We start from the raw sequence: 110,149 nt of genomic DNA on the forward strand, positions 1-110,149 counted from the left end.
ACTCGCTGGGCTGGATCATGGACTGGCCGGCACCGGACAACTTCCTGCAGCTTCTGTACCCGCCGCTGACGGACACCTCGAAGTCCTCGCCCATCTCGTACACCAACTGGTCGGGAACGGAAGCGTCGAAGCAGGCGACCGACGCCTGGGACAAGATCCAGAACAACACCGCGCCGACGGACGCCGCGACGAAGAAGCGCAACGAGGCGTACGTCGCCATGGAGGAGGCCAACTGGGACGACGTGGTCTTCCTCAACATGTACCACGACCTCTCCGAGCGCTTCACCTACGAGCACGTTGACGCACCCAAGTACGGTGGTGCTGATTACAGTCGCCAGATGTACAACAAGGTGCAGCTCAACAACAAGTAGTAACGCCGTCAAAAGCTTCATTTTTCGTAAGAAGCAGTAGTAGCCGCCTCACCGCCCGAAAAGTGGGGGAGGTTATCGCAAGACATAATGATGAGAGCACGAAACTCGCATACGAATCAGTCATGAAAGCGGTTCATACTGGGTGCAACTCGAGATACAGGGCTGACAGGAAAGACGCGGAGGTGAGCCGACCGCCATGAGCCGCTGGCGGTACTTCGGCCGTCGCCTGCTACTGTCGATTCCGATTCTGGTGTTCGGAGCGTCGATAACGTTCGTCGTCATCCGCATGGGTCCCGTCGACCCGGTGGCGGCGATTCTCGGCCCCAAGGGGAACCCACAGGCGTACCAGCGCATCGCTAGCCAGCTCGGGCTCAACCAACCGCTCTGGCAACAGTACATCGACTACATGACCAACATGTTCACGCTCGACCTGGGCGACTCGTGGGTCGTCCAGCCGGACACGAGCGTGTACACGCTGGTCGGCAGCTACGCGCCGCGAACGCTGTGGCTCGGCTTCTGGTCGGTCCTCATCGCCCTCTTCATCGGCATTCCGCTCGGATTCTACGCCGGACTCAACCCGAACACGTGGAGCGACTACGTCGCGTCGTTCGGTGGAATCGTCTGGCGTGCGATGCCGAACTTCTGGCTGGCGGTGCTTCTGATGCAGGTCCTCTCGAACTCCGAGAAGGTGCTGTTCGGCTTCGACTGGCAGAACTGGATCGTTCCGGTGAACGTCGTCGGTAATCCGCTGGGAGCCGGCCCCCTCACCGATCCGTCGAACCTCATCTACGCGATCAAGATGGTCGCACCCGCGGCGATCGTCCTCGGCTCGGCGTCGATGGGCAACGAGATGCGTATCGGCCGGACGGCGGTGCTGGAGACGGTGAACTCGAACTTCATCGAGACGGCTCGCGCGAAGGGCGTACCGCCGCGGTCGCTCGTCTGGAAGCACATCTTCCGGAACGCGCTCATCCCGCTGGTGCCGATAATCACCGGCGAGGCGTTCCTGCTCATCGGCGGGTCCGTCCTCGTCGAGATCGTGTTCGGTATCAACGGCATCGGCTACCTGTTCTTCCAGGCGGTCATACAGGGTGACCTGCCCCTGGTCGGGTCGCTGATGTTCATCTTCATCCTGCTAGTCGTGTTCATCAACATCCTACAAGACCTGCTGTACACGCTGATCGATCCGCGTGTCGGCTACGAGGGAGGTGCCTGACGTGAGTATTTCAGACGACGAGAGCGAGAAGACGCTCGGCGAACGAGTCAGCGAGAACCCGCGCCCGGCGACGATATGGTTGCTGGGCGCCGCCGCACTGCTCGCCGTGGAGTTCGGCGCGGTGGCCAACACCGTGATGGCGATGCCGTGGGAGCTGGTGGTGAACAGGCTTCCCGATGCCGTACAGCCGCTGTTCGCGCCGCTGGCCGCCGTCGGCGATGCGCTGGCGAACCTGCCGACGCTGCTCACGCGGGACATCTTCGACAACCAGGGCTGGCGCCAGCCCGGCGGCGGGTGGGAGGGGACGTTCCTCGACCTGGCCCCGGCGTACGTCTGGGGGCTCCGCGTCGTTCTCGTGTACGTGTACACGCTCGTGTGGCTGGGGTGGCTGTGGAAGGGCTACCTCACGTACCGCCGTCACTACCGGTACGCCGACTGGACGCCGCGCGACGACGTCGTCGACCGGTTCCGCAACCACCACTGGGGGCTGTTCGGTGCGATCATCGTGTTCACGTTCCTCGTGATGGCCCTCTTCGCGCCGGCGCTCGGCACGACGACGATCGAACAGAACATACAGAACCCCTACGCTCACGAACTGAAGTACCTGACCGAAACCGGACAGGTCGAGACGGTCACCGTCGGCCAGGCCAACCTGTACAGCGGGTCCGACGGGACGAACAACGTGGGCCTCATGACCTACGACGACTACGGTCGGTTCCATCCGATGGGGACGCTCCCGACCGGCAAGGACCTGTTCACGTTCATCGTCCACGGAGCGCGCGTGTCGCTGTTCATCGGCGTCACCGCCATTGGACTGAGCGCGCTCCTCGCGGCCGGGTTCGCGCTACTGACGGCCTACTACAAGGGCCTCATCGACCTCGCCGTCGTCATCATCGGCGACTCGATCATGTCGCTACCGCGGTTGCTGTTGCTGCTGTTGCTGGCGTACGTCCTGCAGGGCACCTGGATAGCGAACATATACAACGGAGCGGCGGTACTGGCGCTGATATTCGCCGGCACCGGGTGGCCGTTCCTGTGGCGCGCGGTGCGCGGTCCCGCGTTCCAGGTCTCCGAAGAGGAGTGGATAGACGCCGCGAAGAGCTTCGGACAGAAACCACGAATCACGATGCAGAAACACATGGCACCCTACATCCTCGGTTACCTGCTAGTGTACGCCTCGATGAGTCTCGGTGGCATCATCATCGCCGTCGCCGGCCTCTCGTTCCTGGGTCTCGGCGTCAATCCGCCGACGCCCGAGTGGGGACGAGCTATCGACGTCGGACAGGCGTACGTGGCCACGAAGTCGTGGCACATCTCGATACTGCCGGGCGTCATGATCGTGCTCATCGTGACCGCGTTCAACGCGCTCGGTGACGGCATCCGCGACGCCATCGACCCCAAGAGCGACACCGGCGAGGACGGCGGTTCCGAAGTCGCCGCTGCTGGAGGGAGTGGTGCGTAATGGCGTCGACAGAGTACACCGAGTCGGCGACGCGCGGCGACGCACTGCTCGAGGTCGAGGACCTCCAGACCGCGTTCTTCACGGACAAGGAGGTCATCCGCGCGGTCGACGGGATCTCCTTCGACATCGAGCGCGGCGAAACCGTGGGCATCGTCGGCGAGTCGGGGTCCGGCAAGAGCGTCACCGCACGCTCCATCATGGGCCTCGTCGAGTCGCCGGGGCGCATCCTCGACGGCAGTAGCATCCGCTTCGACGGCGAAGAGCTGACGGACAAGAGCGAGAAGGAGTACCGCAAGTTACGGGGCAGCGACATCGCCATGGTGTTCCAGGACCCGCTGACGAGTCTCAACCCCGTCTACACGGTCGGGAACCAGATCAAGGAGGCGTTGCGCCTCCACCAGGGCCTGCGCGGGTCAGAGGCGACCGACGAAGCCATCAACCTGCTCGAAGCGGTCGGTATCCCGGACGCCGGGCGGCGGGTCAAGGAGTACCCCCACCAGTTCTCGGGCGGGATGCGCCAGCGCGCCGTCATCGCCATGGCGCTGGCCTGCGACCCCGAACTGCTCATCTGCGACGAACCGACGACCGCGCTGGACGTGACCATCCAGGCCCAGATTCTCGAACTCCTGCAGGAACTCCAGGAGGACCGCGACCTCGCCATCATGTTCATCACGCACGACATGGGCGTCATCGCGGAGATCGCCGACCGCGTGAACGTGATGTACGCGGGCGAAATCGTCGAGACGGCGCCGGTCGTGGAACTGTTCGAGAATCCGCGCCACCCCTACACCCGGGGGCTGTTGAAGAGCATCCCCGGCAACAACCCGGGGAAGGAGCGGCTCTCGACCATCGAGGGCGACGTGCCGACGCCGAACGAACCGGCGACGTACTGTCGGTTCGCACCGCGGTGTCCGGAAGCGTTCGACGAGTGCGAGAAGGTCCACCCGGTTCCGGTCGACGTCAACGACCAGACCGACGACCACACCGCCGCCTGCTTGCTGTATCCCGAGGACGTGTCCAAGGAGCAGGCGGTCGAGACGCATCGCGAAGCAGCTAACGAAAGCGAGGAACGAATATGAGCGAACAGAGCGTAAGGCAGACCGAACAGACGGTCACCGTCTCCGAAGACGAGCCGCTCATCGAGGTCAACGACCTGAAGACCTACTACGGCGAGGGCGGCCTCATCGAAGACAACCCGGTCAAGGCCGTCGACGGGGTCTCGTTCGACATCGAGCGCGGCGAGACGCTCGGACTCGTCGGCGAGTCCGGTTGCGGGAAGACGACCCTGGGTCGCACCCTCATCCAGCTGGAGAGCGCGACCGAGGGCGAAGTGCTGTTCGACGGCACGGACGTGACCCGGCTCTCCGGCGACGAGCTGAAGAACTGGCGGCGCAACAGCCAGATGGTGTTCCAGGACCCCGAGTCCAGCCTCAACGACCGGATGACCATCGGCGAAATCGTCCGAGAACCGCTGGACGTTCACGACTGGAAGACCGCGAAGGAGCGTCGTTCTCGCGTGCGAGAGCTGCTCGACGTGGTCGGGCTCCGACCGGAACACTACTACCGGTACCCCCACCAGTTCTCCGGTGGCCAGCGCCAGCGCGTCGGCATCGCCCGGGCGCTGGCGCTCGAACCGGAGTTCGTCGTCCTCGACGAGCCGGTGTCGGCGCTGGACGTCTCGGTCCAGGCCCAGATACTCAACCTGCTGGAGGACCTCCAGGACGAGTTCGGCCTGACCTACCTGTTCATCGCCCACGACCTCTCGGTCGTCCGCCACATCTGCGACCGCGTCGCAGTGATGTATCTCGGCCACATCATGGAAATCGGCGAGACCGAGGAGCTGTTCGCCGACCCGAAGAACCCGTACACGCGGTCGCTGCTGTCGGCCATCCCGGACCCGGACCCGACGAGCGACAGGGAACGCATCACGCTCCGCGGGACGCCGCCGAGTCCGCGCGACCCGCCCTCGGGCTGTCCGTTCAGCACGCGCTGTCCGATGAAGATACGGCCAGACGAGTTCCAGGACCTGGACGACGAGGTCTGGATAGCCATCGAGGTGTTCCGCGAAGTCGTCCGCGAGCGCGAACGCGCCGACCGGAGTCTGACCGAGCGCGCGAGGGAGATGCTCGGGATGGCGACGCGGTACTCCGACATCGACGAAATACGGGAGGAACTGTTCGCCGACATCGACGTTCCCCCGGCGGTGCAGAAGCACGTCGACGAGGCCGCCACCTACATCGACGACAACGACGACGAACAGGCCCGCGAGTACCTCCGGGACGTGTTCGGTAGCATCTGCGACGACGAGTCGCCCGACGACCACCTGGTCAGCGACACCGGCCGGTTCAGTCACTGCCACCGACACCTGGAGGAGTACGCCGAACCGGACGAGTTCACGCCCTACGCCAATCGCTGATGAGTCACGTCGACCGGTCACCGCGTCGCCTGCGGCAAGCGCTCGACGCCGTGGTGTACTCCGTAGCGGTGACCGGGGTCGTGTTCGCGTTCGGGACCGTCGTCAGTTTCGCCGTCGGGGCGGGGCTGGTCGGCGTGAAGTACACCCTCTTTCTCGTCGGGCTCTTGCTTTTCGGCTACGGGACGTTGCAGTTGCGCCCCAAGCGGCCGTGGGACGTCAACAAGACCGACGACGAGGTCGAAATCGTGCGGCGGGACGGCGAGGACAGCAAGCAGAGCATCGGGTCGCGCGAGGAGACGGCGTTCCAGTCGACCGTCCAGCGGATTCCACCGCTCTCGCACTACTCCATCCCCCCGGAGGAACGACTGTCGCCCGGCGTGAAGTTGTTCATCTCCAGCCTCGCGGTCCTCGGCACGTCGTTCGCGATGGAGGCCGTCTTCGGCGTCGGCGTGTAGCAACAGGCTTTACCTCTTCGAAGTCGGACATACCCGTATGCCAGAAGCTGGCGACGAGGGACCCGACTACGCCGAGCGCATCGCGGCCAACGCCGACGTCGAGAAGGACGCCTGGCAGCGCACGCTCGACGACATGGAAGCGACGGCCGAGGAACTCGAAGCGGAGGGCTGGGACGTCGTGACGATTCCGGCGAGTCACACCGCGCCGGAACACCCGGAAGCCGGCGAAAGCGACCGATTCGGATTCGTCTACGTCATCCCGGACAACTACGTCGACGAGTTCACCGAGGCGTTCGAGGCGGGGTCGTTCCCGAAGTACCGCGTCTACCGCAACGAGATGGGGTCGCGGGTGTTCCAGCTCACCGAGTTCCTGGACCCCGAATCCGAGACCGTCATCCTCGTCGCCGGAACGTACGAGATGATGCACGCCCCGGCGCTGGTGAAGACCGCGATGCGGGAAGACGAGATGTACAGTCACGTCCAGACCCTCGACGAGACGGTACACGGCTCGTTCCGCCACGACGACTACGAGAAGTTCTTCCCGGACCCGCAGCGGTACGAAGACTACGTGGTCGAAGCGAACGTGGGCGACGACGAAGACGAAGCGTAGTCGGCGAAGCGTCGGAACCTCGCGGCCCTCACGAGTTCTTCTCGACCATGTCGTTCGCTCGGCCAGCCCTCGCCGTAGCGGTCGCTCGCGGCCCGTATCGGTGTCGCAGTCGACGGCGACGCGACCGAGCCGAACTCGCCGAAGACCGACGGCGTCGACCGTGTTCTTCGCAGGGTACAAGAAGGGTGAAACCGTACTCGGCGCGTATGAACGTTGCCGAAGCGATGACGCCTCGCTCCGACGTCGTCACGGTCGAGCTACCGGGTACCCGAGACGACGTGCTAGAGTATCTCCAGGAGCGGTCGTTCTCGTCCGTGCCGGTCGTCAAGGAGACGGACGAGGGCGAGACGTATCGCGGGCTCATCTCGCGTGACGACCTCATCGAGAACCCGGACGAGGACCAGCTCGCCATCCTGATGCGGGAGGTGGCGACGACGACGCAGGACGCCGCCGTCGAGGAGGTGGCGGCGCTGATGCTCGAGGAGGGAACGCGCCGCGTGCCGGTCGTCGACGGCCAGCTGGAGGGCATCGTCACCGTCACCGACGTGGTCCGGGCCATCGCCGACGGCGACGCCGACGGCGACACCGAAGTCGGCGAACTTGCGAGCCGGGACGTGAACACCGTCTACGTCGAGACGCCGCTGACGGTCGCCGAGCGGGAGTTGTTCTACGCGAACCTCCCCTACGCCGTCGTGCTGGACGAGGAGGGCGAGATGGACGGCGTCCTGACGGAGGTCGACATCATCGACGTGGCGCAGGTCGTCGAGGGGGAGGACGACACCGGCGGGAGCATCGCCGACGAGGACGACGACTGGATGTGGGAGGGCATCAAGTCGGTCGGTCACAGCTACATCCCGACGCGGAACGTCAGGATTCCCTCCGCGCCCGTCGAGGAGTTCATGACGGGCGACGTGGTGACGGTCACGGAGCGCAAGACCGCCCGGGACGTCGCCCGGACGATGCTCCGGCACGACATCGAGCAGGTGCCGCTGGTCCAGGGCGACGAACTGGTCGGCGTCGTCCGGGACGTGAACCTGCTGGAGGCGTTGCGATGAGCGAGACGGACCTCGTCGAACTGGCGAAGCGACGGGGCTACTTCTTCCAGGCGAACGAGGCGTACGGCGGCGTCGCCGGCTTCTACACGTACGGCCCGCAGGGGGCGTCGCTGAAGCGCAACGTCGAGGAGTCCTGGCGAGACCGGTTCGTCGTCCGGGAAGGCAACGTCGAGATAGACTCGCCCACCGTGACGCCCGAACCCGTCTTCGAGGCGTCCGGCCACCTCGACGGGTTCGACGACATGCTCGTCGAGTGTGCGGAGTGCGGCGAGAGCCACCGGGCCGACCACCTCGTCGAGGACGCGAGCGACATCGAGGACGCCGAGACGTACCCGCCGGAGGAGGTCGCGGAACTGCTCGCGGACCTCGACCTGGAGTGTCCGTCCTGCGGCGCGGACCTCGCTGGCCAGTCGGTCGAGGAGTTCAACCTGATGTTCGAGACGTCCATCGGCCCCGGCAGCGGCCAGTCCGGCTACCTCCGGCCCGAGACCGCCCAGGGCATGTTCGTGGAGTTCCCGCGGCTCAAGGAGTACGCCCGCAACCAGCTTCCGTTCGGCGTCGCCCAGATCGGCAACGGCTACCGCAACGAGATAAGCCCGCGGAACGCCCTGCTGCGCGCCCGGGAGTTCACGATGGCGGAACTGGAACTGTTCGTCGACCCCGAGGAGGACCGGCCGGACCTCGACGCGGTCGCTGACGTGGAACTGCCGCTCTACTCGGCCGAGCGCCAGGCGGCGGACGACGAGGAGTACGAGTACCTGACGCCGCGGGACGCGCTCGACGCCGGCGTCGTCAACGGCGAGTGGGTGGCGTACTTCCTCGCGGTGTCGAAGCGCTGGTTCGAGCGCGTCGGCGTGGACATGGACCGGTTCCGGTTCCGCCAGCACCTGTCGGGCGAACTCGCCCACTACGCCAGCGACTGCTGGGACGCGGAAGCCGAAATCGAGGGCGACTGGGTGGAACTGGAGGGCGTCGCCAACCGGACCGACTACGACCTGCAGAAGCACGCCGACCACGCCGACGACAACTTCACCGTCTTCAAGCAGTACGACGAGCCGAAGACGGTCGAGCGCGTGACGGTGGACCCCGACATGAGCTACCTCGGCCCGGAGTTCGGCGGTGCCGCCGCGGACGTGGCCGACGCGCTCGGAACGCTCGCCGAGCGCAACCGGGCCGCGTTCGAGAGCGAGGACGTCACCGTCGAGGTCGACGGCGAGGCGTACACCGTCCCCGTCGAGAAGACGGGCTTCAGCGTCGACGAGGTCAAAGAGAGCGGCGAGCACGTCACGCCCCACGTCATCGAACCGGCGTTCGGCGTCGGTCGCGTGGTCTACACCGTGCTGGCCCACGCCCTCGACGCGGACGAGGTCGACGGCGAACGACGCCAGGTGCTGCGCCTCCCGCCGGAGGTCGCCCCGACCACGGTCGGCGTGTTCCCGATGATGGACAAGGACGGCATGGGCGAACTGGCGCGCGACCTCGCGGCCGACCTGCGCGCTCGCGGTCTCGACGTGACCTACGACGACTCGGGCAACATCGGCCGGCGCTACCGCCGCCAGGACGAGGTCGGCACGCCGTACTGCGTGACGGTCGACTACGAGAGCCTGGAATCGGACACCGTCACCCTGCGCGAGCGCGACTCGACCGACCAGGTGCGGGTCGACGTCGACGACCTGCCGCACCTGCTCGCCGACCTCCGGGCCGGCGAGCGCTCGTTCGACGACCTGCGGTAGAGCCGTGCGCAGCGAGATAAAGCGTCGTCTCGTGCACGTCAGCGGAACGGGGATGCCCGCCCTCTACCTGCTGGACCTCGTCACCTGGCAGCAGCTGCAGGAACTGCTGGTTCTGGGCTCCGCGAGCGCGCTCGTGCTCGAAATCGTCCGACTGTTCGTCGGACTGAACTGGCGTATCTACGACGAACTCACCCGCGAGTACGAACAGGAGAACCTCGCGGGCTACGCGCTGTACGCCTTCGGGATGACGGCGACGGCACTGGCGTTCGAACCGCGGGTCGCCGTCCCCGCGATACTGATGCTCACCATCGCCGACCCCATCAGCGGCGTCCTCGGCTCCGGCGAACTCGGCGTGAAGGCGGCGCACACGCTGCTCGTCACGTTCGCCGTCTGCGTCACCATCGCCTCGCTGCTGGGATTGCCGTTGCTGGCCGCGGTGCTGGGCGCGCTGGTCGCCACGCTGGCCGACGGCGTGAAGCCCGTCGTCGCGGGCTACGTCATCGACGACAACCTCACCATTCCCATCGGCGCGGGCGTGGCGATGTTCGTCGGCGTCCGGTATCTGCCGACCGTGGCGTAGTCGGAGCCGCCGGTACCCGGACCGTCGCCTGGCAGGTCTGGCCGGGGACGGTGGCCCGACGGACGACGGCCGGGCGTCCGGGCGGGGTTCGTTCGCTCGAACGGCGTCGGTCGGCTCGTCCCATAATTTACGTGACCTTTATTGGCTCGCCCGCGGAACCGGGGACCATGCGAGCCATCTTCTTCGACCTGGACGGAACCCTGGTCGAGTTCGGGCGGGACTACGAGGACATCCTGGCCGACGCTATCGAGGCGGTCGCGGACGAGGCGCCCGACGGAGCGATGGAAGCCTACAGCGACGCGTTCTACGCCAACTTCACGGCGTGCGAGTCGGACCCGATTCGGCGCGCGTTCGGCGAGACCGACGTCGCCGCGGACCCCGAGGCGCTGGCGGACGCGCTCCGGTCGCACGAGGTCGAGGCGTGCCGGACGCCGGACGACGCCGACGCCATGCTCTCGCGGTTGGCCGAGGAGTACGAACTCGGCGTCCTCACCAACGGACTCCGCGAGTGGCAGTGGGAGAAGTTCCGGGCGAGCGGCCTCACGGAGTTCTTCGACGCGTTCGTCGCGTCGTACGAGGCCGGCGCGCACAAGCCCGACCCCGCGCCGTTCCGCCTCGCCGAGCAGCGACTCCCGGCGGACGAGTACGCGATGGTCGGCGACGCCGACGCCGACGTCGAGGGTGCGAGAAGCGCCGGGTGGGCCGCACACCGGTACGACGGCGACGGGTTCGGCGACCTCCCCGAAGCACTCCGGTGGGGGTAACCGACGCCGGCCTTTACTTTCACCCTGCTACGCGAACCCTTTAACTGCAGGACGACCAAACGTCCCTCGAATGGCTGCCACGGACGCGGAGACAGACTACGTGGACCACCCACTGCTGTCGCCGGAGTTCATCGAGCGACGGCTCTACCAGATTCAACTGGCCGGCACCGCGCGCAACCACCACACGCTCGTCTGCCTGCCGACGGGGCTCGGGAAGACGACGGTCAGCCTGCTCGTCACGGCCGAGCGACTGAACGAGGTCGGCGGGAAGTCGCTGCTGCTCGCGCCGACGAAACCGCTCGTCAACCAGCACGCGGAGTTCTACCGGGAGGCGCTCGCGATTCCCGAGGACGACGTCGTCGTGTTCACCGGCGAGGTGCGGCCCGAGGAGCGCACCGAACTCTGGGAGGACGCGCAGGTCGTCATCGCCACGCCGCAGGTCGTCGAGAACGACCTCGTCGGCGGGCGCATCGACCTCGGCCCGGTCACCCACGTCACGTTCGACGAGTGCCATCGCGCGACCGGCGACTACGCGTACAACTACATCGCCGAGCGCTACCACGCCGACGCCCGCTCGCCGCTCGTGACGGGGATGAGCGCGTCGCCCGGCGGCGACGAGGAGACCATCCTGGAGGTCTGTGAGAACCTCGGCATCCGCGAGGTCGAGGTGATGACCGAGGAGGACAGCGACGTCTCCGAGTTCACCCACGACACGGACGTCGAGTGGGTGCGCGTCGAACTACCCGACGACATCCTGGAGATTCGGGACGCGCTGAACGAGGTCATCAGCGACCGCCTCGAACGGCTGAAGGAACTCGGCGTCGTCAACACCACCCGACCGGACGTCTCCCAGAAGGACCTGAACAAGGTACGAGGAGAGCTCCAGAAGCTCATCGACAACGACCAGTCGGAGGGGTACAAGGGCATGTCCGCGCACGCGGAGGTGATGAAGCTCCGGCGCGCGGTCGAACTCGTCGAGACCCAGAGCGTCGAGTCGCTGCGGCGCTACTTCGAGCGCCAGCGCAACGCCGCGCGGTCGTCCGGCGCGTCCAAGGCGAGCCAGCGGTTCGTCTCGGAGCCGAAGGTACAGGAGGCGATGCGGAAAGCCGAGGCGTACGACGAGCGCCATCCGAAGTTCCGGAAGGCCCACGCGAACGTCGCCCAGGCGCTCGTCGACGGCGGCGAGCGCATCATCGTCTTCACCGAGTCCCGGGACACCGCGGAGACGCTGACGGAGTTCTTCGGCGAGCACTTCGACACCCGGCGGTTCGTCGGCCAGGGGGACAAGGACGGCAGCGACGGGATGACCCAGAACGAACAGCAGGAGGCGCTCGACGAGTTCCGCGCCGGCGAGTTCGAGGTGCTGGTCTCCACGTCGGTCGCCGAGGAGGGCCTGGACGTGCCGGAGGTCGACCTCGTGCTGTTCTACGAACCCGTGCCGACGGCGGTTCGGTCCATCCAGCGAAAGGGCCGGACCGGCCGACAGGCCCAGGGCCGCGTCGTCGTCCTGCTCGCCGAGGACACCCGCGACGAGGCGTACTTCTGGATATCGAAGCGCCGCGAGGACGAGATGGAGGAGGAACTGCGCGCGCTGAAGGGCGTCGCCGACGACGTGGAGGAGCAACTGGACGACAGCCAGCAGACGCTCGGCGACTTCGAGGACGGCCCGTCGAGCGACCCGGGCGGCGCGACCGACTCCGGAACGAGCGCGGCCGCCGACGGGGACGCGACGGGCACGAGCGAGGTCGCCCACGGCCTGGAGGAGTTCGCCGAGGAGACCGGGGGACGGTCCGCGGACGAACTCGACGGCGCGGTCGCCACGGCGCGCGGCGAGGAGAACACCGAGATAGTCGCCGACCAGCGCGAACTCGACGCGAACGTCGCCCGCGACCTCTCGGCCCGGGACGACGTCGACGTGCGCCTCGAGACGCTCGCGGTGGGCGACTACATCCTCAGCGACCGGGTGGCGGTCGAGCGCAAGACGGTGGGCGACTTCCTCGACTCGCTGGTCGGCGGCGACCGCTCGGTGTTCGAGCAGGTCGGCGACATGACCCGCCACTACTCCCGGCCCGTGCTGGTGCTGGAGGGCGAGGGACTGTACGAGCAGCGCAACGTCCACCCGAACGCGATTCGGGGCGCGCTGTCGTCGCTCGCGGTCGACTTCGGCGTCAGCGTCCTGCAGACCGACGGCGAGGACGACACCGCCGACCTGCTGGAGGTCGTCGCCACCCGCGAACAGGAGTCGGCCGACCGCGAGGTGTCGGTCCACGGTGAGAAGCAGGCCAAGACGCTCGACGAACAGCAGGAGTACGTCGTCGCCGCCATCGCCGACATCGGCCCGGTGACGGCGCGGTCGCTGCTGTCGACGTTCGGGAGCGTCGAGGCGGTGATGACCGCGGAGAAGGAGTCGTTACTGGACGCGGAGGGCGTCGGCGAGGTGACCGCCGACCGCATCCGCGAAGTCGTCGCCAGCGAGTACGAGGGGTGACGAGCGTCGACGACGACCGAAAAGGGGTCGTCGTACTGGCACCGACGCGCGAGCGACGACCGGGCAATCGTTCGTTACTCGGCGTAATCCAGGAATTCGTGACCAAACAGCAGTAATGCGGCAATGTGGTCGCGAAACCAGTAGTTGCGGAAGGAATCGGCGTTCTGAACGAACGAAAACGGCGTGAACGGTCAATCCGGATTAAACCCCGCGTACCCAACGTTAGGTCGAGGGTGAATCATGCTGACTCGACTCACGGAGCGAGACACGAAGCGAGACGACGAAGAGGAGACTCCCCGAGTCGAACTGCTGTACGGGGACCCACAGCACGAGACCAGCGCGGAGATCATCGAAAAACACCTGTACGGCGAGCCACAGCACGACGTGGTCGAGGACGACTTCCCGGAGGAGTTCGACCCCGACGTGGGCCGTGCGTTCGACTGGCTCGGCCGCCAGATCGACGTCAGTTTCGACCGTCGCTTCGACTAGGGAACGACGGTGACAGCGACTTCTTCCGACCGTAACACCGTCTCGGCGGCACTACCGAGGATGGCGCGTTCGACGGTGCCGGAGCTCTCGTGACCCATCACGACGTGGTCGTAGCCGCGCTCGGCGACGAGGTCGAGGATGTCCCTGCCCACCCGGTCGGCGGGACGAAACTCCAGTCGCACGTCGGTCGACAGTTCCGGGTCGTCGTCGATGTCCTCCTCGGCGAGTATCTCGCGGGCGTTCTGGAGGATGGTCTCGGTCGCGTCGGTCTCTTCGTCGGTGACGTGGACGACGTGAAGCGAGGCCTCGAACCGTCGTGCGAACTCGGCTGCGAACCGGAGCGCCCGTGTGCTACACTCCGAACCGTCGACCGGTGCCAGGACCTTCATACAGGGACATGAGTCGATTCGTTCTTAACGGTTCGCCCGGTCGAGCGCCGCCAGCGCCTCCGCCGCCTCCCGCGTGGCGGCCAGAACGTCGCGAGCGCGCGCAACGTCGTCCGTGGCCTCGGCCTCGCGCGCGAGCCGCGTCAGCTTCCGCACCAGCGCGTCGCGCGCCTCGTCGAGGTCGCCGCCCGCGTCGGGCGCGGGCCGAACGGGCTGGACCGATTCGCCGCGGTTCGGTCGCTCGCTGCGGTCCGACGGACCCCGGCTGGCGGACCCGTCACGTCCCGACGATTCGCCGGTCTGGCTCGGCGGCGTCCGCGTCCCGGTTCGGTCGGTGGGTCCCGTACCGAGCTGTTCGCGCGACTCGCCGGACTGCGGCGACCCGCTCTGGCTCGGCGGAGCGCGCCGGGACCGGGACGTCTCCGGCGGTCGGGGCGTCCCGCTCCCGGCTTCGGTGCCGACTGCCGGCTGGTCGGACCCGGACGGCTCCCCTTCGGGGTCGGCGTTCCCCGTCTCCGCGGCGTTCGGCTCCATCTCGCCCGGCTCCGCGTCGTCCGGCGTCGCTTCGCCGGCCGCGTTCGAGTCGGCCTCTTCGGTCTCGACCTGGCCGGTCTCGTGCTGGCAGGTGGGGCAGAACTCCGTGCCGTCGTACCGGAAGATGGGGTCGCCGCAGGTGTCACAGTGCTTGTCCGTCATCGTCGCCCCCTGAAGGAGCAACTCGCTCATGCGCTGGGTGGCCTTGCGGTCCTCCTGTTCCTGTTCGTACTGCTGGCGGAGTTTCTCTCGCTCGGCTTCCTTGTCGAAGTCGCTCATGTGTACATGGATGGTACGCCGGCCTCTTGCGCCTTTCCCTCCGGAACGCGCCGGAGAGACCGGCTCCCGCTTCGTGCGGAGATTTAAGTACGGGAACGGGACCAACCCCGGCGTGTCGAAGCGCCCGTTCTACGAACTCGAAACCGCCGCGTACTGTCCCCGGAAACTCTACTACCAGCGCCGCGATACGGTCGACGTTCCGGACCGCGTCGTCGACCGCCGCGAACTCGCCTTCGAGTACGACCGCCTGCTCGACGCGAGTCCGACGGACCTCGCCGACCTGCCCCTCGAACTCTCGCCCGAGGAGTTCCGGGCGAATCTCGAACGCGCCGCTGACGGCGACGCCTGGTCGCAGCTCTGTACCCCCGACGAGCGCGAGCGACTGGTCGAGGGCAAGGACTGCCGGGGCGTCGTCCACAAGGTGCTCGACCGCGACGCACCGGTGCCGTCGATGGTGTTCACCGGCGCTCCGCCGAACCAGGGCGTCTGGGAGCCACAGAGCGTCCGCGCCGTCGCCGCAGCGAAGGCGCTCGCCTGGGAGCACGAGACGGCGGTCGACCGCGCGTTCGTCGAGTACCCCGCGTACGGAATCGTCCGCGAGATCGACCTCACGACCCGCCGCAAGGCCGCCTACCGGCGCGCGCTCCGGACGGCCCGGGCCATCGACGGCCCGCCGCCACGACTGCGGAACGACGCGAAGTGCGACGCCTGCGAGTACCGCGCCGAGTGCGGCGTGAAGACGCGCTCGCTGCGGTCACTGCTCGGCTAGCCACGCGGCGACCGCGTCGGCGTTCGACCCCCGACGGAGAATCTCGCCGGACGCGACGTTCACGACCGTGCTTCCCGTGCCGCCCGTCTCGCCGCCGTCGAGGACGACCGCGGCGGCCTCCCGGATTTCGGGGTCGAGGTCCGCGAGGCGGCGCGCGCTCGCCCGGCCGCTCACGTTCGCGCTCGTGCTCGTGACGGGCGCGACCTCGCGGAGGAGCGCGAGCGCGAGGTCGTGGTCCGGGATGCGGACGCCGACGCGCTCCCGGCCGGCGGTGAGCACGTCCGGCACGGCGTCGGTTTTCCGACAGAGAAGGGTGACGGGACCGGGCAGGAACTCGCGCGCGAACCGCCGCTCGCGCTCCGTGAGCCTGACGTACTCCCGCGCGGCCTCCACGTCGGGGACGGCCAGCGAAATCGGGTCCTCACGGGACCGCTGCTTCGCGGCGAACACTCGTTCGATGGCGTCTTCGTCCAGCGCGTCGGCACCCAGACCGTACACGGTCTCGGTCGGATAGACGACCAGGTCGCCGCTTCGAATCGCGGCGGCGGCACGTTCGATGTCGGTCATGCCGGGCGTTCGCGCTCGCGGAAAAAAGACGTTGGGTCGTGGCGCCGGCGCCCCGGAGCAGCGACGGGTTCCGGCCTGCCCGCGCCGGCGATGAGACCCTGGCCGCCGTTACAGCGCTTCGATGGCCGCTTCGACCGCGTCGTAGTCCGGGAAATCGGGCCACTCGCTCGCGACCCAGGCGTACTCGACGGTCCGGTCCGAGTCGAGGAGGAAGACGGCCGGTCGGTGCTCGCGGACGCCCGTCATGCCGTCGAGGTCGTGAGCGACGTCGTACTCGTCGGCGACGGTCGCCGCCGGGTCGCTGAACAGGCGAAAGTCGATGTCGCGCTCCTCGATGAGCGTCTCGTGCTCGTACGGCGTGGAGATGGAGCAGCCGACGACGCGCAGGTCGTGGTCTTCCTCCCAGGCGCGGTCGCGTATCTCGTTCCATATGTACGTTCCGGGGAACGCGCCGTCCATCGTGTAGAAGACCAGCAGCGTCGGTCCCTCGGCGGTCACCTCCGAGAGCGCGGCGTCCTCCCAGTACTCGTCGTTCACCAGCGGGCGAGTGAAATCGGGCGCGGTGTCGCCCTCCTCGGGATGGTCCGTCTCGGCGAGTTCGACGACCTCGAAGTCGACCATCAGGCCTCACCCCTGTCGGTCGCCGCGTCGTCGGTCGCGGCCCCGTCGCCGTAGGTTGCGTCGAGGTAGTCGACGATGTTCGCGCTCTCGCTCATCGTGACGCCCGTGGCCTCGTCGACGATGGCGGGGACGGTGCGCTTCCCGCTGATGCGCTTGACAACGTTGCGGTCGCTGTGCATCGGTTCGACGAACCGCGACCGGTAGTCGAGGTCGTGCTCGTCGAGCTTTCGCACCACGCGCTCGCAGAACGGACACGCCTGCAGTCGGTACAGCGTGATGGCGGGCTCGTCGGTCTCTGTGCTCATGTCCGTGTCGTTGGGGAGAAACGTCCGTAAGGGCTTCGTCCGCGGCAGCGACGGCCCGGAAATCAACGGCAAAAGAATAAAGAGTTAATCCCGCCGACAACCAAGGTGGGTTACTGAATGGCGCTTTCCCTAACGCAGGTCACACTCTGGCAGACGTCGTCCGCTGCCGGGATACTCGGTATCGAGTTGACCGACAGCCTGATAACGTGGCTCGGCGTGCTCGCTATCGTCGTACTCATCGGTCTGTCGGCGTTCTTCTCCTCGTCCGAGATAGCGATGTTCTCGCTAGCCAAGCATCGCGTCGACGCGCTCGTGGAGGACGAGGTGCCCGGAGCGAAGACGGTCGCCGCGCTCAAGGACGACCCCCACAGACTGCTGGTGACGATCCTGGTCGGGAACAACATCGTCAACATCGCGATGTCCTCGATAGCCACGGGACTGCTCGCCCTCTACCTGAACCAGGGACAGGCGGTCGCCGTCGCGACCTTCGGCATCACGGCGCTCGTCCTGCTGTTCGGGGAGAGCGCGCCGAAGTCCTACGCCGTCGAGAACACCGAGTCGTGGGCGCTCCGCATCGGGAAGCCGCTGAAGTACTCCGAGTACCTCCTCCTGCCGCTCGTCGTCCTGTTCGACCGCCTGACCCGCATCGTCAACCGCGTCACCGGCGGTCGCTCGGCCATCGAGACGTCCTACGTCACCCGGGACGAGATTCAGGACATGATCGAGACGGGCGAGCGCGAGGGCGTCATCGAGGAGGACGAACGCGAGATGCTCCAGCGCATCTTCCGGTTCAACAACACCATCGCCAAGGAGGTGATGACACCGCGGCTGGACATGACCGCCGTGCCGAAAGACGCGAGCATCCAGAAGGCCATCGAGACGCTCGTCCAGTCGGGCCACGAGCGCGTTCCGGTCTACGAGGGGAGCCTCGACAACGTCATCGGCGTCATCCACATCCGCGACCTCGTGCGCGAACAGCAGTACGGCGAGGCCAGCGGCTTCGACCTCGACGACGTCATCCAGCCGACGCTGCACGTCCCCGAGAGCAAGAACGTCGACGAACTGCTCACCGAGATGCGCGAGAACCGGATGCAGATGGTCATCGTCATCGACGAGTTCGGAACGACGGAGGGGCTCGTCACCATGGAGGACATGGTCGAGGAGATCGTCGGGGACATCCTCGAAGGAGAGGAGGAGGAACCGATCGAGTACGTCGACGAGGACACGATAATCGTCCGCGGCGAACTCAACATCGACGAGGTCAACGAGGCGCTCGACATCGAGCTTCCGGAGGGCGAGGAGTTCGAGACCATCGCCGGGTTCATCTTCAACCGCGCCGGTCGCCTCGTCGAAGAAGGCGAGAACATCGACTACGACGGCACCCGCCTCCACGTCGAGCAGGTCGAGAACACGCGCATCATGAAAGCCCGCATCACGCGGCTGGAGGAGGCAACGGCCGAGGACGAATCCGACGAGTCCGAGGCGGTCGAGGAGAGCGTCGGACCGAGCACCGAGTAGCGCTTCTTCAGGGTGCCAGCGTCTGGAACGGCCCACTTTCGGTTCCAGACGTGATACGGCTCGCGGTACGAGATACGAGATTCGACTCACCGAACAGCTACCGGTGGTCGCCAGTTCGGCCGGCTACCGGATGTCGCCCGACGAACCCCTGTAGAGGGGTAGCGCGCTCACCGCGAGCGACCGAAGCGAACGAAGTGAGCGAGAGAGCGAGCGGGCCAAGCGACGACCGATGCGAGGCGCTTCGCGTCTCGGAAAGCGAGCGGCGAAGCCGCGAGCAAGGGAGGGAGGAGTGTCTTCGTGAGCGCAGTGAACGAAGGCTCGGAAGACGCGCTGCGTCTTCCGGCACTTTTGGTCGAGCTTTTGCCAGCGACCGAGCGTAGCGAGGGAGCGCAGCAGAAGGTCGTTTCAGAAGGAGACGTTCGTCTCCATCCCCTCCGTGGCGTCGTCCAGGCCGTCCTGCTGGACGTTCTCGGTCATCCGGTCGGAGATCTCGCGGTCCCGGAGGACGTTCTCGAACTCGTCGGTGTAGCGGTGGTTGACGGTCCTCGCGGCGTCTTTCGCCGCGACGACGCGTCGGTAGTGTCGGACGGCCGACTCGCTCGCGTCGAGTTCGGCGGCGCAGTCCGCGACGGTGGCGTCGTCCTCGAGCAGGTCGCGAAGTTCGACGAGGTCGAAGGGTGCGTCGGCCTCGCGGAAGAGGTGGAGGTCCACGCGGGCGCGAGCGACGGTCTCTTCGTCGGCGTCCCCGAGGTCGTCGGCGATTTCGGCGTCGGACTCGCTGGCGTAGTACCCCCGGACGACCGTCACGAGTTCCTCGTCCGACAGCGCCGTCTCGAACTCCTGCTCGTCTCGCATCTGGGCGACGACCTCGCGCAACCGCTGTTCCACGTCGGCTTCCGAGTTGAGGGAACCGTGGGTGGCCTCCTGGGTCTCCGTGACGGTCTCCTCGTCCGTCACGTCCATGAAGATGTCGCGGAGTTCCTCGGTCTTCTCGTCCATGGGCCGTGACTCATGACCGGGTGTTATAAAAAACTGTCGGGGTGACGATGAAATTTTCCGAGCGAGGAGAGGCGAACACAGGCCGTCAACCGAAGGTATAATTCCAGTTGACGAAAGAGGTCGGGACATGGCAACCGAAACCGAGTCGGTCGACCTCGTCGGCGAGGAGGCTGTGGAGAACGTGGCGCGGACCGCCCTCTTCGCCGCCGTCGTCGGCGCGTTCGCGTACGTGTCGTTCCCGAACCCGCTCGCACCGTCGCTTCCCGTCACGTTGCAGGTGCTCGGCGTCTTCCTCGCCGGCATCTTCCTCGGGCCGGTGTGGGGCGGGGCTTCGATGGTGCTCTACCTCCTCGCAGGGGTCGTCGGCGCACCGGTGTTCTCCGGCGGCTCTGCCGGCGTCGGCATGCTGCTGGGGTACACCGGCGGCTACCTCCTCTCCTACCCGCCCGCGGCGTTCGTCATCGGCGCGGTCGTCCACGGCGGACTCGATCTGCGCGACCCCCAGGCCGCGAGCGTCGGCCGCCTCGTCGCCGCGCTGCTGGTCGGCACCGTCGTCATCTACGCCTGCGGGACCGTCGGCTTCGCTATCGTCCAGAACGTCGGCCTCGTGGAGGCGTTCGCGCTCTCGGCGCTCGCGTTCGTCCCGTTCGAGGCGTTCAAGATCGCCGCCGCGGTCGGCATCGTCCGCAGCGACCGCATCGCCGCGGAATGATAGAGACGCGAAACCTCACCGCACGCTTCGGCGAGACGGTCGCGCTCGACGACGTCTCGCTGACGATTTCGGACGGCGAGTTCGTCGTCCTCGCCGGCCCGAACGGGAGCGGGAAGACGACGCTCGTCCGCCACTTCAACGGCCTGCTCGCCCCGGATACGGGGGACGTGCTCGTCGACGGAACGCCGGTCGACGACGACCTCGTGGCCGCCCGCACGCGCGTGGGGATGGTGTTCCAGAACCCCCGCGATTCGTTCGTCGCGGCCACCGTCGGCGCGGACGTGGCCTTCGGTCCGGAGAACCTCGGACTCGACCGCGACGAGATAGAGCGCCGCGTGGCCGACGCGCTGGCGGCGGTGGGGATGACGGGGCGGCGCGAGGAGCGCATCGACGCGCTGTCGGGCGGCGAGCGCGAGCGCGTCGCCATCGCGGGTGCGCTGGCGATGGAGCCGGCCCATCTCGTGCTCGACGAACCCTTCACCGGCCTCGACGCCCCGGCCCGCGAGTCGGTCCTCGAACGCCTCGCGTCGCTGCACGACGAGGGGACGAGCCTGGTCGTCGTCACGCACGACCTCCGGGACGTCGTGCGGCTGGCCGACCGCGTCGTCGCACTCCGGGACGGCGCTGTCGCGGTCGACGGTGCGCCCGCCGACGTGCGAGACGACCTCCCCGACCTCGGGGTGGCCGTGCCGTGACGCTCGCCTACCGGCCGACGGGCGCGTTCGCCGAGTCGCTCGACCCTCGGGCGAAACTCGGCTTCCAGGCCGCGTTCGCGGTCGCGGCGTTCGCGCACACGACGCCGCGCGGCCTCGCGGTCCTCACGGTCGTCGCCGCGCTGGCGCTCGCCGCGGCCCGTACCTCGCCGACCTGGGTGGTCTCGGAGTTCCGGCTCGCGTTGCCGTTTCTCGTCGGGTCGCCGCTGCTCGCGGGATTCGCGCTCGGCCCGCCGTGGTTCGTTCCGGGGGACGCCGTCGCACCCCTGCTGGCGAGCTATCGCGTTCTGCTCGTGCTCGCCGTCGGCGCGGCCTACGTCCGGACGACGCCGGCCCGCGACTCGCGGGCGGCCGTCCAGCACCTCGTCCCCGGTCGACCCGGCCAGTTCCTCGGGATGGGCATCGCCTTCGTCTTCCGGTTTCTGCCCGTCCTGCAGGCGGACCTGCGGTCGATACGGTCGGCGATGGCGGCGCGGCTCGGCGACGAGCGCCCCCTGCGCGAGCGAATGCAACTCGTCGCGACGGCGGGGCTCGCCCGGGCGTTCGAGCGCGCCGACCGGTTCGCGCTGGCGCTCCGGGCGCGGTGTTTCGCGTGGAACCCGACGCTGCCCCCGCTTTCGGTCGGAGTCCGGGATGTGCCCGTCCTCGCCGGGACAGCGGCGCTGGTCGCGTGGTCGCTCGCGTAAACTCACAACTCGTTTCTCATTCTCGCAAGACGGCAACGAGGCGAACATGAAGCAAGACTTAAGCGACTGCCTTTCTCCTCATAAAACATGGAACTCCTCGCGCTGGCGCAGGCGGGCGACGTCACCCGACCGACGTTCTGGCGCATCGGCCACGTCGGCGAGGCCGTCTTCTACTACCTCGCCGCGGTCGCCATCGCCATCTTCGCCGTCGGAGTGTACGAGCGGTTCGCGAACTACGCCCGCGGCACGGACGACTGGTTCGAGCGACTGGACAACCTTCCGGGACGCGTCGTACGGGCAGCGAAGGTCGTCGGGTCCAACGAGAAGCAGTTCGACAGGGACCTCTACGGTGGACTGATGCACGCGTTCATCCTGTGGGGCTTCCTGACGCTGCTCATCGGGACGACCATCCTGATGATAGACATGGACCTCTGGACGAAGGCCCTCGGCCAGGACTCCTTCTTCGTCGGCGACTTCTACCTCTCCTACTCGCTGGTGATGGACGCGATGGGCCTGCTGTTCGTCGTCGGCGTCGGCATGGCCATCTACCGGCGCTACTGGGTCCGCAACCACCGCCTCTGGGGGAAACACACGAGCGCCGAGGACGACCTCTTCATCTGGACGCTGTTCCTGCTCGGTACCGGCGGCTACGTCACGGAGGGCGTTCGTATCCTCGGCACCGGCGTCCCCGAGTTCGCCGACGTGAGTTTCGTCGGCCTGTTCGTCGCCGGCGCGTTGCAGATGACCGGCGTCACTCAGTCGACGGCGGCCGCGTGGTACCCCGTGACCTGGTGGTCCCACGCCCTTCTCGCGCTGGCGTTCGTCGCTTCCATCCCGTACGCCAAACCGTTCCACATGCTCTCGTCGTTCGCCAACGTCGTCACGCACGACGAGAAGGCCGGCAAGCGCCTCCCTGGCGTTCCGGAGGACGCCAGCCCCGACGAGATCGGAGCCACCGACATCGACGACTTCTCGTGGCGGCAACTGCTCGACCAGGACGCCTGCACGAAGTGCGGCCGCTGTTCGTCCGTCTGTCCCGCGAAGGCGTCGGACCGACCGCTCGACCCCCGCGACGTCATCCTCGACCTGAAACAGTACCGCGAGGACCTGGACGCCGGACGGACCGAAGAGAAACCCATCGTCGCGGACGGCGGCGCGAGCGTCATCGACAGCGAGACGATGGAGTCCTGCATGTCCTGTATGGCCTGCATGGACGCCTGCCCCGTCGACATCGAGCATCTCACCTCCTTCACGGACATGAACCGCCGGCTCACCGAGTCCGGCCAGATGGACGAGAACGTCCAGGACGCGATGATGAACATCTTCCAGAACGGCAACTCCTTCGGCGACCCCGAGCGGACGCGCCCGAACTGGACCGACGACCTCGACTTCGAGGTGCCCGACGCCCGCGAGGAGTCCGTCGAGTTCCTCTGGTACGTCGGCGACTACCCCTCCTTCGACGAGCGCAACCGCCGCATCGCCCGCTCGCTCGCCACCATCCTCCACGAGGCGGACGTCTCCTACGGCATCCTCTACGAGGACGAGCAGGCCGCCGGCAACGACGTGCGCCGCGTCGGCGAGGAGGGCCTCTACGAGATGCTCGTCGAGGACAACGTCGCCGCGTTCGACCAGTGCGACTACGAGAAGATAGTCTGTACCGACCCGCACGCGTACAACACGTTCGAGAACGAGTACCCCGAGATGGACGAGGAGTTCGACGCGGCCGTCTACCACTACACGCAGGTCGTCGAGGAACTGTTCCGCGAGGGCCGCCTCGGTCTCTCCGGGTCGGAACTCGACTACACCGTCACCTATCACGACCCCTGCCACCTCGGCCGGTACAACGACGAGTACGAGGCGCCCCGCGACATCGTCCGCGCCACTGGCTGCGAACTGGACGAGATGCCGCGCAATCGCGCGAACTCGTTCTGCTGTGGCGGGGGCGGCGGCGGCCTCTGGATGGACTTCGACGAGGACCCCAAGCCCAGCGAGGAGCGCATCCGCGAGGCGCTCGAGGACACCGACGCCGGCCCCGGCGTGGACAAGTTCGTCGTCGCCTGCCCGATGTGCATGACGATGTACGAGGACGGTCGCAAGACCGGCGGCTACGAGGACGACATCGAGATCGTCGACGTGGCCGAACTCGTCGTCGACGCGCTGGGGGCAGAAGAGCGCGTCGCAGTCGCGTCGTAGACGCTCCGATTCCCTTTCTCGGCGGACGGGTCCCTGACGGACTGCGAAACTCCGCGGCCGTCGGAAAAGAACGGTTGCGGTTCTCGTGAGCCGATTCGTGCGACGCTTACCCGGACGCGGCCTCGACGAGGTCGCGATACTCGTCTTCGGTGAACGCGCGCAGCGTCTCCGTTTCGACGGTTCCTTCCTGCAGGTACGTGAGCGTCCCCTGTGCGATGGACTCGTCGTCCGGGAACTCGCTGACGACGACCGCGTCGTACCGACCCATGGTCAGGTAGAAGGCGTCCATCTCACCACCGAACGACCGCATCACTTCCTTGGCAGCGTCGAGGCGCTCGGGTCCCTCCTCGATGTTTTCGGTCCCCTCCTCTCTGAAGTTGACGAGCTGGATGTACGTTGGCATAGTTTACCGTCCCCCGTTTTCCGTTGCTGTGCCCGCGACGGAACTCGGCCTCCCCCCACGCCCGCTCGAAAGGCCCGATTACGGCTACTCGGTATTTCTACAAATAGCTATGCAGATTCCCCCGCTCGGTAACAGATACGGGCGGTGTTGACGGACGTTCAGCGAACGCGCCGATTCTCGGCTTCGACGGAGTTCGGCGGCGTCGACGCCGGCGAGCGACCGAACCGGCGCGCTACGTTCACTCCGACGAAGCGGCGGCGTCGATGGCCCTGGCGATGAGACCGGCCTGCGCGCCGGCGACGAAGCCGGCGTCGACGTTCACCGTCGAGAGGACGGTACAGGACTGCAGCATCCCCGACAGCGCGGCCTCGCCCTCGCCGGCGTGGCCGTAGCCGTTCGAGACGGGCAGTCCGATGACGGGCGTGTCGACGAGACCGGCGACGATGGTCGGGAGCGCGCCCTCGCGGCCGGCGGCGACGACGAGCACGTCGAGGTCGCGCAACCGCTCGACCTGGTCCAGGATGCGGACGAGCGACGCCACGCCCACGTCGTGGACCTCCGTCACGTCGGCACCCATCTCCTCGGCGACGACGACCGCCTCGCCGGCGGGGACGGCGTCGCTCGTGCCGGCGCTGACGACGCCGACAGCGGCGTCGACGTTCGGCGGTTCGAAGTCGGCGGCGTGGGCGACGAGCACGTTCGCGCGCTCCCGGTGGCGTACCGCGGCGTCGGGATGGGCGTCGGCGAGTTCCGCACGCACCGCCGCGACCTGGTCGTCGCTCACGCGCGTGAGCAGCGCGCGCCCCGCCGTCTCGACCGCGGTCGCGGCGAGCGCACGCACTTCCTCGGACGTCTTCCCGTCGCCGAGGATGGCTTCCGGGACGCCACGGCGTCGCTCGCGGGCGGCGTCGAACCGCCCTTGCTCGCTGGTCGCGTACCCCGATAGCTCCGATTCGGCCTCAGAAACGCTCATATCGCCGGATTCGACGGCCTCCAGTATCTCTCGCATATCCAGCCCTCCGTGCCGGACGTACTCGAATCCCCCGAACCGCCCCTTCACTCGATATTCCAGAACTTAAGTTCTTTGGCCCAGGTAACAGATACCCGGTCAGTGTTCGACTCAGCCGCGTTCGCGGGTAGAATTGGGAAGCTTTATTAGGAGGGATAGGGAAGAGGGTTCTGTATGGCAGACCTCATCGTCAAAGCGGCTGTGAAGGAAGCGCTCAACGACAAGAACGTCGCGTCGGACTTCTACGACGCGCTCGACGAGGAGGTCGACGACCTTCTCGAAGACGCTGCCCGCCGCGCCGAGGCGAACGACCGCAAGACGGTCCAGCCGCGCGACCTGTAAACCCGAAACGACACACTTTCTCGATTTTTTCTCGACCTGGAAGCGATAGCTGACGACGGACCTAGAACTCCTGTACCTCGACGCCGTCCTCGCCGCCGACGTGAACCTCGTCCGCCATCCCGACGAACAGACCGTGTTCGAGGACGCCCGGGAGCGCCGACAGCTCCTCTGCGAGCTCGGCCGGCGAGCCGATGCGACCGAAGTCGCAGTCGAGGACGAGATTCCCGTTGTCCGTGACGACGGGGCCGTCCTTCCGCTCGGCGTCGCGTAGCGTGGGGTCGCCGCCGAGTCCGCGCACGTCGGCGGCGACGGTCCGCCGTGCCGCCGGCAGTACCTCCACCGGCACCGGATGGTCGAGTTGCTTCACGAACTTGCTGGGGTCCGCGACCACGAGCAGGCGGCTCGCGGCCGCGTCGACCACCTTCTCGCGGGCGTGGGCCGCGCCGCCACCCTTCACGAGGTGCGGACCGGAGAACTGGTCGGCGCCGTCGATGGCCACGTCTATCTCCACCACCTCGTCGAGTTCGACCAGCGGAATCTCGGCCTCGCGCGCCAGCTCCCGCGACTGGAACGACGTCGTGACTCCCTGGATGTCGAGGCCTGCGTCGACCTTCCGCCCGAGGGCGCGGATGGCGTGAGCCGCCGTGCTTCCGGTGCCGAGACCGACTATCATACCGTCGGTGACCGCCTCCGCGGCGCTCTCTCCGGCGTTGCGTTTCGCGGCGTCGCTACCGCCGTTCGTCTTCATGTCCGGGACTCTCTCGCGCCGGAGAAAAAGTCTGGCGTCGAGGCGGAGGGTCAGTCTCGCTCGCCGGTCCGACCGTCGTCGTCGCGGACGCGTTCGACGGCTTCGCTCGCGAGTCTGGCGAACGACGCGGTCCCGGGGACGAGGTCGACCTCGACACCCCGCGTCAGCGCCGTCTCGCGAGTCGGCTCGCCGATGGCCCCGACGACCGCGTCGTTCAGCCCCGCAACGGCGTCCGCGCGGACGTCGCGCTCGGCCGCCGCGTCGAGGAAGTGCTCGACGGTGAGCGAGGAGGTGAAGAGCGCGGCGTCGAGGTCGCCCGTCGCGGCGAGGGTCGCGGACTCGCCCGCTTCCTCGGGACGGACGAGTTCGTACAGCACCGTCTCGTGCACGTCGGCCCCGGCGTCGGCGAGGCCGTCGGTCAGTACGTCGCTGCCGTGGTCGCTGCGTGCGACCTCGACGCGCTTTCCGGCGACGCGGTCGGCCAGGGTGTCGACGAGACCGCGCGAGGAGAACTCCTCGGGTACCACGTCCACGGCGTAGTCGCGGTCGCGGAGCACGGCCGCGGTCGAGTCGCCGATGGCGCAGACGACCGCGTCGCCCGGGTCCCACCCGGCCTCGTCGGCGAGTTCCACGCCGGTCTTGCTCGTCAGGACGACGAAGTCGGCCGGCTCCGGACTGCGGCCCGTCGGTCGCACTTCGAGCATCGGGTCGGCGACCGGGTCGGCCCCGAGCGATTCGAGGCGGTCGACGGCCGCCCGGAGACGCTCGTCGTCCGGGCGGAAGACGGCGACGCGCGGGCGGTCGTCCGGCGTCGTCCCCGTCGTCTCGTCCGATGTCGCGTCCCCGGACATCACTCCTCCCGCTTGGCTTCGGTGGGGTCGCTGCGCGCCGCCTCGACGAGGTCGCGCGCTCCGCGGTCGGCGAGTTCCTCGGCGACCCGTTTCGCGCCCTCGACGTGGCTCTCGACCGCCACGTCGCGCTTGATGCTCACGACCTCGTCACCCTCCTCGCTGAACACCTGCGCCTCGACGTGGACGTTCTCGCCCTGGATGACCGCGTGGACGCCGACCGGCGCGACGCAACCGCCGTTCAGCACCGCGAGGACGGTGCGCTCGACCGTCGTCTCGACCCGGGTCCGGGGGTGGTCGAGCACCGCGTTCACGTCCGTGGCGAGTTCGCCGTCCAGCATCGCCACCGCGAGCGCGCCCTGGCCCGGTGCCGGGACGAACTCGCTGGTCGAGAGCGGTTCGTAGTCGACGTGGTGGGCGAGGCCGCTACGCTGGAGGCCCGCCTCCGCGAGCACGATGCCGTCGTACTCCGTCTCGACGTCGCGTTCGAGCGCCCGGCGCTCTATCTCGTCCAGGTTCTCGAACCACTCCTCGACGGTGTGCTCGTAGGGGAACTCGTAGTCGTCGTCGCCGGCGTGGCCCTTGCGTTCTTTCTCCTCCTCGGTCCGGCGCTCGTGTTCGCGCTGGAGCGTCGGCGCGAGGAGCTTCTCGACGCGCGTGTCGACGTTCCCGCGCAGCGGTTCGACGGTGAGGTCCGGCCGCTGGTTCAGCAACTGGGCCTTCCGCCGGAGGCTGGACGTGCCGACGGTCGCACCCGATGGAAGTTCGTCGAGCGCGATGCCCTCGGGCGTCACGAGCACGTCCCGGGGGCTCGCGCGCTCGGGCACCGCCGCCGCGACCAGTTCGTCGGGCTGCTCGGTCGGCATGTCCTTCATCGAGTGGATGGCACCGTCGAGCTCCCCGTCGAGCACCTTCCGGTCCAGGCTGCGGACGAACGCCCCCGTCTTGCCCAACTCCGTGATGAGCGCGTCGTCCAGCTGGTCGCCGGTGGTCTCGACCTCGACCAGTTCGACCTCGAATCGGCGGTCCTCCAGCGCCGCCTTCACCTCGCCCGCCTGCCGGAGCGCGAGGTCGGACCCTCGCGTCGCCAGCCGGATCTCTGTCCCGCGTCTGCTCATGTTCGACCCTGCGCACTGCACGGTGAAACCCCCTTCGACACCTCGCCGGGGAGAGAGCCGCCGGACGGCGGCGAGAAGAGGACGAACGGTCGCGCCGGACGCGGGTCACGGCACGCCGAGGTGCTCGTGACGCCGTTCGAGGTAGTAGACCGCGAACGGGACGCTGGCGGCGAACCCGGCGATGATGGCCATCGAGAGGTCGACGAGGAGGAGTCCTACGGCGCCGCCGACCAGCCAGCCGCCGAGCGCGAGCAGGGCGTAGCTGCCGCCCGGCGGCTCCCACTCGACGGCGGCCCGGTCGATGGCGTGGCTGTCCTGGAACACCGCCAGCGGGAAGATGGCCGTGAGCGCGACGAAGGGGACGCCGACCGCGACCAGCGAGATGACGGCCGCGTTGCTGATAGGGTCGTCGCCGAAGCCCGGGCCGTCGAGCAGTCCCGGCTCCAGCGAGATGGCGAGCGCGACCCAGGCCACCGTCACGAGCCAGAAGGCGAACACGGTCGGAATCGCGGCGATCCAGTACCACCAGCGCGAGCCGACGCGGTCACCTTCGAGTCTCGGGCGCTGCATTCGTTCGTCGTTGGGACCGGGGCGTGAAACGCGTATCGCTCCTACGGGACGCCGACGTGCTCGTGGCGCTGCCAGAGGTAGTAGAGCGCGAGCGGGACGGCCAGCGTGAACCCCGTCGCCACCGCGCTGACCGCCGCGACGAGCGCGTAGAGGATGCTGTCGGGCTGCCATCCTACTCCGGCGCGGTTGACCGCCTCCGCGTCGAGGTAGATGGCGACGGGAAAGAGCACGAGCATCGCGGTGACGAGCAGGCCGACGAACAGCGCGACGAAGACGGCGACGATGGCGACCGGGCCGAAGAGAAACGGTTCGCCGCCGCCGAGACCGACGCTGAACAGCGCCAGTCCGAAGAACCAGATGCCGAGTATCCACGTGACGACGAACACGAGCGGCGTCGCCGCGACGACGTACCACCAGCGCGAGTCGACCGTCGGGACGTCCTGCGTCGTGGCGGGTTCCGTAGCCATACCGACCAGTTGTCGCCGAGCGAAGATAAGTGTCCGCGACGACCGGACCGTGCGCAGGAAAGGGCGCATCCGGAGGATTTAACCAAATCGCAGGGCGTCTTCTACGTGATATGGCGAAAGTAAGCGTAGTCGGTGCAGCCGGCACCGTCGGGGCCGCCGCAGGGTACAACATCGCGCTCCGGGACATCGCCGACGAACTCGTCTTCGTCGACATCCCGGACAAGGAGGAAGACACCATCGGGCAGGCCGCCGACACGAACCACGGCGCTGCGTACGACTCGAACACGACCGTCCGGCAGGGAACCTACGAGGACACCGCCGGCTCGGACGTCGTCGTCATCACGGCCGGCATCCCGCGCCAGCCCGGCCAGACGCGAATCGACCTCGCGGGCGACAACGCGCCCATCATGGAAGACATCGGCTCCTCGATAGCCGAACACAACGACGACTTCGTCACCATCACCACCTCGAACCCGGTCGACCTGCTGAACCGCCACCTCTACGAGTCCGGCGACCGCGACCGCGGGAAGGTCATCGGCTTCGGCGGCCGCCTCGACAGCGCGCGGTTCCGCTACGTGCTCAGCCAGCGCTACGACGTGCCGGTCCAGAACGTCGACGCCACCATCCTCGGCGAACACGGCGACGCGCAGGTCCCCGTGTTCTCGAAGGTCCGCATCAACGGCAAGGACCCCGAGTTCAGCGACGACGAGAAGGGCGAGATTCTGGACGAACTCAAACAGTCCGCGATGAACGTCATCGAGAAGAAGGGCGCGACCCAGTGGGGTCCCGCGACCGGCGTCGGCCACATGGTCGAGGCCGTCCTGCGCGACACCGGCGAAGTGCTTCCAGGCTCGGTCCTGCTCGACGGCGAGTACGGCCACGAGGACGTCGCTCTCGGCGTCCCCATCAAGCTCGGCAGTGACGGCGTCGACGAGATAGTCGAGTGGAACCTCACCGAGTTCGAGCGCGAACAGCTCGGCGAGGCCGCCGACAAGCTCGCGGAGCAGTACGAGAAGATCGAGTGAGAACTCGTCCGGGCGTCTCCGACGGCCGTCGGTCGTCTCCTTTCTCGCCGCCGGGACGCCGGTAGCGTCGTTTCCCGAGCCGGGACCGTCACGCCCGGTCCGCCGACCCGTCGCACGTCGACCTATCGGCCACGCTCCAGCCGCGAACCGATCTTCTCCGGCAACCCGACCTCGCGCACCTCCCGCTGGACCGCCTCGACGTCGTACTCGACGCGGCGCTCGTCGACGGAGCCGTCGTCCAGGTCGAGGACGGCGTACGCGGCCCGGGGGTCGCCGTCCCGGGGCTGGCCGACGCTGCCGGGGTTCATGACGATACCCTCGTCGTACACCTCGTGGTGCTGGACGTGCGTGTGGCCCATGACGAGGACGTCCTCGTCGTCCAGGAGGTCCGGGGCGAACTCCTCGGGGTAGGTGTAGTGGTCCGGGTCGTCGGGGTGGCCGTGGACGACCCTGACGCGACCGTCGAAGAGCCGGAGGCTGTCGGGACGGTCGGCCAGCCACTCGCGCTGGTCGTCGGAGAGTTCCTCGCTGGCGTACTCGACGCCCGCGCGGGCCATGCTGTTGAACCGGAACGCCGTTCCCGAGGCGACCGCCCGGTCGTGGTTGCCCATCACGCTCGGCACGTCCCGGCGACGGACGGTTTCGAGACACTCGGCGGGCCAGGGGTTGTATCCGACGACGTCGCCCGCGTTCACCATCGCGTCCACGTCCGGCATGTCCGCGAGGACGGCGTCGAGCGCGACCCTGTTCGCGTGAACGTCCGAGAGAACGCCGACTTTCATGCCCCGCCCTACGGGCGCGTCCGTCTTAGTTCCCGTTCTCCAGCGCGCGTTCGAAACCGTCGTCCGTTCGCGCGACGCCGACGGCACAGACCGCGTGCTCGAAGTCGAGGTCGTACGCCTCCCGGGCCGCGTCGGCGGCGCTCTCGGCCCCGAACGCGAACGCCTCCGGTTCGTCCTTCTCGTACGTAGCGACGAGCGTCGGCTCGTCGACCCGTTCGACGAGCAGGGCGTCCCGGCGCACGACGCCGACGTACGCCTCCTCGCCGACGGTGCCCGCGACGCGCGGCGTGTCGTAGTCGTCTTTCTCGTAGTCCAGCGCGAGCAGCGTCTCGGCCAGCGCGTCCCGCGCCGGATAGCCGAGTTCGAGCTTCTCGGCGATCGGATCGACGTGCGAACCGTTGCCCAGCACGGCCGTCTCACCGCCGTCGGGGCGGTCGACGCACCGGAGGCAGTTGTACGCGATGTAGGGGTTGTCCGTCTCCGGGGCGTCCTCGGTCGGCGCGACAGTGACCGTCCCGTCGCGCTCGACGACTTTTCGATTCGGGAACGACCGCGAGGAGACGCGGTACGCACCCACTTCCGGACCGACGACCACGAACCGTCCGACGTACATACACGGACGTGCTAACTTCTTAGGCAAGTAGGTGTCGATTTGTGCATCAGCATGGGGTTCTCTTGGGCGAGCAATGTCGGTCCGACACGGACAGATTCGGCTCTAAATCAATCAACCATGACAGCTCTGATATCATTACTCCGTTTGAAGCCGTCTCGAACAGCCAAAGTTGGATTGGAGAGTTCTACGGCGCTTATAGAGGATCATATTCGACCGAAACCTCCGCAAGTAGCGTCGGTATGAGATTAGAAATCGGAGCTAGGTAGAGCGGAATCCTTGCACTACCTGGGCAGTGCTGGTGAGGGAGGGAAGGCCGTGATGTAGATAGGTAAGGATGAGACTACAAAAACACGAGTAGCAGGAATGGTGGAGAGTACGTGTTGAATGGTGGTAGAGCTGGTGCTGTTCGTGTCCAAGCGTTCGGTGGTCGAGTGCGCTGTCAACGTAAATATCTCAAAAACACGCGTTGTGTAGGGGTATGAGTATCGTTGAGAGGCTACTGACTTGTTCGTAACACCAAGCGGAGTCGTGATTACGTACCAATCATCCAGCTGACGTAAATACCATTCGAGTGAGTTTTCGTTCGTCTCGTCGGTTCCGGTGTTCTCTAGTGGGCATATCGTACTTCGAGACGAAATTTCTCGCAATCTCTCCCGGACTCTAGCACACTGTAATCGCAAGATAGAGCCCGATTATGAACGTTCGCTAGCGGTATTTCATGTGGAGAGACCCATTACTTTCACGTCCCTTTTTTGGCGCAGCGAGCGTTTTTCGAGGGTTAGAGGTGTTCTCAGCCTCGAACGTCGAATACCGACCTACTCTCGTACGCATCCTGTTTTCGTTCCTCACTCTCGTATCTGCGCCAGCGACCCCACTTCTTGCGGGCGTAAGGAGGAGTTATGAATCGGAGCCAGTCTCTTAGAGTCCATTCCTGAGCCTTCTGGCCGTGGAGAAGCCGTGAATCCGATTATGAAAGAGAGCGCTCTGGGGAGTTTTTGTGCGCCCTGATGGGTGGGGCGCACACCTCGTCGTGCATTCCATCAACATGACAACTGAATTTGAGTGTATCAGTTCGCTTCGCGAGGCCGCAGTTGAATTAGATGAGTCGCCGACGAAAGCACAGTACGAACAACTAGGATTGACGCCTGCTGCATCAACCATCGGTCGTGTGTTCAACGGGTGGAATCGGGCGAAGGAAGCAGCAGGATTGGAGACATACCGGTCAACCGGGTCACGAGTACAGCCGAAACCCGAGGCGGTTGAGCTGCCGGACGACCGGACGTGGGAGGAGCTCAGCGCGAATCAGCGCTGGCACTACAAGCATAGTGACCAGAACTGCAAGCAGACACTTGATAGACGACGGGCGAACAGAGCGTGGGTGCACAGGTACAAGCAATCGAGTAGTGGCTGTGCTCGCTGTAATGAAACTGATCCCGCTTGTCTCGACTTTCACCATCTGAATGAGGACGAAAAGGAAATGGCGGTCGGGAAAATGGTCACGTACGGCTATAGCAAGAGCCAACTCGAAGAAGAGATCAAGAAGTGCCTCATTCTCTGTGCGAACTGCCATCGGAAAGAACACTCCTCACCCCTGGATACCGTTGACCCACGACCGTATCCCACTGACGAGAAGTGCATAGAATGAGTTATCGGGTATTGGGTAAGGATATCATGTCTCGGTGAAATTGGCCATAGTAGCGGTTTTACCTTCCTCTCATCAACGGGACTCCGAAACACTCAAATGCAGAACTGTGCTAAGGTTGGATGCCGAGACGGCGAAAGCTGTTGGAGGCAAACATGTCAGTCCCATGGGGTAGCGGCCAATCCTGAAGCCTTCTGGGGGCTTCGACCCAGGTTCGAATCCTGGTGGGACTATTCTCCTCGTTCTACGACCGCCGACGAGAGGACTCCATTCTCGAACCGCCGTCGAGTTCGGAACACCACCGGAGACCTTCCAGCGAGAGCGACAATCGTCCATCGTTTTCCGGCCGTAGCACGTCACTGTTCCGTGTATGTCAAAGATGCACGTCGTCGGAGCGCAGGGGAACACCCTCGCTACCTGTCACGGGTTCGACCAGACGGAACAGGGTCTCGTCATCAAGGACAAGGACGGCGAGAAGACCGGCTTCTTCCCGCTCGGCGAGTTCCAGTGCGTCGTTCCCGTCGCGAGCAGGCGGTCCTCGAAGAAACCGGCGAAGTAACGTTTCGTCGCGGAACGCTCCGCCGTCCCCGAGTTCACCCCCTTCGTTTCAGGTGGAGTTACTGGCCGCTCGCGTCGGTTCGGTCGCCGGTCTCGGCGTCGTCGAGTTCGCCCAGCGCCCGCTCGTCGTTGTACTCCTCCGAACCGCCGGCCTCGCCGGTCACCTCGTTGTACACCGCCTCACGGGCCTCGTCGGCCGACTCGAACCGCTCGTCGACGAGGCGGTCGAAGACGCTCCCCAGCGACTCCGTCTCGTTCGCCAGGTCGAGGCGCTGGTCGCCGTACTCGGCGGCGAGTTCCTCGCTGGACGCGGGGTACTTGTGCTCGCCGAGCATCTCGCCGGCCTGACCGAGCGTCTCCTCGACGCGCTCGGTGCGCTCGTGCTGGCGTTCGACCGCACGGTCCTGTGCCCTGTCGGCGTTCGGTTCGTCCCCGGACATACCCGACAGTTGACGCGGCGACCGGAAAGGGGTAGCGGCCACGGTGGTGAGGCCCCTCGGTTACTTCTCCACGTCGAGCAGGGCGACTCGCTCGCGGACGAGCTCCGAGAGGTCGGCGTCGGTGGCGGCCAGCTCGGCGTCCGTCACGGCGAAGAACTCCCGGACGCGGTCGCGGTCGACGCCGTCCGGACCGAGGGTCTCCGCGGGCGTCAGGCAGTCCGCGACCGCCGTCGCCGCCGCATCTTCGTCGCCCGCTTCGCCGTCGACGACGACGACGACCCGGTGTTCGCCCTCGCCGACGCCCATCTCCAGCGCCTGGTTTATCTGGCGACGGCCGGCGGCGTACAGCAGTATCTCGATCGATCGGTCGCGAGCGACGTTCTCGCCGCGCTCGAACGCCCGGTTCGCGTGTTCGACCGCCGCTTCCAGGTGGTCCCGGCCCGCCACGTAGCGGGCGTCGAACGCCTGGACCGCACAGTCGTGGTCCGCTCCGATCGCGCCGAGGCGGTCGAGAAACGCGTCCACGTCGTCGACGGCCGCGACGCCTTCGACCGTCCTCATCCGAAGTCACCGAGGCTCTGCTGGTCGCTTCGCTCGTCGGTCGCGCCACCGGCGTCGTCGCCGTCGGCGGCGTTCGTGACTGCCTCGGCGGTGCTCTCGTCCGCCTCCACGTCGTCGAGCGACGGGTCCTGGTGGCCGACGTTCTCCAGTATCTTCTCGGCGGTCTTCTTCCGCCCCCGGAGCGCGCCGAGCACGACGGACGCGTCCGCGTTCCGGAGGTCGGCGCGCGACTCGATGCCCGCAGCGTAGAGCCGTCGTGCCCGCTTGCGGCCGACGTTCCGCACGCCTGCGAGGTCGAGCAGTTCCTCCCGGACGCCGTACTCGACGCGCTTTCGCGCCTCGCGGATGCCGGTCGTCACCTCGCCCGGGATCTCCTCGCTCTCGTCGCGCTGCAGTTCCGCGGCGAGTCGCTCGGCGGCGTTGAGAAGCCACTCCGCTGTCTCGACCTTGCCGCGGATGTCGCCCGGTCCGACGCCGTAGCGGTCGGTGATGCGGTCCTCGTCGAGTTCGCTCGCCCAGTCCTCCAGCAGGCGGGCGGTCTTCAGCGCCGAGAGCCAGTCCTCGAAGGCGCCGTCCTCGAACTCCGAGGGCATCGACCCGAGGAACTCCGTCTCGCGCTCGTAGGCGAGTTCCGTGTACTCCTCGCGGTCGCCGGAGCGCAGGTAGAGTTCGTACATGTCCGGCGTGCGGGCGACGAGGTGGAACAGACCCATGGCGGTCGGCCGGCCGTCCGCGTCCCGCAGGCCGTCGATGATCTCGGCGGCGCTCATGGGGTCCAGGTAGAGCTGCGAGACGCGGTGGCCGAGTCCGGTCGCTTTCAGGCGGTCGTCGCGTTCGAGGAACTCGTTGCGTTCGAGATAGTCGAGGACGTGGCTCGTCACGTCCTCCAGGCGGCCCGTCTCGTCGGTCTGGGTCGCGTACAGGGTGCGTTCGAGGAACTCCAGCAGTTCGTCCTCGGTGCTGGCGAACCCGGAGGCGACGGTGGCGAGGATGTGCGTCCGGAGCGCGGGTTCGGCGGCGAGCTTCGAGCGCACCGGCTCGGGGTCGGCCCAGACGTACTGGTCGAACAGCTCCTGGAGCTCCTCGTGGTTCTTGGCGATGAGGACCGCCTCGCCGTAGGGGTCCAGCCCGGGGCGGCCGGCGCGCCCGAACATCTGGTGAACTTCGAGCACGTCGAGCGGAGCCATCCCGCCGACGTCGCCGTCGTAGCGTCGCCAGTCCCGGACGATGACCCGCCTGCTGGGTGTGTTGACCCCTGCAGCCAGAGTCGGGGTCGCGCTGATGACCTTCACGAGGCGGTCGCGGAACGCCTCCTCGACGAGCGCGCGGTGGTCGCTGGCGAGTCCGGCGTGGTGGAAGGCCGCGCCCTCGGCGACGGCGTCCGCGAGGTCGTCGCTGGTCTCCGTGTCACTCACGTCCCGTATCTCGGCGGCGACGTCGGCGAGTTCGTCGCGCTCCTCGGGGGTGAGGAACTCGCCCGTCACGTCGGCGAGGCGCTTCGCGGCGGCCTCGGCGTTGCGCCGGGAGTTGACGAACACGAGGGAGGAGCCGTCGTCCTCCAGGGTGTCCCGGACGAGCGCGGCGGTCTCCTTCTCGTTGCCCCGCTGTAGCTCCTGCTCGGTGCCGTCGTCGAAATGTAGCGCCTGCCCGTAGAGGACGCCCTTCCGGAGGTCGATCGGCCGCCACGAGGAGTCGACGAGCGTGGCGTCGAGCCAGTCCGCTATCTCGTCGGCGTTCCCGACCGTCGCCGAGAGCGCGACCGTCTGGAGGTCGTCGTTGATGCGCCGGAGCTTCGCCAGCGTCACTTCCAGCGTGGGGCCGCGGTTCGGGTCGTCGACGAGGTGGACCTCGTCGGCGACGACGCAGGAGAGGTCGTCGACCCACTGCGCGCCGTTGCGCACGAGCGAGTCGACCTTCTCGCTGGTCGCGACGATGACGTCTTTCTCCGCGAGCCAGTCGCCGTCGCTGTCGTAGTTCCCGGTCGAGACGCCGACGGAGACGCCGAACTGTTCGAGTTCCTCGAACTCGGCCTTCTTCTCGCTGGCCAGCGCCCGGAGCGGGACGATGTACAGCGCCTTGCCGCCGCGAGCGACGCTCGAGAGCATCGCCAGTTCCGCGATGAGCGTCTTCCCGCTGGCGGTCGGCACGCTGGCGACGACGCTCTCGCCGTCGGTGATGCCGGCCTCGACCGCCTCCGCCTGCGGCGGGTAGAGTTCCTCGATGCCCTGCGATTCGAGGTGTTCGGGGACGCCCTCCGGGAGGCCGGAGAGGTCGGCGGACTTCACCCGCGCTCACCTCGCGGCCGCGACGAGATTCGAGTCATTACCCGCGTTTGGCCCGTCTTCCGGTTTAAACTGTCGGGTCGGGCGTCTGGAACGAGAATCGGCGTCTCCGTCAGCACTATCACAGCCCCAACCCCACCTTCAGGTATGCGAATCGAGTTCGACCGCGACACCTGCACAGGGATGTTCCAGTGCACCGCCGAGTGGGAGGCGTTCGAGGAGAACCGCGACGACGGCAAGGCCGACCTGCGGGACAGCGAGGAAGAAGAGGAGGACGTGTTCGTCCGGGAGATTCCGGAGGACGCCGAGTTCGACGCGAAGATGGCCGCCCGCGTCTGCCCCGTGGACGCCATCCGCGTGTACGACGACGACGGCGAACAGATCGTTCCCTGACCTCCTGTCGTCGCCGCTTCCGTTTCCAATTCGTCTCGCCTCCGCTCAGTCCCAGAACCGGTCGAGACCGAGCGAGAGCATGTCGGGGCTCACGGGCTGGAACTCCTCGCGTTCCGTCTCCGGGAAGAACTCCCGGACGCTGTCCCAGCTATCGCGAGCGTAGCGGCTGTCGACCAGCACGCGGACGCCCTCCTCGTCGGGACCGCGGATGACCCGCCCGAGCGCCTGCCTGGCCTTCCGGACCGCGGGGACGGTGAGCGCGTAGGTGAACCCGTCGCCGAAGACGCGGTCGTAGGCCGTCCGGACCGCCTTCGTCCGGGGACTCGACGTGTTGATTATCGGGACGCCACAGACGACGGCGGCGCGGAGGCGGTCGCCGCGATAGTCGACCCCCTCGGTCAGGGTGCCGCGGAGGCTGGTGACCAGCACCTTCGACTCCCCGGCGAAGAAGTCGTCTTTCAGGGCCTCGGTCGCCTCGTCCGCGCTGCTCTCGTCCAGCAGGACCGGCTTGTCGACGACCGCCCGCAGCGTTTCGGCGGCCCACTCGGCCTCGGCGTAGTTCGGCATCCCGACGAGCACGTTGCCGGGCGAGCGCGCGACGTCGCGGATGGCGTCCGCGTACAGCTGTCGGGTCCGGGTCTCGTCCCCGGGCCGTCCGCGGTTGTCGTAGGTGAACTTCGGCGCGTCGACCGCGAAGCTCTCCCGGTTCTCCTCGGGGAAGTTGAGGCCGTAGGTCCGCTCGACGACGGGGCGGCCCTCCTCGTGGAGGTGGGTGAGACCGGAGACCTCCTCGAACACGTCGAGCGGTGCGAGCGTCGCGCTCATCAGGACGCCGCCGCCGAACTCCGCGAGTTGTTCGCCGATGGCGTCGCTGGGGACGCAGTTCTGCATCGCGAGCCGTGCGTTGTACGCCCGCCGCCAGGAGTCGTCAGGCTCCGCGTCGTTCCACGTGCGTTCGAGTTCTATCTCCCGGAAGTAGTGCTCGTGGTCGTTGCGGTACCACTCGCCGAGCACGCGACCCGCCGCGGGTGCAGCCCGCTCTTTCTCGACCGACTCGCCCTCGTCGGCCTCGGCCTCGTTCAGGATTCGCGCGACGACCGCACCGACCGGCTCCGCGCGCGCCCACGTGCCGCCGTCGTACCCCTCGCGGTCGGCCCACTCGGAGATAGCGTCCGGCTGGGGCTCGGTCGGGTCCCGGAGCGGAATCTCGGCGTCCGGCAGGTCCGCGAGGTTCGCCTTCCAGCCGCGGTGTTCGCGTTCGAGGTAGGCGGTGACTCGCCGGTCGAGTTCCTCTCGGAGGTCCCGGAGGAAGTTCCTGACCTCCTTCAGTTCGCGGAGCGTGACGCCGGCCTCTTCGAGTTCGGCGCGCACGAGGTCGGCGTCGGCGGTGGTGGACTTCGCGTCGCGGTCGTCGAACTCCACGGGCTGGATGACCCGCGTGAGTTCCGCCTCGGCGTCCCGCAGGGTGGCGTCGCCGACCGACTCGCTGACGAGGTCCCGGACTCGCGGTTCGAGCATGTGCGCCTCGTCGCAGACGACGAACGTCTCCTCGTCCAGCAGCGCGCCGGTGAACGAGGCGGTCGTCGTCGGGTCGAACGCGTGGTAGTAGTTGCCCACGACGACCTCGACGTCGGCGAGGAGCGCGCCCATCATCGAGTGCGGACAGGTGCCGTGCTGGACCGAGAGGGAGACGAGGTCGTCCGGTTCGACGAGTCCCACGTCGTCGAACTCGAAGGGGACGGCCTCGACGGGGTCGCCGTCCTCCGGCAGGTCCTCCAGGAACTGGGCGTAGAAAGGGCAGTACTCCGTATCGTCGTACTCGGGCATCTCCGGCGGGTAGGGCGTCGGTTCACCGGCCGTCTCCAGGTAGGTCGCGCCGCCACCGCGGCCGGAGTCGGCGAGCCCGGTCTGCTGGCTCCGGGCGCGCGAGGCGAGGTTCCCCCCGGTGGTCGAGCCACCGTCGCCGACGAGGTCGCGGGTGCGCTCGCGCAGGCCCTCGCAGCGCTCGTAGACGTTCCCCTCGTCGATGCCTCCTGCGTTCTCGCGGTTGTAGGGACAGACGTCGGCCTTGCCGACCAGCGTCAGTCCCGAGACGGGCTTCCAGTCGTCCGGCAGGCCGGCGTTGATGGTCCGCAGGTCCTCCTCGAACTGGCGGAGCTGCTGTTTGACGCTCGTCAGGACGAGCACGCGCTCGTAGTCGCTGTCCGGGTCGCGCACGAGGTCGATGCCCGCCGTGAGCGCGAGCATGGTCTTGCCAGTGCCGCAGGCACCCTCGACGACGGTGAATCCGTCGTCGCGGGCGGTGTCGATAGCCGTCTCGATACCGTCGACCTGCTCGTCGTACGGCTCCTCGTGACCGAAAACGTCCCGCCAGTCCGACATCGTTCGTTACTGAGCCTCCGGTTGCTTAGGGTTGTTGAACTGGACTGGTTCCGTGATGATACTTGAATGCGAGGGTCGTCGGAGGGCAGGTCGCCCGCCGAACTCCGACCGAGGTTCTCCGGGCGAGACACAACGCATTTAGCCCGTCCCGTCAATACGCGAATCTGATGACGTCCGCCCTGCTCTCCGGTATCGCAGACACGACGCTTCCCGTGGCCTTGCTCGCGCTCTCGCTCGTCGGGGCCGCAATTCTCTCGTTCGCCCCGGACACGCGGGCGGCCAGACAGTTCGTCGAGGACTACGGCCTGCTCCTCCTCGTCGGGGCCGTCGCCGGCGGTGCAATCGTCGGCGTCACCCTCTTTCTCGTCGGCGACAAGTCGCTGGCGAAGGAGTGGCTGGACCAGTACGGCCTGCTCGCGCTCTTCTTCATCCTCATCCTGGAGGGTGCGATGCTGCTGTACTTCGCGCCGAGCGAGAGCCTCGTCCCCATCGGCGTCACCGTTCTCCCGGCGTCGGCCCACGACTACGACGCCATCGCCGCGGTCATCCTCGTCGCCGTCGTCGGCGCGACCGTCGGTCAGTACGCCCTCTTCCTGCTGGCGAAACGCGGCGGCCGGGAGTACCTGCTCGACAAGCCCTGGTTCCGCGTCAGCGAGTCCTCGCTGGACCGCTTCGAGGGCTGGTTCCAGCGCTGGGGCCGCGTCGTCGTTCCGGTGAGCAACGCCCTGCTCTTCACGCGCGGGATGCTCACCGTCCCCGCGGGCTTCGCGGAGATGCGCGACTGGGAGTTCATCGTCCTCTCCGCACTCGGGACGCTGCTGTTCCAGGGGTGGCTCGCGGCGGTGACGCTGTACGTCTCCCAGAACGACCTGCTCGGATTCCTTCCCTTCTGACACGGACGGGACCGGAACCGCTGGACGTGCCTGGGACGGTCGACGACGCCGGAGGATTCGACACGTCGCTTTCGACATTGTTCCGGAACGCCGATAGGATGCTTTTTCACGCGAGGACGCGTCTCTCGGCGTCAAATCTAACCTGTCCGAGTACGTAGTGGAACTGCGCTCGCGTGTCCGTCAATCGCGTGCCATGCCATGAACGTCACGCGAGCGCATCCGTATTCGGACCGTCAGTTCCACCCTTATCGGAACGCCGTGTCGTTACTGTCCGGACTGTCCAGTCGAAACCGGACCGTCTCCTGGCCCTCGAAGCGCGGTCCGTTGCCGGCGCGTTCGAAGTCGTTCGCCCGGGCCGCCGACATCGTCTCGTCCTCGTCTTCTGGCACCAGCAGTTCGACGGTCATCGCCTCGCTGGCGGCGAACCGGACCGGTTCGTCGAGCAGGCGTTCGCAGGCCGCCCGAGAGCCGTAGAGGTGGGTGACGTGAACCGCGTCTTTCCGGGCGTCGAATCCGACGAAGCCGACGATGTCGTCGTCGATCTCTGCGACGCGGACCGACCGGTCGTGGACGACGTTCGCCATGACCTCGCTGGGAACGCCTGCGAGGTCGGCCAGTCGACCGCCGTCGGACTCGACCGCATCGCGGACGCGCATGGGTGGGGGTTCTTCACGCGCGGAGTTAATGGTGGCGGGGAAACGGTCGTTCTATTTACAAAAATCGGCTTCCGGGAAGGGTTTTGTGACGGCGTCACCACGGTCCGGTATGGAACGACTCCGAGGTCCCCCGTCCCGTCGGCGAGACGGCGGCGAGCAGATTAAACGTTCACGACGCAGAGGTAACGAACGATGGAATCACCGACCGTAGTCGCCGTCTGCGGGAGCAGGCGAGACGGTAGCTACACGCGAGCCGCCCTGAGACACGTTCTCGACGCCGCGGAGGAGGCCGGTGCGCGGACCGAACTGCTCGACGTTCGCGAGTACGACCTCCCCGTGTTCGACCCCGACGAGGAGGAACCGCCCGAGGCGGTCGAACTCAAGCGCAAGATACGGGAGGCCGATTCGGTCGTCCTCGGCAGTCCGGTCTACCACGGTTCGTACTCCTCGGCATTCCGGAACGTCCACGACTACTGCAGGTTCGACGAGTACGAGGACACCACCGTCGGCCTGCTCGCGACGGCCGGCGGCGGGTCGTACGCGAGCACCCTCGACCACATGCGCATCACGGTCCGGGGCGTCCACGGCTGGGTGCTGCCCCACCAGGTCGGCATCCGGAACGCCTCCGAGAAGTTCGAGGACGGCCAGTTCGTCGACGACGACCTGGAAGAGCGCACGCGGAAACTCGGCCGGCAGGCTGTCCAGTACGCCGGCATCAACCCCGACGTGACCGGAACCGGAGCCGACGAAGCCGCGGCCGACGACTGAGTCGTCCGCCGACGCGCTACTCGACCAGTCGCTCCTTCTCGCGGCGGCGGAGCTGTTTTATCTCGTACTCCCTGGACATCGCGGCCGAGCGCGTCTCGAACCGTTCGGCGTGGACCAGTTCGACCGGGGTACGGCCACGGGTGTACTTGGCTCCCTCGCCGGCGTCGTGCTCGGCGACCCTCCGTTCGACGTCCGTCGTGTATCCGGTATAAAAGCTGCCGTCACTGCATTGGACGACGTACACCCAGTGGTCGGTCACGTCTGACAGGCTTCGCGTGGTTGGACTTTTCCCTGTCGCTTCCGCCACGATCGACGATGCTTACTGGGCCCGCTGGCGTGCTACTTCGGCGATACCCGCGTTCGCCGAGCAAGCCGGGCAGGCGTGGACGCGACCCATCTCGTCTCCGAAGACGCGCACGAATCGGTCGGAGACGTGCGCGCCGCAGTGTTTGCAGTTTGCCATTGTGGTAGCCGGCGGTGGCACCGCCAGCGGTCGTACTTGGTCGCACTCCAGTAAAAATCCTTTCCAGATTCTCACCCAAATTCCCTTATCGGCAAAATAGTTTTCTCTACTCCCATCTATTATGGTGACTTAGCTCGTTCAGTTGGGAGAGTCGGAAGAAGATATCTCCGATTGCGAAACTGCCTGCCTGCCACCCCTTCGTTTCAACTGGAGATTTCGGGGCGTGAGCCGAGAATCGCGTGCGAATCGTCGAGAAGCGCACCGAATCAGTTCGACGTCCAGTCCTTCTCGCCGGCGCGGACCACGACGTCGAGCCAGTTTTCCTCCGGCGGAAGCGGGCAGGAGAACGCCTCGCTGAACGCACAGAACGGCGTGTACGCGAGGTTGAAGTCGACCGGTATCTCGTCGCCGTCGGACAGGTCGCCCTCGGGGTGGAGTTCGAGGTAACGACCGTTCTCGTAGGACTGCTGGCCGGTCGTCTTGTCGCGGAACGGGACGAACAGCGACTCCTGGTCCTCGCGGCCGTACATGGCCAGCGTGCACTCCTCGCCGTCGATGTCGAACCGCAGCGTCGCTTCCCGGAGGTACCGCTGGGGCGGTCCCCCCGTCGTCTCCATCTCGACCGGTTCGGGGTCGTCGTGGGTCTCGACCGTCGCCGTCACGCGGTAGTCGGGGTCCGGGTCGAAGTACGGCAACCCCGAGAACTCCTCGCGGTCCTCCGGCGGAATCGGCGACTGTGGGTGTTCGTCGAAGAACTCGTCTTTCTCGGCGCGGTGCGCTTCGAGTTCCTCGCGCCAGGCGTCCACGTCGAACTCCGTCCGCTCGCCGGCGTCGTTCGCGTCGGTGGTCACGACCGTCGCTTCGGCGTCCGGCCGGGTAACGGTTCCGCTGTCGGTGTCCGAACCGGTTCCGTCCCGAGAGAACCGGCCGTGGCGTCGGTGACGGTGGCGTGAAACGGCGGAGTGGGTCGCCGGGAGCGATGCGGTTTTGGGGCCGCCACCGGTAGTTCGAGCATGGACCTCACCGACCGCCCCCGACGCCTGCGACGGGACGGCGTGCGCGAACTGGTCAGCGAGACGAGCCTGGAAGCGAACGACCTCGTCGCGCCCGTGTTCGTGGACGCGACGACCGACGAGCGAGTCGCCATCCCGTCGATGCCCGGACACGAGCGCGTCCCCCTCGACGAGAGCGTCGCCCGCGTCGAGGAGGTGCTCGACACCGGCGTCGAGACGGTGATGCTGTTCGGCATCCCCGAGTCGAAAGACGCCGAGGGGAGTCGCGCGTGGGCCGAGGACGGCGTCGTCCAGGAGGCGACGCGCCGGATTACGAGTGAGACGGCGGCGACGGTCGTCACCGACGTCTGTCTCTGCGAGTACACCGACCACGGCCACTGCGGGCTCGTGGAGCAGGACGCCGCCGAGAATCCCGACCTCACCGTCCGCAACGACGAGACGCTGGACCTCCTCCGGAAGATAGCGGTCTCCCACGCCGAGGCGGGTGCGGACGTGGTCGCGCCGAGCGGGATGATGGACGGCATGGTCGGGGCCATCCGGGAGGCGCTCGACGACGCCGGCTTCCGCGACGTGCCCATCATGAGCTACGCGGCGAAGTACGAGTCGGCGTTCTACGGGCCGTTCCGCGACGCGGCGGACGGTGCGCCCGCGTTCGGCGACCGCCGCCACTACCAGATGGACCCGGCCAACGCCCGCGAGGCGATACGGGAGGTCGCGCTCGACGTCGAGCAGGGCGCGGACCTGCTGATGGTCAAGCCCGCGCTCTCGTACCTCGACGTGGTGTCGTCGGTCGACCGGAACTTCGACCTCCCCGTCGCGGCGTACAACGTCTCCGGCGAGTACGCGATGCTGCACGCCGCCAGCGACAGGGGATGGCTCGACCTCGAAGCGACCGCCCTGGAGTCGCTCCTGTCCATCAAACGCGCCGGGGCGGACGTCATCGTGACGTACTTCGCCGAGGACGTGGCGGCGAAACTGTAGACCGGTCGTAACCGACCGGCGCTCGTCCGGTTCGATAGCCGAGTCGGCCGGGGGAGTCCGCGAATCGGACGTTTCCGTTGCCGTCGACGAGTTCGAAGCTCTCCGTTCTCGACGGGTCCGGAGCGAGCGCGCGACGGAGGGTGGAGACGTCTCCCCCACGAACGCTCGCCGCGCCCCCTCCACGTTCGTCCAGAAGTAGACCCTACGAGCGGGCCACTTCTGTACGGTTTACGACCTTATATTCCTCCTATCCGCTTATAAACCGGACGTGCGTCCGCCTGAGTACAGAATAATTCGATTTTGTCAACGATTAACCTTATGAAGGTGTGTACTGTTCGGTTGAACCGTGACTCGAAGCACGAACTTCGAAGAATACTCGATAATCGTGGACAGTCGTCCAGACGACTTCGTCGTCGTTCCGGAGGGCGGAAGCGACGCGGAGGACGCCGACGAACCGTCGGTCTCCGAAACGGCGTCGGAGGGCGAAGCATGGTGAGCGACCTCGCCGTCCTGGCGCAGGGCGTCAACCTCCTGTGGGTGCTGGTGGCGACCTTCCTCATCTTCTTCATGCACGCCGGGTTCGCCATGCTGGAGGCGGGCCAGGTGCGCTCGAAGAACGTCGCCAACCAGTTGACGAAGAACCTGCTCACCTGGAGCGTCGGCGTCGTCGCCTTCTTCCTCGTCGGTGCGGCGCTGTCGAACGTCGTCGGCCACCTCACCGGCGCCGGCGGGCAGTGGTCCGTGGCGGGCGAGGTCACGGGCGTGCTCGCCCCGACGAGCGTCAACGACTGGGTGTCGTGGCTGTTCGGCGCGGTGTTCGCCATGACCGCGGCGACCATCGTCAGCGGGGCCGTCGCCGGGCGGTGCAAGCTCCGGACCTACGTGAGCTACACCGTCCTGCTCGCGGGGGTCATCTACCCGGTCGTCGTCGGGTTCACGTGGGCCGGCGGCGTCCTCGCGACCATCGGCTTCCACGACTTCGCGGGCGGCATGGTCGTCCACGGCATGGGCGGCATCGCCGGCCTCACCGCGGCGTGGGTCGTCGGCCCGCGCCTCGGCCGGTTCGACGAGGACGGCAGCGCGAACGTCATCCCCGGCCACTCGCTGCCGTTCGCCGTCCTCGGGACGCTCATCCTGGCGTTCGGCTGGTACGGCTTCAACGTCGGCACCGCCGCGACCGTGTTCGCCGCCGAATCGGGGTCGCTCTCGCTGGCCGCGTTCGAGACCGTCGGTCGCGTCGCGCTCGTGACGACGCTGGGGATGGCCGCGGGCGCCATCGGCGCGGCCGCGGTGTCCATCCACCGCACCGACAAGGTCGACACACTCTACGTCGCCAACGGCCTGCTCGCCGGTCTCGTCGGCATCACCGGCATCGCGGACGACATCGTCTGGCCGGGAGCGGTCGCGGTCGGCCTGCTCGCCGGCGCGCAACTCCCCGTCGTCTTCACGTTCGTCGAGAAACGTCTGAAGGTCGACGACGTCTGTGCGATCTTTCCCGTCCACGGCTCCGCGGGCGTGCTCGGCGCACTCGCCTATCCGTTCGTCGCCGTCGGCACCTGGGAGAGCTTCGCCGTCGCCGAGGTCCTCTCCGGCCTCGCGGTGCAGGCGACCGGCGTCGTCGTCATCGCCCTCTGGACCGTGACCGCCACGGGAGTCGTGTTCGGCGTCGCCCGCACGCTCGGCCAGGCGCGGGTCACGGCCGAACACGAACGCGAGGGCCTCGACGTCGCCGAGCACGGCGTCGACACCTACCCCGAGTTCGGCGTCGACCGCCCAGCCGACGTGGTCACCGACGGCGGCCGTCCCGAAAGCGAGATACGGATGGTGACGGCCATCGTGCGCCCGGACCGCCTGACCGACGTGAAGCGGGCGCTCGCCGACGTCGGCGCGCCCAGCCTCACCGTGACGAACGTGAGCGGGCGCGGCAGCCAGCCGGCCAAGCGCGGTCAGTGGCGCGGCGAGAAGTACGTCGTCGACCTCCACCAGAAGGTCAAGGTCGAGTGCGTCGTCGCCGACGTCCCCGCCGAGGACGTGATAGCGGCCGTGCGCGAGGCCGCCAGCACGGGCGAACCCGGCGACGGCAAGATATTCGTCCAGCCGGTCAACGACGCCTGTCAGGTCCGGACCGGCAAGCGCGGCCCAGAAGCGGTCTGAGGCTGCTTTCCCATTTCCGACGAATCCTCCCGTTTCCGACGCCTCACCCGTTCGAGCGCCAGTGGACGTTCGGTCGGTTGTCGCGTACGCGACGGACGTGAGCGAGTCAGAACGCGACATCGCAGCCCCAATCAGCTCGGAACTGGAAAGCCGGGTCGACCGGGCGAGAGAGTGGCTCCTGCTCGACGGGAACCGACTGGTCGTCGGGCTCCTCCCGCTCTCGATTCTCTTCTCGTACATCCTCCGGACCGCGACGGTCACCGAACGCACGGCGGCCGCGATACCGTTCACGACTCCGGAACAGGAACAGTAGCTATCCGAGCGTCTTCTCGGCCCACTTGACCGCGTAGTCGACGCCGTGGTCGCGGTACGCCCCGGTGTCCAGCGCCGTGAAGGGGGCGGGCGGTTCGACGCCGTGCTTGATGCCGCTGCAGGCGAGTTCGGCGGCGTCGGCGAAGTCCGTCTCGCCCCGGGAGACCTCCCCGGTTACGCCCTCGATTCTCGGTTCGATACGCTCGCCGGCGTCCGCCCACGCGGCGAACAGCTCCGGGCGGTCGCCCTCCCAGCCGGCGAACACCTCCCGGGTGTGTAGTCCCTTGTAAGCGTCGAACAGCGCGGCCGCGAGCTGGTAGGTGCTCCCCGCGTCGAGCGGGACCGCGGCGGCGAACTCCGGATACCGGTCCTCGAAGAAGCCGAGGAACTGTTCGGGCAGCGCCAGGCCGACTTCGACGAGCGCCTCCGCGACGAGGAAGTCGACGAACGGCTCGGGCGACCCCTCGACGCGGGGTTTCACGAAGACGACCGGCGGCGCCGTCTGGCGGGTCCAGGCGACGCTGCCGTCGCCCGGCATGCCGACGACGAGGTCCGACCCCGCGAAGCGCCGGAGGAGTTCCGGCGCGTCCTCGGGCAACCACGTCTCGGGACAGGAGAACGGCCGGAGCTCGTCCGTCAGCAGCGCGAGGTCGTCGCGGGCCGCGACGGGCAGCGTCTCGAAGTCGCGCTCGCAGTCGAGGACGAGCGCGTCGGGCGCGTGCTCGTCGCGGACCGCAGCGACCTCGTCGGGGTAGTCGCGTTCGCCGAACATCAGGCGAGGAGCCAGAGGTTCGCCATGACGGCGACGACGAGCAGCGCGGTCAGCGCGATGGTTCCGACGGTGATTTTCGTTGCCGTACTCATACCTCCGGATTCCCGCCGCTCTCGTTTAAAATCTGCGTATCCCCGCAACGGCGGTCCGCGTATTCCCGCGACGGCGGCGTCGGACTACCGGCTCCGCGGTCAGTCCGCGCCGGTGCGAGAGCCCACGTCCGACTCGCGGGCGATCCGCTTCCACTCGCCGGTCCAGAACCGGAAGGTGTTGACGCCCGCACGGAGGTACATGTCGCCGAGGATGGCGGCGTAGACGGCAACGAGGCCGAGTCCCATCCCGGGCGCGAACGACCAGTTGCCGAGCGAGAAGACCGCGACCCCGGCCGGGAGCGCGAGGAAGGCGACGGGAAGCTTGTAGAGATAAGTTCCGATGAACGTGCCGTACAGCGGCCACTTCGTATCGCCCGCGCCGCGCAGGCCGCCCCGCATCGTCCGCGAGACGCTGAACGCGCCGACGCCGAGTCCGAACACCCTGACGAACTCGACGGTCAGGTCCAGCACCTCGGCGCTGGTGCCGAACCCCTCGGCGATGGGCCGGGCGGCGACGATGAGAACGACCGCGAGCAGCAGTTGCGTGGCCAGCGCGATGCGTAGCGTCTGCCAGCCGTAGGCGTCGGCCTCCTCCTCGTCGCCCGCGCCGATGCTCTGGCCGACCAGCGTGCTGGAGGCGGTCGAGTACCCCCACGCCGGCATCATCGCGAGCAGCATCACCCGGCGGCCGATGGCGTACGCCGCGACGACGCCCGTCCCGAGCGAACCCAGGACGAACAGGAACGGGAACCGACCGAACGTCCGCGAGAGACGCGTCCCGGCCAGCGGCAGGCCGACGCGGACGATTTCGCGGGCGATGGCGGTGTCCCACTGCTTGCCGCCGAGACGCAACTGCACGGAGAAGCGACCCGACAGCAACGCGACCATGAAGATGGCCGCCGCGAGCGTGTTCGCCACCGCGGTCCCCCACGCGGCACCGGCGACGCCCATCGACTCGATGGGGCCGACGCCGAAGATGAGCACGGCGTTCAGCGCGATGTTCGTGGGGAGGGTAAGCAGACGGACGTACATCGGCGTCCGGGTGTCACCGCTGCCCGCGAGCGCCCGCGCGGCGATCATGCTCCAGAAGCGGAACGAGACGGAGAGCATGATTATCTCGAGGTAGGTCGCGCCCTTCTCGACGACCGCCGGTTCGTCCGTCAGGACGCGTATCATCGGTTCGGCGTACAGCCACGTCGCCACCGTGATGGGGACGGCGAGGAGCAGGGCGAGCCACAGCGACTGCTTGATGGCGAAGTCGGCTCTCGCGTGCTGGTCGGCTCCCTTGAAGCGCGAGACGACGCTGATGGTCCCGCTCGTCAGCGCCAGCGCGAGTCCGAACGGGACGAAGAAGTACTGGAACCCGAACTCCAGACCCGCGACGGCGGTGGGACCGAGCGCCACGCTCACCATGAAGAAGTCCGCGACGCGCAGCAGCGTCCGCATCCCGCCCGTGACCATCACCGGGATGGCGAGGTCGAACGCCTCCTCGCCCTTCTCGCGGTCGAGCAGTCCGAGGCGGGCGAGGGCGGCCGGGAAGAGAAAGAGCACCCGCTGGATTCGGTTCCTGACGCCGCGTAACATCTGTTCGGGGTTTGTGAGCGAAAGTAAAGGTTCTTCGCAATGACGCCGGACGTTGCCGGAAGTAGGCCCTTCGTTTCGGGTCGAGGCCGTCTTCGCGGTCGACGCTCGAAACGACTCCGGCGCGAGCGGACGACCGGTCGATTACTCCTTCTCGCCGGAGACGTCGATGACGTACTTCGAGATTCGGTTCCAGTCCGCCTCCTGGAAGTAGACGTTGAAGTCCCACTTGCCGCCCGGCGAGAGCGAATCGATCTCGTCCGTCTCGCTCTCGTCGATGAACTCGTTGAACGCCTCACCCTTGTCGTCGTACAGGGTCACTTCCGCTTCGACTTCCGAGTACGGCTCGTTGCCGGTGTTCTTTACGACGCCGTAGACGCCAGCGCCGTTCTCGGTCCGGTACAGGCGGGTTTGGGTGACCTTGAGCGTCTTCTTCTCGTTTATCTCCTCGACGACGTTCCAGAAGTCCTCGTCGCCGTCCTTGCTCTCGTTGTTCGTCGTCTGGTTGTCCCCGCCGTTCGTGGTGGTGCCACCGTTGCCGCTGGCGTTACCGTTTCCGTCGTTCCCCATGCAGCCTGCGATCGAAAGCGTTCCTGCCGCAATACCCGTGGTCTTGATGAACTTCCGTCGATCCACGTTTGGAAGAAGACGCCTGAAACACACGAGCGACATGTCTGCATTTGAAAAGCTTTTTTCAGTGCCGTCCCTCGAACGGCGCGGCAGTAGGCGGGCGTCTGCAGTCGCGTGGAGTGCGTTCGGGACACAGCGTCGGCTCCCCCGGGCGAAGTCGCGATCCGCGAACGAGAAGAACCTAGGTGTCGGCAACGTCGGACCAGGAGTCCGGCACCTGGATGACGTACCGACCGTTCTCCTGGAGGGCGATGATGTACTCCTGGCGCTCGTACAGTTCCATCAGGTTGAGTTCGTACTGGCCCGGATTCACCACCTTGATGCTCTCGAACTGGCTGTTGAGCTCCTCGCGAAGCTCTTCGAGGCTCGGCTGCTCGTCGTCGGGCGCGTCCACGACGGTTCCAGCCCCCTCTGCGGACGACCGTTCCGGTAGTTCGTCGTCGGCCACGACGTCCGTTCGCGCGCTCGCTTGCGCGCTGTCCTCGTCGGCCGGCAGGTCGTCCGCCTCGACGTCCGGTCCCGCCTCCGGACCGCTTCCGGTGGACTCGCTCGCACCGGCGCTCCCGTCGGGGTCGGAGACGGGCCGTTCCGGTTCCGAAGCCGTCTCGTCTCCCGGTCCGGTCGTATCGCGGGTTCCCACCCACTCCTTGACGGTGGAGGCCGCACGTCCGACCGCGCTGGCGTCGGGGTCCGCGTCCGACGCGTCGGGCGCCCCCCGCGATGCGGTGGGCGTCGTTTCACCTGGAGTCGCGTTCCTCTCGGCCCCGGCGTCGGTTCCCGGATCGTTTCCGGCGTCGACGCCGGCGGGGCGAAACTGGAACTTGTTCCCGCCGCAGTTCGGACAGCCGGAGAGCATCTCCTTCGACCCGTCGGCGAACGCCCGGCCGCAGTTCGTACACTCGTGCGGCATTATTTGCGTGAGATGAGCGCGCTGATGAGGTTCTCGTCCTTGTGGAGCGTCTCGATTTGGTTCGCCGGACCGATGACCGTGAGCGTCGAGGTCGACTCGCGACCCATCAGCCGACCGAGGAACCCACCGTCGGAGGTCTCCGAGCGCGGGTACGTCTCTATCTCGATGCCGTTGAACTCGTCCGGACTGATTTCGGTCATCGTCACCTCGATGAGTTTGCTCTCCTCGTCGGGCGAGAGCCCCTCCTCGAGGATGACGATGTTGCCGTCCCGGACCCCGTCGAGGATCATCCGGATCTTCTCCATGCTCGTCTTGCCGGACATCCGTTCGCCGCCTATGAGGTCGACCTGAACGCCGTCGTCCCCGTTTTTCACTTCTGCCATTGGTATCACCCGAAGTACTCCGCGATTTTCTCGTACACCTCGTCCATGTTGTCGCCCTCCAGCGCCGATAGCGGAATCGTCTCGTGCTGCGGGTAGGCGTTGCGGATTCGCTGAACGCTGGAATCCTCGAGGTCGGTCTTGTTCGCCAGGATGAGCACCGGCAGGTCCTGGCTCTCGATGATGCCGATGAGCATCGTGTTCACCTGCGTGAACGGGTCGTTCGTGCTGTCGAGCACGTAGATGACGCCGTCCACGTCTTCGCGAAGCCAGTGCATCGCCTCGGCGACGCCTTCCGTCGCCTCGCGCGAGCGACGCACGGCGTCCTCTTTCTCCATGTCGTGGTCGAGGAACTCCTCGTAGTCGACCTTCGTCGTGACGCCGGGCGTGTCGACGATGTCGATGCTGACCGTCTTGCCGTTGCGTTCTATCTCGACGTCTTCCTTACGGCGGGCGCGCCGCGTTTCGTGTGGAATGTGACTCTCCGGACCGACGGCGTCACCGGTCCAGTCACGGGCGATACGATTGGCGAGTGTCGTCTTCCCCGCGTTGGGTGGTCCGTAGATGCCGATTCGTTTCGGCTCCTCGGCGGAGAAGAGCTTGTCCGTCACGCTTGCAATACTTTTCCTGAGACCTGTGAACAATCCCATCCTTTTTCCTCCCAGACCCTTGCTGTCGGAGGATTACGCCGACGTGCGGGGCTGTGTGCGCGTAGAACTTCACGCCATTCACTTAAACCTACGTCAGACAACGGTTGACACAACGATGAGGCACAAAACGCAAGAAGAGCGTCGATCCACCGAACAGAACCCGCCCCGCGTCCTCTCACCGCACTGTTCGGTCGACGAACGAGAGGTTCCATCGGACCTCGGACGATCGAACTTCTCGGTCGTCTCTCGGACCGGCGACTGTTCGGTCGAATAGACGGTCGGTCGCTCGATACGACGCGGCGACGATAGACGACCGAACCGGACTCGACGATCGGTCTCCGAACTGAACTCGACGATCGGTCTCCGAACGAACGGCGACGACCGATGACCGAAGCGAACGACGATTATCGATCTATGGGATGAACGGTGACGGTGGATCGAACCACGAGATGAACGGTGACGGTGGATCGAACCACGAAATGAACGGTGGTGGTGGATGGCAGAAGTAGAGGGAACCGACCGGCGTTCCTGACCCGAAGGGTAGCCGTCGGCGGAAGTTGGTCGACGCCCTTCCGCGGTTTCCACCTGAAACAGAGGGGTCGGGCCGAGAAGCGGGAACGTCCGTGTAAACGGCACTGGGAGCGAAGAGGGCACCGTTTCTACTGGAACCACGATTCACGGCGTCGACGATCCGTAGTTCTCGATCGGTGTTCCACAACCGTCCGGTTCGCCTCTCGGCGATTCGCTATCTGGAACTGCAGCCGTCCCCCGAGGCTTCTCCGTTACGTCCGTGTGCGTCGTACACGATGGACAGCAATCACGTCGGCGAAGATCGTTTTGCGAGAGACACGTTTCCCAGGAGACGATTGGTCGAGAAAGGCGGTCGGTCGAGAAAGGCGGTACTCCGCCAGGGATAGTCGGTCGTCCGGTCGGTGGTTGATGGCATCGGTGACGTCGGTGGCATTGGTGACGTCGGTGGCATTGGTGACGTCGGTGGCGTCGGTGGAGAGCGTCGGTCGCAGTGGGAGGATTCGCCTCGACGATAACCGGGGTCAGCGAAGAGTGGGGTGAAGAACGTCGGTGGACGGCAGCGACGCTCGGCGTCCGGTCGTTCGGACGAGTGTAGAAATCCTGACCTGTATTCGAAGATACGCTACACACACCGACCCCCTCGTTTCAGGTGGAACGCCGGGAGCGGATGGGGTCGGGGGGTCGGTCGGCGGTGTAGCGTACATACTTCCAACAACCACCGTCTTCTAGAAAACAGAGTGCTCTAGTTTGCGGTTATTGTTTTAATGCGTATTACATAAGCGTTCCCCTTCTAGAAACCCCCTCCCCTCCCCCACCCTCTCTCCGTTCCACCCGAAACGAAGGGGTGGGGGAGTGTCCCCCGAAATCGAGTCTCGCGAACCGGCCCGAGGAAATGGTAGATTCGGCGACAGGATGGGTGTCCGAAGGTTGGCGACGGACGCACCGAGCGAGAGGCTCCGCCTGGAATGGTGTCGACGCCGGAATGTGGGGTGGTCAACCGACCCATTCCACCGGAAACGGGGGGGCTCCGCTCTCGCCAAATCGACCGTCCGTCCGGGGGTTCGCGGTCGGCCCGTCCACGACCGGACCTGGACTCGCCGAGCCGCCGTGACTCTCGCCGTCGACGGTCGATGACACCGGAGCGACGCTCCTGCCGCGAGGTCCGACCTCGCGAGGGTCCGCCGTCCGAACGCTCTCTCTCGCTTCTCGACGGCCGAGATTCGACCGGTGTTTCCCGACGACGGCCATCGAACTCCCGGCCGACACTATCGAGCCCGGCCGCCACCATCGAGCCCCAGTCGCCGCCGTCGAATTTTCGGCCGTCCCCGTAGCGTTCCCGGCCGACGCCACCCCTCGGACGAGATTCGATCAGCTCCCAGAAGGGGACTCGACCGGCTCCCCGAACGAAACTCGATTCGAAGTCGGCCGACGAGTCCCGACAGGAGGGACACTCACCGGCGTTACGACGGTCGGTTCGTGCGAGCGCGTCGACGCCGGTTCGGCGTCGGACGCGCGACGACCGGACGTTGCTCCCGGCGAGAACGCCGCCGCAGAGTCGACGGTGACAGGGGAAATCCGCTGTATGTACGTCTCTACGGCGGTTTCATGGCGGTGTGGCCAGATAAGAAAGATTTTAATACTCTGGTACACCTTTAGTTCATCTGCATCAACTGGACGCGTTGGTAGGTTTTCGCTACTGCGAAACCGGACAATATCCCCCGGCTTCGCTCTCTCTCGCCGTTCCGGCGCGCGCGTTCCAAACGAAATGAAGGGGTTGCTATCCATCCATGTCAGACGAGAACCCGACACAACCGAACGACGGCACGTCTCAGGGGGACGCCGACAGGAGTTTCGAGGGGGTCGACCTCGACGACGTGGTGCTGGACGACGCGGACGAGGAGGGCAACCAGGGTCTGTTCGACGACCTGCTGTCCGGCGAACCCATCTTCGAGAACAAGGAGGTGCTTCGTCCGTCGTACACGCCGCACGAACTGCCACACCGGAAAGAACAGATAAACAAGATGGCGACGATTCTCGTCGCGGCGTTGCGCGGTGAGACGCCGTCGAACATCCTCATCTACGGCAAGACGGGGACCGGGAAGACGGCGAGCGCGAAGTTCGTCAGCCAGGAACTCGAGAGCACCTCCCAGAAGTACGAGGTACCCTGCGAGGTCGAGTACATCAACTGCGAGGTGACCGACACCCAGTATCGCGTGCTCGCGCAACTGGCGAACAAGTTCATCGAGAACAACCTCGACCGCATCGAGGAACGTATCGACGACCTCGAACGACTCCGGGACGACGCCGCCCCGGACGCGACGTCCGACCCGGCGTCGATGGCCGACACCGAGTTCGACTCCGTCGACGAGATAGACGACCGCATCGCGGAACTGGAAGACGACGCCGACGAGATGGAGACCGTCCCGATGACGGGGTGGCCGACCGACCGGGTGTACAGCACGTTCTTCCAGGCCGTCGATTACGAGGAGCGCGTGGTCGTCATCATGCTCGACGAGATCGACAAACTGGTCGAGAAGAGCGGCGACGACACCCTCTACAACCTCTCGCGGATGAACTCCGAACTCGAGAACTCCCGGGTGTCGATCATGGGCATCAGTAACGACCTGAAGTTCACCGACTTCCTGGACCCCCGGGTCAAGTCGAGTCTCGGCGAGGAGGAGATCGTCTTCCCCCCGTACGACGCCAACCAGTTGCGTGACATCCTCCAGCACCGCTCCGACGTGGCGTTCAAGCCGGACGCCCTCTCGGAGGACGTCATCCCGCTCTGCGCCGCGTTCGCCGCCCAGGAGCACGGTGACGCCCGGCGCGCGCTCGACCTCCTCCGGACCGCGGGCGAACTCGCGGAGCGCGACCAGGCCGAACTCATCGAGGAGGACCACGTCCGCAAGGCCCAGGACAAGATCGAACTCGACCGCGTGGTCGAGGTGGTTCGCACGCTTCCGACGCAGTCGAAACTCGTCCTCTTCTCGACCATCTCCCTCGAGAAGAACGGCGTCCACAACATCAACACGGGCGAGGTGTACAACGTCTACAAGCGACTCTGCGAGGAGATCGACGCCGACATCCTCACCCAGCGTCGCGTCACCGACCTCATCAGCGAACTCGACATGCTCGGCATCGTCAACGCCGTCGTCGTCTCGAAGGGTCGGTACGGCCGGACGAAAGAGATCAGCCTCTCGGTCCCCATCGAGGAGACCGAGGCCGTCCTCCTCTCGGACTCCCGGCTGGGCGACATCGACGACGTTCAACCGTCCATGCAGCAGGCCCGCTTCGACAACTGATGCGGTAGTCCTACCCTCCTCGACACGAAACGGAGGGGTTCGAAACCGCCGCAGGGCCGACGATGTCCGTCCGGTTCGTCTCCGGGAACGGTCACCGTCGGATTTCTCTCACGAACTCCGCCCGTCGCCGAACACCTACGCCGTCGCTCAGGTCGCAACCGCAACACATAACACGATGCTCCGAGCGCTACCGTCTGGTGTACGCGACGCTGCCCGACCTGCTGCGGTTGCTCGCCCTCCCGGTCTTCGGATGGGCCGCGTGGCGCGACGTGAAGACGCGCCGTGTTCCGAACCGAACGTGGTACCCCCTCGCCGCGCTCGCCGTTCTCCTCCTCTGCTGGGAGGGGTGGCTTGCGTTGCAGGCGACGCCACTCGAACGGCGGTGGTTCCTCGTTCGCGTCGTCGTGAGCCTCGGGTTCGTCGCACCGCTCGTGCTCGCGTTCTGGTGGTTCCGGGCCTTCGGCGGCGCGGACGCGAAAGCGTTTCTCGTCGTCGCAGCGCTGTTCCCGACGTATCCGCTCTACCACGTCGCGGGCTGGACGCTCCCCGTTCAGGGGACGGTCCTCGGCGTGTTCTCGCTCACGATACTGACGAACACCGTCCTGCTCGGCGCGCTGTATCCGGCGACGCTCGCGGTCCGGAACCTGCTGGCCGGCCGTATCTCTTCGGTGATGTTCGTCGGTCGGACGACGCCGTGGGACGAGATTCCGACGGCGCACGGGCGATTGCTCGAAACCCCCGAGGGAGTCTCGCGTAACGGCGCGGACCTGGACGCCGTCCGGATGTACCTCCGCTGGCGCGGAGTCACGCTCGCGGAGCTGCGCGAGCGGGCGAGCGACCTCCGGGACCCCGCCACGATCCCCGACGAGCCGAACCCGCCGACGGACGGCGCAGTCCGTGGCCACGGAGTATCGGAGGACCCCGCGACTGACGGTGGCAGTGCGATACAGAAGCGTCCTCCCTCTCCCGACTCGGGCTACGAGGACCCCTGGGGTGCGGCGGCGTTTCTCGACGACGTCGACCACGGCGCGTACGGCACGACGCCGGCCCAGCTCCGGCAGGGTCTGGACGTTCTCGTCACCGAGGAGACGGTGTGGGTGTCGCCCGGTATCCCGTTCATCGTCCCGATGTTCGCCGGTCTGGTCGTGGCGTTCACCTTCGGCGACCTGCTCTCCGGTCTGCTGGGACTGCTCGGGTTCGTCATCTGAGCCCCGTCTCGACTCGTCATTCGATGCCCGTCACGGTCGTCAGTAGGGTGTACATCCCGTAACCCATCAGAATGGCGCTGACCAGCGAGGTGACCCACGCCCCGAGCGTGAACGCTATCTTCCGGCGGGAGACCCCGCCGGAGCCGACGACGAGGCCGCTCCCGACGACGCTGGAGATGATGATGTTGTTGAACGAGATGGGGATGCCGAGCGCGATGGCCGCCTGCGCGACGAGGAACCCGGGGACGAGCGCGGCGATGGAGCGCCGGACGCCGAGCTGTGAGTACTCCCGCGACACCGCCTGCAGGAGACGGGGCGACCCCATCCACGCCCCGAGCAGGATGCCGACGCCGCCGAGGACGAGCAAGGCGACGCCGCCAACGGCGAAGTCGGCGAGGAGGGGTTCCAGCGGGCCGGTCGCCAGCCCGACCTGGCTGCCGCCGCTGGAGAACGCCACGACCGCGCCGAGACCGACGAGGAACTGTCTGACGCCGGCGTCGACCGACTGGACCATCGTGCGCCGGAGGATCAGAAAGACCGCCACCCCCGCGAGGAGACTCGTCGCGACCGTCGCGACGTCGTAGGAGCCGACCAGCGTCGGCGTCGCTCCGACGCGATGAGAGACGAAGCCCGCCACGGTCGGCGTCGGTCCGGGAATGATGGTGAGGTCGACGTTCGCCAGTACGTACCCGACGAAGCCGCCCAGCAGCGGTATCGACATCGTCTCCGGCACGTCGTCGTGGCGTAGTAACCACGCGGTGGCGTAGGCGACGCTTCCCGAGACGAACGGCACGGACAGCCAGAAGGTGACGATGCGCCGGTAGGTGTCGACGGCGGGGTCGCCCCCGAGCGCGAGGCCGGCGCCGACCATCGCGCCCGTGACGGCGAACGCGGCCGGGATGGGGTAGCCCGTCCGGACGCCGAGAGCGATGAAGAGCGCGGACGTGAAGAGGCCGGCGGTGGCCGCCAGCGGCGTGAAACTGACGCCGTCGATGAGGCCGGTGCCGACCGTCTCGGAGATGCTGCCGCCTTGCGTGACGGCACCGGCCGCGGCGAACACGCCGATGAGGAACGCGGCGCGCATCGTCGGGATGGCGTTCGCGCCGACGGCGGGCGCGAACGGCGGCGAGTTGCTCGACGCGCCGAGCGCCCACGCCATGAAGAAGCTGGCCAGTACCGCGACGAAGACGACCGCCAGCGTGCCGACCCCCATCTACAGGACCTCGTGGATGCGTTTCGTGACGCGCGGCCGGACGCCGGTCGGTCGCCGCGCCAGGATGACGGTGCTGTCCGAGCGCCGACCGACCGACTGCGAGACCGTACCGACGAGTCGCCGCCGGATGATGCTGTGGCGGGTCGTCCCCATGACCGTCACGTCGTGGTCGTCGGCGGCCTCGACCACGGTGTCCGTGACGTCGCCGCGCTCGACGCGCGTCTCGACGGTCGCCGGTCGGGCTATCGCGGCCGTCTCGGTGAGCAGTTGCTCGGCGGTCGCCCGGTCGTCGCCGTGGCCGACGACTCGGAGCAGTTCGACGCGGGCGTCGTTGGCGACCGCGATGGCGCGGGCTACCTCGGTCGCGAGCGTGGCGTGTGGCCCCTCCGCCACTGGGACGAGCACCGACTCGACGCCGTCGGCTTCGGCTCCCAGTTTCTCGACCAGCACGTCGCAGGGCGCGCTCCGGACGAGACGGTCGACGTTCGACCCGAGAACGACCTCGCTGGTGCGCTGGCGCTCGTGCCAGCCGACGACCAGCGCGTCGCAGTCGAACTCGACGACGGCGTGGACGAGCGCACGGGACACGTCGTAGGCGACGAGTAGCTGTCCCCGGACCGGCACTGCTCCCCCGGCGGTCTCGACGGCGTTGTCGAGGATCTCTCTGCGCTCGCCCCCGAACTGCCGTTTGATGACTTCGTCCTCGAACAGCGCGAATGGCGACTGGCGCTGGGTGACGACGACGCTCAACACGAGCACCTCGCCGCCGGCGTCGCGCGCGACGTCGACCGCCGTCCGCGTCAACTGGGGGGCTCGTTCAGGGTGAGCGACCGCGACCGCGACGCGGTAATCGTTCTCCCGACTCATTTCCACGCCGTACGACGGGAACGGGGAAAAGCGTTCGTCCCGGTACAGGACGACGACCTCGACGCACGAGGTGAAGCGACTCGCGACTGACTTCCAGTTGAAACGACTCCCTCGAACTCCTCCTCGCCCACGTTTATCGTCAGGGAGCCGAAACCCGTGCAACGGAACGCTCGCTTGCTCGCTGGCGCGCTCGCGGGGAGCGTGCTCACCGCTGCCGTCCACGTTCTCGCCCTCGATCACGTCGGCGTGACGACGGTGGTCGAACGCGAGGAGGGGCACCGTTTCGGGTGGAGATCGCGACGCGAAACCGGACGCCGCTTCGGGACCCGACGGCTCCGGAGAAAACGAAGTAGTTCAGTCGTCCGCGTCGTCGGCTTCCCCGCCGTCGGCGACGGGTCTGCCGGTCTGCTCGCTACGCGCGGACGAGATGTTTCGGTAGCCGATTCTGGCGAGCGCCAGCGCGAGGCCGGCGAGCACCAGTGAAAGGATCGACTGGACGGCCAGCGAGATGGCTTCCGCCGTCGTGTCGGCGTTCAGGGCACCCGTCGGCGCGCGCAGCAGACCGATCCACAGCAGCGCGACGATGGTCACCGCGAACATCAGCACGAGCGGGCCGCCAGTGCTCAGCAACTGCTTGTCGTCGTCCCAGTTGACGAGCCAGATGGTCGCGGTCAGCAGCGCCAGCGCGGCGAGCAACTGGTTCGCGCTGCCGAACAGCGGCCAGAGGCTGCCCCAGGTCCCGCTGGCGACGAGGACGTACGCCAGGACGCACTGGATGCCGGCGTTGACGTAACGGTTCGTCGCCGTCTTCTGGGCGCTCGTCTCGGGCGTACCGATGATCTCCTCGAACATGTAGCGGCCCAGTCGGACCGCGGTGTCGGTGCTGGTCAGCAGGAAACTGACGAAGACGAGGCCGATGAACGGGATGCCGTACGTCGCGGGGACGCCCAGGCTCGTGAGCATGACCCCGCCGCCGGTCGGGAAGTTCGCCAGCGCACCCGCGAGCCCACTGGAGAACTCCGTCGTGGCGACGATGGCCAGCGCGGCGACCGCGGTGGTTGCCAGCAGCCCCTCGCCCAGCATCCCGCCGTACCCGATGACGCGAGCGTCGCTCTCGGTGTTGAGTTGCTTGGCGGTCGTCCCCGAGGACACCAGCGAGTGGAACCCGCTGATGGTCCCGCAGGCGATGGTGACGAACAGGAACGGGAAGATGGGTCCGAGCGAATCGCTGACGAAGCCCGTGAACGCCGGTAGTTGCGTTTCGAGCGCCGAGTAGGTCGTCCCGTCGACCGTCACCGGGTCGAACGTGCCCAGCGAGCCGAGGATGATGCCCACGACCATCCCCCCGACGCCGGCGTACAGCAGGAACGACGACAGGTAGTCGCGCGGTTGCAGCAGCGTCCACACGGGGAGGACGCTAGCGACGAACGCGTAGACGACGATGATGGGGACCCACGCGGCGACGTTCACGTTCTGGGCGCTCGCCAGCGGGAGCCACGACCCGCCGTCGCCGAACAGGACGATGACGTCGGAGGCCAGTTCCGGGTGGCTGAACAGTGCGACCGGGTACTGGATGCCGACCCAGACGCTGGCGAACACGCCGGCGACGAAGATGACGGTCCCGACGAGGAACGGCAGGTCTAGCTGGTAGAGCCAGACGCCGAACACCAGCGCGAGCATGATGTACAGTACGCTCGCCGTGGCCGCACTCGGGAACGCGTCGAAGACGACGGCCACGACGAGCGCGAACACGGCGATGACGAGGATGATCGTCAGGAACGCGAACCACAGCAACATGTTCTTGCCGCGCTCGCCGACGTACTCGCCCATGATGTAGCCGATGGACTTGCCCTCGTGTCGCAGACTGCCGGACAGCGACATGAAGTCGTGGACCGCCCCCAGAATCGGGTTGCCGATGGCGATCCAGAGAACGGCTGGCAGCCAGCCGAACGCCGCACCCGCCGTAATCGGGCCGACGATGGGTGCGCCGCCCGCGATGCTCGAGTAGTGATGCCCCAACAGGACCGTCTTCTTGGCGGGAACGTACTCCTGCCCGTCTTCGTACTTGTGGGCCGGTGTATCCCGACTGTCGTCCAGTTCGACGAATCGTGCCAGATACCGCGAGTACCCGAGGTAGCCGACGCTGAACAGTGCCAGCACCCCAAGTACCATCCAAATGATAGATGTTGCCATGGTATTCTGCCCCAGGGTTCAAAAATTGACGTACCACAATAAATGTTCCTTTCGATTCCTGCAGAATGGAGCGCTCCACCGCTCGAAAATAGGTTTGTTGTCTACTTCGCTGGATTACTACAGCTTCCGGATATATCGGAACGTAGTTAGTGGCGAATTCGTTACCAAATTGCCGGTCGCCGGCAACCGCCGGCGCGGCCGGTCGCTGCGGTCACGGAGTACGCTCGGCTACTTCGCCGACTCGCTGGCGGCCGGCGGCGCTTCGACCTCGACCGCCAGTTCGGCCGCGACCTCCGCCAGCAGGGAGCCTTTCACCTCCTGGACGCGCTCCTCGATGGTGGCGACGACGGGTTCGTCGAACGCCGAGCGTATCTCGTCGATGCGGTCGCGCTCGGTGCGACAGCGCTCGCGGAGGTAGCGCGCACCCCGCCCCCCCTCGTCGTCGTCCGGTTCCGGCGTCACCTTGTTGACGACCAGCCCTTCCACGTCGAGGTCGTACTCCGTCAACTCCTCGATGGCCCGCCCCGTCTCGCGAATCGAGAGCTCGTCCGGATTCAGGATGAGGTAGAACGCGGCCTCCTCGCGGAGGACGCGTCCCGCGAACTCGAAGGTCTCCTTGCGCTCCTCGAGTCGCCGGATGATGGGGTCGTCCTCCGCGCGCCGCCGGGCCTCGTGCTCGCCGACGGCCGCCTTCTCGAACAGTTCGATGCTCTTCGCGCGCTTGTCGAGCAGTCGGTCTATCCAGTCTCCGAGGAACTCCGGCAGGCCGAGCAGGCGGAGGGTGCCGCCGGTCGGCGAGGTGTCGAAGACGACGCGGTCGTACTCCTCGCTGTCGCGCATCACGTCCACGAACCGGTCGAACAGCGCCGCCTCGTGCGCACCGGGAGTCTTGTGGGCGAGTTCTATCTGGCGGTCGATGGCGTTGACGACGGCGGGGCTGACCTGGTCGCTCATCGCCCGCTTTATCTCCTGCATGTGACGCTGGACCTCCTCGTCGGGGTCGATCTCCATCGCCCACAGGTTCTCGTGGCCCTCGACCGGTGCGGGGTCGTCCCCGAACTGCTGGTCGAACACGTCGGAGGTGCTGTGAGCCGGGTCCGTCGAGACGACGAGGGTGTCGAGACCGGCGCGAGCGCACTTCAGGCCGTAGGCGCTCGACACCGTGGTTTTGCCGACGCCACCCTTGCCGCCGAAGAAGACGAACTTCATGTTAGAAGTGATACTGTTGGCCCTTGCGTTCGATGAGCGACTCGCGGTCCCACATCCGGCGCTCGAACTGCTCGAACTCCTCGCCGAGATACGGCAGCAGTTCGGCGGTGTAGTAGGAGACGGGACTCGGGATGCCGAAGGCGTCCGAGAAACAGGCGAACATGAACTCGTCTTCGATGTCCTCCGCCTCCTTCTCGATGAGTTCGAACGAGGGATGCTCTATCATCCCGTGGTAGAGTCCGTGCAGCACCTCCCGTAGCCAGTCGCGGTACGCGGCGATCCGCTCGTGGAGAGTCATACCCTCACAAGGGAAGCCCCGCGGTTAAGGCTTCGCCACGCTCGCGTGCGGTCCCCGGGCGCGCCGGAGCGGTCGCTCGCGTCCGCCTCGCCTGTCGTCACTCGACGTCCGCTGCGAGCGCGTCGAGCAGTCGCCGGAGTTCACAGCGGCGCTTCCACGCCGCGACCCGATCGGACACCGACGCGACCGGCAGGCCGAGCGACACCGACGACCGCGCGGTCACCCGCGTTCCCTCGTTCTCGCGGTCCAGCGTCAGCGTGGTCTCCATCGATTCGAACGGCCCCTCGTCGCCGCGCTGACGGTACGCGACGCCCGCTTCGCGCTCCTCGAAGACGAGCACCGTCTGGAGGCCGCCGCCGCGCGCGAGCACGGCCGTTTCGTCCTCGCCCTCCTCTACCTCGTTCACCGAGAACGTTCCCTCGAACCGGACGACGCGCTCGGGCAACAGTTCGCGCTCTATCTCCGCCGGTGCCGCGTTCACGAACCGCGAAACCTCGACCGTTCGCATGTCGATACCGTGGCACGCACGCCGGATAAAGTATCGTTAGGTTATAGCCCCCCGACGAGCATCTCTCGGGTATGACCATCGAGGAACGGGGCGACGCCCACCTCATCACGCACGCGCTGGCGAAAGACACCCTCTCGAAGCTTCGAGACGTCGAGACCGAGCAGGTCGGCTTCCGCAAGGGGCTCGTGAAACTCGGCCGCATCTGCGGCTACGAGATAATCGACGGCGCGATGGACACGGAGTACGTCTCCATCGAGACGCCGATGACCGAGACGACGGGCGAGCGCGTCAAGGGACTGGACGACGTGGTCATCGTCAACGTCCTGCGCGCCGCGACGCCGTTCGTCGAGGGACTGCTGAAGGCGTTCCCGCGCGCCAAGCAGGGCGTCATCTCGGCGGGCCGCGACGAGGAGGCCGGGATGGACGACGGCCAGTTCCCCATCACCATCGACTACATCAAGCTCCCGGAGATAACCGAGAAGGACACCGTCATCGTCGCCGACCCGATGCTCGCCACCGGGAGCACGATGTGCGCGGTGCTGGAGGAGGTCCTCGCGGAACAGCCCAATCCGGAGAACCTGTTCGTCCTCTCGGCCGTCAGCGCCCCGGACGGTCTGCTCCGCGTGGGCGACCAGTTCTCGGAGGCCGACCTGCTGACGGTGAGCATCGACGACCGCCTCGACAACGACGGGTACATCGTTCCCGGCCTCGGCGACGCCGGCGACCGTGCGTTCCGGACGAAGTAGGCGTTTCAGTCGACGATCTCCTCGGGAGAGGTAGCACCGTTGTCGAGCACTTCTGCATCGAACGTAACTAACTCGGCAGTTACGTCTTCTGCTGCAGCGAAAATGAGGCAGTCCATTGGATACAGGAGAGTTTCCTTCTGCAACTGATTCGTAGCGAGTACGTCAGACGTTTCATGAACGAACACCTCGATTCGATCCGAGATCCCTGCTATAACTTCCTCCGCTCGTTCCTGTTCCCACTGTTTCTGCTTCACGAGCACTGTCCGTAGTTCGAGTAGATTCAGAAGTGAAGTGTACAGTTCGTGATCGGAATTCAGTAACTTCCTTGCCGTTTCTCCCTGTTCGGGTTCCTCATCGAGAACAGCTACGAAAATGTTCGTGTCGAGGAAGAGTCTGTTGCTCATACGTCCTCTCGCAATTTTCGGACTGCTTCGACCGGGTCGATGCCGTCGTCCTCCGACCGCTTTGCGAGGTAATCTCCCAACCGCTCCTCACCACTTATCTCTTCGAGGGCGTCCCCCAAACGTTCCTGCTCTGATTTCGATTCGTCCACCGATTCCCGCATTCCCAGGGACGAAAAGGTTCGAACGGTGTTTCCCATTAGTGTTCCCTAAGAACGACCAAGCAAAAGGGTTTTCTCCAACACCGTCTGCTGACGGTGAGCATCGACGACGGGTACATCGTTCCCGGCCTCGGCGACGCCGGCGACCGTGCGTTCCGGACGAAGTAAGCGCACGCCCCTCTTCCCTCGTCTCGGACGCGACCGCCGAGGACCGTCGCGCCGATGCCCGGGGTACTGCCGGACCGAGAGCGACGAATCCGGATGCAACGGTACTCGGCGTCACGAACGCCGGGAGAGCGGTGCCGGGGCGTCCCCGACCGTCGACTCACTCCAGTTTCGAGAAGTCGGTCTCGACGTCGCCGTCCCGGTCGAGGTCGACGATGGCCTCGAACATGCCCATGAAGCGCTCTATCTGTTCTTCGTCGTGGACGCCCTTCGAGAGGTGGAACAGACCGACGGCGTCGTGTTCGGCCAGCAGGTCCAGCAGGTCCGCGACGGCGTCGTGGACGCGCTGTTCGTCGGCGTAGTACGCCATCTCGGTGATAGAGTCGAGGCTGATGCGACGCTTGCCGTCGGTGTTGGCGAGGAAGCGTTCGGTCACGTCGAGGATGCCTTCGAGGTCGTCGGGCGAGGAGACGTAGTGGACGTCGTCGGCGTTGCGCCGGGAGTAGCCCCGCTCGATGGAGAGCGTGTCGAGGATGTCGGCCTTGCTCTCGTCGACGTCGTAGTGGTCGAGTTTCTGTTTCACCTCGCGGGCGGTCGTCCGCGTCGAGATGACGAGAAAGCGGTCTGTGTCGGTCTTCAGGAAGTCGGTATCGATTCGGTCCGTCTCTCCCGTACTCGGATGCAGCAGCAGTACGCCGGTCCCGCCCGGCACCGTCTCCGGCGTGTTCTCGATTGCGAGCCGATAATCCATATTCGTCGGTAACTGGGGGCTAAGACTTAAAATATGCGGGAAAACGTCTCGACGCTGTCGGGACTCAGAACACGCTGTCGGCGGTCGCTGCGCCGACCACGCTGAAGATAGCCCCGACGCTGATGGCCTTCAGCGTCGTCGCCACCACGCGCGAAGACGCCTCGCCGTCAAGCAGTCCGTCCTGCAGGAACGTCTCGGGCGCGGTCAACGTGAGCGCCAGGATGGTCACGGACCCGAACGCGACGCCCATGAGCGAGACGAACCGCGCCGGCACGCCCGCCACCTCCGCCTCGCGGTCGGGGTCGCGCTCGTCGTCGGCCTTGTACAGCGCTCCGTACCCGATTCCGAAGACGATGCAGACGGTTCCCAGCGTGTGAAGCCACGTCATGTTTCCCGCCAACAACCACACCTCTTCGGTCACGACGAACGGCCCCGCGAGCAGGAACCCGCCGACTATCTGCTGGGCGCTGTCGGCGAGAGCGTACCGCTTTTTCGACCCGACCATACCGTGACGACGGACCGAGTGGGTTTAAGTATCCGGTCTCGGTCGTTCGGTTCTCGTCCGTTCCGAACCGACTTTCACCCCCGCGCACCACTGGCCGACCATGAGCGTCCGCGAGGAGTTCGACGAGTGGGCGGCCGAGGGCCGCGACCGCGGGATGGAAGATCGACACTGGCACACGGCCAAACACGTGCTCGCCCGGATGCCGGTCGAGGCGGGCGACACGGTGCTCGACCTCGGCTGTGGCAGCGGGTACGCCGGGCGTGCGCTCCGGGACACGAAGGAGGCGGGCCGGGTGTACGGTATCGACGGTTCGCCGGAGATGGCGCACAACGCCCGGGGGTACACCGACGACGCGAACGTCGCCTTCGTCGTCGGCGACTTCGAACACCTTCCGTTCGCCGACGACAGCGTCGACCACGTCTTCTCGATGGAGGCGTTCTACTACGCCAGCGACCCCCGCGAGGCTCTGCGGGAACTCCGGCGCGTACTCCGCTCCGGCGGAACGTTCTCGTGTGCGGTCAACTACTACGAGGAGAACGTCCACTCCCACGAGTGGCAGGAGTTCATCGAGGTGGAGATGACGCGCTGGAGCGCCGCCGAGTACCGCGAGGCGTTCCGCGAGGCCGGGTTCCACGTCGCCCAGCAGGACAACGTCCCGGACCGCGAGACGGAGATTCCGCCAGCAGAGGCGTTCCCGACGGACGACTGGGACTCCCGCGAGGCGATGGTCGAACGCTACCGCGAGTTCGGGACGCTGCTGACCGTCGGCGTCGTTCCCTGACCGCCCCTCTCGTCTTCTTCCCCTTTATTTCGTGTGGAGAGCGGAAGATGGAGCGGATTTCATTCTCCAGTAGAAACGAGAGCGTCGTTCCGTATCTCGGCGTTCCCCTTCGATACGAGCGACTGCGTCGAAGAGCTACAGGCGGACGGACGACTCTCCGGTCGCTACCGCGTCCGTCCAGCCCCGCGAGTTCCGGAGTTCGTCGACGGAGGTCGGCGACGAGGGGGAGTCCGGCTCCGGTCGTAGCGACAGTTGCCAGTGGCCGACGTCGCGCCACTCGCCGTGCTTGTAGCCGACCGCCTCGTACACGCCGACGCGCTCGAACCTCAGCGCTTCGTGTAGTTCGACGCTCGCCGGGTTCGGCAACGCTATCACCGCGATGGCGTTGCAGAACCCCTGTCGTCGCAGGACGGCGAAGAGCGACTCGTAGAGGCCGCGAGCAACGCCACGTCGCCGTCGACCCTCGCGAACGTAGACGGAGACGTCGACCGACCACCGGTACGCCGGTCGGTCGTTCCGGTGGCTGGCGTACGCGTATCCTACCACCGTCCCCTCGTGTTCGCACGCCAGCCACGGGAGGTCCCCGGTCGTCTTCCGGACCCGCGACGCCATCTCCTCGGCGGTCGGCGGCGTCGTCTCGAACGAGATGGCCGTGTTCTCCACGACCGGCGAGTAGATAGCCGTCAGCTCCTCGGCGTCGGCCGCGGTCGCCAGCCGTATCGTCGCTCCCATGGCGACCCGTCCACTGCTCGCCTGATAAAACCGTCGCGTCCCGGAAACCGAATCCGCACGCTTCGGAGTTCGTCTCGCAGTCGACAGCGCGTCGCCGGGAACTCCCCGACGGTCGGAGAGTTTACGCGTCGATATCGAAGAAATCAACCGCTTCGTTTCGACTGGAGATTCGGCCGGCGTCGCCGTCAGACGAACTTCCGGACGGTCACGTCGAGCGTGTCGAGGTCGACGATGGGCGCGAAACCGGCGTCGGGGTCGATGTTGACGCTCTTCTGGAAGGCGGTCTGGGCCTGCCAGCATCCCGAGTTGATGGCCGTGACGTTGTGGTACTTGCCGAACCCGAGCTTGTGAACGTGACCCGTGTGGAAGATGTCCGGCACCTCGTCGATGACGAGGTAGTCCTTCTCCTCCGGCGCGATGCGGGTGTGGCCGCCGTACTGCGGGGCGACGTGGCGCTTCTTCAGGAGCTGGTACATCGCCTTGTGCGGGTCGTCGTAGCTCGCCTTCCCGTCGGGCAGTTCGGCGATGACCTCGTCCAGCGAGACGCCGTGGTACATCAGCACCGAGACGCCCTCGACGGTCACCGTCGACGGGTTGCCCGTGATGCGGGCGTCGTGGACGTCCATTATCGACCGCAGTTCCTCGTCGAACCCCGGCTGTGGTTCGGCGAGCCGAACCGCGTCGTGGTTGCCGGGAATCATGACGATCTCCATGTCGCCCGGCACCTCCTTCAGGTGTTCCGAGAACTGCTCGTACTGCTCGAAGATGTCCACGATGTCGAGTTCCTCGTCCTGGTCGGGGTAGACGCCGACGCCCTCGACCATGTCGCCCGCGACGAGCAGGTACTCGACGTGCTCCGCCTCCTCCGTGTGGAGCCAGTCGGCGAACCGCGACCACGCGTCGGCGAGGAACTCCTGGCTGCCGACGTGGACGTCGCTGATGAGCGCGGCCTGGACGTGCCGGTCGGCGGTCGAGGGCGAGTAGGTCCGCGGCACGTCCGGGAAGTGAAGCGAGTCGACGAACAGGATGCCGGCGTCATCGGCCAGCGTCCCCTCGACTGCGATGGCCTCGTCGAGCATGAGTTCGTCCACGACGTCGGCGAACTCCCGGTCTTTCATGACCAGGCAGGGGAAGGTACCGTTCGTGTCCTCCAGTTCGACCAGCCAGTGACCGCTCGCCGTCGAGCGGATGTCGCTTATCATCCCGACGATGGCCGCCTCGCTGCCGCCGGGCATCTCCGCGACGGCGTTCGTCGGTCGGGCGTTCACCCGGCCCCGAAGCTGTCCGGAGAGTCGCTTGAAGCGGTCGCGGAAGACGGAGACGAAGTCCTCGTACTCGCCGGTTCCCGTGCTCTCGTCCGTCACGTCGCCGTCGATGGCGACCGACCGGTCGGCGACGCTCCGGGACGTCGTCACCCCCGCTCCGTCTGACCGTCCCTGCGTCGACTCGCTCGCGGACCCCTCCGTTTCGACTGGAGACGCCCCGTCCCGGGGACCCGAACTCACGTCGGCGTTTCCAGTTGAAACCGAGGGGTCGTCGGACTCGTCGCCGTTCCCGTCGAGGGTCCGTCTGACGTGGTCGGCGGAGAGTTTCAGTGCGTCCTCCGGGGCGGATTCGACTGCGCGGTCGAGCGCACCCACGGGGTCGGGCGCGGACGCGAGCAGCGTCACCGCCTCGCGGTCGGCGTTGTACCCGCGGCTCGTCAACTCTCGCACGATTCGAGCCGGGGTTTCGAGTGGCACGAGTTGAACGAAGCGCGGGGGCGGCAAAAAATCTAGCGAACCAACCCAGAAGGTTGACAACCCGGGATGGCTAACCGCACCGTAATGAGTCCTCCAGACGAGTCGTCGTCCGACGGTGGGAGGGACCGGCCGGTTTCGGAGGACCGGTTCGGTCCGGACTCCGACCGTCCCTCCGATTCGGACCGGTCGCAGGGGTCCGACCCCGAGGATTCCCCCGGTCGAGAGTGGTCGACCGGGCCGGACCGGGCCGGCCCGGTGGGCTGGTGGCGGTGGTTCCGGACCACCGACAACGGAACCGTCACGTTCGTCCGCGAGATGCTGGAGAGCGCCGCCATCGTCGTAGCCATCGGTCTCCTCCTGTTCGCCGTCAGCGGCGTCTGGCCGCCGATGGTCGCCGTCGAGAGCGGGAGCATGGAACCCCACATGGAGCGAGGGGACCTCATCTTCGTCATGGAGGAACACCGCCTCACCTCGGGCGCCGCCGTCGACGGCACCGGCGTCGTCACCTACCAGGCCGGCCAGGGCGCGGACTACAGGAGCTTCAGCAACTACGGCGACGTGATAATCTACAAGCCGGACGGCGAGAGCGACCGGACGCCGATAATCCACCGGGCGCGCTTCTGGGTCGAGGAAGGCGAGAACTGGTACGACGAGGCTGACGAGTCCTATCTCGGTAGCGCGGACAGTTGCAAGGAGATAGAGACCTGTCCCGCCCCGCACGACGGTTTCATCACGAAGGGCGACGCCAACCGCGCGTACGACCAGGTGGTCGGCATCAGCGAGCCCGTGCGTCCGTCCTGGGTCCGTGGTACCGCCGAGGTGAAGATACCGTGGCTCGGCCACGTCCGCCTGTTCTTCTCGCGGGCGAGCGTGCCGGCCAGCCCCCAGTACGGTTCGACCGCGGAGTACGCCCCGTCGCCGGGCGACGACGTGACCGCGCCGTCGCTCGCGAACTCGAACGAGTCGGCGTCGCACTCCGCCGTCGTGCCGGTGTGACTGCCCGCGACGCGTCTCCTTCTACGCCGACCGCGAACGACGCGGCGACGACGCTACGGTGGATCCGCCGACGCCGGTGCTCCTCTGCGCGTAGTCGCCCAGAATCACGCGTTCTCACTGCCGGTTCGTCCGGGCGTCGGCCCGTACGGAGTTCTGGCCGACGCTCTTCGATAGTTCGGGGAAGGAAGCGCGTCGCGATGTATAGTGGGATGCTATACGCTGGTTTATATCGTAAACGACACAGATAGTGCGGAAGTTGATACGGATGAGATTGTCAGTGCTGTGGAAGTCTCTTTGAGTTCCGTTACATAGCGGCTTGAAAAATAGATTCCACCCTCACTGTTCTTCATGATTCCGTGAGAAACGATGAAGAGATCAGAACCCTTGCTGCTCGGATTTACGACCATCTTCCTCTGGTCGCTGACGAAACGTGGTTCGATTGGTACGATTGGGACGAACCGAGAAGCCGAATGTCTGGACTTCCGGATGATCCCCGCCCTAAGATCGACACTCTGGAGCGTGCCCGAAAGTGGAGTGACGTCGTGCGTGGGCGGACTACTTCGACAAGTCTGAGGAAAACCCAACGTGCCTTGTCACTCATGTTGGCTGAATATCCTGATACTGCAGTCGCGGAGGCCCCTACTGGAGAGAATCCTATACGACGGTACTACCGAAAGGTGTCCTAGCAATGCCCCCACGCGCATAGAATTATAGATTCCGATGAAGCCACAATAACTATTGTACTTCAACGCATTACATTGAAGGGGCCCATGTCAGAAGAATCAACACCTTACGCCCTCGCACTCGTCTGTACTGAGTGCAATGCATACGGAAAAGACGCTGAGGGAATTGAACACGAAGACGGGTGTCCAAACGAAGGGATAGTCCGTGGTGAACAGACTGACCAAAGATGGATCTGCTCCTGCTCTTATTGTGGGGGTAAGGGTGACAACTGCGGCCAAACGATCGATCACGCCGACGATTGTATATACTAATAATAAGATTCCGTAACTGGAAGGAATCTGAATCGCAGTTCTTTCTCGGTACGAATCACTAAGTAGATGGCGTCAAAACCCCAATAATGGAGGATGAGGTTTCCGGCGCGGTGCCGGAGATTGGCGTCTCGTCAAACGCCTGTTAAACAGCGTTAATTAGATGACGCGGTTCTGCAGGTAGTCGAGGTGCTTGGCGTTGTAGACGATCTGGACCTCGTCCTCGGCCGCGCTACCGATGCAGGTCAGGCGGACCTGCTTCTCCTCGACCTCCTCGTCGCTGAGGATCTGCTGCATGTCCATGTCGATCTCGCCCTTCTTGAGGATGGCCGCGCAGTTCGCACAGGCACCGGCGCGGCACGAGAAGGGCCAGTCGTAGCCCTGCGCCTCGGCCGCTTCGAGGATGTACTCTCCCTCGTTCACCTCGAGGGTGCCGTAGTCCTCGTCGCCGAGGCCGGCGTCCTCCGCCTTCTCGAAGAGGTCGTCGTCGTCCATGTCCCATCCCTGGTCGTCCAGCACTTCGTAGTTGAGGTATTCAACGGTGGGCATCACCTCGCTGTTCGCCCGGCGTACGGTTAGTAGTTATTGTTTATCCCGACCCCGTCTATAAATCGGGAACGACGGACGAAACGGGGCCCGCGCTACAGCGGGACGTACTCGAACAGCAGGAACGACGCCAGCGCGGAGATGCTCGGCGTGATTATCCAGAGGCCGACGACCCGCGCCGTCGTCGAGGGGTTGAACAGGTCGCTCGCGGAGAGTACGTCGGGGTCTTCCTCGCCGATCCGGGCCACCTCGTTCTCGGGTTCGGCGGCGATAGCGCCGACCGACATCTCCGAGCGCTCCTCCGACTCGTCGGGGCCCTTGACCGCCGCGGCGGCCGCGTCCGAAATCCGCACCGTCCGCGTCGCCCGGCCCCAGCCGAGACCGACGATGCACATCGTCGCGCTCACCGCGAGACTGGCCGGGATGCCGAGTTCGGAGAGAAACGTGATGATGCTGGCGCTGACCACCTCGACGATGAGCGCCGCGAGCAGTGGTAGGTCGGTCAGGTCGTTGCCCACCGTGTCGAGCGTCCGCCGCGCGATGGTGAACGCCCCGATTGCGGTCGCGCCCGCCGCCAGGAGGACGCCGGAACTCTCCCCGATTGCGCCGGCCCCGACCAGCGGCGCGACGGCGTTGGCCACGTTCGACGCGCCGGCGGAGAAGGCCATGTAACAGCCGATGCCGACCACGAGGCCGTTGACGACCAGTTGCTTGGGCGTCGCGGTCGCGGAGACGGTCGGGTACGGCAACGACCCGACGCGGGAGAACTCGATGAGGGGGCCTTCGGACTGTTCGAGCCTGAACCAGGCGTCGAGATACGGGTAGAGGTAGCGGCCGATGACGGCACAGATCCAGAACGCGATGACGGGCGCGAGCAGCCACGCCGAGACGATCTGGAACATGACGCTCTCCCTGAGCGTCCCCGTCGCCACGCCGAGACCGGCGATGGCTCCGACCGCCGTCATCGACGTGGAGGCGGGGACGCCGAAGAGGTTCGAGATGAGCAGCGCCAGTCCGACGAAGAAGAGGACGCCGACGCTGGCCACGAGCGTGAACTCCTCACTGGGGACGATTTTCCCGCCCATCGTCGCGATGACGTTGCGGCCGACGGTCCAGCCGCCGACGAGGAAGAACGCCGACATCAGGGTCGCAGCACCGAGCTTCGAGACGGTGTGGCTGCCGACCGCCGGGCCGAACGCTACGCCGGTGGAGGACCCGCCGATGTTGAAACCAACGAAGACGGCGACTGCGAGACCGACGAGTAGAAGGACATCGACCATGCCTAATTTAATTCGACCCACCGTCTTAAACGGTGTCGACTCGGTGCCTTTAGACCCGCCGCGGGCGAAGGGAACGTATGTTCCCCGAGTTCGAGGTCGTCCCCGCGGTGGACGTTCAGGACGGCGACGTCGTCCAGTTGGTACAGGGAGAGCGAGGCACCGAGAAGCGCTACGGCGACCCGGTCGAGGCGGCCGGCCGCTGGGTCGACCAGGGAGCCGAGACGCTCCACCTCGTCGACCTGGACGGGGCGTTCGACGGCGAGCGGGCGAACGCACCTGCAGTCGAAGCAATCCTCGACGCCGTCGACGTGGACGTCCAGCTCGGCGGCGGCATCCGCACGGTCGACGACGCCGCCGACCTGCTCTCCCGGGGCGTCGACCGGGTCATCCTCGGCACCGCCGCGGTCGAGAACCCCGACATCGTCGAAGCCATCAGCGCCGAGTATCCGGGTTCCGTGATGGTGAGCCTCGACGCGAAAGACGGCGAAGTGGTCGTGTCGGGGTGGACCGAGAGGACCGGCCTCGACCCGGCGGAAGCGGCGGCGCGCTACGAGGACCTCGGCGCCGGGGCGATACTGTTCACCGACGTGGACGTCGAGGGACGGATGGAGGGCGTCCAGACCGAACAGGTGCGTCGCGTGGTCGAGGCGGTCGACGTTCCCGTCGTCGCCAGCGGCGGCGTCGCCACCGTCGCGGACGTTCGCGCGCTCCGGGACGCGGGCGCAGCCGCGGTCGTCGTCGGGAGCGCCCTGTACGAGGGCGCGTTCACGCTGGAGGAAGCTCGGGCGGCGCTCGACTGACTCCGGTCAGCGCGCCAGGCGGTCGAGGTTCCGGACCGTGTCGGGAACCTGCATGAACTCGACGCGCGGTTCGACCAGCAGGAACGCGCCGGCGACGGCCATCGGCGCACCCAGCAGGAGTCCGGGAACCGTCCCGCCGAGGAGGGCGCCCATGAGGACCATGAGCCCAGCGAGTACGTCTCGTTTCATATCGTGAGCGTACGAGCGCGAACAAGATATATCTACGTCAGACGCGTGTCAGAAGGTAGAAAACAGCCGCAGAAGGACAGGTCGAGCGGACGACCGGAACGTTCGAATCCTCGACGAGCGACCGTCGAACGGAACTGCCTTGTCGCTGTGGGACCTCCCACCGGGTATGAGCGACCGCACCGCCGCCGTCACCCGAGAGACGGCGGAGACGGAGATAGAGGTGACCCTGGACGTCGACGGCGACGGCGACTCGACCGTCGAGACGGGCGTCGGCTTCTTCGACCACATGCTCGACAGTTTCGCGCGCCACGGGCTGTTCGACCTGACCGTGCGCGCGGACGGCGACCTCCACGTCGACGACCACCACACCGTCGAGGACGTGGCCATCACGCTCGGCGAGGCGTTCGACGAGGCGCTCGGCGACCGCCGGGCCATCGAGCGCTTCGCCGACCGGACGGTCCCGCTGGACGAGGCCGTTGCGGAAATCGTCGTGGACGTGAGCGGCCGCCCCCTCTTCGAGTTCGACGGCGACTTCTCCCAGGAGCAGGTCGGCGAACTGACGAGCCACATGGCCGGCCACTTCTTCCGCTCGCTGGCGATGAACGCCGGACTGACCATGCACGCCGCCGTGTCGGGCGAGAACGCCCACCACGAGATAGAGGCGCTGTTCAAGGCCAGTGCGCGCGCGTTGGACGACGCGACGCAGATAGACGAGCGCCGGAGCGACGTGGCGAGCACGAAAGAGAGCCTCTGAACCGATTCCGGCACTGTCTCCTCCGGAACCTCGTCGCTGACGGCAGTTCGACCGGCGGCGACGGTCGGGACGGCGAGCGTGCGGACCGCCGGGCGCGGCGTGCCGACCGCCGGCGCTGGTACCGGACGAGCCTCGGGCTGACGCGCGGACTCGTACGTGGACGTCGCGACCGCCGAACCGCCCGAACGCGGGTCCCTGCAAGTACAGCCGTCGGTAATAAGGACGTCGTGACCGTCGAACTGTGCAGTGAACCGCTCGAACACCCCCTCGACCACTGCACCCGTCGCACAGCACCGCGCGAGCCCGCCGTGCGAGCCTCGTTCGCCCACCGAGGTCAGGGAGGGCGAGCCGTGACCTCGGAACTGAAGAATCTCGAGGACCAGGTGCTCGTCGTCACCGGCGCGTCGTCCGGCATCGGTCTGACGACAGCGCGGATGGCCGCGGACCGCGGGGCACGGCTGGTGCTCGCCGCCCGGAGCGAGGACGCGCTACGGGAGTTGACCGAGGAGATAACGCAGGCCGGCGGCGACGCGGTGTACGTCGTCGCCGACGTTAGCGACCGGGACGACGTCCGCGAGATAGCGCGGGTCGCAGAGGAGACGTACGGCGGTTTCGACACCTGGGTCAACGTCGCGGGCGCGTTCCTCTACGGCAAACTGGAAGACACGCCCGTCGAGGACATGCGACGACAGTTCGACACCAACGTCTGGGGCCTGCTGTACGGCTCGCTCGAAGCCGCCGACCACCTGAAAGAGCGCGGCGGTGCAATCGTGAACATCGGTAGCGTCGTCTCCGACCAGGCGCTGGCCCTGCAGGGCAGCTACTCGGCTTCCAAGCACGCCGTCAAGGGCTTCACCGACGCGTTGCGCATGGAACTGGAAGAAGAGGACGCGCCGGTGTCCGTGACGCTCATCAAACCCAGCGCCATCGACACACCCTATCCTCGGCACGCGAAAAACTACATGGACGAGGAAGCGACGCTTCCGCCGCCCATCTACGCTCCGGAGACGGTAGCGCGCTCGATACTGCACGCCGCGGAACACCCCGACCGCGAGGTGTTCGTCGGCGCGGGCGGCAAGAGCATGTCCGTGCTCGGCCACTACGCGCCGAGTTTCATGGACACGCTCGTGGAGACGGTGTTCTTCCGGTTACAGAAGAAGGACCGCCCGGCGCGTTCGGACGAGCAGAACGTCCTCGACGATCCGGTCGGTGACCTCGAACAGCGCGGCGACTACGAGGGTCACGTCTCCGAGACCAGTCTCTACACGAAGCTCTCGCAGCGCCGGACGATGCCCGGTACGGCGCTCGCCGCCGTCGGGGTCGTCGCTCTGATACTGTACGCGCGCTACAGGGCGATGCGCGGCAGAGACGGCGGGGACGACTGAGCGCCGGACGGTGGCTACCGAAGCCTCGCGCTGACGCCGGACGGGGCGACGCCGAGGGACGAGCGCCGGAGCGACGCGGCGAGCACGGAAGGGAGCCCTGGGACGAGTTCGCCGTAGCTACTGCGCGGTTCGGCGAAGCGACGCGCCGTCTCGCCGACCGAACCGGGTCCCTGGAACGGGAAACCCCTTAAACGGAGCCTCCGTTGTCCCAGACATGTTCGACCGCATCATGCAGAAGTTCGAGGGGAGCCCCTCCCAGCAGCAGGTCATCCGGCTGCTCCTCGAACGCGGGTTCTCGGTCAGCGACGAGGGTCGGGTCGTCTCGGGGAGCATCGAGATTCCGAACACCCAGATAGCGCGCGAGATCGGCGTCGACCGCCGGGTCGTGGACTCGACGACGGACGCCATCCTCGAGGACGAGGAACTGCGGCGCATCTTCCAGAACATCTCCTCCATCCCGAGCCTGATGGACCTCGCGCCCGTGCTCGATCTGACGGTACTGACCATCGACGTCGCCGACGCCGACGAACCCGGCATCGTCGCCACGGTGACGACGCTGCTGGCCGACAACGACATCTCCATCCGCCAGACGGTCAGCGAGGACCCCGAGTTCACCGACGAGCCGCGCCTGTACATCGTGACGGACGCCGACATCCCCGGCGACGTGCTCAACGACCTGAAGAACCTCCAGTTCATCCGGAAGATAGAGCTGAAGTGAGGACGCCGCTCTCCCGTATTCCTTCTCGTCCGGTTCGTTTCCCGACGACGGTCGCGTAGCGGAGACCGCGGTAGCAGAACTGTAGACGGTCGCCGCGACGAACAGCCGGAGGGCGAGGACTGCGATGACGAGCCGGGACGGCAACGTACCAGAGCAGCCGACATTGGCAGAAATTCCAGACATGAAAGCAGTTATCTGGCCGCCGTTGCTACCATCGAGCATGATACACACGTACGAACGGCGGGGGATGGTGCGGTGCGCGTAGTCGCCAAGTTCGGGGGGACGAGCCTCGGCAGCGGCGACCGGATCAACCGCGCCGCCGACTCCGTCGCCGAGGCTGTCGCGGCGGGCCACGAGCTGGTCGTGGTCGCGAGCGCGATGGGGAACACGACCGACGAACTGCTCGACGACATCGAGTTCGAGGCCGAGGAGGCCGACCGCGCCGAGATCGTCAGCATGGGCGAGCGCACCAGCGTCCGGATGCTGAAGGCGGCGCTCGCGGCCCGCGGCGTCGACGCCACGTTCGTCGAACCAGGTAGCGACGACTGGCCCATCGTCACCGACTCGCGCGGCGAGGTCGACGCCGAGGAGACCCGCGAACGAACCCGGGAACTCGCGTCCGACCTCGACGGGACGGTCCCGGTCGTTACGGGCTTCCTCGCGGAGGACGGGGAGGGGAACGTGACGACGCTCGGCCGTGGGGGCAGCGACACGACCGCGGTGATGCTCGGTTCGTACGTCGACGCAGACGAGGTGGTCATCGTCACCGACGTCGAGGGCGTCATGACGGGCGACCCGCACGTGGTCGAGGGCGCGCGCAACGTCGGCAAGATAACGGTCGACGAACTCCGGAACCTCTCGTTCCGCGGCGCGGAGGTGGTCGCTCCCTCGGCGCTCTCCTACAAGGACGACGACATGGGCGTCAGGGTGGTCCACTACCAGCACGGAGACCTGCTGACCGGCGGCACGAACGTCACCGGCCAGTTCCAGAACCTCATCGACATGCGGGAGTCGCCGCTGGCTTGTCTGACCGTGGCGGGGCGGGCCGTCCGCAACCAGTCGGGCATTCTCTCGGACCTGTCGTCGGCGCTCGCGGAGGCCGACATCAACGTCGACGCGGTCGCCAGCGGAATGGACAGCATCACGTTCTACGTCGACGAGGACGTCGCCGAGCGCGCGGAGAACATCCTCCACCAGGAGGTAATCGAGGAGGGGTCGCTGTCCAGCGTCACGGTCGACGACGACGTGGCCGTCATCCGCGTGACGGGTGGCGAACTACCGAACCAGTCCGGTATCATCAGCGAACTCGTCGCGCCGGTCGCGGACGCCCACATCAACATCCACGACCTCATCACCAGCGCGACCAGCGTCGCGGTCTTCGTCGCCTGGGACGACCGCGAGCAGACGCTGGAGATAATCCAGGACCAGTTCCAGCAGTAGACGACGGTTCTTCGTTTTCGAGGCGGATTCGCGGCGGTTCTCGTCGGTCGTCCCGGTCGTGGCGAACGGCGACCCCGACGGCGAAACCGTGGCTTGAGAGTGGGACACCGACGCCGAGTTCGAACGAACCGGGGGACTATCGAGGTAAGAGCGTACTGCGGTACGAGCGAAACGGTGACACTCCTGACGGTCGACGTCGACGGCGCGGTTGCCGAACGGCGCGTCACGCTCGACGCGTCGTAACCGCTCCTTTCCTCGTTTCTTCGGTCCACGCCACCGAACGACCGCTTCGACGTTCTGGGTTGTGTCGGTTGTCCGACCGACAACCCTCACATCGATGCCGTCGAGGGTCGAAACGCCGAATTGTGACCGCGAACGGTGACGGCGATTTTTCTCTCGTCGTCGCGTCGCGGGAGGGGAGAACGATGACAGAGAAAGACTCACCGAGTAGCTCGCGGCGAAACCTCCTGAAAGCGGCCGGAGCGCTTGGCGTCGTCGGGGGTCTCGGCACGCTCGTCGGTGCCCAGGACCAGACGAACGAGACGCAGGGCAATCAGACGCAGGCGAACGAGACGGAGACGACGGAGACCACGGAAACGACGGAGACGACGGAGACGACCGAGACGTCCGGACCGGGTGTCAGGACCGTCATCCTCGGCGGACGGACGGAGTTCTGGCTCGGACTCGCGCCGCCGTCGCTCCAGGGCGCGCCGAACCCGGTGTTGCGATTCCGTCCCGGCAGGGAGTACCGGGTTACCTGGATAAACCTCGACGGGGCGAGACACCAGTTCCAGCTACTCGGCCAGAACGGGCGCGTACTCGAGGAGACGCAACCGACGTCTCGACGGGGCGAGACGCGCTCGGTCACGTTCCGGGCGCGCCAGGCGATAGACCGGTACCGCTGTCGATTCCATCAACAGCAGATGAACGGCCGCGTCTTCCTCACCCGGCGGCCCGACGGAACCGGAACGACGGAGACGACGGTCAACGGGACTCGGGGGACGGGGACGTTCGGTACCGGAACGACGGAGACGTTCGGAACCGGGACGACGGAGACGACCGGGACGTTCAGAACGGGAACGACGGAGACGTTCAGAACGGGAACGACGGAGACGTTCGGAACTGGGACGACGGAGACGACCGGGACGTTCACGACGGAAACGAACGGAACGTTCACGACGGAGACGACGCGGTAGCGCGCCGGTGCGGCGCTACTGGACCTGCTCGCGGCCGTCCGACGCCGTCTCGACGACGTGGGCGTCGGACGAGTCGAACCCGACGCGAACCCGGTCGGCGTCGGGTTCGTCGGCCGCCCGGAGCGTCACCGGTCGCCCGTCCCAGTCGAGGTGGACGCGGAACGCCTCGCCGAGGAACTCGACCGTTTCGACGTGGGCTTCGAACCGGTTCTCGCCTCCGTCGAGTCGTAGCGTCTCGGGCCGGACGCAGAACGTCACCCGGTCCCCGACCGTCCCCCCGGCGTCGGGGACGACGAACTCGCGGTCGCCGACCTCGACCGTCGACCCCTTCGTTTCGACTGCAAGTACTCGTGCATCGAAGACGTTGTTCTCGCCGAGGAACTCGGCGACGAAGCGCGAGTCGGGGTTGCGGTACACCGCCTCGGGTGCACCGGTCTGTTCGATCCGACCGTCGTGCATGACGGCGACGCGGTCGCTCACCGCCAGCGCTTCCTCCTGGTCGTGGGTGACGTAGACGGTCGTGATTCCGAGGTCGGACTGGATGCGGCGGACCTGCGTCCGCAGGCGCTTCCGGAGGCGGGCGTCGAGCGCGCTCATCGGCTCGTCGAGCAGGAGCAGTTCCGGGCCGGGCGCGAGCGCCCGGGCGAGCGCGACCCGCTGTCGCTGACCGCCGGAGAGTTCGTCGGGATCGCGGTCGCCGAAGCCGGCGAGGTCGACGAGATCGAGCAGTTCCGCGATTCGCTCCTCGTCGGTCCGCGCGCCCGGCGGGTCGCGGAACCGCAGGCCGTAGCCGACGTTCTCCGCGACGGACATGTGCGGGAAGAGCGCGTAGTTCTGGAAGACGATGCCGACGTCGCGCTCGTTCGGCGGGACGCCCGTCATCTCGCGGTCGCCGAACCGGACGCTGCCACTCGTGGGGGTCTCGAAGCCCGCGATAGCCCGGAGAGTCGTCGTCTTGCCGCAACCCGACGGCCCGACGAGCGTGAAGAACTCGCCGTCGTCGACGTGGAGGCTCACGTCCTCCAGCGCGGTCACGCCGTCGTACTCCTTGCGCAGGCTCTCCAGGTGGACCTCAACCATACTCCCACCGCCCGCCGAGGCGGTCGACGACGACGAAACTCGCCGCTGTGACGACGAGCAGCACCGACCCCATCGCCGTGGCCGGCCCGAGCGTTCGGTTGCCGAGGTAGCGTTCGACGGCGACCGGCATCGTGTAACTACTGCTCCCCGTGGCAAGAATAACTGTCGAGTCGAACTCGCCGATGCTGATGGCGAACGCGAACGCCGCCCCGGCGACGACGCCGGCCGCGACGAGCGGCAGTTCCACGTCGAGCAGCGCCCGGAACCGGGTCGCGCCGAGCGCCCGCGCGGACTCGACGGTCCGGCGGTCGACGTTCCCCAGCATCGGCCCGACGCTCCGGACGACGAAGGGGTAGGCCGCGACCGCGTGCGCGGCGACGATGGCGAGCGCGCCGTCGACCTGGACCCGACCGACGACCGGCAGCGGGACGCCGAAGACCAGTCCCCGCAACATGCCGAGACCGACCATCACGCCGCTGACCGCGAACGGAGCCATCGCCAGCGCTTCGACCGCTCGCCCCCAGCGCGACCGGGCGCGGTTCGCCAGCGCGGCGACGACGACGCCCATCGGAACCGCGGCGAGCAGGGTGCCGACGCCGAAGGCGAGCGAGTTCCACACCGCCACCCCCGGTTTCGTCTGGAACGAGGCTCCGGTGGTCTGGCGCTGGACGAGGAACTCGTAGTACCGGAGCGTGAACCCGTTCGGTCCCGTGACGCTTTCGAGGACGGTGCTGACGATGGGTCCGCCGAAGACGACCACGACGACGAGGCCGTACGCTCCAACGCCGACGCGTTCGAGCGCCGCTCGCGGCGAGGGGTCGTCGGGCAGTAGTCGCTTCCGGGCCGGCGGTCGCGCGGCCCGCGACGCCGACGCCTGACGGGCCTCGTACCGGAGGTAGGCGTAGGTCAGCGCGAGCGAGAGCGCCGTCTCCATCACCGCGAGCGTCGCCGCCGCCGAGTAGTCCAGGTCGCGGACGAGGCCGTATATCCACACTTCGACCGTGGCGTAGCCGATGCCGCCGAGTTCCAGCACGATGGGGAACGACATGAACGTGAAGATGAACGTCAGGAGCGCGCCCGTGAGCACCGCCGGGAGGAGCTGGGGCGCGAGCACGTCGACGAACGCGCGGAACCGACCCGCGCCGAGGCTGCGCGCCGTCTCGACCTCCCGGGCGTCGACGCTCTCCCACGCCGCGTTCGTGACCCGCGCGACGAGGGGCGCGTTGTAGAATGCGTGGGCGACGATTATCGCGGGCAGGTTGTACAGCAGCGAATCGACGGGGAGCCCGCCCAGTAGCTCGCCGACGCTCAGACCGACGAGACCGAGCAGGTCGTTCAGCAGGCCCTGCTCGCCGAAGAACGCCACGAATCCGATGACGACGAGGATGGAGGGCATCACGAACGGGAGGATGGTCAGCGAACGGAGCGTCTGCCGGCCCGGGAACTCGTAGCGCGAGAGGACGTAGGCTCCGGGGAGGCCGAGCGCGACGCTGGCGAGCGTCGACAGCGCGGCCTGGTACGCCGTGAATCCGAGTATCTCGCGGACGAGGAACTCGTCGGAGAGCACGTCGGCGAACGCCGAGAGGCCGCCCGACTCCGCGAAGACGATGGCGACGGGGTAGTAGAAGACGACGGCGAGCACGGCGCTGGTCGCGGCGGCCAGCAGGGCGAGCGCGTGCCGGTCGAGCCAGCGCCGGAGCGCCATCTACCTGGCGACCTGGCGCGCCCACTGCTCGACCCACTCCTCGACGTTGCCCTTCAGTTCGTCGTAGGAGAAGGTGACGGGTTTCTCCGGCTCCCTGGCGTACTTCCGGAACTCCTCGCCGGGCTTCGCCCAGTCGGTCGCGGGGAACTGGACGTTGAGCGTCGCTATCTTCGCCTGCACCTCCTTCGTGAGCATGAAATCGAGGAAGGCGTCGGCGAGCTTCGGGTTCTTCGCGCCGGCGAACTTCGCCATCCCCTCGGGGTTGGCGTACCCCTCGTCGTTCAGGAAGCCGACCTTGTGTTTCTTCATGTCGACGCCCTCCTGCCGGTTGGCGTACACCCGGTCGGTCGAGTAGGAGACGACGATGGGCCGTTCGCCGTTCGAGTACGCGGTGTAGGCGGCGTCCCACGAGCCGAGTATCTTGACGCCGTTTCGCTTCAGCCGCTTCCAGTAGTCGAGATATCCGTCCGGGCCCTTCTGGTGGACGGTCCACAGCAGGAACGCCCGGCCGGTCGCGGCTTGCTGGGCGTTCTGCGCGATGAGCTTGTTCGCGTACTTCGGCTTCGCCAGCCTCCCGAACGTCCCCGGATCGTCCACCTCGTGTCCGTTGTAGACGAGGCTGATGTACCCCGTGTCGTACGGTATCGCGCGGTTCTTCGGGTCGAAGGTGAGTTCGTCCTTGACGTGGCCGTAGTTCGACAGCGCGTCGGCGACCGGGACGAAGAGGTTCCGGTTCCCCAGTTTCTCGTCAATTCTGATGAGGTGGTCGACGTTGAGGCCGACGTAGGCGTCCGCGTTCACGTCGACGCCCTGGGCCTTTCGCTGGAGGAAGTAGCTCACCTCGTTCTCCGGCGTCTGCCACTTCAGCGTCGCTTTCGGGTACTTCTTCTCGAACTGCTTTTTTATCCAGGGACCGGGCGAGCTGCTCGGCGCGTCCACGAACGAGCTGTACGTGGCGACGTTCAGCGTCCCGCTCAGCTCCGTTCGGGCGGTCGTGTCCGCCGTCTTTCCGTCGGTCGTCGTCCCGTCGGTGCCCGAACCTCCGGAGTCGCCGCCGATGCAACCTGCCAGCCCTGCGACCCCGGCGGTGCCGGCTTTCAGGAAGGTGCGCCGTCTCATTACCCGGTGGTTGCAGTCGGTGTTACTTAACGGGCGTGGTGTCGTCGGGCCGGCAGATGCGGTCGCACGGCTGGCCAGCCGCGATTACGGCGCAAAAACCCGAGTCGTTCGCGGGCCGAACGTCCGCGGGACCGGTTGCGAGCGGTAGGCGATAGAACGTCGAGCGCACCGTCGCCACCGACGTCGGAGCCGTGGTTCGGCGTCGACGAGGCGGGAACGCTCCCACCTCGCCGGTTAGCGTACGCCGTGACTCGCGACCCGTCGTTGCGTCCGTTACTAACTGCCGCCGCCGACTCGACGAGCGGTCGTCGAGAGCAGGTTCAGGTCCGAACTGAAGATCTGCGCGTCGCCGGCCAGCCGGTAGCGCGAGTTCGTCTGTAACGATTCCCGGGTGAACAGCAGCGTCGTGATGCCGGCCGACTGCTCTCCACCCCCGCCGAGGCGGTAGTTGATGACGTAGCCGTTGTAGTCGTCGGGCTGACTGATCTCCGGCACCGTCCCGCCGCCCGGACGGCGGAGGATGTTGACGGTGGTCGACGCCTGGAGCCCCTGAGTTACCCGGAAGGTCACGTTCGGGTAGTAGTCGTAGGTGAACACCAGCACCTGCGTTTGACCTTGCTGTGCCGCCGCGCTCCCGGACGACCCGGCGAGCCCCAGTGCGGCCGCTCCCGACGCCAGCGCGCCCTTCTTCATGAAGTTTCGCCGCGATTCGTCGCCCACGTCTTCCTCGTGTTCCTCTTCGTACGCTTCCGTGTCTGTGTTTTCCATCTCGTTCTCGTCCATTCTACCCCCTCCGGGGCAGTCACCTGTAGGCCAGAACTTGGCATAAAGAGACTCAACCGTTCAGACGCCTAGCGCTCGCCTACCGGGGATTTATCCACGATACCTCGGTTCGAGGGTCGGCACGGTCGGATTAGGCCTTCGACACACCATCTTCAGAGGAGTGTCAGTAAACGGTGACGTACTCCGGTTCGATGCTCCGCACGTGCCGTTCCCCCGGCGGCTATCGCGGCCCGAAACGCGGCTGTCGGCCCCCGTCGACGGCTCCTCCGCTCGTCCGTCGTCGGGAAACGCGGGTTTTCCGACCGCTCGCCGGACGCGTACTGCGACAGTTCCCGTCGGTGTCCTACGTTGCCGTGCTCGCCACGAAGCTGGCGGCGACCGAGAATCGCTTCCGAATCTCCCCCGTCATACGACTGCCATCCGACAGAACAGGTCGATTTCACTCTCGGGACTTCAATCCTCGTGGGAGGGGACGCAACTCGCCGTTGAACGCTTCGACTTCGACCGTTCATCGCGCTACTGGCGATTACCCGGCGGGAGTTCCGCGTCCCTTCGACTTTCCGTCCGTCGGACTACGGTCCCGTCTCCAGTTCGCCGTCGGCCGCAGTCCACTCGGTGAGGCTCCCCTCGTAGAAGGCCAGGTCGTCGTAGCCCAGCGCGGAGAGGACGACGTACGTGTGGCTGATGCGCCGGGCGGTGTTGCAGTAGAGGACGACACGGCGGTCGGGCGTGACGCCGTGGTCGTCGAGGATGGCGCGAAGCCGGTCGCGCGATTTCAGGCCGCGAGTCTCGTCGTCGACGAGTTCCCGCCAGTCCAGGTTGACCGCACCCGGGAGGTGGCCCGCAGCGTACTCCTCGGCGTCGCGGGTGTCGACCAGTACCGCGTCCGCGTCGTCGATGGCCGCCTCGACGGCCGCACGGTCGACTAGCGGGGAGTCGGTCGGCTCGCCCACCTCGTACGTCGTCGGTTCCGGCGTCGGCGTCGCGGTGGTCGTCGCGCGCTCCCGGGTCCAGGCGCTGAAGTCGCCGTCGAGGAGCCGCAGGTCGTCGTGACCGTACAGCTCCGCGGTGACGAGGAACCGCGCAGCGAAGACGCCGTGCGTGTCGTCGTAGGCGACGAGCGTGTCGTCGGGCGTGACCCCTATGTCGCCAAGCAGGTCTGCCCACTGCTCCGCGCCGGGGAGCATCCCGGCGTCGTCGGCGTCGCCCGACCGGAACGTCTCGAACGGGACGTTGACCGCGCCGGGGACGTGGCCGATGCCGTCGTACTCCCAGGCGTCGCGTACGTCGACGACCGTCACGTCGTCCGTCCCGGCGTCGCCCGTCGCCGCATCGTCCGCCGCCCCGGTCCCGGTCGCGTCCAGTCGCTCGGCGAGCCAGTCGGCGCTCACTACGACGCTGTCGTGCATCGTCCCGGAGTAGCCGTCCGGCCGCCTTAGCGTTCCGGGTTCCCGCCCGAACGCGCCGCTTGCCGGAGATAGCGGCGATAGTCGCCGGATCTCCGCCGCAGTGCGGCCGCGGTGACGGATGCGAGGACCGACGGCGCGGTGGCGCTCCTGTCGCCGCGCAGAGAGGCGGACAGTGTTGCCGAAAAACGCGATACGTGGCGCGAATTTCCGGGTCTGATAGGGCTATACCGGTGGCCTTCGAAGCACGTCGTGCATGAGCGATAGCGATTACGCGAAGGACGTGCTCGTCACTGCGGACTGGGTCGAGGAGCGACTCGACCAGTTCCGGAGCGACGACCCCGAGTACCGCCTCGTCGAGGTCGACGTGGACACGGAAGCCTACGACGAAGCCCACGCGCCCGGTGCCGTCGGCTTCAACTGGGAGACCCAGCTCCAGGACCAGACCCGCCGGGACATCCTGGACAAGGAGGACTTCGAGGACCTGCTGGGGAGCCACGGTATCAGCGACGACTCCACCGTCGTCCTCTACGGCGACAACTCCAACTGGTTCGCCGCCTACACCTACTGGCAGTTCAAGTACTACGGCCACGAGGACGTGCGTCTGCTCGACGGCGGTCGCGACTACTGGGTCGAGAACGACTACCCGACCACCGACGAAGAACCGGCGTTCCCCACGGTGGGGTACGACGCTCGCGGCCCCTTCGAGGGCATCCGCGCCTACCGCGACGACGTGGAGAAAGCCATCGACCGCGGCGTTCCCCTCGTCGACGTTCGCTCGCCCGAGGAGTTCAGCGGCGAGGTGCTCGCGCCGCCGGGACTCCAGGAGACCGCCCAGCGCGGCGGCCACGTCCCCGGTGCGGAGAACGTCTCGTGGGCTGCGACGGTGAACGAGGACGGCCGGTTCAAGTCCGCCGACGAACTCCGGGAACTGTACGAGGACGCCGGCATCACCGACGACCAGGAGGTCGTCGCCTACTGCCGCATCGGCGAGCGCTCGTCCATCGCGTGGTTCGCGCTGTCGGAACTGCTCGGCTACGAGGACGTGACCAACTACGACGGCTCGTGGACCGAGTGGGGTAATCTCGTCGACGCGCCGGTGGAGACCGGCGACGGTCAGTGACCGTCGAGCGTGTCGAAGACCGCGAAACCGCTCTCGCTACCGGACGGAAGCGAGTAGTTCGAGACCGCCGGGGGTCGACCGTTCGTCTATTTATTTCTACCGAGGTGAACTAGAAGGAATTATTTAGTCCCGACCGAATCTACGTAACGAGGCGTCCCCGGACGCCGTCACGAGGTCACAATGTCAGGCAGCCCCGATACGATAGACGAACCCCCCGAAACGCGCCGAGAGGCCGTCCGCGAGCGAGCCTTCGAACTGGAGTCCATCGTCGTCCAGCACGACGAGATGCCGGACCGATGTACCATCTACCCGGCGGAGGCCACGAGGATGGAGCGGATGGCCGAGTGGATCTCGGTCGACGCCGACCTCTGTCTCTCCTTGGAGGACGCGCGGTAACTCGCCGGCGTCTTCCTCCCGGCCACCACGCCAGCGCTTTCCGTACCTCCCCTCGACCGCATCGCTCGCCTGTGGCTTTCGTCGCGTTCCTTCGTCTCCGCACTCCCCTGTTCCGCGACTATCGCCCCGAACGGCGACTTCGGCCGCTTTCGGAGTCGGACTGCCGGGAACGGTGATTACAAGCACCCGGCATCCCTACCCCGGGGCATGGACGCCGAGCAGTTCGTCGAGACGGTTCGCGACGACAACGAGACCGCCCTCTCGCGCCTCGGTTCGTCGAAGTCGCTGTACGCGGCGACCGGCGGCGAGATGGACTCCGAGACGGTGTACCGTGCCGCCGCCGACGCCGAACACGCCGCCCACGAGACGTTCGCGGCGTGGGCGGACGAACTGGACGGCGACGCGGGGGACCTGTTCGCCGACGTCGCCGACACCGAACGGCAGCACTACGAGACGGTCGCCGGGAAACTCGACGACCACGACCCCGGTTCGGTGCCCGGCGTGCAGGAGTTCCTCCGCGAGGGCGTCGACGAACGCGACGTCGTCGCCCGCCTCGGCGGCTTCGTCGGGCGGACGCTCGCCAGCGAGAAGTCGAAAGAGCAGATGACCGGCTTCTTCACCGGCCAGGCCGACCCGCAGACGGCGCAACTGTTCCGCGACCTGAAGGGCGACCTGGACGAGCAGCGCGAGCGCGCGCTGGCCGTTCTCGCGGACCGCTGTGAGAGTGACGAGGACTGGGAGCGTGCCCGCGACGCCGCCGGCGGCGCGATTCAGGCCGCCTACGAGGAGTACACCGAGTCGCTGGAGTCGATGGGCGTGAATCCGAAACCCGTCTGCTGACGGCGAGCGACCGTCCACCGTCTCCCGCGGCGCGTTCAGACGCCCTCGACGGTCTCCCGGTACGCTTTCACATGGTCCTGGGCGGCGTCGACGCGTTCTGCCGCCGCTCCGTCCGCCCCCGCGCGCAACTCGGAGAGCGAGTGGGTGATGCGCGCGAGTCGGCCGTGGTCCGGCCCCTGGTCGGTGCTCGCCAGGTTCTCCAGCGTCTCGGCCAGGTCGTCCATCCGCTCGGCGGCCTCTCCGTCGGCCTCCGCGGCAGCGTGTTTTACTTCCTCGGCCGCTTGCGTCAGTTGGTCACGTGGCATACCCTCGGCTACGCACGTGCGGAAGAAATCGTTTCGGGCGAGAACGGAACGGTCTCTTCGAACCCTGACTCGGGCACGGCGACGGGAGAGGGGAAGACCGAGGGAGCGCCATTGCTCTCCCGGCCGCCGCGCGTCTGAGCGCTGCGGACCAACCCGCAGCGACATCCTCCCCGGAATGCGGCGGCAACCGCATCCGTCCCTTCCTACTCGATTACTCGACGTGTGCGTGTCGCTTCGCATGTCCAGCCTTTTTGTCGGCGCTCGGCGCGGTCCCGTTCGTCCGCCGTCCGCGCCGAGGCGCAGGTTTAAATTCCGGGACGGGCCAAGGAAGGAGCGATGAGTAGTCCGGTTCCGGAGATGGCCGACCGCGCGACCGCCTGTGCGGACAGGCTCCGCGAGGCCGACGAAGTGTTGCTCGCGTCCCACATCGACGCGGACGGCCTGACGAGCGCCGCCATCGCGGCGTCGGCGCTCGAACGCGCAGGGATTCCGTTCGAGACGGTGTTCAGCAAACAGCTCGACGCCGAGGAGGTGGCGGCTATCGCCGCGAAGGATCACGACACCGTGCTGTTCACCGACTTCGGGAGCGGACAGCTCGACGTCATCAGCGAACACGAGGCGGCGGGCGACTTCACGCCCGTCATCGCCGACCACCACCAGCCCGCCGACGCGGAGACAGAGTTCCACCTGAACCCCCTGCTGTTCGGCGTCGACGGCTCGTCAGAGCTATCCGGGGCCGGCGCGAGCTACGTCCTCGCGCGGGCGCTGGAACCCGACGGGACCGACAGCCGGGACCTCGCCGCGCTGGCCGTGGTCGGTGCCGTCGGCGACATGCAGACGAGCGACGGCGAACTCGTCGGCGCGAACGCGAACCTCGTCGAGGAGGGCGTCGAGGTCGGCGTGCTGGAGACCACCCGCGACCTCACCCTGTACGGCAAGCAGACCCGCCCGCTGCCGAAACTGCTGGAGTACGCGAGCGACGTGTACATCCCCGGTATCTCCAACGACGGCAACGGCGCACTCCGGTTCCTCGACGGTCTCGACGTGGATCTCAAAGCCGACGGCGACTGGCGGCGCTGGGTGGACCTGACTGACGAGGAGCGCCGCACGGTCGCCAGTGCGCTCGTCAAGCGCGCGATGCGCGAGGGCGTCCCCGCCCGGAAGATAGACGGCCTCGTCGGCACGACGTACTCGCTCGTCGAGGAACCCCGCGGCACGGAACTGCGCGACGTAAGCGAGTTCTCGACGCTGCTGAACGCCACCGCGCGCTACGAGCGCGCGGACGTGGGACTGGCGGTCTGTCTCGGCGACCGGAACGACGCCCTGGACCGCGCGCGAAAGCTGCTCTCGAACCACCGTCGGAATCTCTCGGAGGGCCTCCAGTGGGTCAAATCGGAGGGCGTGACCCGCGAGGAGAACGTCCAGTGGTTCCACGCCGAGGACCGCATCCGCGAGACCATCGTCGGCATCGTGGCCGGGATGGCCGTCGGTGCCGAGGGCGTCGACCGCAACACGCCCATCGTCGCGTTCGCCGAGAAGAACGACGAGGAGGTGAAAGTGTCCGCGCGCGGGACGCCGTCGCTGACCCGGCGGGGACTGGACCTCTCGGCGGTGATGACGGAGGCCTCCCGCGCCGTCGGCGGCGACGGCGGCGGCCACGACGTCGCCGCGGGGGCGACGGTGCCGGCGGGCGAAGAGCGGGCGTTCGTCGAGCGCGTCGACGAACTCGTCGGCGAGCAACTCTCGTAGTCCCTTCTCGCATTCCCCGAAGACGAACGGGTTCCCGTATTCCACGGAATTCTATATCGCGGCATACGATTTATCGGCGGCCGGCCCCCGATGCTGTTCCGAACGGCCGAACGAAGCGAACTCGCCGCGGAGCACCGCCGCAACGGCGACTCGACCCGTCGTCGAGCGGGCGGCGTCGTCGAACTGCCTTCGCGTCGGTCCGGAAAGCGGGCACTGCGAGACGGTCGGGAACGTCGACACCGCGTCCAGCGGTACGCGAGAGTGTTCGCGGTCGACTCGGAGAATCCAGTTCGAGGAGCGGACCACGACGTTTCCGGCGAACTCCGAACCGTTGCCGGCTCCTGGCTCGGTACCCGGAGCGGTGACCCCGCGACCCGGCGGCAGTGGTCCGGACCTGCCCATCGCGAGCGTCGTCCGAAGGCCCGGTCGTCGACCGTACTCTCTTCCCTGGGTCGCGAATCGACTCGTCCGGCGCTCGCCACTGTCACTGTCGGCGGTGAACCGTCGAAGACGGCCTGGAAGTCCCCCTCGGCGGTCGTTTCCGAGCAGGGGAGCCGAAACGCACGTCCCGATAGATAAACCAAATATCGATATACGAAACTACCTTCCGTGCGACGAGAGGGGGACGCATCGGAGGGGCGTCTCGGCGGCTCTGGGCGGCTTTTGCAGCGGTTTCGCTCGCAGAAGTAGCGCAGCGGCTCTCGAAGCGAGGCCGGACGGCGAGCGACGCGACGACCGCCCGATTTTTACTCGCGCCGGGTCACTCTCCGTACATGGCCGACTTCGACCCGGAGAAGTTCGAGGACAAGTACGTTCACTACTTCAACGAACTCCAGCGCGCGTACAAGGACGCCTTCAACGAGATGAACGAGCGCTACGACTCCGAACTCGTCCACGCCATCGACCAGCAGGTGTTGAACGAGAGCGAACCGTTCTACGAGGGAGACGGCGAGTTCCGCGTCGACCTCCCCGAGAACCCGACCGACCGCGTCCAGGGCATCGTCGCGCCCGACGAGAAGGTCGAGGAGGTGCTCGACCGCTACGTCGCGAGAATCGAGTCCGAACTGGCGCGGACGTTCGGGTTCGAGTCCGGCGGGGAGTGACCGCCGGTCGGGCGGCGTGGCTGGGGGTGCGTCGGAAACTACCGCGAACGGGACCTGAGAGCGCGAGCTACAGCGCTTCCTTGTACGCTTCCAGCGTCTCCTCGACGTCCTCCTCGGTGTGGGCGTAGCTCACGAACTGCGACTCGTACTGGTTGGCGGTGAGGAACACGCCCTCCTCCAGCATCGCGGGCCAGAACAGCCGCTCCCAGCGTTCCGTCTCGGCGGCGTCCACGTCGCCCCGGTTCTTCGGGCAGTAATCGTATCGCGGGCAGTCAGGGCGCTGGCGACAGCCGGCCTCGCACTGGTCGTCGAGGTCGCGGGGACCGTCGCGCGTGAACACGACCTTGAACATGCTGTCCGTGCCGAGGACGGTGTACTCGGGTGCCTGGTCCGCGAGGATGTCGGTCAGTCCCGACCGCAGCTTCTCGCCGAGGTCGTTGACGTGGTCGTACACGTCGTTCTCGGCCGCGAACCGCAGGGTCTCCAGCCCGGCGGTGAGCGAGAGCGGATGCCCGGAGTAGGTTCCGGCCTGGAACACGTCGCCGGTCGGCGCGAACCCCTCCATTATCTCGGCGGGGCCGCCGACGGCCCCGACCGGGAATCCCCCGCCGATTATCTTCGCGAACGTCGTCAGGTCCGGCGTGACGCCGAACTTGCCCTGGGCGCACTGGAGGCCGCCGATGCGGAAGCCCGTCATCACCTCGTCGAACACCAGGAGTGCGCCGTGCTCGTCGGTCACCTCGCGGAGCGTCTCCAGGTACCCCTCGACCGGCGGGACGCTGGCGCAGTTGCCGAGGAGGGGTTCGGCGATGACGCAGGCTATCTCGTCGCCCCGCTCCTCGAACACCTCCCGGACGGCCTCGGCGTCGTTGAACGGCACGGTGATGGTCTCGGCGGCGAACGACTCCGGAACGCCGGTCGAACTCGGTTCGGCGGGCACGCCCGACTCGCCCTGGACGAGCGTCGACTCGCCCGCGCCGTGGTAACCGCCCTGCATGACGACGATCTTGTCCCGGCCCGTGTGTCCGCGAGCGAGTCGAATCGCGGAGACGGTCGCCTCGGTCCCGCTGTTGACGAACCGCGTCATCTCGACGCTCGGGACGTGGCGCGCGACGAACTCCGCGAGTTCCACCTCCACCTCGGTCGGCGCGCCGTACATCGGTCCGTCCGAGAGCCGGGACTGGACCGCCGACTGCACCTGCTCGGGCAGGTCGTGGCCGAGCAGCAGCGGTCCGTAGCCCATCACGTAGTCGAGAAAGCGGTTCCCGTCCGCGTCGACGACGTGTGCCCCGTCGCCGCTCTCGACGAAGAAGGGGTACGGCCGGACGGCCCGCACCGGTGAGTTCACTCCGCCGGGAATCGACGACAGCGCACGGTCGTACAGGTCGCGCGAGCGCTCGTGGTTCATGTCCGGCGGTTCGTACTGGGGCGTCTTGTTTGTACCGAGAACGGACCCGGCGCTCGCCGGGGGCGGTCGGCCGGACGCCTCGGCCGTCGTTCCACCGTCTCGCCGGAACGGGACCCGGCAACCCCGTCGGGACGCGAACGACTCCCGTACTTTATGTGTCCCCCGCTACATCTCCCCCGCATGAGCGACGACGACACCGACCCGTGCGACGACTGCGGCGAACCCCTCTCGGACGCGCTGGCCCGAACCGTCCGTCTCACGGTCGACCGTTCCCAGATAGACAGCCAGCGGCTCTGTCCCGGCTGTTTCGCCGACTGGATCGACCGCTACGAGAGCAAGATGATGCCGGAGGACGACCCGGAGCACCTGGACGAGAACACCGACATCATCGTCGACTGACGCCCGGCGTTCTCGACCCGCGGTTCTCCCTTCCTTTCCAGTCGAGTCCGGAACGAATCTGCCGTCGCCACGGCCGAGAGCCCTCCTAGCGGTCGTGTGCGACAGACGAGACCGCGGTCCGACCGGCCGCTCCCGAACCCCTTCGCTTCGTCTAGAGAATCGATAGCCTTCGGGCGGTTTTGGCGCATCCAACTTCCGCGCGAAACCGACCCCCGTGTGGGGATGTGACGCTCGGTAGCGGTCGGGAGCTACTCCCCGCCTTCGTCCTCTCCGCTCGTCTCGCTCTCTTCGTTCTCCTCGTTCTCCTCGCTCTCGGCCGCCGAGAGCCCCTCGTCGCCGCGTTCGAGGGCCTTCGGCGCGTCGTGGTGGTCGGAGTAGCCGTCGAACCAGCGGACGATGCGCTCGACGCGGTCGACGACGTGAGCGGGTTCGCCGCTCCGGGAGAGTTCGTGTCCCTCGCGCGGGTAGCGAACGAGTCGCGTCTCCACGTCGTTTTTCTTCAGGAAGAGGTACAGCATCTCGGCGTTGTTCACCGGGACGCGGAAGTCGTCGTCGCTGTGGACGACCAGCGTCGGCGTGTCGACTTGGTCCGCGTGCGCCACCGGCGAGTGCTCCCAGAGGAACTCCGACTCCTCCCACGGCGTCGTGTCGAAGTCCCACTCGACGAGTTTGAACGCGTCGGTCGACCCGTAGAAGCTGTTCAGTTCGTAGACGCCGCGCTGGGCGACCGCCCCGGCGAACCGGTCGGTGTGGGAGACCATCCACGCCGTCATGTAGCCGCCGAAGCTGCCGCCGGTGACGAAGACGTCGTCCTCGTCGACGTAGTCGCGGGCCGCCACGCGGTCGACGCCCGCCATCACGTCGGCCATCGTCACGTCGCCCCAGTCGCGCTCGATGGCGGCCGTGAACGCCTCGCCGTAGCCCGTCGACCCGCGCGGGTTACACCAGAAGACGACGTAGCCCCGCGCCGCGAGCGTCTGGAACTCGTGCCACATCGTCCCGCTGGTGGTCCACATCGCGTGCGGGCCGCCGTGGATCTCGACGACGAGGGGGTACCGTTCGTTCGAGTCACGCGGCTCGCCTCGCTCACCGCTCGACGTCTCCGCGGAACGTGGTTCCGCGCCCTCGAAATCGGGCGGCGTGAGCACCCACCCCTGTATCTCCGTGCCGTCCTCGGACTCGAAGCGTATCTCCTCCGGTTGCGACACAGCCCGGTCGTCGAGAAGGTCGCTGTTGAGGCGGGTGAGTCGCCGGGTCTCGGCACCGCCGCGCGTCGAGACGAACACGTCCCCGCGGTGGTCCCACTCGGATTTGACGTAGGCGACCGCGTCCTCGCCGACGGAGAATCCGGTGACGTGGCCGTCGCCGACCACTCGCTCGGGCGCGTCGCTCCCGTCGCCGGGCGCGCGCCAGACGACGTACTCGCCCTCGTCGGGCGTCCCGAAGTAGACCTCCTCCCCGTCGGGCCCCCAGGCCGGCGGAACGTCCATCGAGAGCGTCCGGTCCAGCGACGCGGTGAGCGTCACGGTCTCCCCGCTCTTGCGGTCGAGCACCTTCACCTCGGTCTGGCGGAGCGTCGCCTGCTCTTCGGGCGTGTAGGCGTACGCGACGCGGCCGTCCTCGGTGGCGGCGATGCTCGCACCCCATCCGGTCGTCCGGACGACCTGCTCGGATTCGTCGGCGTCCGTGTCGTAAGCGACGATGTCGACGACGATGTTGTCGTCGGGGTCGCCCTCGCGCCGCGCGCCGTAGTACAGCGTCGTCGCGTCACCCCACTCCGGCCCCAGGAAGTCGTAGTCGCCGTCGGTGATTCGCTCGACGCTCGCTCGCCGCTCGCCACCCGAGCCGGGTCGTGCCGCGCCCCCGTCTCCCAGGTCGACGACGTAGACGTGGCTCCGCTTGCCGTCGAAGTAGCGCTCGCCCGCCCGGTAGATCTTCCGGTCGATGACGCGCGGGTCCGGCTCCTCGGGCTCGTACTCCTCGTCGTCGAGTTCGAGGTCGCGGCCCTCCGCACGGTCCTCCTCGGTGCTCTGCTGGACGAACGCGATGCGGGTACCGTCGGGCGACCACGCGAGTTGCGAGACGCCGCCCGCCACGTCGGTCACCTGCCGGGCCTCGCCGCCGTCCGTCGGGAGCACCCACAGTTGCGGGCGGTCGTCGTCCGCGCCGCGCGTCGACACGAACGCGATGCGGTCGCCGCTCGGACTCCACCGCGGCGTGCTGTCGACGCCCTCGCTGATGGTGTACTGCGTCGGGTCGCCGCCGCCGACCGGGACGACGTACACCGTCGCCTCGTACTCCTGGTCGTCGTCGGGCGTCTTGCGGACGAACGCTACGCGCTCGCCGTCGGGCGAGAGTCGGGGGTCGCTGGCCGTGACGAGGTCGTGATAATCGTTCGCACGAATCGTCTCCATACGCCGCCAGTCGAAGTCGACTCCGAAGAGGGTTTCGATTCGAAGGATTAGGTAACGAGCCGTTGTCAGGTCGTCAACGTCGATTACTGCGCTGCCGAGGCGTTCAACCGTCCGTTTCTCTCACGGAGCGTCGTCAGGCTATATGAACGTACACGGAGAGGTACGGAACTATGGCGGGAGAACTCAACAGACGCACGTTCGTGAAAGCAGCCGGTATCGCCGGGCTCGCCGGCCTGTCCGGCGACGTACTGGCACAACAACAGCGACTGACGTGGTTCGCCGGCGGAACCGGTGGGACGTATTTCCCACTGTCGAACCAGTTCAAGCAAGTCGTCGAGCAGAACACCGACTTCACCCTCCAGGTGCAGTCGACGGGCGCGAGCGTCGAGAACGTCGGCGGTCTCGCACAGGGGCAGGCCGACTTCGCGCTCATCCAGAACGACATCGCCTTCTTCGCGTACAACGGCACCGGCATCGAGGAGTTCCAGGGCAACGCCGTCGAGAGCCTTCGGGGCGTCGCCACGTTGTATCCGGAGACGATTCACGTCGTCACGCTCGCGGGGAGCGGCATCGAGACGCTGGAAGACCTCGAAGGTGCGACCATCAACACTGGCGACCTCGGGAGCGGAACGCAGGTCAACGCCCTGCAGATTCTCGAGTCCGCCGGCATCGAGCAGGGTGACTTCACCGAGCAGAACACCGGTTTCTCGCAGGCCGCCGACCAGCTTCGAAACGGCGACATCGACGCCGCCTTCCTCGTCGGCGGCTGGCCGGTCGGCGCGATCGAGGAACTGGCGACGACGAACGATATCGCGCTGGTCGAGATATCGGGCGACGCCCGCGAGAGCATCAAAGGGGAGGCCCAGTGGTTCGCCGACGACGCGATTCCGTCCGGGACGTACAGCGGCGTCGACGAGGAGGTCCAGACCATCGCGGTGCAGGCGATGATAGCGACGACCGAGGACGCCGAAGCCGACACGGTCCAGGCCGTCACCGAGGCCATCTTCAGCAACCTCGACCAGATATCCATCAAACAACAGTTCATCGGCCGCGACTCCGCGCTCGACGGGATGTCCATCCCTCTCCACCCCGGTGCGCGGGAAGTGTTCGGGCCGGCGACGACGTCCCCGGCCAACGAAACCGAGAACAACGAGACGGCTGGGGGCACGACTACCCCGGGATAGCGTGAAGCGCGCACTGGCAGTCCTGCTGGCTGGCTGCCTGTTGTTGGGAACGACGGGAGTCGGCAGTCCGACCGCGGTCGACGGCGTTCCGAGTGACGGGACGGCCGCGGCCGACCGCGCGACCGGAACCGAAAGGGACGGAGCCACGACGACCACCGATTCCGGAACGGAGCGCGTGCTGGTCGTCGCGGACGCCGACACCGGCGAGTCGATTCTCGTCGTCCCCGTCTCGGAGGGGACCAAAGTGACGCTCGCGTACACCCACAGCGTCGAGAAGACGCCCGTCCGCGACGTGTACACCGTCGACAGTCGCCGACTGGAGATGACGGCGATGAAGTTCCAGTCGTTCGGTGCGGGGCTCCCGTCTCGTGCGACGGTAACTCGCGAGGGCGACTGGTTCATCTTCGACCCCTCGGGTAGCTACCGCCGGCTCCCCGTCGCGCCCGGGTCGGTAGCTGGCCACGAACTCGTGGTCGGCGACGAGCGCTACGACCTCGTGGCCCTGTCCGGCGGCGAACCGGTCGAGCTATTCGTCGCGTGGCGGTGTGGTAGCCGATGAGCGCGGAGAGTCCGCCCGAGGACGACGTTCTCTCCGAGGAAGACCAGGAGAAACTCGTCGAGGAACTGGAGCGGCGGCGGTCGCTCCGCGGAACGCTGGCGCTGATTACGTCCGTCATCGCCATCGCCTTCTCGGCGTTCCAGCTCTGGCTGGCGGCCCGCGGGTTCGTGTTCGCGCTCACGCTCCCGATCGTCGGGACGATTCGGCTGGGGGCGCTCCAGTTGCTGCAGGTGAACGCCGTCCACGTCGTCTTCGCGCTCGTGCTGACCTTCCTCCTGTTCCCGCCGACGACGGGCGACGGCTTCCTCTCGCGGCGACTCGCACGGGTCGTCCCCGCGCTCGAAGCACGTCTCGGCGGAGAGAGTCCCCTCACCCGTGCCGCGAGGTGGCTCCGACGGGGCGTCCGGTGGGCGGTGATGGACCCCGGCCGCAGGCGGGTGACGCCGTTGGACGGCGTCCTGATACTGTTCGCGTTGCTCGCGGTCGAGTACATGCTCAACGAGTTCACCGAGATACGGCAGATGCGGGCGCTCGGCCTCGGCATCGGTCGGACGACGTCGGAGGTCTACCCGTTCCTTGGGCCGGTCGTCGACGCGGCGTCTGCGGTCGGGATTCCGCTGGACCAGATGTCGTACGCGTTCGTGCTGGGCGCGCTCGGCGTCCTGCTGGTGCTGGAGGCGACCCGGCGCGCGCTCGGCCTCTACCTGATGTTCATCGTCGCGTCGTTCATCGTGTACGCGCGCTGGGGCTACCTCATCCCCATCGACGCGCCCGTGGTCGGCGTCCTCTCTATCCCGCCGCTGAACTGGAGCGCCATCGTCCAGAACCTCTGGTACAACACCGAGAACGGCGTGTTCGGGATTCCGGTGACCGTGAGCGTCCGGTTCATCTACATCTTCATCCTGTTCGGCGCGTTCCTGGAGATGAGCGGCGCCGGCCAGTGGTTCATCGAGTTGGCGTACGCCGCGACCGGGAAGCGGAAAGGTGGGCCCGCGAAGGCGTCCATCCTGGCGTCGGGGTTCATGGGCACCATCAGCGGTTCGTCCATCGCCAACACGGTGACGACGGGAGCGTTCACGATTCCGCTGATGAAGCGGTCCGGGTACCGCCCGGAGTTCGCTGGCGCGGTGGAGTCGTCGGCGTCGTCCGGCGGGCAAATCCTGCCGCCCGTGATGGGCGCGGCGGCGTTCCTCATCGTCGAGTACACGCTGACGCCGTTCCGGGACGTCATCGTCGCGGCCGCCATCCCCGCCATCGTCTTCTTCTTCGGCGTCTGGGTGATGGTGCACCTCGAAGCGTCGAAGGAGAACATCGGCGGACTGGCGGACGTGGACGTCGTTTCGCTGAGCCCGCACCTCCTGCGCGGCTGGTTCTACCTCCTCCCGCTCGTCCTCCTGCTGTACTACCTCATCGTCGCGCGGCTGTCGGTCGCACGGTCGGCGTGGTTCACGCTCATCGCCATCTCGGCGCTGATCGCGCTCGTCGCAGCGTACAACCGGACGTCGCGGGTGCCCCTGCTCGGAACCATCGCGGCCATCGCCCTGCTCGAGTTCGTCGCCTACCTGACGTCCGGCGTCGGCCTCGTCGCGTTCCTGACCGGCGGTGGCGGCGGGACGGGCCTGGCTCCCGCGGCGGCGGCGACGGCGACCGCTGGCAAGCTGGGGTGGCTGATACTCGCCGTGAGCATCGTCACGCTCGTCGTCAGACCGCACGCGGACGCGCCGCTGCTGGATTTCGACGGCCAGGTGGATTCGGCGCTGGCGACGGCGGCGGATAGCCTGCGGCGACCGTCCCTCGCGGACAACCGGGCGTTCCAGTACGGCGGGTTCGTGCTGAAATCGATGGACGGGGGTGCCCGGACCGCGACGACGGTCGTCATCGCAGTCGCGGCGGCGGGCATCATCCCCGGCGTCATCAGCGTTACTGGACTCGGACCGAACCTCACCGCGCTCATCCGGACCGTGAGCGGCGGGTCCATCGTCGTTCTCCTCGTGTTGACCGCTATCTCCTCGATAATCCTGGGGATGGGGATGCCGACGACCGTCACGTACATCATCCTCGTCTCGATGCTCGGCCCCGCGATCTCCGGCTTCGGCATTCCCATCCTGGCGGCCCACCTGTTCATCCTCTACTTCGGCGTCATCGCCGACATCACGCCGCCGGTCGCCGTCGCGGCGTACGCCGCGTCCGGCATCGCGCAGTCGGACCAGTTCCAGACGGGCGTCGAGGCGTTCTCGCTGTCGCTCAACAAGGCCATCGTTCCGTTCGCCTTCGTGCTGACGCCCGGCATCCTCCTGCTGCGCGGCGTCGGCACGGGCGAGGAGGTCCGCGTCATCGGACTCGCCGACGTGGCCGACCTCGGCTACTTCGTCCCGGAGGTGTTGATTCCCGTCGTCGGGGTGTTCATCGGGGTCGTCGCGCTCGGCGCGACCGTCATCGGCTACTTCTACGCCGACGTGAGCAGGGCCGACCGCAGCTGGTTCGCGTTCGCCGCACTCCTGCTGATGGCTCCGCTGTTGCTCTTCAACGTCTCCGTCTCACTGCTCACGTTTGCCGGCGTCGAGGCCGGCGTCTCCCCGGCTACCTTCGACGTCCTGCTCCGGGGAGTCGGCGTCGTGCTGTTCGGCGCGCTGGTGCTGAAGAACCGTCGGAAGGCCGACCGGGCGGCGGAGGAGAGAGGGACGACCGAGGCGGCCTAGTCCTGGAAGACGACCGGCGCGTCCTCTACGATTTCGAACGCCGCGCGGTCGCCACGGGAGACGGGGGTCTCCCGGCCCTGCATGACGACGCGAACGTCGGCGATGTCGGCGTCGTCGGACTCGACGACGTAGTTCGTCTGGTCACCCTGGAAGTAGCGTTCGACGACGCGACCCTCGAACGTGCCGTCGTCGGCGAGTCTGAAGTCCTCCGGTCGGATGGAGACCGTGACGTCTCCCTCGACGGCGTCGTCGGTCACGAACGAGAAGCCCCCCTCGCCGCCGACGTCGACGACGGTGCGGCCGCCCTCCGAACGGGCCCGTCCGTCGAAGAGGTTGGTGTCGCCGATGAAGTCGGCGACGAACGCGCTCGCCGGTTCGCGGTATATCTCCTCCGGCGCCCCTATCTGCTCGATTTGGCCCTCGTTCATCACGGCGAGCCGGTCGCTCAGCGTCATCGCCACCTCCTGGTCGTGGGTGACGTAGAAGAACGAGCCCTGGGTCTTCTCGTGAATCTTGCGGAGTTCGACCTGCATCTGCTTGCGTAGCTTCCGGTCGAGACTCGACAGCGGTTCGTCGAACAGCAGGACGCTCGGCTCGTTGACGAGGGCGCGGGCGAGCGCGACGCGCTGTTGCTGACCGCCCGAGAGTTCGTCGGGTTTGCGTTCTTCGTACCCGCCGAGGTCCACGAGTTCGAGGTACTCGGAGATCTTCTCCTGCCTGGTCGTCTCGTCGACGCCGGCCTTCTTCAGCCCGTAGCCGACGTTCTCGCCGACCGTCATGTGGGGGAACAGCGAGAGGTGCTGGAAGACGAGGTTCGTGTCGCGTTCGTTCGGCGGGACGCCGGTCTTGTCCCCGCCGCCGAGCCACACCGCCCCGCCGGTCGGCGTCTCGAACCCGCTTATCATCCGCAGGGTCGTCGTCTTGCCGCACCCCGACGGCCCGACGAGCGAGAAGAACTCCCCTCTCTCGATAGCGAAATCGATGCCGTCGACGGCCGTTACGTCTCCGAACTCCTTCGAGATGTCGTGCAACTCGACGAGGGAGTCGGTACTCGTTGCCATGGGACATGGTCTATCGCCACGGACTATAATACCGTCGATGATATCGGTATTTCTTACAGCTCTTACGTTGTATTTCAAAATCAATAGTAGCTCGATTGCGAAGCTTTATCACTTAGTATTTGAGACTATGTCTCATGGGTAGGTCTAACAATGGCCGCGACGACTCGGACAAAAACAACGCGTCTACGCCCCGGCGGACGTTCCTCAAGACGACGGGCGCGGCTGGGGCCGCCGGACTGGCCGCGGGCTGTCTGGGCGTCCCCGGCAGCGGGGGCGGAAGCGGGAACCCGACGCTCAACATCCTCACCTGGGAGGAGTACGCCGACCTGAAGAAGGAGATCGAGAAGCGTCTCGACGTGACGGTGAAGTTCAAGAAGTCGACCTCCTCCTCGAAGATGTTCACGGGGTGGAAGTCCGGCAAGGACAAACAGTTCGACATCGCCGTCCCGAACAACAACTACGTGCCGAAGATGATGCAGGCCGACCTGGTCGACCCCGTCCCGAAGGACATCGTCTCGAACCAGAAGAACATCTACGACACGTTCAAGCAGTTCAGCGAGAACCAGTTCACGAAGGACGGCAAGCAGTACGGCGTCCCGATTCGGTTCGGCTGGTACGGCTACTCCTACGACTCCCGGAAGATTCCCGAGAGCCACGACGAGAGCTACGAGGTACTGTTCAGCGACAAGTACCAGGGAACCGACCTGAAGGGGGAGGTCGTGATGTACGACAACCACTTCAAGGCGATGAGCGCGACGGCGCTGTACCTCGGATACGAGGACGCGTTCGAGGGCGACAAGGTCTCCCTCTCCGAGAAGCAGATCGAGAAGGTGAAACAGACCCTCATCGACCAGAAGCCGAGCCTCCAGGGGTACATCTCGGCCGACCCGACGTACATCAAGCAGTTCCGGCAGGGGAACTTCGTCGTCGGTCAGTCCGGCCGGAACGAGATCGTCGAGATGTGGTCCAGCGGCGACAAGTGGCCCAAGATGGCCGCACCGAAGGAGGGGTCGCTGGCCTGGTTCGAATCCGCCGTCGTCTCGAAGAAGTCCGAGAACAAGGAACTCGCCTGGAAGGTCATCAACGAGTTCATCGCGCCCAAACTCGGCGCGAACCTCGCCAAGGTGGGGTACTCGCCGAGCTGTAACCCCAAGACCCAGCAACACCTCTCCGACGAGCAGAACGACATGTACGGCTCGATAAAGCCCTCGAAACTCCAGGACTTCATCCCGTTCAAGGCGGTCGAGAACGAGTCCGCGTGGAAGAAGGCCTGGGAACAGGTCAAGACCGCCTGAGCCGACGATGTCAACGGACTCGTCCGCTTCCGTCCGCGAACGGTTCATCGCGGCGTTCACCTCGCGGGAGCGCAAGCTGGGACTGACGCTCGGTCCCGGCCTCGTCTGGCTGCTGCTGTTCCTGCTCGCGCCGCTGACGTTCATGGTCGTCGTCAGCTTCGTGAGCGTCAACGAAGCGTACGCCATCGTCTGGGAGCCGACGCTCGACAACTACACCGGCCTGTTCAGCGGCAGCGGACCGTTCTGGGAGACGCCGTTCTTCGACGCGCTGCTCCTGTCGTACGGCATCGCCGCCGTGACGACTGTCCTCTGTCTCGTCCTCTCGTTCCCGCTCGCGTACTTCCTCGCGCGCCGGGACGACCGGGCGTTCAAGATAGTCATCTTCCTCGTCCTGCTGCCGTTCTTCACGATGTACCTCGTCCGGGCGTACTCGTGGCTCCTGATGTTCGGACCGAGCGGCGTCATCAACCGGACCCTGATGCAACTCGGGCTCGTGAGCGGGCCCGTGTCGCTGTTCAACTTCGGCGTGCCGGCCATCGTCGTCGGCCTCACGCACGCGTACTTCCCGTACATGCTGCTGTCGCTGTACGCGAGCATGGAGGGACTCGACTTCTCGATGGTCGAAGCCTCCCGCGACCTGGGTGCGAGTCGGTTCGAGGCGCTCCGGGACATCATCCTGCCGCTGGTGTTGCCGGGCATGATAAGCGGCGGGCTGTTCGTGTTCGTCCCGAGCCTCGGGGCGTTCATCACCCCGCGCTTCCTCGGCCAGGGGAAGGTGTTGATGATCGGACAGCTCATCGAGAGCCGAATCACGGAACTCTACGCCATCGACTACGGCAGCGCCGCGTCGATGTTCATCGTCGTCTCCATCGTGGCAGCGTTCGCGCTCGCGTTCCGCTACGTCAGCATCGAAGACCTGGGAGGTGCCTGAGATGGCGACGGAGACCAAGCCCGCGACCGAACGCGAGGACGAAACGTCGAGGTCGACGTTCCTCGACCATCCGCGCAAGGAGTGGCTCCTCGGACGGGGGCTGTACACCGTCGTCGTCCTGCTGCTGGTGTTCCTCTGGATTCCGCTCCTGGCGATGGTGTTCCTGTCGTTCGCGGTCAACTCCAGCACCTTCTTCCCGTTCCAGGGATTCACGCTGGCCCACTACACGGCGACGTTCGCCGACTTCGGACTGATGGTGGCGCTGTGGAACAGCGTCCAGGTCGCCACGGCGTCGGCGAGCATCGCCACGCTGCTGGGCGTGCTCGCGAGCTTCGCGCTCGTCCGGTACGACTTCCCGCTGAAGGAGGTGTACCGCACGTTCGGCATCCTGCCGATGGTGATTCCGGGCGTCGTGATGGGCATCGCACTGCTCATCTACTTCCAGACCATCATCGGGATACCGACGGGTTACCTCACGCTCGTCCTGACCCACAGCGCGTACGGATTCCCGTTCGTGCTGCTGATGGTGACCGCCCGACTCTACACGTTCGACCCCTCGCTGGAGGAGGCGGCCCGTGACCTGGGTGCGGACCCGCTCACGACGTTCCGGGACGTGACGCTCCCGATAGTCGCGCCGGCCATCGGCGCGGGCTTCCTCTTCGCGTGGATTCGGTCGTTCGAGGACTTCATCCGCGCGCACTTCGTGAGCGGCACGTTCGAAGTGCTGACGGTCTCGATGTTCTCCATGATAAAGTACGGGACGGCACCCAAGATGAACGCCATCTCGTCGTTCATCGTGTTCGTCATCGCCGTCGTCCTCGCGGTGGCGATGAACCTGGGCAACGTCACCGGCTACGTCGCCGGAACGCAGGGCGAGGAGTAGCCTCGTTTCGGCGCTCTCTTTCGACTCCCACTCGTCCCGCCCCCAACCAAAGGTCTAAGGACGCTGGTTCCCTACCTGTAGCTACATGAGTACAGAAACCCAGGGCGAGGACGACGAACTGAAGGAGCGAGTCAGCAACTTCCTGCGCCGCAACTTCCCCCAGATTCAGATGCACGGCGGGAGCGCGGCCATCCAGGACCTCGACCGCGAGACCGGCGAGGTCACCATCATGCTCGGCGGCGCGTGCAGCGGTTGCGGCATCTCCCCGATGACCATCCAGGCCATCAAGAGCCGGATGGTCAAGGAGATCCCCGAGATAGAGAAGGTCAACGCGGACACCGGCATGGACGGCGGTGGCGGCCACGGCGGTGGCATGAGCCCGTCGTTCCCCGGCGAGACGACCGACGACGGCGGCGACGACGAGGGCCCCGAAGCCCCGTTCTGAGCGTCGACCGACGGTCGTCGTTTTCGCCGCCGTTTCCGGTTTCATTTCTGATTCCCCTCTTCGATAGCATTTCCGCCCGTGGCCAGGGCACATCACGATATTTATCCCACCGGGCGATGTAGGGAGCGACAGTATGACCCACGACGACGCCACGGCGCGTAACGTCGTATTCGTGGTCATGGACACGGTGCGCAAGAGTCACCTGTCCGTCTACGGATACGACCGCCCGACGACGCCGGGGCTCGAACGGTTTGCCGAGGAAGCAACCGTCTTCGAGCAGGCAGTTGCACCCGCCCCCTGGACGCTGCCGGTCCACGCCTCCTTGTTCACGGGGATGTACCCCAGCGAACACGGCGCGAGCCAGGAGAACCCGTATCTCGAAGGTGCGACGACGCTCGCCGAATCGCTCTCCGCGGCCGGTTTCGACACGGCCTGCTACTCTTCGAACGCCTGGATTACGCCGTACACCCACCTGACGGACGGCTTCGACGACCAGGACAACTTCTTCGAGGTGATGCCGGGCGAGTTCCTCTCCGGCCCGATGGCGAAGGCCTGGAAGATGATGAACGACAACGAGCGCCTCCGCGCCGTCGCCGACAAACTCGTCAGCCTCGGCAACGTCGCCCACGAGTACTTCGCCAGCGGCGAGGGCGCCGACTCGAAGACGCCGCAGGTCATCGACCGGACCATGGAGTTCATCGACGACTCCGACGGACCCTACTTCTCGTTCATCAACCTGATGGACGCCCACCTGCCGTACCACCCGCCCGAGGAGTACAAGGAGGAGTTCGCGCCGGGCGTCGACTCGACGGCGGTGTGCCAGAACTCCAAGGAGTACAACTGCGGCGCACGCGACATCGACGACGAGGAGTGGGACGCCATCGAGGGGCTGTACGACGCCGAAATTCGGCACATCGACGCCGAACTCCAGCGCCTGTTCTCGTGGCTCAAGGAGAACGACGAGTGGGACGACACCATGGTCGTCGTCTGCGCCGACCACGGCGAACTGTTCGGCGAGCACGACCTCTACGGCCACGAGTTCTGCATCTACGACCCGCTCGTCAACGTCCCGCTGATGGTCAAACACCCCGAGATGGACGACGGAACGTCCGACGAGCAGGTCGAACTCGTCGACCTCTACCACACCGTCCTCGACCACGCCGGCGTCGAGGCGGCCGGGTCGACCGTGCCGCTGGACCGTCGGCGCTCGCTGCTCGACGCCGACTACCGCGAGTTCGCCGAGGGCGAGGTCCCCGGCGACGGCGACTACGCGTTCGTCGAGTACTACCGACCCGTGGTCGAGCTGAAACAGCTCGAAGAGAAGGCCAAGGCGGCCAACATCGACCTCGACCGGAACTCGCGGTTCTACTCCCGGATGCGGGCCGCGCGCCGCCCCGACGCGAAGTACATCCGCAACGAGCGCATCGAGGACGAGTTCTACCACCTCGACGACGACCCCGACGAGCGCCGCGACGCCCTCGGCGAGGGGAGCGACGAGGAGGAGGCCGTCGAGGGCGTCCTCTCGGCGTTCGAGGAGAGCGTCGGCGGCGAGTGGAAGGACGTCGACGACGAGGATGTGCTCGACGACATGAGCGACAGCGCGAAGGACAGACTGCAGGACCTCGGATACATCGACTAACGTGACCGACGAGACGGAGTCCGACGGCGGGCAGGCGCTGTCAAGAGAGGAGTCGGGGTCGAACGGGGGCGAAGCGCTCTCGGCCGGCCTCGGCGAGCGATTCGGCAAGGGGAAGCTCCTGCTTGGCTTCCTCGTCGCCGGCGTACTCATCTACCTGCTCGTCGCGGTCGCGGGATGGGAGCGCGTCCTCGACGCCCTCCAGGGGGCCGACTACCGGTGGGTCTGGGTCGCCTGCGCTTCGACCATCGTCGGCCTCGCGCTCTGGGGGAAAGCCTGGCAGGTCGTGCTCGCGGTCCTCGACATCGAAGTCGAGTTTCGCCGCATCGTCGTCACCTACTTCGCGGCGACGTTCGCCAACTACGTGACGCCGCTCGGACAGGCCGGCGGCGAGCCGTTCATCGCCTACGTGCTCTCGCGGGACACGGAGGCCAGCTACGAGGACAGCCTCGCCAGCGTCGTCACCGCCGACCTGCTGAACCTGCTGCCGTTCTTCAACTTCGCTGCGGTGGGGCTGGCGTACCTCCTGCTGAACGCGTCGATGCCGGAGAACGCGGAGACGCTCGCGCAGGGACTCGTGGTCCTCGCGTTCGGCGTCCCCGCCATCGCGTACGTCGGCTGGCGACACCGCGACGGCGTCGAGGCGTTCGTGCTCCGGGTCGTCGGTCCGATCGCCGACCGGACCGACCGCATCACCGTCGAGGGCGTCCGCGGGCGCATCGACCGGTTCTACAACGCCCTCGAACGCATCGCCGACGAACCCCGCGAACTGCTGTACGCGCTCGTGTTCTCCTACACGGGCTGGATATTCTTCGCGCTCCCGCTGTACTTCTCGGGGGTCGCGCTCGACCTCCCCCTCACCCTGACGCTCGTCCTCTTCATCGTCCCGGCGAGCACGCTCGCAGGCATGACGCCGCTACCGGGCGGCCTCGCCGGGGTCGAGGCGGCGCTCGCCGTCCTCATCGTCGGGCTCGCGCCCATCTCCTGGAGCTCCGCGGTCGCGGCCGCCATCATCTACCGGTTCGCCAGTTACTGGATAGTCCTCCTCGTCGGCGGACTGGCCACCCTGTACGTCATCGCCCGCTCCTGACCGCGTCCCCGCACTCTCCCCCGCTCACTCTTCGCGGACGTTCTCGCGTTCCCAGGTCCGTATCAGCCTCGCCAGCGTGCGGTTCACGGGGACCGCGACCCCGTGCCCGCTCGCTCGCTCGACGACGTACCCGTTTATGGCGTCGACCTCGGTACGACGGCCGGCGTCCACGTCCTGGCGCATCGAGGACGCGTTGGCCGCCGTGGCGTCCGCGACCGTTTCGACCGCCGTGACCGCCTCGTCGTCCCCGAGGTCGACGCCCTCGACGCGGGCCACGCGGGCCGTCTCCCGGGCGGCGTCCGCGGCCACCTCGCGCGCCGCCCCCGACCGGAGCGCGCCGTTGTCCGTGCGGGCCAGCGCCGTCGTCGCGTTGATACCCGCGTTGACCGCAAGTTTCTCCCAGAGCCGACGGGGGGCGTCCTCGGCGACCGTCGTCTCCACCGCCGCGGCGCGGAAGGCGTCGCCCACGCGCTCGGCGACCGGCGAGCGGCCGCCCTCGCGCGCACCCAGGACGACCTCGCCGACGCCCGTACACTCCACGGTCCCGGGGGCGGAGCGCACCGCGCCGTAGGTCGCCGTCCCCGCGAGCACCGGGCAGTCGAGACGTCGGGCCAGCGTCTCCTCGTTGCCCATCCCGTTCTGGAGCGACAGCGCGGCGTCGAACTCGCCCGTCGCGAGGTCCCGCGCCGCCGCCTCGGTGTCGAACGCCTTCACCGTCACGACCGCGAGGTCGGCGCGCAGTCCGGTCCCGTCGGTGGTCGCATCGGGTGCAACGTCGAAGTCGAACGCTCCGCCGACGTGGAGTCCCGCCTCCCGGACCGCCGCGACGTGCGGGTCCCGTCCGACGAGCGTCACCGCGTGCTCGCGGGCGAGCAATCCGCCGACGAGCGTCCCCAGACTTCCCGCGCCGAACACGACGACGTCCATACTCGGCGCGAGGGGCCGGGGGTAGAAAAACTCAGTCCTCGGTCCAGTAGTAGATGTCTTCCTTCGGCGTGCCGCAGTTCGGACACTCGTCCGGCATGCCCTCGTCGATCTCGCCCATCTCGCCGCACTCGCTACAGCGCCACATCAGTTCCGCCTCGCCGAACTCGTGGCCGGAGCGGGCGTGTTCGACCGACATCGCCTCGTACCCGTCGCGCATCGTGACGTAGAACCCGCTGCTGTCGAAGCCCCGGACCTCGCCGAGCACGTTTCGGTTGCTGTCGTAGACCACGTCTCCGAGACCTATCTCGTCCACGTCGACGTCCTCGTCTGGTTTCTCTCCGGACTCGTCTACCATATCTTCCCCTTCGTGATTCACATTGATAAAGCCGACCGCCGAACCGCGGGCGCTCACTCCGTCGCTTTCGGAACCTCGACGGACGGTGCGTCGAACGACTCGGCGGCGTCCGGTAGCGCTTCCGGCAGGTAGACGACGTTCTCCGTCCCGACCCGGACGCGGACCACCTCGTCGCGCTCCTCCAGTCGGCCCAGCACCCGACTGGTCGTCGAGCGCGACCAACCGCTCGCCGAGAGGACCGTCTGCTGGCGCACCCGGCCGTCGCGTTCGCGGAGGAGCTTCAGCACGAACTGTTCGGGCGTGTAGCCGGTTTCCAGCACGAAGTCGGCCATCGACTTGCACTCGCACGCCCTCGCCCCCGCCGCGTCCCCGCGCGACCTCCCCCCTCCGTCGGACGCTTCCGCCCGTCCCATCGTCTCCCGGTCCGCCGTCGATTCGCTCTCGGCCGGTTCCCGCCGGTCCGCCGCGTCCGAGTCGGACGGCGTGCCGTCGCACGCCCACCGTCTCGCCAGACGCCGGACCCGGGCGAAGGTCCGTCGTATCTCGAGCGCGATTCCGTTCGCGTCGCTTCCGACGGGGGCCGCAGATCGCTTCATCAACGGTCGAATACTCTCTCAAAACTCATAAGTTTCGTGGCACGACGATGACGCTGGACGTCACTACTCATAAAGGCCCGGCAGTAGCAACCCCGACGCATTGAACGCTCCGGGAGCCAACCCCGGACGTGTTCGACCCATTCACCGTCGGCAAGAAGGCGAGCAAGTTCGGCTATCGGAAATTCGGAATCCCGGGCGCGGTCGTAATCGGCGCCGGCGCGGTCGCCGGCTACTTCGTCGCCCGGAAGAAGGTGAAGTCGGCGCTGAAGGGCAAGGCGTCCGACGCTGACGCCGAGGGCGCCGTCGACGAGGAGCCGGAACAGACCAGCGACTGAAGAACGCGCGTTCGAACTGCGGGTGTCGACTCGTCGGACTCGACCGGCGGCCGACCGACGTCGGACCGCCCCGCAGGTCGGCGACTCTTCTTTCCGTACCGCGAGCGCGTCAGCCGCGGCTTCGAGGCCCGTTTTCCGTTCCGAGGCCGTTCTCGTTCGCACACGCTACGCGGTGCTCACCGTTTTCGACGCCGGAGAATGGGATCGCCCGGATTCGAACCAGGGTTATCGGCACCCAAGGCCGAAAGGATACCAAGCTACCCCACGATCCCGTATCGTTCGATAGCGCGGATGTCGTGTAAAACGTTTCGTTTGTGCGGGGAGCGCGACTGGCCGAACTGACGGGCGTCGCCGA

Annotated in this window: 113 protein-coding genes, 2 tRNA genes and 1 pseudogene (1 of these 116 running past the window's edge); 59 read left to right on the forward strand and 57 right to left on the reverse strand. The window is 66.7% G+C overall.

The window, feature by feature from the left end:
• The 13 genes from ACTF4R_RS05300 to ACTF4R_RS05360 form a co-directional block, all read left to right on the forward strand.
• Positions 1-371, forward strand: the final stretch of a protein-coding gene (locus tag ACTF4R_RS05300; RefSeq protein WP_440006850.1) for an ABC transporter substrate-binding protein. Its footprint begins 1,462 nt before the window's first position; 371 of the gene's 1,833 nt are visible here — the last part of the coding sequence; its start codon lies beyond the left edge, outside the window; it ends in the stop codon at positions 369-371.
• Between the two features lie 196 nt (positions 372-567).
• The gene (locus ACTF4R_RS05305) at positions 568-1,587 is read left to right on the forward strand and encodes an ABC transporter permease (protein WP_440006851.1); all 1,020 of its coding nucleotides are present in this window, start codon (positions 568-570) and stop codon (positions 1,585-1,587) included.
• Between the two features lies 1 nt (position 1,588).
• Positions 1,589-3,049: an ABC transporter permease gene (locus ACTF4R_RS05310; protein ID WP_440006852.1), complete on the forward strand. Its 1,461-nt coding sequence runs from the start codon at positions 1,589-1,591 to the stop codon at positions 3,047-3,049.
• The gene (locus ACTF4R_RS05315) at positions 3,049-4,128 is read left to right on the forward strand and encodes an ABC transporter ATP-binding protein (RefSeq protein ID WP_440006853.1); all 1,080 of its coding nucleotides are present in this window, start codon (positions 3,049-3,051) and stop codon (positions 4,126-4,128) included. The genes ACTF4R_RS05310 and ACTF4R_RS05315 overlap by 1 nt, the downstream gene beginning before the upstream one ends.
• Complete coding sequence (locus ACTF4R_RS05320) at positions 4,125-5,465, forward strand: ABC transporter ATP-binding protein (RefSeq protein ID WP_440006854.1); 1,341 nt, start codon at positions 4,125-4,127, stop codon at positions 5,463-5,465. Before ACTF4R_RS05315 ends, ACTF4R_RS05320 begins: the two co-directional genes overlap by 4 nt.
• A complete protein-coding gene (locus ACTF4R_RS05325) occupies positions 5,465-5,920 on the forward strand; it encodes a DUF7555 family protein (protein ID WP_440006855.1) in 456 nt (151 codons plus the stop codon). Before ACTF4R_RS05320 ends, ACTF4R_RS05325 begins: the two co-directional genes overlap by 1 nt.
• Positions 5,921-5,957: 37 nt before the next feature.
• Positions 5,958-6,530, forward strand: a complete 573-nt coding sequence (locus ACTF4R_RS05330; protein WP_440006856.1) for a DUF7529 family protein — start codon at positions 5,958-5,960, stop codon at positions 6,528-6,530.
• A 206-nt stretch (positions 6,531-6,736) separates the two neighbouring features.
• Positions 6,737-7,585 (forward strand): CBS domain-containing protein, encoded by an 849-nt coding sequence (locus ACTF4R_RS05335; protein ID WP_440006857.1) that lies wholly within the window; start codon positions 6,737-6,739, stop codon positions 7,583-7,585.
• On the forward strand, positions 7,582-9,318 hold the full coding sequence (gene glyS / locus ACTF4R_RS05340) for a glycine--tRNA ligase (RefSeq protein ID WP_440006858.1): 1,737 nt from the start codon (positions 7,582-7,584) through the stop codon (positions 9,316-9,318). Before ACTF4R_RS05335 ends, glyS begins: the two co-directional genes overlap by 4 nt.
• Before the next feature lie 4 nt (positions 9,319-9,322).
• Positions 9,323-9,898, forward strand: coding sequence for a dolichol kinase (locus tag ACTF4R_RS05345; protein WP_440006859.1), 576 nt, complete (start codon positions 9,323-9,325; stop codon positions 9,896-9,898).
• A 167-nt stretch (positions 9,899-10,065) separates the two neighbouring features.
• Positions 10,066-10,662, forward strand: coding sequence for an HAD family hydrolase (locus tag ACTF4R_RS05350; RefSeq protein WP_440006860.1), 597 nt, complete (start codon positions 10,066-10,068; stop codon positions 10,660-10,662).
• A 70-nt stretch (positions 10,663-10,732) separates the two neighbouring features.
• Entirely contained in the window at positions 10,733-13,150 is a 2,418-nt protein-coding gene (locus ACTF4R_RS05355; protein ID WP_440006861.1) for a DEAD/DEAH box helicase, read from the forward strand.
• Positions 13,151-13,390: 240 nt separating this feature from the next.
• Positions 13,391-13,639 carry a hypothetical protein gene (locus ACTF4R_RS05360; RefSeq protein ID WP_440006862.1) on the forward strand — a complete coding sequence of 83 codons (249 nt, stop codon included), beginning with the start codon at positions 13,391-13,393 and terminating at the stop codon, positions 13,637-13,639.
• On the opposite strand, the gene ACTF4R_RS05365 is transcribed toward ACTF4R_RS05360, so the two are convergent.
• Positions 13,636-14,028 (reverse strand): universal stress protein, encoded by a 393-nt coding sequence (locus ACTF4R_RS05365; protein ID WP_440006863.1) that lies wholly within the window; start codon positions 14,026-14,028, stop codon positions 13,636-13,638. The two genes, ACTF4R_RS05360 and ACTF4R_RS05365, sit on opposite strands and share 4 nt — an antisense overlap.
• 24 nt (positions 14,029-14,052) lie before the next feature.
• A complete protein-coding gene (locus ACTF4R_RS05370; RefSeq protein ID WP_440006864.1) occupies positions 14,053-14,838 on the reverse strand; it encodes an Sjogren's syndrome/scleroderma autoantigen 1 family protein in 786 nt (261 codons plus the stop codon).
• Positions 14,839-14,950: 112 nt separating this feature from the next.
• On the opposite strand from ACTF4R_RS05370, the gene ACTF4R_RS05375 reads away from it, so the two are divergent.
• Positions 14,951-15,607 (forward strand): CRISPR-associated protein Cas4, encoded by a 657-nt coding sequence (locus tag ACTF4R_RS05375; RefSeq protein WP_440006865.1) that lies wholly within the window; start codon positions 14,951-14,953, stop codon positions 15,605-15,607.
• On the opposite strand, the gene ACTF4R_RS05380 is transcribed toward ACTF4R_RS05375, so the two are convergent.
• The 3 genes from ACTF4R_RS05380 to ACTF4R_RS05390 form a co-directional block, all read right to left on the reverse strand.
• Entirely contained in the window at positions 15,593-16,174 is a 582-nt protein-coding gene (locus ACTF4R_RS05380; protein WP_440006866.1) for an L-threonylcarbamoyladenylate synthase, read from the reverse strand. The genes ACTF4R_RS05375 and ACTF4R_RS05380 overlap by 15 nt on opposite strands.
• A gap of 108 nt (positions 16,175-16,282) precedes the next feature.
• Positions 16,283-16,795 carry a redoxin domain-containing protein gene (locus ACTF4R_RS05385; RefSeq protein ID WP_440006867.1) on the reverse strand — a complete coding sequence of 171 codons (513 nt, stop codon included), beginning with the start codon at positions 16,793-16,795 and terminating at the stop codon, positions 16,283-16,285.
• On the reverse strand, positions 16,795-17,100 hold the full coding sequence (locus ACTF4R_RS05390) for a glutathione S-transferase N-terminal domain-containing protein (RefSeq protein WP_433628825.1): 306 nt from the start codon (positions 17,098-17,100) through the stop codon (positions 16,795-16,797). Before ACTF4R_RS05390 ends, ACTF4R_RS05385 begins: the two co-directional genes overlap by 1 nt.
• A 117-nt stretch (positions 17,101-17,217) precedes the next feature.
• Between ACTF4R_RS05390 and ACTF4R_RS05395 the strand changes: the two genes are divergently transcribed.
• The gene (locus ACTF4R_RS05395; protein ID WP_440006868.1) at positions 17,218-18,618 is read left to right on the forward strand and encodes a hemolysin family protein; all 1,401 of its coding nucleotides are present in this window, start codon (positions 17,218-17,220) and stop codon (positions 18,616-18,618) included.
• A 405-nt stretch (positions 18,619-19,023) separates the two neighbouring features.
• On the opposite strand, the gene ACTF4R_RS05400 is transcribed toward ACTF4R_RS05395, so the two are convergent.
• A complete protein-coding gene (locus tag ACTF4R_RS05400; protein ID WP_440006869.1) occupies positions 19,024-19,617 on the reverse strand; it encodes a conditioned medium-induced protein 4 in 594 nt (197 codons plus the stop codon).
• 127 nt (positions 19,618-19,744) lie between these two features.
• Between ACTF4R_RS05400 and ACTF4R_RS05405 the strand changes: the two genes are divergently transcribed.
• From ACTF4R_RS05405 to ACTF4R_RS05420, 4 genes are all read left to right on the forward strand, one after another.
• Complete coding sequence (locus ACTF4R_RS05405; RefSeq protein WP_440006870.1) at positions 19,745-20,329, forward strand: biotin transporter BioY; 585 nt, start codon at positions 19,745-19,747, stop codon at positions 20,327-20,329.
• Complete coding sequence (locus ACTF4R_RS05410; protein ID WP_440006872.1) at positions 20,326-21,024, forward strand: energy-coupling factor ABC transporter ATP-binding protein; 699 nt, start codon at positions 20,326-20,328, stop codon at positions 21,022-21,024. The genes ACTF4R_RS05405 and ACTF4R_RS05410 overlap by 4 nt, the downstream gene beginning before the upstream one ends.
• Entirely contained in the window at positions 21,021-21,728 is a 708-nt protein-coding gene (locus ACTF4R_RS05415) for an energy-coupling factor transporter transmembrane component T family protein (protein ID WP_440006874.1), read from the forward strand. Before ACTF4R_RS05410 ends, ACTF4R_RS05415 begins: the two co-directional genes overlap by 4 nt.
• 87 nt (positions 21,729-21,815) lie before the next feature.
• Entirely contained in the window at positions 21,816-23,921 is a 2,106-nt protein-coding gene (locus tag ACTF4R_RS05420) for a heterodisulfide reductase-related iron-sulfur binding cluster (protein WP_440006876.1), read from the forward strand.
• Positions 23,922-24,027: 106 nt separating this feature from the next.
• Here the strand turns inward: ACTF4R_RS05420 and ACTF4R_RS05425 are convergent, their stop codons facing one another.
• Both ACTF4R_RS05425 and larB read right to left on the reverse strand, forming a co-directional pair.
• The gene (locus ACTF4R_RS05425) at positions 24,028-24,324 is read right to left on the reverse strand and encodes a GYD domain-containing protein (protein WP_440006878.1); all 297 of its coding nucleotides are present in this window, start codon (positions 24,322-24,324) and stop codon (positions 24,028-24,030) included.
• Between the two features lie 238 nt (positions 24,325-24,562).
• The gene (larB, locus tag ACTF4R_RS05430) at positions 24,563-25,333 is read right to left on the reverse strand and encodes a nickel pincer cofactor biosynthesis protein LarB (RefSeq protein ID WP_440006879.1); all 771 of its coding nucleotides are present in this window, start codon (positions 25,331-25,333) and stop codon (positions 24,563-24,565) included.
• A gap of 174 nt (positions 25,334-25,507) precedes the next feature.
• Here larB and ACTF4R_RS05435 point away from each other — a divergent pair, with 174 nt between their 5' ends.
• Positions 25,508-25,675 carry a DUF1931 family protein gene (locus ACTF4R_RS05435; protein ID WP_113274542.1) on the forward strand — a complete coding sequence of 56 codons (168 nt, stop codon included), beginning with the start codon at positions 25,508-25,510 and terminating at the stop codon, positions 25,673-25,675.
• 61 nt (positions 25,676-25,736) lie between these two features.
• On the opposite strand, the gene rpiA is transcribed toward ACTF4R_RS05435, so the two are convergent.
• From rpiA to ACTF4R_RS05460, 5 genes are all read right to left on the reverse strand, one after another.
• Complete coding sequence (gene rpiA / locus ACTF4R_RS05440) at positions 25,737-26,423, reverse strand: ribose-5-phosphate isomerase RpiA (protein ID WP_440006881.1); 687 nt, start codon at positions 26,421-26,423, stop codon at positions 25,737-25,739.
• A gap of 50 nt (positions 26,424-26,473) precedes the next feature.
• Positions 26,474-27,274, reverse strand: a complete 801-nt coding sequence (locus ACTF4R_RS05445; protein WP_440006883.1) for a uroporphyrinogen-III synthase — start codon at positions 27,272-27,274, stop codon at positions 26,474-26,476.
• The gene (gene hemC / locus ACTF4R_RS05450) at positions 27,274-28,389 is read right to left on the reverse strand and encodes a hydroxymethylbilane synthase (RefSeq protein ID WP_440006885.1); all 1,116 of its coding nucleotides are present in this window, start codon (positions 28,387-28,389) and stop codon (positions 27,274-27,276) included. Before hemC ends, ACTF4R_RS05445 begins: the two co-directional genes overlap by 1 nt.
• Positions 28,390-28,494: 105 nt before the next feature.
• The gene (locus tag ACTF4R_RS05455; protein WP_433628860.1) at positions 28,495-28,959 is read right to left on the reverse strand and encodes a hypothetical protein; all 465 of its coding nucleotides are present in this window, start codon (positions 28,957-28,959) and stop codon (positions 28,495-28,497) included.
• A 41-nt stretch (positions 28,960-29,000) separates the two neighbouring features.
• Entirely contained in the window at positions 29,001-29,426 is a 426-nt protein-coding gene (locus ACTF4R_RS05460) for a hypothetical protein (RefSeq protein ID WP_440006887.1), read from the reverse strand.
• Positions 29,427-29,536: 110 nt separating this feature from the next.
• Here ACTF4R_RS05460 and mdh point away from each other — a divergent pair, with 110 nt between their 5' ends.
• Entirely contained in the window at positions 29,537-30,451 is a 915-nt protein-coding gene (gene mdh / locus ACTF4R_RS05465; RefSeq protein ID WP_440006889.1) for a malate dehydrogenase, read from the forward strand.
• A gap of 122 nt (positions 30,452-30,573) precedes the next feature.
• On the opposite strand, the gene ACTF4R_RS05470 is transcribed toward mdh, so the two are convergent.
• Both ACTF4R_RS05470 and ACTF4R_RS05475 read right to left on the reverse strand, forming a co-directional pair.
• Entirely contained in the window at positions 30,574-31,233 is a 660-nt protein-coding gene (locus ACTF4R_RS05470) for a metallophosphoesterase family protein (RefSeq protein WP_440006890.1), read from the reverse strand.
• Between the two features lie 25 nt (positions 31,234-31,258).
• Positions 31,259-31,846: an IMP cyclohydrolase gene (locus ACTF4R_RS05475; protein WP_440006892.1), complete on the reverse strand. Its 588-nt coding sequence runs from the start codon at positions 31,844-31,846 to the stop codon at positions 31,259-31,261.
• A gap of 1,045 nt (positions 31,847-32,891) precedes the next feature.
• Here ACTF4R_RS05475 and ACTF4R_RS05480 point away from each other — a divergent pair.
• The 3 genes from ACTF4R_RS05480 to ACTF4R_RS05490 all read left to right on the forward strand — a co-directional run bounded on the left by ACTF4R_RS05480 (position 32,892) and on the right by ACTF4R_RS05490 (position 34,047).
• Positions 32,892-33,491 (forward strand): homing endonuclease associated repeat-containing protein, encoded by a 600-nt coding sequence (locus tag ACTF4R_RS05480; RefSeq protein ID WP_440006894.1) that lies wholly within the window; start codon positions 32,892-32,894, stop codon positions 33,489-33,491.
• 157 nt (positions 33,492-33,648) lie between these two features.
• Positions 33,649-33,721, forward strand: a tRNA-Gln gene (locus ACTF4R_RS05485).
• Between the two features lie 137 nt (positions 33,722-33,858).
• Positions 33,859-34,047, forward strand: coding sequence for a hypothetical protein (locus ACTF4R_RS05490; RefSeq protein WP_147253108.1), 189 nt, complete (start codon positions 33,859-33,861; stop codon positions 34,045-34,047).
• 58 nt (positions 34,048-34,105) lie between these two features.
• Here ACTF4R_RS05490 and ACTF4R_RS05495 read toward each other — a convergent pair whose 3' ends face one another.
• Genes ACTF4R_RS05495 through ACTF4R_RS05505 form a run of 3 tightly spaced genes read right to left on the reverse strand, consistent with a single transcriptional unit; the run spans position 34,106 to position 37,332 of the window.
• Positions 34,106-34,486 (reverse strand): DUF5789 family protein, encoded by a 381-nt coding sequence (locus ACTF4R_RS05495; protein WP_440006897.1) that lies wholly within the window; start codon positions 34,484-34,486, stop codon positions 34,106-34,108.
• Positions 34,487-34,546: 60 nt separating this feature from the next.
• A complete protein-coding gene (cgi121, locus tag ACTF4R_RS05500) occupies positions 34,547-35,047 on the reverse strand; it encodes a KEOPS complex subunit Cgi121 (RefSeq protein ID WP_440006899.1) in 501 nt (166 codons plus the stop codon).
• Entirely contained in the window at positions 35,044-37,332 is a 2,289-nt protein-coding gene (locus ACTF4R_RS05505) for an ATP-dependent DNA helicase (protein WP_440006900.1), read from the reverse strand. The genes cgi121 and ACTF4R_RS05505 overlap by 4 nt, the downstream gene beginning before the upstream one ends.
• Positions 37,333-37,476: 144 nt before the next feature.
• Between ACTF4R_RS05505 and ACTF4R_RS05510 the strand changes: the two genes are divergently transcribed.
• Positions 37,477-37,722, forward strand: coding sequence for a ferredoxin (locus ACTF4R_RS05510; RefSeq protein WP_440006902.1), 246 nt, complete (start codon positions 37,477-37,479; stop codon positions 37,720-37,722).
• A 45-nt stretch (positions 37,723-37,767) separates the two neighbouring features.
• Here the strand turns inward: ACTF4R_RS05510 and ACTF4R_RS05515 are convergent, their stop codons facing one another.
• Positions 37,768-40,104 (reverse strand): ATP-dependent DNA helicase, encoded by a 2,337-nt coding sequence (locus ACTF4R_RS05515; protein WP_440006904.1) that lies wholly within the window; start codon positions 40,102-40,104, stop codon positions 37,768-37,770.
• A 167-nt stretch (positions 40,105-40,271) separates the two neighbouring features.
• On the opposite strand from ACTF4R_RS05515, the gene ACTF4R_RS05520 reads away from it, so the two are divergent.
• Positions 40,272-40,997 (forward strand): DedA family protein, encoded by a 726-nt coding sequence (locus tag ACTF4R_RS05520; protein WP_440006906.1) that lies wholly within the window; start codon positions 40,272-40,274, stop codon positions 40,995-40,997.
• 245 nt (positions 40,998-41,242) lie between these two features.
• Here the strand turns inward: ACTF4R_RS05520 and ACTF4R_RS05525 are convergent, their stop codons facing one another.
• Positions 41,243-41,653: a hypothetical protein gene (locus tag ACTF4R_RS05525; protein ID WP_440006907.1), complete on the reverse strand. Its 411-nt coding sequence runs from the start codon at positions 41,651-41,653 to the stop codon at positions 41,243-41,245.
• 192 nt (positions 41,654-41,845) lie between these two features.
• Here ACTF4R_RS05525 and ACTF4R_RS05530 point away from each other — a divergent pair, with 192 nt between their 5' ends.
• Positions 41,846-42,421 carry an NADPH-dependent FMN reductase gene (locus tag ACTF4R_RS05530; RefSeq protein ID WP_440006909.1) on the forward strand — a complete coding sequence of 192 codons (576 nt, stop codon included), beginning with the start codon at positions 41,846-41,848 and terminating at the stop codon, positions 42,419-42,421.
• Positions 42,422-42,437: 16 nt separating this feature from the next.
• On the opposite strand, the gene ACTF4R_RS05535 is transcribed toward ACTF4R_RS05530, so the two are convergent.
• The 3 genes from ACTF4R_RS05535 to ACTF4R_RS05545 all read right to left on the reverse strand — a co-directional run bounded on the left by ACTF4R_RS05535 (position 42,438) and on the right by ACTF4R_RS05545 (position 43,735).
• A complete protein-coding gene (locus ACTF4R_RS05535) occupies positions 42,438-42,680 on the reverse strand; it encodes a GIY-YIG nuclease family protein (RefSeq protein ID WP_440006910.1) in 243 nt (80 codons plus the stop codon).
• Positions 42,681-42,740: 60 nt separating this feature from the next.
• Positions 42,741-42,884: a DUF7563 family protein gene (locus tag ACTF4R_RS05540; protein WP_433628903.1), complete on the reverse strand. Its 144-nt coding sequence runs from the start codon at positions 42,882-42,884 to the stop codon at positions 42,741-42,743.
• Positions 42,885-43,150: 266 nt separating this feature from the next.
• Entirely contained in the window at positions 43,151-43,735 is a 585-nt protein-coding gene (locus ACTF4R_RS05545; protein ID WP_440006912.1) for a DUF1684 domain-containing protein, read from the reverse strand.
• Between the two features lie 162 nt (positions 43,736-43,897).
• Here ACTF4R_RS05545 and hemB point away from each other — a divergent pair, with 162 nt between their 5' ends.
• From hemB to ACTF4R_RS05565, 4 genes are all read left to right on the forward strand, one after another.
• On the forward strand, positions 43,898-44,878 hold the full coding sequence (hemB, locus tag ACTF4R_RS05550) for a porphobilinogen synthase (protein WP_440006914.1): 981 nt from the start codon (positions 43,898-43,900) through the stop codon (positions 44,876-44,878).
• 346 nt (positions 44,879-45,224) lie between these two features.
• Positions 45,225-45,374 carry a hypothetical protein gene (locus tag ACTF4R_RS05555; protein WP_440006916.1) on the forward strand — a complete coding sequence of 50 codons (150 nt, stop codon included), beginning with the start codon at positions 45,225-45,227 and terminating at the stop codon, positions 45,372-45,374.
• The gene (locus tag ACTF4R_RS05560; RefSeq protein WP_440006918.1) at positions 45,368-47,032 is read left to right on the forward strand and encodes an ammonium transporter; all 1,665 of its coding nucleotides are present in this window, start codon (positions 45,368-45,370) and stop codon (positions 47,030-47,032) included. The genes ACTF4R_RS05555 and ACTF4R_RS05560 overlap by 7 nt, the downstream gene beginning before the upstream one ends.
• 97 nt (positions 47,033-47,129) lie before the next feature.
• Positions 47,130-47,345 carry a DUF7972 family membrane protein gene (locus ACTF4R_RS05565; protein WP_440006920.1) on the forward strand — a complete coding sequence of 72 codons (216 nt, stop codon included), beginning with the start codon at positions 47,130-47,132 and terminating at the stop codon, positions 47,343-47,345.
• Here ACTF4R_RS05565 and ACTF4R_RS05570 read toward each other — a convergent pair whose 3' ends face one another.
• The 6 genes from ACTF4R_RS05570 to ACTF4R_RS05595 all read right to left on the reverse strand — a co-directional run bounded on the left by ACTF4R_RS05570 (position 47,346) and on the right by ACTF4R_RS05595 (position 52,359).
• Positions 47,346-48,116, reverse strand: a complete 771-nt coding sequence (locus tag ACTF4R_RS05570; protein WP_440006922.1) for a DUF7089 family protein — start codon at positions 48,114-48,116, stop codon at positions 47,346-47,348.
• A 191-nt stretch (positions 48,117-48,307) separates the two neighbouring features.
• Positions 48,308-49,792 carry an MATE family efflux transporter gene (locus tag ACTF4R_RS05575; RefSeq protein ID WP_440006924.1) on the reverse strand — a complete coding sequence of 495 codons (1,485 nt, stop codon included), beginning with the start codon at positions 49,790-49,792 and terminating at the stop codon, positions 48,308-48,310.
• A gap of 141 nt (positions 49,793-49,933) precedes the next feature.
• Entirely contained in the window at positions 49,934-50,359 is a 426-nt protein-coding gene (locus ACTF4R_RS05580) for an FxLYD domain-containing protein (protein WP_440006926.1), read from the reverse strand.
• Positions 50,360-50,600: 241 nt separating this feature from the next.
• Positions 50,601-51,329: an OapC/ArvC family zinc-ribbon domain-containing protein gene (locus tag ACTF4R_RS05585; protein ID WP_440006928.1), complete on the reverse strand. Its 729-nt coding sequence runs from the start codon at positions 51,327-51,329 to the stop codon at positions 50,601-50,603.
• On the reverse strand, positions 51,329-51,712 hold the full coding sequence (locus ACTF4R_RS05590; RefSeq protein WP_113274568.1) for a DUF2073 domain-containing protein: 384 nt from the start codon (positions 51,710-51,712) through the stop codon (positions 51,329-51,331). Before ACTF4R_RS05590 ends, ACTF4R_RS05585 begins: the two co-directional genes overlap by 1 nt.
• 5 nt (positions 51,713-51,717) lie before the next feature.
• Positions 51,718-52,359 carry an Era-like GTP-binding protein gene (locus tag ACTF4R_RS05595; protein ID WP_113274569.1) on the reverse strand — a complete coding sequence of 214 codons (642 nt, stop codon included), beginning with the start codon at positions 52,357-52,359 and terminating at the stop codon, positions 51,718-51,720.
• Positions 52,360-54,677: 2,318 nt separating this feature from the next.
• Here ACTF4R_RS05595 and ACTF4R_RS05600 point away from each other — a divergent pair.
• The gene (locus ACTF4R_RS05600; RefSeq protein ID WP_433628929.1) at positions 54,678-56,192 is read left to right on the forward strand and encodes a Cdc6/Cdc18 family protein; all 1,515 of its coding nucleotides are present in this window, start codon (positions 54,678-54,680) and stop codon (positions 56,190-56,192) included.
• Between the two features lie 197 nt (positions 56,193-56,389).
• The gene (locus tag ACTF4R_RS05605) at positions 56,390-57,400 is read left to right on the forward strand and encodes an A24 family peptidase (protein ID WP_440006930.1); all 1,011 of its coding nucleotides are present in this window, start codon (positions 56,390-56,392) and stop codon (positions 57,398-57,400) included.
• A 16-nt stretch (positions 57,401-57,416) separates the two neighbouring features.
• Here the strand turns inward: ACTF4R_RS05605 and ACTF4R_RS05610 are convergent, their stop codons facing one another.
• The 6 genes from ACTF4R_RS05610 to ACTF4R_RS05635 all read right to left on the reverse strand — a co-directional run bounded on the left by ACTF4R_RS05610 (position 57,417) and on the right by ACTF4R_RS05635 (position 63,688).
• On the reverse strand, positions 57,417-58,613 hold the full coding sequence (locus ACTF4R_RS05610) for an inorganic phosphate transporter (protein WP_440006931.1): 1,197 nt from the start codon (positions 58,611-58,613) through the stop codon (positions 57,417-57,419).
• Positions 58,614-59,480, reverse strand: a complete 867-nt coding sequence (locus ACTF4R_RS05615; protein WP_440006932.1) for a universal stress protein — start codon at positions 59,478-59,480, stop codon at positions 58,614-58,616.
• 354 nt (positions 59,481-59,834) lie between these two features.
• Positions 59,835-61,673: a carbon starvation CstA family protein gene (locus ACTF4R_RS05620; RefSeq protein WP_440006933.1), complete on the reverse strand. Its 1,839-nt coding sequence runs from the start codon at positions 61,671-61,673 to the stop codon at positions 59,835-59,837.
• Between the two features lie 228 nt (positions 61,674-61,901).
• Complete coding sequence (locus tag ACTF4R_RS05625; protein ID WP_440006934.1) at positions 61,902-62,882, reverse strand: ArsA family ATPase; 981 nt, start codon at positions 62,880-62,882, stop codon at positions 61,902-61,904.
• A gap of 1 nt (position 62,883) precedes the next feature.
• Entirely contained in the window at positions 62,884-63,180 is a 297-nt protein-coding gene (locus tag ACTF4R_RS05630) for a DUF7990 family protein (RefSeq protein ID WP_113274574.1), read from the reverse strand.
• 97 nt (positions 63,181-63,277) lie between these two features.
• Entirely contained in the window at positions 63,278-63,688 is a 411-nt protein-coding gene (locus ACTF4R_RS05635; RefSeq protein WP_440006935.1) for an SRPBCC family protein, read from the reverse strand.
• A 71-nt stretch (positions 63,689-63,759) separates the two neighbouring features.
• Here ACTF4R_RS05635 and upp point away from each other — a divergent pair, with 71 nt between their 5' ends.
• The gene (gene upp, locus ACTF4R_RS05640; RefSeq protein WP_440006936.1) at positions 63,760-64,434 is read left to right on the forward strand and encodes a uracil phosphoribosyltransferase; all 675 of its coding nucleotides are present in this window, start codon (positions 63,760-63,762) and stop codon (positions 64,432-64,434) included.
• Positions 64,435-64,439: 5 nt separating this feature from the next.
• Here the strand turns inward: upp and ACTF4R_RS05645 are convergent, their stop codons facing one another.
• Positions 64,440-64,838 carry a type II toxin-antitoxin system VapC family toxin gene (locus ACTF4R_RS05645; RefSeq protein WP_440006937.1) on the reverse strand — a complete coding sequence of 133 codons (399 nt, stop codon included), beginning with the start codon at positions 64,836-64,838 and terminating at the stop codon, positions 64,440-64,442.
• Positions 64,835-65,035, reverse strand: a complete 201-nt coding sequence (locus tag ACTF4R_RS05650) for a hypothetical protein (protein ID WP_440006938.1) — start codon at positions 65,033-65,035, stop codon at positions 64,835-64,837. Before ACTF4R_RS05650 ends, ACTF4R_RS05645 begins: the two co-directional genes overlap by 4 nt.
• A gap of 48 nt (positions 65,036-65,083) precedes the next feature.
• On the opposite strand from ACTF4R_RS05650, the pseudogene ACTF4R_RS05655 reads away from it, so the two are divergent.
• Positions 65,084-65,164: pseudogene (locus tag ACTF4R_RS05655) on the forward strand (uracil phosphoribosyltransferase); the annotation flags it as partial.
• Positions 65,165-65,321: 157 nt separating this feature from the next.
• Here ACTF4R_RS05655 and ACTF4R_RS05660 read toward each other — a convergent pair.
• Positions 65,322-65,912 (reverse strand): DUF7090 family protein, encoded by a 591-nt coding sequence (locus ACTF4R_RS05660; protein WP_440006939.1) that lies wholly within the window; start codon positions 65,910-65,912, stop codon positions 65,322-65,324.
• A 64-nt stretch (positions 65,913-65,976) separates the two neighbouring features.
• Positions 65,977-66,417 carry a DUF2391 domain-containing protein gene (locus tag ACTF4R_RS05665; RefSeq protein WP_440006940.1) on the reverse strand — a complete coding sequence of 147 codons (441 nt, stop codon included), beginning with the start codon at positions 66,415-66,417 and terminating at the stop codon, positions 65,977-65,979.
• Positions 66,418-66,517: 100 nt separating this feature from the next.
• Here ACTF4R_RS05665 and ACTF4R_RS05670 point away from each other — a divergent pair, with 100 nt between their 5' ends.
• Positions 66,518-67,198 carry a class I SAM-dependent methyltransferase gene (locus ACTF4R_RS05670; protein ID WP_440006941.1) on the forward strand — a complete coding sequence of 227 codons (681 nt, stop codon included), beginning with the start codon at positions 66,518-66,520 and terminating at the stop codon, positions 67,196-67,198.
• A 135-nt stretch (positions 67,199-67,333) separates the two neighbouring features.
• On the opposite strand, the gene ACTF4R_RS05675 is transcribed toward ACTF4R_RS05670, so the two are convergent.
• Positions 67,334-67,930: an arsinothricin resistance N-acetyltransferase ArsN1 family B gene (locus tag ACTF4R_RS05675; RefSeq protein ID WP_440006942.1), complete on the reverse strand. Its 597-nt coding sequence runs from the start codon at positions 67,928-67,930 to the stop codon at positions 67,334-67,336.
• Between the two features lie 185 nt (positions 67,931-68,115).
• The gene (locus ACTF4R_RS05680) at positions 68,116-69,672 is read right to left on the reverse strand and encodes a DNA-directed DNA polymerase II small subunit (RefSeq protein ID WP_440006943.1); all 1,557 of its coding nucleotides are present in this window, start codon (positions 69,670-69,672) and stop codon (positions 68,116-68,118) included.
• Between the two features lie 84 nt (positions 69,673-69,756).
• Between ACTF4R_RS05680 and ACTF4R_RS05685 the strand changes: the two genes are divergently transcribed.
• Positions 69,757-70,668: a S24/S26 family peptidase gene (locus ACTF4R_RS05685; RefSeq protein WP_440006944.1), complete on the forward strand. Its 912-nt coding sequence runs from the start codon at positions 69,757-69,759 to the stop codon at positions 70,666-70,668.
• Positions 70,669-71,819: 1,151 nt separating this feature from the next.
• Here ACTF4R_RS05685 and fer read toward each other — a convergent pair.
• Positions 71,820-72,209: a ferredoxin Fer gene (gene fer / locus ACTF4R_RS05690; RefSeq protein ID WP_440006945.1), complete on the reverse strand. Its 390-nt coding sequence runs from the start codon at positions 72,207-72,209 to the stop codon at positions 71,820-71,822.
• 92 nt (positions 72,210-72,301) lie between these two features.
• Positions 72,302-73,486 (reverse strand): inorganic phosphate transporter, encoded by a 1,185-nt coding sequence (locus ACTF4R_RS05695; RefSeq protein WP_440006946.1) that lies wholly within the window; start codon positions 73,484-73,486, stop codon positions 72,302-72,304.
• A 77-nt stretch (positions 73,487-73,563) separates the two neighbouring features.
• On the opposite strand from ACTF4R_RS05695, the gene hisA reads away from it, so the two are divergent.
• Positions 73,564-74,286 (forward strand): 1-(5-phosphoribosyl)-5-[(5-phosphoribosylamino)methylideneamino]imidazole-4-carboxamide isomerase, encoded by a 723-nt coding sequence (gene hisA / locus ACTF4R_RS05700; protein WP_440006947.1) that lies wholly within the window; start codon positions 73,564-73,566, stop codon positions 74,284-74,286.
• A gap of 6 nt (positions 74,287-74,292) precedes the next feature.
• On the opposite strand, the gene ACTF4R_RS05705 is transcribed toward hisA, so the two are convergent.
• Positions 74,293-74,475 (reverse strand): hypothetical protein, encoded by a 183-nt coding sequence (locus tag ACTF4R_RS05705; RefSeq protein WP_440006948.1) that lies wholly within the window; start codon positions 74,473-74,475, stop codon positions 74,293-74,295.
• 166 nt (positions 74,476-74,641) lie between these two features.
• Here ACTF4R_RS05705 and hisB point away from each other — a divergent pair, with 166 nt between their 5' ends.
• The 5 genes from hisB to ACTF4R_RS05730 all read left to right on the forward strand — a co-directional run bounded on the left by hisB (position 74,642) and on the right by ACTF4R_RS05730 (position 79,968).
• Positions 74,642-75,229: an imidazoleglycerol-phosphate dehydratase HisB gene (hisB, locus tag ACTF4R_RS05710; protein WP_440006949.1), complete on the forward strand. Its 588-nt coding sequence runs from the start codon at positions 74,642-74,644 to the stop codon at positions 75,227-75,229.
• Positions 75,230-75,579: 350 nt separating this feature from the next.
• A complete protein-coding gene (locus ACTF4R_RS05715) occupies positions 75,580-76,614 on the forward strand; it encodes an SDR family oxidoreductase (RefSeq protein WP_440006950.1) in 1,035 nt (344 codons plus the stop codon).
• 214 nt (positions 76,615-76,828) lie between these two features.
• Positions 76,829-77,332, forward strand: a complete 504-nt coding sequence (locus tag ACTF4R_RS05720) for a TrpY family transcription regulator (RefSeq protein WP_113274586.1) — start codon at positions 76,829-76,831, stop codon at positions 77,330-77,332.
• Positions 77,333-77,587: 255 nt separating this feature from the next.
• Entirely contained in the window at positions 77,588-78,772 is a 1,185-nt protein-coding gene (locus tag ACTF4R_RS05725) for an aspartate kinase (protein ID WP_440006951.1), read from the forward strand.
• Positions 78,773-79,197: 425 nt separating this feature from the next.
• Entirely contained in the window at positions 79,198-79,968 is a 771-nt protein-coding gene (locus ACTF4R_RS05730) for a cupredoxin domain-containing protein (protein WP_440006952.1), read from the forward strand.
• Between the two features lie 15 nt (positions 79,969-79,983).
• Here the strand turns inward: ACTF4R_RS05730 and ACTF4R_RS05735 are convergent, their stop codons facing one another.
• From ACTF4R_RS05735 to ACTF4R_RS05755, 5 genes are all read right to left on the reverse strand, one after another.
• Positions 79,984-81,048: an ABC transporter ATP-binding protein gene (locus tag ACTF4R_RS05735; RefSeq protein WP_440006953.1), complete on the reverse strand. Its 1,065-nt coding sequence runs from the start codon at positions 81,046-81,048 to the stop codon at positions 79,984-79,986.
• Entirely contained in the window at positions 81,041-82,753 is a 1,713-nt protein-coding gene (locus ACTF4R_RS05740; RefSeq protein WP_440006954.1) for an ABC transporter permease, read from the reverse strand. The genes ACTF4R_RS05735 and ACTF4R_RS05740 overlap by 8 nt, the downstream gene beginning before the upstream one ends.
• Positions 82,754-83,872 (reverse strand): thiamine ABC transporter substrate-binding protein, encoded by a 1,119-nt coding sequence (locus tag ACTF4R_RS05745; protein ID WP_440006955.1) that lies wholly within the window; start codon positions 83,870-83,872, stop codon positions 82,754-82,756.
• Positions 83,873-84,148: 276 nt separating this feature from the next.
• On the reverse strand, positions 84,149-84,655 hold the full coding sequence (locus tag ACTF4R_RS05750; RefSeq protein ID WP_440006956.1) for a twin-arginine translocation signal domain-containing protein: 507 nt from the start codon (positions 84,653-84,655) through the stop codon (positions 84,149-84,151).
• A 572-nt stretch (positions 84,656-85,227) separates the two neighbouring features.
• Positions 85,228-86,064 carry a sulfurtransferase gene (locus ACTF4R_RS05755; protein WP_440006957.1) on the reverse strand — a complete coding sequence of 279 codons (837 nt, stop codon included), beginning with the start codon at positions 86,062-86,064 and terminating at the stop codon, positions 85,228-85,230.
• Positions 86,065-86,317: 253 nt separating this feature from the next.
• On the opposite strand from ACTF4R_RS05755, the gene ACTF4R_RS05760 reads away from it, so the two are divergent.
• The 3 genes from ACTF4R_RS05760 (at position 86,318) to ACTF4R_RS05770 (ending at position 88,420) form a co-directional block, all read left to right on the forward strand.
• Positions 86,318-87,184, forward strand: coding sequence for a sulfurtransferase (locus ACTF4R_RS05760; RefSeq protein ID WP_440006958.1), 867 nt, complete (start codon positions 86,318-86,320; stop codon positions 87,182-87,184).
• Positions 87,185-87,364: 180 nt separating this feature from the next.
• Positions 87,365-87,580 carry a DUF7511 domain-containing protein gene (locus ACTF4R_RS05765; protein WP_440006959.1) on the forward strand — a complete coding sequence of 72 codons (216 nt, stop codon included), beginning with the start codon at positions 87,365-87,367 and terminating at the stop codon, positions 87,578-87,580.
• A 207-nt stretch (positions 87,581-87,787) separates the two neighbouring features.
• The gene (locus tag ACTF4R_RS05770) at positions 87,788-88,420 is read left to right on the forward strand and encodes a rubrerythrin family protein (RefSeq protein ID WP_440006960.1); all 633 of its coding nucleotides are present in this window, start codon (positions 87,788-87,790) and stop codon (positions 88,418-88,420) included.
• A 35-nt stretch (positions 88,421-88,455) separates the two neighbouring features.
• Here the strand turns inward: ACTF4R_RS05770 and ACTF4R_RS05775 are convergent, their stop codons facing one another.
• A complete protein-coding gene (locus ACTF4R_RS05775; RefSeq protein WP_440006961.1) occupies positions 88,456-88,725 on the reverse strand; it encodes a DUF7553 family protein in 270 nt (89 codons plus the stop codon).
• A gap of 336 nt (positions 88,726-89,061) precedes the next feature.
• Between ACTF4R_RS05775 and ACTF4R_RS05780 the strand changes: the two genes are divergently transcribed.
• Together ACTF4R_RS05780 and ACTF4R_RS05785 are read left to right on the forward strand one after the other, a co-directional pair.
• Entirely contained in the window at positions 89,062-90,474 is a 1,413-nt protein-coding gene (locus ACTF4R_RS05780; protein WP_440006962.1) for a RecJ family nuclease, read from the forward strand.
• Positions 90,475-91,247: 773 nt separating this feature from the next.
• Complete coding sequence (locus ACTF4R_RS05785; RefSeq protein ID WP_113274599.1) at positions 91,248-91,577, forward strand: DUF5783 family protein; 330 nt, start codon at positions 91,248-91,250, stop codon at positions 91,575-91,577.
• Between the two features lie 67 nt (positions 91,578-91,644).
• Here ACTF4R_RS05785 and hemL read toward each other — a convergent pair whose 3' ends face one another.
• Complete coding sequence (gene hemL / locus ACTF4R_RS05790; protein ID WP_440006963.1) at positions 91,645-92,985, reverse strand: glutamate-1-semialdehyde 2,1-aminomutase; 1,341 nt, start codon at positions 92,983-92,985, stop codon at positions 91,645-91,647.
• Positions 92,986-93,165: 180 nt separating this feature from the next.
• Here hemL and ACTF4R_RS05795 point away from each other — a divergent pair, with 180 nt between their 5' ends.
• A complete protein-coding gene (locus ACTF4R_RS05795) occupies positions 93,166-93,384 on the forward strand; it encodes a DUF7569 family protein (protein WP_440006964.1) in 219 nt (72 codons plus the stop codon).
• Positions 93,385-93,632: 248 nt separating this feature from the next.
• On the opposite strand, the gene ACTF4R_RS05800 is transcribed toward ACTF4R_RS05795, so the two are convergent.
• Positions 93,633-95,798 (reverse strand): S9 family peptidase, encoded by a 2,166-nt coding sequence (locus tag ACTF4R_RS05800; protein WP_440006965.1) that lies wholly within the window; start codon positions 95,796-95,798, stop codon positions 93,633-93,635.
• A 170-nt stretch (positions 95,799-95,968) separates the two neighbouring features.
• Here ACTF4R_RS05800 and ACTF4R_RS05805 point away from each other — a divergent pair, with 170 nt between their 5' ends.
• Genes ACTF4R_RS05805 through ACTF4R_RS05815 form a run of 3 tightly spaced genes read left to right on the forward strand, consistent with a single transcriptional unit; the run spans position 95,969 to position 100,240 of the window.
• Positions 95,969-96,982, forward strand: a complete 1,014-nt coding sequence (locus ACTF4R_RS05805) for a TAXI family TRAP transporter solute-binding subunit (protein WP_440006966.1) — start codon at positions 95,969-95,971, stop codon at positions 96,980-96,982.
• Between the two features lies 1 nt (position 96,983).
• Positions 96,984-97,541 (forward strand): DUF1850 domain-containing protein, encoded by a 558-nt coding sequence (locus ACTF4R_RS05810; protein WP_440006967.1) that lies wholly within the window; start codon positions 96,984-96,986, stop codon positions 97,539-97,541.
• Positions 97,538-100,240, forward strand: coding sequence for a TRAP transporter permease (locus tag ACTF4R_RS05815; protein ID WP_440006968.1), 2,703 nt, complete (start codon positions 97,538-97,540; stop codon positions 100,238-100,240). The genes ACTF4R_RS05810 and ACTF4R_RS05815 overlap by 4 nt, the downstream gene beginning before the upstream one ends.
• Here the strand turns inward: ACTF4R_RS05815 and ACTF4R_RS05820 are convergent.
• Positions 100,237-101,301 (reverse strand): ABC transporter ATP-binding protein, encoded by a 1,065-nt coding sequence (locus tag ACTF4R_RS05820; protein ID WP_440006969.1) that lies wholly within the window; start codon positions 101,299-101,301, stop codon positions 100,237-100,239. The two genes, ACTF4R_RS05815 and ACTF4R_RS05820, sit on opposite strands and share 4 nt — an antisense overlap.
• A 134-nt stretch (positions 101,302-101,435) precedes the next feature.
• Here ACTF4R_RS05820 and ACTF4R_RS05825 point away from each other — a divergent pair, with 134 nt between their 5' ends.
• From ACTF4R_RS05825 to ACTF4R_RS05850, 6 genes are all read left to right on the forward strand, one after another.
• On the forward strand, positions 101,436-102,596 hold the full coding sequence (locus tag ACTF4R_RS05825; RefSeq protein WP_440006970.1) for an ABC transporter substrate-binding protein: 1,161 nt from the start codon (positions 101,436-101,438) through the stop codon (positions 102,594-102,596).
• A gap of 7 nt (positions 102,597-102,603) precedes the next feature.
• Complete coding sequence (locus tag ACTF4R_RS05830) at positions 102,604-103,527, forward strand: ABC transporter permease (protein ID WP_440006971.1); 924 nt, start codon at positions 102,604-102,606, stop codon at positions 103,525-103,527.
• 1 nt (position 103,528) lies between these two features.
• A complete protein-coding gene (locus ACTF4R_RS05835; RefSeq protein WP_440006972.1) occupies positions 103,529-104,410 on the forward strand; it encodes an ABC transporter permease in 882 nt (293 codons plus the stop codon).
• 85 nt (positions 104,411-104,495) lie between these two features.
• Entirely contained in the window at positions 104,496-104,855 is a 360-nt protein-coding gene (locus ACTF4R_RS05840) for a NifU family protein (RefSeq protein ID WP_113274609.1), read from the forward strand.
• Between the two features lie 133 nt (positions 104,856-104,988).
• Entirely contained in the window at positions 104,989-106,494 is a 1,506-nt protein-coding gene (locus ACTF4R_RS05845; RefSeq protein ID WP_440006973.1) for a sulfatase, read from the forward strand.
• Position 106,495: 1 nt separating this feature from the next.
• Positions 106,496-107,581, forward strand: a complete 1,086-nt coding sequence (locus ACTF4R_RS05850) for a lysylphosphatidylglycerol synthase transmembrane domain-containing protein (RefSeq protein WP_440006974.1) — start codon at positions 106,496-106,498, stop codon at positions 107,579-107,581.
• A 24-nt stretch (positions 107,582-107,605) separates the two neighbouring features.
• Here ACTF4R_RS05850 and ACTF4R_RS05855 read toward each other — a convergent pair whose 3' ends face one another.
• Genes ACTF4R_RS05855 through ACTF4R_RS05865 form a run of 3 tightly spaced genes read right to left on the reverse strand, consistent with a single transcriptional unit; the run spans position 107,606 to position 109,459 of the window.
• On the reverse strand, positions 107,606-108,508 hold the full coding sequence (locus ACTF4R_RS05855) for a ketopantoate reductase family protein (protein ID WP_440006975.1): 903 nt from the start codon (positions 108,506-108,508) through the stop codon (positions 107,606-107,608).
• Positions 108,509-108,539: 31 nt separating this feature from the next.
• Positions 108,540-108,863 carry a DUF7130 family rubredoxin-like protein gene (locus ACTF4R_RS05860; protein WP_433629045.1) on the reverse strand — a complete coding sequence of 108 codons (324 nt, stop codon included), beginning with the start codon at positions 108,861-108,863 and terminating at the stop codon, positions 108,540-108,542.
• 53 nt (positions 108,864-108,916) lie between these two features.
• On the reverse strand, positions 108,917-109,459 hold the full coding sequence (locus ACTF4R_RS05865; RefSeq protein WP_440006976.1) for a helix-turn-helix transcriptional regulator: 543 nt from the start codon (positions 109,457-109,459) through the stop codon (positions 108,917-108,919).
• Between the two features lie 128 nt (positions 109,460-109,587).
• On the opposite strand from ACTF4R_RS05865, the gene ACTF4R_RS05870 reads away from it, so the two are divergent.
• A complete protein-coding gene (locus ACTF4R_RS05870) occupies positions 109,588-109,794 on the forward strand; it encodes a hypothetical protein (RefSeq protein WP_433629051.1) in 207 nt (68 codons plus the stop codon).
• A 199-nt stretch (positions 109,795-109,993) separates the two neighbouring features.
• On the opposite strand, the gene ACTF4R_RS05875 is transcribed toward ACTF4R_RS05870, so the two are convergent.
• A tRNA-Pro gene (locus tag ACTF4R_RS05875) sits at positions 109,994-110,066 on the reverse strand.
• Positions 110,067-110,149 lie beyond the last annotated feature (83 nt).

It is taken from the genome of Halomicrococcus pelagicus, assembly GCF_051917725.1.
Taxonomy (GTDB): domain Archaea; phylum Halobacteriota; class Halobacteria; order Halobacteriales; family Haladaptataceae; genus Halomicrococcus.

What these genes read in the sequence shown, in the direction of transcription:
- ACTF4R_RS05840 (WP_113274609.1), top strand. Translation starts at nt 104,496, where the DNA reads ATGAGTACAGAAACCCAGGGCGAGGACGACGAACTGAAGGAGCGAGTC.
- hisA (WP_440006947.1), top strand. Translation starts at nt 73,564, where the DNA reads ATGTTCCCCGAGTTCGAGGTCGTCCCCGCGGTGGACGTTCAGGACGGC.
- ACTF4R_RS05580 (WP_440006926.1), bottom strand. Translation starts at nt 50,359, where the DNA reads ATGGGGAACGACGGAAACGGTAACGCCAGCGGCAACGGTGGCACCACC.
- mdh (WP_440006889.1), top strand. Translation starts at nt 29,537, where the DNA reads ATGGCGAAAGTAAGCGTAGTCGGTGCAGCCGGCACCGTCGGGGCCGCC.
- ACTF4R_RS05470 (WP_440006890.1), bottom strand. Translation starts at nt 31,233, where the DNA reads ATGAAAGTCGGCGTTCTCTCGGACGTTCACGCGAACAGGGTCGCGCTC.
- ACTF4R_RS05425 (WP_440006878.1), bottom strand. Translation starts at nt 24,324, where the DNA reads ATGCCAACGTACATCCAGCTCGTCAACTTCAGAGAGGAGGGGACCGAA.
- ACTF4R_RS05695 (WP_440006946.1), bottom strand. Translation starts at nt 73,486, where the DNA reads ATGGTCGATGTCCTTCTACTCGTCGGTCTCGCAGTCGCCGTCTTCGTT.
- ACTF4R_RS05705 (WP_440006948.1), bottom strand. Translation starts at nt 74,475, where the DNA reads ATGAAACGAGACGTACTCGCTGGGCTCATGGTCCTCATGGGCGCCCTC.
- ACTF4R_RS05720 (WP_113274586.1), top strand. Translation starts at nt 76,829, where the DNA reads ATGTTCGACCGCATCATGCAGAAGTTCGAGGGGAGCCCCTCCCAGCAG.
- ACTF4R_RS05765 (WP_440006959.1), top strand. Translation starts at nt 87,365, where the DNA reads ATGTCAGGCAGCCCCGATACGATAGACGAACCCCCCGAAACGCGCCGA.
- ACTF4R_RS05405 (WP_440006870.1), top strand. Translation starts at nt 19,745, where the DNA reads ATGGCAACCGAAACCGAGTCGGTCGACCTCGTCGGCGAGGAGGCTGTG.
- ACTF4R_RS05780 (WP_440006962.1), top strand. Translation starts at nt 89,062, where the DNA reads ATGAGTAGTCCGGTTCCGGAGATGGCCGACCGCGCGACCGCCTGTGCG.
- ACTF4R_RS05795 (WP_440006964.1), top strand. Translation starts at nt 93,166, where the DNA reads ATGAGCGACGACGACACCGACCCGTGCGACGACTGCGGCGAACCCCTC.
- hemL (WP_440006963.1), bottom strand. Translation starts at nt 92,985, where the DNA reads ATGAACCACGAGCGCTCGCGCGACCTGTACGACCGTGCGCTGTCGTCG.
- ACTF4R_RS05455 (WP_433628860.1), bottom strand. Translation starts at nt 28,959, where the DNA reads ATGCAGCGCCCGAGACTCGAAGGTGACCGCGTCGGCTCGCGCTGGTGG.
- ACTF4R_RS05805 (WP_440006966.1), top strand. Translation starts at nt 95,969, where the DNA reads ATGGCGGGAGAACTCAACAGACGCACGTTCGTGAAAGCAGCCGGTATC.
- ACTF4R_RS05335 (WP_440006857.1), top strand. Translation starts at nt 6,737, where the DNA reads ATGAACGTTGCCGAAGCGATGACGCCTCGCTCCGACGTCGTCACGGTC.
- hisB (WP_440006949.1), top strand. Translation starts at nt 74,642, where the DNA reads ATGAGCGACCGCACCGCCGCCGTCACCCGAGAGACGGCGGAGACGGAG.
- ACTF4R_RS05520 (WP_440006906.1), top strand. Translation starts at nt 40,272, where the DNA reads ATGACGTCCGCCCTGCTCTCCGGTATCGCAGACACGACGCTTCCCGTG.
- ACTF4R_RS05825 (WP_440006970.1), top strand. Translation starts at nt 101,436, where the DNA reads ATGGGTAGGTCTAACAATGGCCGCGACGACTCGGACAAAAACAACGCG.
- hemB (WP_440006914.1), top strand. Translation starts at nt 43,898, where the DNA reads ATGGACCTCACCGACCGCCCCCGACGCCTGCGACGGGACGGCGTGCGC.
- rpiA (WP_440006881.1), bottom strand. Translation starts at nt 26,423, where the DNA reads ATGAAGACGAACGGCGGTAGCGACGCCGCGAAACGCAACGCCGGAGAG.
- ACTF4R_RS05650 (WP_440006938.1), bottom strand. Translation starts at nt 65,035, where the DNA reads ATGGGAAACACCGTTCGAACCTTTTCGTCCCTGGGAATGCGGGAATCG.
- ACTF4R_RS05410 (WP_440006872.1), top strand. Translation starts at nt 20,326, where the DNA reads ATGATAGAGACGCGAAACCTCACCGCACGCTTCGGCGAGACGGTCGCG.
- ACTF4R_RS05660 (WP_440006939.1), bottom strand. Translation starts at nt 65,912, where the DNA reads ATGGATTATCGGCTCGCAATCGAGAACACGCCGGAGACGGTGCCGGGC.
- ACTF4R_RS05845 (WP_440006973.1), top strand. Translation starts at nt 104,989, where the DNA reads ATGACCCACGACGACGCCACGGCGCGTAACGTCGTATTCGTGGTCATG.
- upp (WP_440006936.1), top strand. Translation starts at nt 63,760, where the DNA reads ATGACCATCGAGGAACGGGGCGACGCCCACCTCATCACGCACGCGCTG.
- ACTF4R_RS05685 (WP_440006944.1), top strand. Translation starts at nt 69,757, where the DNA reads ATGAGTCCTCCAGACGAGTCGTCGTCCGACGGTGGGAGGGACCGGCCG.
- ACTF4R_RS05645 (WP_440006937.1), bottom strand. Translation starts at nt 64,838, where the DNA reads ATGAGCAACAGACTCTTCCTCGACACGAACATTTTCGTAGCTGTTCTC.
- ACTF4R_RS05760 (WP_440006958.1), top strand. Translation starts at nt 86,318, where the DNA reads ATGAGCGATAGCGATTACGCGAAGGACGTGCTCGTCACTGCGGACTGG.
- ACTF4R_RS05665 (WP_440006940.1), bottom strand. Translation starts at nt 66,417, where the DNA reads ATGGTCGGGTCGAAAAAGCGGTACGCTCTCGCCGACAGCGCCCAGCAG.
- ACTF4R_RS05400 (WP_440006869.1), bottom strand. Translation starts at nt 19,617, where the DNA reads ATGGACGAGAAGACCGAGGAACTCCGCGACATCTTCATGGACGTGACG.
- ACTF4R_RS05560 (WP_440006918.1), top strand. Translation starts at nt 45,368, where the DNA reads ATGGTGAGCGACCTCGCCGTCCTGGCGCAGGGCGTCAACCTCCTGTGG.
- ACTF4R_RS05735 (WP_440006953.1), bottom strand. Translation starts at nt 81,048, where the DNA reads ATGGTTGAGGTCCACCTGGAGAGCCTGCGCAAGGAGTACGACGGCGTG.
- ACTF4R_RS05615 (WP_440006932.1), bottom strand. Translation starts at nt 59,480, where the DNA reads ATGAGTCGGGAGAACGATTACCGCGTCGCGGTCGCGGTCGCTCACCCT.
- ACTF4R_RS05755 (WP_440006957.1), bottom strand. Translation starts at nt 86,064, where the DNA reads ATGCACGACAGCGTCGTAGTGAGCGCCGACTGGCTCGCCGAGCGACTG.
- ACTF4R_RS05670 (WP_440006941.1), top strand. Translation starts at nt 66,518, where the DNA reads ATGAGCGTCCGCGAGGAGTTCGACGAGTGGGCGGCCGAGGGCCGCGAC.
- hemC (WP_440006885.1), bottom strand. Translation starts at nt 28,389, where the DNA reads ATGAGCAGACGCGGGACAGAGATCCGGCTGGCGACGCGAGGGTCCGAC.
- ACTF4R_RS05320 (WP_440006854.1), top strand. Translation starts at nt 4,125, where the DNA reads ATGAGCGAACAGAGCGTAAGGCAGACCGAACAGACGGTCACCGTCTCC.
- ACTF4R_RS05785 (WP_113274599.1), top strand. Translation starts at nt 91,248, where the DNA reads ATGGCCGACTTCGACCCGGAGAAGTTCGAGGACAAGTACGTTCACTAC.
- ACTF4R_RS05390 (WP_433628825.1), bottom strand. Translation starts at nt 17,100, where the DNA reads ATGAGCACAGAGACCGACGAGCCCGCCATCACGCTGTACCGACTGCAG.
- ACTF4R_RS05620 (WP_440006933.1), bottom strand. Translation starts at nt 61,673, where the DNA reads ATGGCAACATCTATCATTTGGATGGTACTTGGGGTGCTGGCACTGTTC.
- ACTF4R_RS05515 (WP_440006904.1), bottom strand. Translation starts at nt 40,104, where the DNA reads ATGTCGGACTGGCGGGACGTTTTCGGTCACGAGGAGCCGTACGACGAG.
- ACTF4R_RS05595 (WP_113274569.1), bottom strand. Translation starts at nt 52,359, where the DNA reads ATGGGATTGTTCACAGGTCTCAGGAAAAGTATTGCAAGCGTGACGGAC.
- ACTF4R_RS05480 (WP_440006894.1), top strand. Translation starts at nt 32,892, where the DNA reads ATGACAACTGAATTTGAGTGTATCAGTTCGCTTCGCGAGGCCGCAGTT.
- ACTF4R_RS05770 (WP_440006960.1), top strand. Translation starts at nt 87,788, where the DNA reads ATGGACGCCGAGCAGTTCGTCGAGACGGTTCGCGACGACAACGAGACC.
- ACTF4R_RS05675 (WP_440006942.1), bottom strand. Translation starts at nt 67,930, where the DNA reads ATGGGAGCGACGATACGGCTGGCGACCGCGGCCGACGCCGAGGAGCTG.
- ACTF4R_RS05475 (WP_440006892.1), bottom strand. Translation starts at nt 31,846, where the DNA reads ATGTACGTCGGACGGTTCGTGGTCGTCGGTCCGGAAGTGGGTGCGTAC.
- ACTF4R_RS05575 (WP_440006924.1), bottom strand. Translation starts at nt 49,792, where the DNA reads ATGTTACGCGGCGTCAGGAACCGAATCCAGCGGGTGCTCTTTCTCTTC.
- ACTF4R_RS05730 (WP_440006952.1), top strand. Translation starts at nt 79,198, where the DNA reads ATGACAGAGAAAGACTCACCGAGTAGCTCGCGGCGAAACCTCCTGAAA.
- ACTF4R_RS05385 (WP_440006867.1), bottom strand. Translation starts at nt 16,795, where the DNA reads ATGGTCGACTTCGAGGTCGTCGAACTCGCCGAGACGGACCATCCCGAG.
- ACTF4R_RS05460 (WP_440006887.1), bottom strand. Translation starts at nt 29,426, where the DNA reads ATGGCTACGGAACCCGCCACGACGCAGGACGTCCCGACGGTCGACTCG.
- ACTF4R_RS05835 (WP_440006972.1), top strand. Translation starts at nt 103,529, where the DNA reads ATGGCGACGGAGACCAAGCCCGCGACCGAACGCGAGGACGAAACGTCG.
- ACTF4R_RS05585 (WP_440006928.1), bottom strand. Translation starts at nt 51,329, where the DNA reads ATGCCGCACGAGTGTACGAACTGCGGCCGGGCGTTCGCCGACGGGTCG.
- ACTF4R_RS05820 (WP_440006969.1), bottom strand. Translation starts at nt 101,301, where the DNA reads ATGGCAACGAGTACCGACTCCCTCGTCGAGTTGCACGACATCTCGAAG.
- ACTF4R_RS05610 (WP_440006931.1), bottom strand. Translation starts at nt 58,613, where the DNA reads ATGGGGGTCGGCACGCTGGCGGTCGTCTTCGTCGCGGTACTGGCCAGC.
- ACTF4R_RS05745 (WP_440006955.1), bottom strand. Translation starts at nt 83,872, where the DNA reads ATGAGACGGCGCACCTTCCTGAAAGCCGGCACCGCCGGGGTCGCAGGG.
- ACTF4R_RS05525 (WP_440006907.1), bottom strand. Translation starts at nt 41,653, where the DNA reads ATGCGCGTCCGCGATGCGGTCGAGTCCGACGGCGGTCGACTGGCCGAC.
- ACTF4R_RS05305 (WP_440006851.1), top strand. Translation starts at nt 568, where the DNA reads ATGAGCCGCTGGCGGTACTTCGGCCGTCGCCTGCTACTGTCGATTCCG.
- cgi121 (WP_440006899.1), bottom strand. Translation starts at nt 35,047, where the DNA reads ATGAGGACGGTCGAAGGCGTCGCGGCCGTCGACGACGTGGACGCGTTT.
- ACTF4R_RS05740 (WP_440006954.1), bottom strand. Translation starts at nt 82,753, where the DNA reads ATGGCGCTCCGGCGCTGGCTCGACCGGCACGCGCTCGCCCTGCTGGCC.
- ACTF4R_RS05815 (WP_440006968.1), top strand. Translation starts at nt 97,538, where the DNA reads ATGAGCGCGGAGAGTCCGCCCGAGGACGACGTTCTCTCCGAGGAAGAC.
- ACTF4R_RS05395 (WP_440006868.1), top strand. Translation starts at nt 17,218, where the DNA reads ATGGCGCTTTCCCTAACGCAGGTCACACTCTGGCAGACGTCGTCCGCT.
- ACTF4R_RS05865 (WP_440006976.1), bottom strand. Translation starts at nt 109,459, where the DNA reads ATGAAGCGATCTGCGGCCCCCGTCGGAAGCGACGCGAACGGAATCGCG.
- ACTF4R_RS05325 (WP_440006855.1), top strand. Translation starts at nt 5,465, where the DNA reads ATGAGTCACGTCGACCGGTCACCGCGTCGCCTGCGGCAAGCGCTCGAC.
- ACTF4R_RS05625 (WP_440006934.1), bottom strand. Translation starts at nt 62,882, where the DNA reads ATGAAGTTCGTCTTCTTCGGCGGCAAGGGTGGCGTCGGCAAAACCACG.
- ACTF4R_RS05800 (WP_440006965.1), bottom strand. Translation starts at nt 95,798, where the DNA reads ATGGAGACGATTCGTGCGAACGATTATCACGACCTCGTCACGGCCAGC.
- ACTF4R_RS05330 (WP_440006856.1), top strand. Translation starts at nt 5,958, where the DNA reads ATGCCAGAAGCTGGCGACGAGGGACCCGACTACGCCGAGCGCATCGCG.
- glyS (WP_440006858.1), top strand. Translation starts at nt 7,582, where the DNA reads ATGAGCGAGACGGACCTCGTCGAACTGGCGAAGCGACGGGGCTACTTC.
- ACTF4R_RS05435 (WP_113274542.1), top strand. Translation starts at nt 25,508, where the DNA reads ATGGCAGACCTCATCGTCAAAGCGGCTGTGAAGGAAGCGCTCAACGAC.
- ACTF4R_RS05600 (WP_433628929.1), top strand. Translation starts at nt 54,678, where the DNA reads ATGTCAGACGAGAACCCGACACAACCGAACGACGGCACGTCTCAGGGG.
- ACTF4R_RS05370 (WP_440006864.1), bottom strand. Translation starts at nt 14,838, where the DNA reads ATGAGCGACTTCGACAAGGAAGCCGAGCGAGAGAAACTCCGCCAGCAG.
- ACTF4R_RS05380 (WP_440006866.1), bottom strand. Translation starts at nt 16,174, where the DNA reads ATGACCGACATCGAACGTGCCGCCGCCGCGATTCGAAGCGGCGACCTG.
- ACTF4R_RS05630 (WP_113274574.1), bottom strand. Translation starts at nt 63,180, where the DNA reads ATGACTCTCCACGAGCGGATCGCCGCGTACCGCGACTGGCTACGGGAG.
- ACTF4R_RS05350 (WP_440006860.1), top strand. Translation starts at nt 10,066, where the DNA reads ATGCGAGCCATCTTCTTCGACCTGGACGGAACCCTGGTCGAGTTCGGG.
- ACTF4R_RS05590 (WP_113274568.1), bottom strand. Translation starts at nt 51,712, where the DNA reads ATGGCAGAAGTGAAAAACGGGGACGACGGCGTTCAGGTCGACCTCATA.
- ACTF4R_RS05635 (WP_440006935.1), bottom strand. Translation starts at nt 63,688, where the DNA reads ATGCGAACGGTCGAGGTTTCGCGGTTCGTGAACGCGGCACCGGCGGAG.
- ACTF4R_RS05855 (WP_440006975.1), bottom strand. Translation starts at nt 108,508, where the DNA reads ATGGACGTCGTCGTGTTCGGCGCGGGAAGTCTGGGGACGCTCGTCGGC.
- ACTF4R_RS05570 (WP_440006922.1), bottom strand. Translation starts at nt 48,116, where the DNA reads ATGTTCGGCGAACGCGACTACCCCGACGAGGTCGCTGCGGTCCGCGAC.
- ACTF4R_RS05355 (WP_440006861.1), top strand. Translation starts at nt 10,733, where the DNA reads ATGGCTGCCACGGACGCGGAGACAGACTACGTGGACCACCCACTGCTG.
- ACTF4R_RS05360 (WP_440006862.1), top strand. Translation starts at nt 13,391, where the DNA reads ATGCTGACTCGACTCACGGAGCGAGACACGAAGCGAGACGACGAAGAG.
- ACTF4R_RS05860 (WP_433629045.1), bottom strand. Translation starts at nt 108,863, where the DNA reads ATGGTAGACGAGTCCGGAGAGAAACCAGACGAGGACGTCGACGTGGAC.
- ACTF4R_RS05490 (WP_147253108.1), top strand. Translation starts at nt 33,859, where the DNA reads ATGTCAAAGATGCACGTCGTCGGAGCGCAGGGGAACACCCTCGCTACC.
- ACTF4R_RS05775 (WP_440006961.1), bottom strand. Translation starts at nt 88,725, where the DNA reads ATGCCACGTGACCAACTGACGCAAGCGGCCGAGGAAGTAAAACACGCT.
- ACTF4R_RS05420 (WP_440006876.1), top strand. Translation starts at nt 21,816, where the DNA reads ATGGAACTCCTCGCGCTGGCGCAGGCGGGCGACGTCACCCGACCGACG.
- ACTF4R_RS05445 (WP_440006883.1), bottom strand. Translation starts at nt 27,274, where the DNA reads ATGTCCGGGGACGCGACATCGGACGAGACGACGGGGACGACGCCGGAC.
- fer (WP_440006945.1), bottom strand. Translation starts at nt 72,209, where the DNA reads ATGCCCACCGTTGAATACCTCAACTACGAAGTGCTGGACGACCAGGGA.
- ACTF4R_RS05540 (WP_433628903.1), bottom strand. Translation starts at nt 42,884, where the DNA reads ATGGCAAACTGCAAACACTGCGGCGCGCACGTCTCCGACCGATTCGTG.
- ACTF4R_RS05365 (WP_440006863.1), bottom strand. Translation starts at nt 14,028, where the DNA reads ATGAAGGTCCTGGCACCGGTCGACGGTTCGGAGTGTAGCACACGGGCG.
- ACTF4R_RS05750 (WP_440006956.1), bottom strand. Translation starts at nt 84,655, where the DNA reads ATGGACGAGAACGAGATGGAAAACACAGACACGGAAGCGTACGAAGAG.
- ACTF4R_RS05510 (WP_440006902.1), top strand. Translation starts at nt 37,477, where the DNA reads ATGCGAATCGAGTTCGACCGCGACACCTGCACAGGGATGTTCCAGTGC.
- larB (WP_440006879.1), bottom strand. Translation starts at nt 25,333, where the DNA reads ATGCGAGAGATACTGGAGGCCGTCGAATCCGGCGATATGAGCGTTTCT.
- ACTF4R_RS05495 (WP_440006897.1), bottom strand. Translation starts at nt 34,486, where the DNA reads ATGTCCGGGGACGAACCGAACGCCGACAGGGCACAGGACCGTGCGGTC.
- ACTF4R_RS05315 (WP_440006853.1), top strand. Translation starts at nt 3,049, where the DNA reads ATGGCGTCGACAGAGTACACCGAGTCGGCGACGCGCGGCGACGCACTG.
- ACTF4R_RS05530 (WP_440006909.1), top strand. Translation starts at nt 41,846, where the DNA reads ATGGAATCACCGACCGTAGTCGCCGTCTGCGGGAGCAGGCGAGACGGT.
- ACTF4R_RS05830 (WP_440006971.1), top strand. Translation starts at nt 102,604, where the DNA reads ATGTCAACGGACTCGTCCGCTTCCGTCCGCGAACGGTTCATCGCGGCG.